Origin of the sequence: Sulfitobacter aquimarinus (assembly GCF_040149565.1) — a bacterium.
Lineage (GTDB): Bacteria > Pseudomonadota > Alphaproteobacteria > Rhodobacterales > Rhodobacteraceae > Sulfitobacter > Sulfitobacter aquimarinus.
The window spans coordinates 1-114,467 of sequence record NZ_JBEFLO010000002.1 but is presented as its reverse complement, the minus strand read 5'-3'; the positions used below and the strand labels follow the sequence as shown (position 1 = coordinate 114,467).

Below are 114,467 nucleotides of genomic sequence, written 5' to 3'. Positions count from 1 at the left end.
ATACTTTGATGGCAAAGGGCGATATCGTCGGTTCTTTCTCATCGGCGCGCCGCTATTTTTACTGTCCGCAGGTATAGGCGCGGAAGCTGTGACACATATTGACGGCCTCCATCATTTTCATGAAGCGCGTGGAGGTAGCGAAGGGAACTTCCTCGGGTTTCTCGTAACCGTTTTTCTCTTCGTCATCCCAACAGTATTTTTCACGTCCCGATTTGAAAGCGTTCAAACACTAGAAAAGAACGGGCAGATATAGAAAGATGGCTTACCTCTCTCCCAAAACCCTGACCTGCCCTTCCTGTAACCATACAGAAGAGCTAACTTGGATCACGGGCATCCCCCTAGACAACCAACCCCGCGCTGGACGAGGATATGTCAAAGTGCACAAGAGTGGGGGTTGGATCATCGAAAAGACCGATGGCGCAAGCCATGTATATTGTCCCTCATGTGACACCAAAGTTACCGAACGCAGCCTGAAACCCTAAGGAGAGCTAACCATGGACATCCAGATGATCTGTCACTTTGAGGTCACCGATTTCGACACATGGCAAACCGCGTTTAACGGCGATGACGAAGCGCGCCGTGACGCGGGCCTTGGCGTGCTGCAAATCTGGCGCGATGCCGACAGCAGCACACACGCCTTTGCCCTGTTGGCCGTGAACGATCGCGCCCGCGCCGAAGCGTGGATCACCCGCTCGAACGCGCTCAGCTCGGATGACGCGTCAACCGTGACCCATGCCAGCCACTTTTTCATCCAGACCGCATAAGGCCCGCCCGTTATGACCGTCGAGCTGACCGCCCTGACCCTTGCCGCGCTGCTGCAATACGTACAATTCGTAATGTACGCCCTGCCCGCCAACATTGAGCTGGGCACAGGCTATACCATGTCCGCCCGTGACCGCGAGCCGTCGCGCAGCATGACGGACAAGACCGCCCGCCTTGGCCGTGCGTTCACGAACCACTTCGAAGGGCTGATCCTGTTTGCCGTCGCGGTGATCGTGACACAGCTGTCCGGGCAAAACACGCCCTTCACGGCGGTCTGCGCGACCGTTTATCTGTTCTCTCGCATCGTTTATATTCCGGCCTATGCGCTGGGGTGGCGCCCTTGGCGATCCATCATCTGGGTCGTGGGCTTTATTGCAACATTCCTCATCCTCGCTGCGGCCCTGTTCTAAGCGCCGCCTGCACTCTTACCCAAGGAGACATTCATGTCTGACTATGACGTCATCATCATCGGTTCCGGCCCTGGCGGCTATGTCGCGGCAATTCGCTGCGCGCAACTGGGCCTTAAGACAGCTTGTGTCGAAGGGCGCGAGACGCTGGGCGGTACATGCCTGAACGTGGGCTGCATCCCGTCCAAGGCCCTGCTGCACGCCTCGCACATGCTACACGAGGCCGAGCATAACTTTGCCGAGATGGGCCTGAAGGGCAAAAGCCCCTCGGTCGACTGGGCACAGATGCAAAAGTACAAACAGTCCACCGTTGATACCAATACCAAAGGCATCGAGTTCCTGTTCAAAAAGAACAAAGTCGACTGGATCAAAGGCTGGGCCACCATCCCGGAGGCGGGCAAAGTCACCGTGGGCGACGACACCCACACCGCCAAGAACATCATCATCGCCACAGGCTCCGAGCCTGCGCCGCTGAAGGGCGTTGAGGTTGACGAGAAAGTCGTGGTGTCCTCGACTGGGGCACTAACGCTGGGCAAAGTGCCCAAAAAGCTGGTCGTGATCGGTGCGGGCGTGATCGGGCTGGAGCTGGGGTCCGTCTATGCGCGCTTGGGCTCTGAGGTGACTGTTGTTGAGTACCTTGACCACATCACCCCCGGCATGGACGCCGAAGTCAGCCGCCAGTTTCAGAAGATGCTGACCAAACAGGGGTTGGAATTCATCATGGGTGCCGCGGTTCAAAAGACGGAAAGCACCAAGTCAAAGGCCAAAGTGACCTATAAACTGCGCAGCGACGACAGCGAACATACGCTGGACGCGGACGCGGTGCTGTTGGCGACGGGTCGCCGCCCGTTTGTGGACGGTCTGGGCCTCGAGGCTTTGGGTGTTGAAATGACAGACCGTGGCCAGATTGCCGTGAACGACCAGTGGCAGACGTCTGTAAAAGGCATCTATGCGCTGGGTGATGTGATCGAAGGGCCGATGCTGGCGCATAAAGCCGAAGACGAAGGCATGGCCGCGGCCGAAGCAATTGCGGGCCAGCACGGGCACGTGAACTACTCGGTCATTCCAGGTGTGATCTACACCCATCCCGAAGTCGCAAATGTCGGCGAGACGGAAGAGACCCTGAAAGCGGCGGGCCGTGACTATAAGGTCGGCAAGTTCAGCTTTATGGGCAATGCACGGGCCAAGGCCAATTTTTCTGGCGACGGGTTTGTGAAGCTGCTGGCCGACAAGCAGACCGACCGCATTCTGGGCTGTCACATCATTGGCCCAGCAGCGGGCGACCTGATCCATGAAGTATGTGTTGCGATGGAATTCGGCGCATCAGCCCAAGACCTCGCCATGACCTGCCACGCCCACCCGACCTATTCAGAAGCGGTGCGCGAAGCGGCATTGGCCTGCGGTGACGGCGCCATTCATATGTAGCGTTTGGTAGCGGGCGGCGGCCAGACTTTGTCCCAAAGTCTATGCCCAAATCCTCCATGAGGATTTGTCACCACATGGTGTCAGCCGCCCGTTTCCCCCAAGCGGCGTCATACGTGGCGCCGCCCTCTTCACCCTCCGAAACTTCGGCAAGTATTTCGCCAACCGTTGGCAAATCGGTGTTGCGGTCCTGCCCGCCCCAGATCTGCGCACGCATCAAAGCGCGGGCGCATTGGGTGTAAACCTCGGCGATCTCGATTACAATCACGGTCGCGGGCTGCCGCCCCTTCTGTGTGAACCGCGCGCGCAGGTCTGCATCGTCGGTCAGCCAACCGACACCATTCACACGTACCACATTGTTCGATCCCGCAACGATGAACAGGCACGACACCCGCCCGTCCTCAACAATATTGCGCAAGGTATCCAGCCGTTGATTGCCGCGCCAATCGGGCAAGGCCAGCGTTCTGGCATTCAGCTCCAACACCACAGGACCATCGTCGCCCCGCGGGCTGCCATCGGTGCCGCCACTGCCCACCGTGCTCAGGATGCACAGCTTGGATTGCATGATCCATTTGCGATACAGCGGTGTCAGGTGATCCGCGACCTTGCGCATCGACGCCGCACCAGGTGTGCCATAAAGCGCCTCAAGCGCGGGCAGCGTCTCAATCCTGTTCATACAGATGCGCGACGCCCGTTTCATGCAAAAGCTCCGTCGACCGCGTCTCAATCACGTTTTCAAGCTGCGCCACGAATTCATTACGCGGCAAACCAGGGGCGATCGGTTCGAGGAAATCAACCACCGCAACACCTGGACGGCGATAGAGCCCGCGGCGTGGCCAGAAGACGCCCGCATTGGTTGCAACAGGATAACACGGCTGGTCGAGCTGTTCATACAGAACCGCTGCCCCCACCTTATACGGCATCACCGTCCCGGGGGGTGAACGCGTTCCCTGCGGGTAAATCACCAATTGACCGGGATCGCGTGAGCCTGCCTCGACATCGGCAAGCATCTTGGTAATCGCAGCGCCGCGTTTACCACGGTCAACAAATACCATCTGCATCTTGGTGGCGTATTGCCCAAGGAAGGGCGCCCACCGCAGTTGGTTTTTCATAATAAACTTGGCCGCGGGCAGCGCATTGTAGATCATCAGAATATCAAGGAACGACTGATGTTTGGCCGCGACCATAGCCGCCATATCGGGCGGCGTGCCCCGCACTTCGCACCGCAGGTTGATCATCCAGCCCGCCGTCCAGATCGCCCAGCGGGCATAGGCACGACACCCCGCATAAGCGCCGCGTTTCGACACAATTGCCCATGGCGCGTAGATAAGCCCGATCACGGGCAACATTACCGTTGCTTGAATAATGAACAGGATCGATCTGATCCATTGTAGCAGGTTCATGTCAGCCCTTCCAAAGTACGTTTCGCTGCCATCCGTGTAGCGCCAAAGGCCACTGCCGCCGCCAATGGCGGGATGAGCAAAGGCAGCAACCAATGCACCCCCTGAAACCCCAAACCAGTCAGAAAGCTTGCCGTTTCGTCGCCCCCGCTTGGCATGAACAACACGCCAATCATGCCGATAAACATGCCCACGCCAGCGCCAATCAGCGCCCGTACAGTGAACCGCCGAATGAAAGCCTGCGCGATATAGTCATCTGTCGCGCCCACCAGCCGCAGCACGCCGATGACCTGAGCGTTAGCCGCAAGCGCCGCATTCGCAGCCAGCGTCACCATCGCAGCCATGACCGCTGCAATCAGCACAATTGCCGACCATCCCAGCAATTTCAGCCGCGATGCTGCCTTGACCAATGGCGCGCGCCAACGGCTGTGATCGTCCAAAACAGCCGCAGGCACCTCCGCCGCGAGGCGCAGGCGCAGACCCGCCGCGTCCATACCTTCGGATGTTTCGATCACCTCGATCAAGCGCGGCACAGGCAGCGTATCCAGATCTAGCGCCGCGCCGAACCACGGCGCCAACAGCGCCTCTTGCTCGTCATCCGTCAGCGCACGGGCCGTGGCGACACCGCGTGTCGTCTCAAGAATGCGCAGTGCAGCGGCGGTTTGGGCCTGTTGTTGGTCCGCTGGGGCCGCGATGCGAATGGTGGCGGATTGCGCCAGTTCTGCCCCCCAACGTTCGGCCAATCGGCCAGCAGCCAACGACAAGGCCAGTGCAAAAACGGCCAGAAACGCCATCGCACCTGCGGCAAACAACGTCAGCTGCGCGGTAAATCCTGACGGCGGGACCACGCGGTCCGCCTGCCCGTCCGCTTGCAGCGCACGGCGCAAAAAGGCCAGGACCCGCTTCACAAATCCGCCCCCGCCAATTGGATGCGGCGGTTGGCAATGCGCAGAACCCGCGCCTGCACATGCGCTTTGGTTGCGCGAATAAGGCTTAGGTCGTGGGTGGCGACCAACACGGTTTTGCCCATGCGGTTCAGCTCGATCAACAGGCGCAGCAGGCGTTGCGACATTTCCCAATCCACATTGCCAGTAGGTTCATCCGCCAACACCACATCGGGCGACATAATAACCGCCCGCGCAAGGGCAGCACGCTGCCGCTCCCCGCCTGACAGTTCGGGCGGGCGGGCGCCTGCGCGTTCCGTCAACCCGACCCAATGCAGCAGATCTTCGAGATCCTCGCCCTGCGCCTCGGCGCTGCGGCCCGATACATGCAACGGCAGCGCGATATTCTCGGCGACGGGCAAGTGGTCAAGAAAGGCACAGTCCTGATGCACAACCCCCACACGGCGGCGCAGCAACGCCACATCATCGCGCGTCAGCGCCCGCACATCGGTATCAAAAAACCGCACATGCCCCGCCGTTGGTAACAACGCCCCGTAACACAGCTTCATCAACGTGGTTTTGCCGGACCCCGACGGCCCCGTGAGAAAATGAAAAGATCCCGGCGCAAGCTTGAGCGAGATGTCCGACAACAACTCCCCCCCGCCATAGCTATAGGCAACATTTTCAAGCTCAATCACATTCCGCCCCTTTGCGTTGCCTCTGTTGTGCCTGAGCATCGTTTGAGTTTCAATCCGTGCGCATCGCCCAAACAGGCCAGATTGCACTTTTCGTGCGCATACTTAACACTTATGGTGGCGAGGTGAGTGGTAAACAGGTTTGCAACCTTTGTTTCGGGGCGTGGAATGAGACTGATTTGTCCGAATTGTGATGCACAATATGAAGTGCCTGATGACGTCATGCCAAAGGCGGGCCGCGATGTGCAGTGCTCGAACTGTGGACAGACGTGGTTTCAGAACCACCCCGACTTTGAACCCACCGCAGAAGAGGCCGCCGAAGACATCCCCGCCCCTGACGAGGAAGTCGCCCCCCCACCGCCGCCTCCCCCGCCCCCCGCGAAAGAGCCAGAGCGCAAGCAGCTGGACCCCGCCGTGGCCGATATTTTGCGCCAGGAGGCAGAGGCCGAACAAGCCGCCCGCAGGTCTGCGCCGCAAGGCGGGTTGGAAAGCCAACCTGATCTGGGCATGGACCTCGAAGACTCAATGCCAGAGGCCGAGGCAGACCGCCGCGCCCGTGAAGCCCGCGAACGCATGGCCCGTCTGCGCGGAAACGAAGATGCGCAGCTCAAAGCCTCAACAGGTGCAGAAGAGGCCGCCGCTGCGGCCGCATTGGGATCGCGCCGCGATCTGTTGCCCGATATTGACGAAATCAACTCTACCCTGCGCTCGGGAAGCGGGCGCAACGGCGGGGCCGAACTGGAACCCGAAATCGAAGCGCCCACACATCAGCGCAAGCGCCGCGGCTTCCGCACCGGTTTCCTGACCGTGCTTTTGATTTTTATCGTGCTTGCCGTGCTATATATCTTTGCCCCGCGTCTGGCAGAGGCTGTGCCCGCCTTGGAAGCGCCGCTGCAAAGCTATGTCATGATGGTCGACAATGGCCGCGCGTGGCTGGACGGCAAGGTGCAAGGCATCTTGCGGTCCCTTGATACCGCCGCCGAGGAAAGCAACCGCTCTAACTGATACCGCTCAGAACCGCTCTAGCAGACGGTTGAGGTAATCTCGCTCGACCTCGGAGCGGGATTGGTCGCCCGAGCGGCGGCGGATTTCATCGAACAGTTCACGCGAGCGGCCGACACTACCGCCGTTCAATACCCTCCTCGAATCGTCGCCGCCTTCTGTACTATTTGTACCGTTTTCACGCCCCAGTGGGTCGCGGTTCCCGGCACGGGGATCACTTGGTTGCTGACCTTGGCCTTGCTGCTGGTTGCGCTCTTCCTGCGCCATTGCCTCACCAAGCGAGCGCATGCTGTCGCGCAAGGCCTCCATCGCCTGCGACTGGTTTTCAATCGCCTCGGCCAGCTCACCGTCCCGCAGGTTCTGCTCGGCCTCGTCCATCGCACGGCCTGCGCGTTCCAGTGCCTCGCGTGCTGCATCGCCCTCGGGCGTGCCTTGGCCGGGCATGTTGCCTTCCTGACGGTTCAACTCATCGCGCAGCTGCTGCTGGCGCTCTGCAAGGCTTTGTTGCTGGCCTTCGCCTGCGCCCTGACGGGTTCCGTCACGTTGCTCACCACCGCCGCCTTGCTCACCGTTCCGGGGGTCTTGCTCACCCTGTCCTTTCTGGCCCTCGTGGCTTTCGCCTTGCCCTTGGTTGCCGTTGCGGCCCTCGTTGCCTTGGTTCTCGCCCGCTTGAGCGTTCGGGTTGAACTGTTCCTGCAGATCACGGAACGCCTGATCGCTCAGGCCCTGTTGGTCGCGCAGCGTCTCTGCCAGATCGTCCATCGCCTGCTCACCCGGTGATTGCCCCCCTTCGCCCTGCTGGCCTTGGGTGACTTGCATGTTCTCCATCATCTCTTGCAGTTCTTTCAGCGCCTGCTCCGCCTCCGCCATGCGGCCCTGCTCCATCAGCTCTTGAATGCGGTCCATCATGCGTTGCAGATCATCCTGCGTCATCTGCATTGTCTCGCCCTGCTGCTGCTGGCCTTGTTCCTGCTCGCCATCCTGCCGCTCGGCCTGCTTTCGCTGAAGCTGGCGCATATAGTCTTCGGTGGCACGGCGCAGTTCCTGCATCAACTCGGCGATTTCCTCGTCCGAGGCGCCGTTCTTCATCGCCTCGTTCAGCCGCTCTTGGGCGCGGCGCATCCGTTCGCGAGCATCGTCCAGATCGCCCTCTTCCAGTTCAATCGCCAAATCCCACAGGTCTTGAGCAAGCTGATCCCTGTTCTCTTCGGCCAAACCGAAACGGGCATAGATTTCCATCTGGCCGATCATCTTGCGCAAGCGCAGGGCCGTTGTCTCCTTGCGGAACACGTCTTTCGGCAGATAGCTCACGGCGCGCAACACTTGCGCACTGCGGCGGGTGTTTGTCGTGCTCCACAAAATATCGCGCCGCATCTCGATGACAGCGGCGGCCATCGGGTCGAAAAAGCGCCGCCCCGGCAGGGTCATCGACATGGGCGCGGTGCTGGCCTGCTGCTCGGACGCGTCGAGCGCGGTCATCGCAACGGTCACAGGCAGGTTCGCCCACGGATGTTGGGAGAAATCGTCAATCAGGTTTTCCTCAAACCCTGTGCGGTCGCCTGCGATGGGCATGGGCAGCGGCACGGTGATTTCGGGGCGTGCATCAGGTTCGGCCTCTAGACCATAGCGCCTGTCGACCGAGGCCAAATCAAGCATGATCCGCGCTTCGCCCGCCTCAACACCGTAGTCATCCTTTGCCGCAAACGGCAGGCGCATTTCGCCAAGTGCTGCGACCTCGGGCTCACCCAAGATCATAATTTCGGGGGCGGCATCGGCGCGGATGGTGATGTCCCATGTCCGCGCATCCGCACCGTCCACGGCAATGCTGCCGTTCTGGTTTACTTTGAAATCAAACGCCATCTGTGGCGGTGCATCAGGGTCCGCAGGAGCCACAGACCCCGATACGGTTTGCGTCACGGACAGCGCCCCGACCTCTCCATACAACCGCATGGTGATCAGCGTCCCGACAGGCAGTTCCAGCGCCCCTGCAGGAAGATCGTTCAAATAGAGTGTGGGTTTGCCAGTATAGCGCGGCGGCTCGGCCCACCCTTCCCAAACAGGGCCAGAGACCAAAGCACCGTCTCCGCCGCTGGCCATCTGCGCCACCGATCCGACCCGCAAAACCGAGCCGAACACAAGTGCTACACCGAACAGCAATACAGCCAAAAACCGCAGCGCATAAGGATCACGCGATGCAACCCGCAAATCGCCGGGAACGGCCTGCGCCGCCTGCGCCCGCGCCGCCATCCGCCGCTTGTGCGCCGCCCAAACCGCAGCCGAGGCATCATCCCCGTCGCCAATCACCTGTTCGTCCAGCAACGCCGTCAGCGGACGCCCCTCGATGCTCGCGTCCAGCCGCGCCATCGCGGCGGTTTGGCTGGGCCACGACCATCGGCGCAAGGCGTAGGCAACGCTCCATAACAGCGCCGCAGCGGTCAGGCCGATCGCAGCCCAGATCACCTCGATGCGGGCAACCTCATGCAGGCCCATCATTGCAGCGGCCAGCGCCAGCAACACAACCGTCATCATCGGCCAAAGACAGCGCACCAGCGTTTCCGCCTGCATGCCCAGACGCGTCAGCCAAAGGGGTCTGCGCAAGGCATCCAACGTGCGTTTGGTGTCTTCGGACGTAAACTGAACCATGCGGGCCTCTGTGATAGCGGCTGATCTTAGGTCGCGGTATGCGGCTCCAGCCATTCAGGGATGGTATCGCGATTTATCATTTCGTCAAAGGTAGGGCGGGAACGGATAACTGCAAATTGATCGCCATGCACCAGAACCTCTGGGATCAAGGGCCGCGAGTTATACTCGCTTGCCATCACAGCGCCATAAGCGCCCGCACTGCGAAATGCGACCAGATCGTCCGCCGCCATCGGCACCATCTCGCGCTGCTTTGCAAAGGTATCACCGGATTCGCACACAGGCCCGACAATGTCATAGGGCTGCTTTTCCGTGCCGGGCACGGCCTCTTTCACCGGAATAATGTCGTGGTGCGCCTCATACATGGCAGGGCGGATCAGATCATTCATCGCCCCGTCAAGGATCAGGAAATCGCGCCCCTCGCCCGATTTGACATAAATTACCTTGCTCACCATCAGGCCCGCATTGCCGGCAATCAACCGTCCCGGCTCAATCTCGATCTCACACCCCAGATGCCCCAGCGTCCGCTTGACCATCGCGCCATAATCGCTGGGCAAAGGCGGTGCCTCGTTGCGGGTCTCATACGGAATGCCAAGCCCCCCGCCCAGATCGAGCCGCTTGATCTCATGGCCATCGGCACGCAACAGCTCAGTCAATTCGGCAACTTTCAGATAGGCCTGCTCGAACGGTGCCAGATCGGTGAGCTGAGAGCCGATGTGCACATCGATCCCGATCACGTTCAACCCGGGCATAGCCGCCGCCATGGCATAAACTTCGCGCGCGCGGGCAATCGGAATACCGAATTTATTTTCGGATTTGCCCGTGGCAATCTTCGCATGGGTCTTTGCGTCTACATCAGGATTCACCCGCACCGTGATTGGCGCCACCTTCCCAAGCGAGACTGCAACAGCGTTTAGCACCTCCATCTCGGGCTCGCTCTCGACATTGAACTGGCGGATACCGCCCTCCAACGCCACGCGGATTTCCTCAGCCGTCTTGCCAACGCCCGAGAAAACAATCCGCTCACCCGGAACACCCGCCGCACGCGCCCGCAGGTATTCCCCCTGCGATACAACATCCATTCCCGCGCCCGCCTGCGCCAGCGTGCGCAAAACAGCCTGATTGGAGTTCGCCTTCATCGCATAGCAAACCAAATGCTCGGTCCCTTCCAGCGCTTCGTCAAAAGCACGAAAATGCCGCAGCAGCGTCGCGGTGGAATACACATAAAACGGCGTACCAACAGCAGCCGAAATCTCCGCCACGGGCACATCTTCCGCAAAAAGCGCGCCGTCACGATACAGGAAATGATCCATTCTTTATTTTGCCCTTAAACTCAATCCCGCACTCAGCGTACAGGTGCCGACCTCAGAAATAGATAAAGCGGCAAGCCACAGCTTACCCCGATGCAAAACGTCGCAGGGATCGCGATCAGCGCCCACCAGTTGCGGCGCACGGAAACCTCGGCAACGATCCACACAGGCAATGTCACGGCCGCGATTGTCAGATCCCACACCAGCCCGCTGGCGGCCGCATTCACATGCCACGCATCCACCATCGCCATAATGTCCCAGCCATTTTCCTGAAACCACTGGACGAAATAATACATGGGATGCACCGCACCCCAGACTGCCAACGCCAGAAATACAAACCTCAACAATGACATCACAGCCCTCGTCTTACGCCAAATTCAGCAGAGCCCGACACCGTCAAACCCGGCGTGGTAACCGAAGGCTGCTGGCGCGGGCTGATCTCCTGCACGGCTGATCGATCTGGCGGCCCGCAAGCCGCCAAAGCCAGCGCGCACAGGATCGCCGCACATCTCACAGGCCTAGCCGCACTTTGACGGGAACGCCCTTCAGGCCCACATTAGCGCCCAAACCTACGCCATTCGGCGTCAGCGATACGTTCACGCCGCCCGTGGGCTGCGCGGGTTCGCCATCCACACCGCAGGCCGTGACCAGCGCAACAAGACCAATTATACTCAGCTTTTTCATGTCACGATCTCCCTCCAGCGGGCCACCTGCGCACGCACCTGCGCGGGCGCGGTGCCGCCGTATGACATGCGCGAGTTTACAGAGTTCTCCACCCCAAGAACGGAGAATACATCATCAGTGATCCCCGCATGGGCGGATTGCATCTGATCCAGCGTGAGGTCGGGCAGGTCACAGTCCCGCGCCTCGGCCATCGCCACCAGTGCCCCGGTGATGTGGTGTGCATCGCGGAACGGCAGCCCCAGCACCCGCACCAGCCAATCGGCCAGATCTGTCGCAGTGGAAAAACCACTGCCCGCAGCGGCGGCCAATTGCGGGCGATTGCCGGTCATATCGCGCACCATACCCTCCATCGCGGCCAAGGCCAGCATCAGGTTATCGGCGGCGTCAAACACCTGCTCTTTGTCTTCCTGCATGTCTTTGGAATAGGCCAGCGGCAGGCCCTTCATCACCATCATCAGCGCAACATTGGCCCCAAAAATCCGGCCAATCTTGGCACGGATCAGCTCTGCCGCATCGGGGTTTTTCTTTTGCGGCATAATGCTGGACCCCGTCGAGAATCGATCTGACAAGGTCACAAAGCGGAACTGTGCGGAGGACCAGATCACCAGTTCTTCTGCAAAGCGGCTCAGGTGCATGGCGCAAATGCTGGCGGCGCCAAGGAACTCCAACGCAAAGTCACGGTCGCTCACGGCATCAAGACTGTTGGCAGATGGGCGGTCAAAGCCGAGTGCCTGCGCGGTCATCTCACGGTCAATCGGAAAGGACGTCCCCGCCAAGGCGGCAGCGCCCAAGGGGCTTTCGTTCATCCGTGCGCGCGCATCGCGCATCCGGCTCAGGTCACGGCCAAACATCTCGACATAAGCCATCATGTGATGGCCCCACGTCACAGGCTGCGCCGTTTGCAAATGCGTAAAGCCCGGCATGACCCAATCCGCACCGGCCTCGGCCTGAGCGAGGAGCGCTCGAATGAGAGCGAGGAGCGCGCCCTCGGCGGCGTCAAACTGATCGCGGACCCAGAGCTTGAAATCCGTCGCCACCTGATCGTTGCGCGACCGGCCTGTGTGCAAACGGCCCGCAGGCTCGCCAATCACTTCTTTCAGGCGGGCCTCCACATTCATATGGATGTCTTCCAAGGCAGTCGAATATTCAAACGTCCCGCCTTCAATTTCTGACAACACCGTGAGCAGCCCTTCACGGATCGTCTCCGCATCGTTACTGTCAATGATGCCCTGTGCAGCCAACATTGCCGCATGGGCGCGAGACCCGGCAATATCCTGGGCTGCCATCCGCTTGTCAAAGCTGATCGAGGCATTAATTGCTTCCATGATCGCATCAGGACCAGCGGCGAAACGGCCGCCCCACATTTTGTTCGAAGTCTTGTCAGTCATTTGCCTATTCCCCGGAGGGACCCATGAAGAAACTCTTGCTTGCCCTCGTCTATACGGCCCTCACGCTGGGTGCAAACCCCGCACTGGCCGCTGACGCAGATATCATTGCGCCGCTGGTCGCTGGCGATATGAAAAAGCTCGCCTTGCATCCCAGCCCCAAGGCCACCTCCTCGGCGCCGTTCGAACTGGCCGATGATAAAGGCCGCGCCACGCTGGCTGACTATGAAGGCAAATATGTTCTGGTAAACTTCTGGGCCACATGGTGTGCGCCTTGCCGCAAAGAAATGCCCCATCTGTCAGAGCTACAGTCCGAGCTTGGTGGCGATAAGTTCGAAGTGCTCACCATCGCAACAGGCCGAAACTCCCCTATCGGGATACAAAAGTTCTTTAACGACATAGGAATCACCAACCTGCCGCGGCACCAAGACCCGAAACAAGCGCTGGCCAGCCAGATGGGCATCTTTGGTCTGCCGATCACGGTGTTGATTGACCCCAAGGGCCGCGAAATTGCCCGCCTGCGCGGCGATGCCGACTGGGCCAGCGACAGCGCCAAAAGCATCATCAAAACGCTGATCGAAAACCACAGCAGCTAGGGGAGCCGGAATTTTCAAAAATTCCGCCCCAAAATTTTCAAAAATTTTGCACCCGCCGCCAGCGGATGCATTCATTCAGGCTGCGTGCCGCAAGATTGCCGCCTCGGAAGGCGACAGGGTTCTACGGGCAAAACTGCCGTACGTATGGGGATCATATTCAAGCTGCGGATACTCCGCCAACAACCGCTGACGGTCCTGCGCGTCCAACGTGGTAAGCGCTGCAGAAGCGGGGTGAAAACTCTCTGTCTCCAGCCCGTTGGCCCAGACCACCTGATGCTGCTCCAGCAACACATGGATATAGGTCACTTCGCGCACCTGCATATCCACCGTGATGTTCGACCCGTTGATAAGGTCCTTGGCCGCTACCAGAACTTCAGAGGTATTGAACAGGCTTTGCGCCGCCGCTCCCTTTACCAAAATACGGTGCGCAGGCGAGACAAGCAGATCAAGATCGGGGCGGTCCACGCCCAGCGCTCCACTGCCGATGCGGATCGGGCGCAGCTTGGGCATGGCAAACAGGCGTGCGCCGGTCATGCGGCGTTGACCGATCCAGCGCAGCGGCTGTAGCCCGTTGTCTTTGGTCTGAACCCTGTCGCCTTCGCGCAGGTCTTCGATCAGGGCCGTGCCGTCTGCCGTCTGGATACGCGTCCCGGGGGTAAAGCAGATCACGCCGCTTTGTTGCAACCCAGCCCCGTCGGCGGGGACGGTTCCCAGCGTGTGATGCACGATCCACAAATCGCAATTGCGCGGCGGCATCTCGTCCAGAAACATCAGTAGCGGCTGGCTGCCGCCACCCACTTCGATCAACGTAACACTATAGCTTTTGCCGCCATCCGTGACGACAAAGCTGTTGTCCATCAGCGGCGATGCCACATCAGCCTCGGCACGTGTGCGCGACCCTGAATCGCGCTCCAGTGCCGTTCCAACCAACCTGTGAACCATACGTGCTGCGCGCTTGCGCAAATTCTCTGCACCTTCCGCCTCGTCCAGTCGCAAAACATCTGACGGTCCGTCAACGCGCACAGCGTCCCCACGCCATGCCCACGCGGCACCTACGCTCAATGCTTGCACGGGTGCAGCATCAAGACCGTCAATTTCTGTTTGCGACCAGCTGATGACGAATGTGCCTCGAAAGCCCATTCCCATTTACTAACTCGCCTGCCTCATTATTTTATTATTAACTTACCGTTAACATCTGGCAGGCATCCTGAAAAGGGTGTTTGGCAAGGCGCGCACAACTGTTGCGTTTAAATCATCTTCAAAAGCTGAACTTGATCTGGATGGAGCCCAGGACCTGCCCTTCGGTCTGGGCCTCGAACTCTTCGCCCAGATAGGTCACACCGTAGAAGGCCGACGCCCGTTCGCCCTGCCACTGGATGCCCGCCCGCAGTCTGTCACGGCTTTCGGTCAGGGTGTATCCGCGATCCTCTGGCAGGTAAATACTGCTTGCCACATGGGCAATATCAGCCCCCAGCAGGAACGAAAACCCGCCCGCCTCCGCGTCCTGTATCACGCGGTAGCGGTGGCCGGTCACGCTTTCACGCACCAGCAATTCGCCCGCCCCGACAGAGCCGAAGGTCAGATCAACGCCTGCCCGCACCATCGTTTCAGCACCTGCACGGCCCTCGACAAAGGGGCGTAGCCGCAGGTTTGGCGTGACCGACACCTCGCGGCCAAACTCGGCCACCACTGTGGGATGCAAGCCGCCGTCGATCTGGTCATCCAGCGTCACACGCGACGGCACCCGCACGCCCAGCGCCTTGTGCACGGCGCGTTGGAAGTTCCCGAGGCCCGTACCCGCGCCAGTGACTACCAGATCGGCGCCGACTGCCGCGTCAAAACCTTTGTACTCAAAATGCGTATGCGCCCCCAGCGACAGCGCCCCCGCATAGGGCCGATCACCAGCGGAGGCCCGCGTGAGGTTGTCGGGTGCAAAAATTTCGGACGACAGACGCAGCTCAATCAGATCGCCAAAGCGTTTCGGTGCGCGCCCGTCCCAGCCCGATCCCCACACCCGCGACGAGGTCCACGATCCCGTGCGCCAGCGGTCGGACCCGTCACCGAAATAGTCATTGGTCATCAAACGGCCATAGCCGAGGCTTTCGCGCGTCTGCGCCTGCGCGGCTGGCGCACACATCAATACCGTAAGAATGGCCGCAGTGAGCGTGCCGGCGACGTGTTTAAACATCTGACAATCCTGTATTCGTCGCCCCCACAGCGGCCCTATCCTTAGGCCGCACAACCGATTCGCGCCAAGGGCGCAGTCACCGCCCCTTTTGATCAATCCTGAGTTGCGTCATTGATGCCACGCTATAGCACTGGCGCCGCAGGCCGCCTGCGTGCATATTTCGCGAGATACCGAAGGGGCCGCCGCCATGAATATACTGTTCATCATGTATGACCAATTGCGCTTTGATTACCTGAGCTGTGCGGGCCACCCGCATCTGAAGACGCCGCATTTCGACCGTGTGGCCGCGATGGGCGTGCGGTTCACCAATACCTATGTGCAATCCCCGATCTGCGGGGCCAGCCGCATGTGCTATTACACGGGGCGCTATGCCTCCAGCCACGGCGCGCAATGGAACGGCTTTCCCCTGCGGGTGGGCGAACAGACCTTGGGCGACCATCTGCGCCGCGCTGGCATGGACTGCTGGCTGCTGGGCAAAACCCATATGAAGGCCGACGCCGAAGGGATGGAGCGGTTGGGCCTTGCCCCTGACACCACCATCGGGGCACGGCAGGCCGAATGCGGATTTGACGCGTGGGCCCGCGATGACGGCCTGTGGGCCTATGGCCCGGATGGGTATTATGACGAGCGCCGCTCGCCCTATAACGAATACCTGAAATCAAAGGGATACGACGGCGAAAACCCTTGGGCCGACTATGCCAACGCAGGCGTGACGGATCAACAGATCGCCTCTGGCTGGATGTTCCGCAACGCCGACCAGCCCGCCAACATCGCCGAGCAAGACAGCGAGACGCCGTGGCTCACCTCCCAGACGATCGAGTTTATGGCGCAGACCAAAGGTCCGTGGTGCGCGCATGTCAGCTTTATCAAGCCGCATTGGCCCTACATCGTCCCCGCGCCCTATCACAATATGTTCGGCCCCGAACACGTGCCCCCCGCCCGCCGCTCAGAGATCGAGCGTGAGGACGCGCACCCCGTTTACGGTGCTTACCAGCAGAACAAAATCGCCAGCGCCTTCCAACGCGAGGAGGTGCGCGACAAAGTCATCCCCGCCTATATGGGCCTGATCAAACAATGCGACGACCAGCTGGGCCGCCTTTTGGATCATCTGGAGGAGACGGACACGCTCAAAGACACGATGATTGTGCTGACATCCGATCATGGCGATTATCTGGGCGATCACTGGCTGGGGGAAAAAGACCTGTTCCATGAACAATCTGTCAAAGTCCCGCTGATCATCTTTGATCCGCGCAGCGAGGCAGACAGCACCCGTGGCACCACCAATGACGCGCTGGTCGAGAGCATCGATCTGGCCGCGACCTTTGTTGAGGCCGCAGGGGGCAAAGTGCCCGATCACATCATCGAGGGCCGCTCGCTCATCCCGTGGTTGCACGGGCAGACGCCCGACTGGCGCGAATTCGTGATTTCGGAGTACGACTATTCCGCCACGCCGCAATGCATGAAGCTGGGGCTGGAGCCGCGCGATGCCCGCCTGTTTATGGTCTTTGACGGGCGGTACAAGATGATGCACGCCGAAGGGGGCTTTCGCCCGATGTTGTTTGATCTGAAGGAAGACCCCGACGAATTTGTAGATCTAGCCAAAGGCGACAGCCACCAGCACCAGATTGACCGCTTGTACGGGATGCTGGCCCAATGGGGCCGCCGCATGTCACAGCGCGTGACCAAATCAGAGGATGACATCAAAGCAATGCGCGGCAAATCCCTGCGGCGCGGCATATTGCCATTCCTGTATGACGGCACGGAGGTCGACGACGAATTGACCGCAAAGTACCGCGGCCCTGCGCGGCAGGACCATAGAAGCTAGCGCTTGATCTCTACCGCTTGCAGATCTTCGAGAAGGTCCAGCAACTGCTCGAACTTGGCATCCCCGTATTGGGCACGCAAATCGGTCACAAGGGCCGCCGCCTGTTCGCCGCGCTCTTGCAGAATGGCGCGGCCTGCGGCCTCGATCTGGACAATACTGCGGCGGCGGTCTTTCGGGTCTTCGGTGCGCGAGACAAGGGCGTCATCCTCCATCGCGCGTAAAATGCGCGTCAGGCTGGGCAGCAGCAAACAGGCCTTTTGCGCGATGGTGTTCTGATCTTGGGCACCGCCTTCTTCCAGCACCCGCAACACACGCCATTTCTGTTCGTTCACGGGCGTGCCTGCCAGCATCTCGCGCACAGGCCCCATCACGGTTTCACGCGCCCGCAACAATGCAATGGGCAAGGACCTGTTGGTCCGGCGCAGGGCAGAGGTGGGGCGGCTTTTTTCAGTCATACGGGCAGTATGGCCCATCTCTTGGCGAATGACACACCCTCAATTGACATCGGAAGGCATTTTATTTAACAAAGCAATTAAATATTGGATAGGTCCGGCACAGCACGATGGGCTAGTCTGGCTGCGCGACAGCAACACAGTGAGGGATGATATGAACTGGGACGGGTTTGCCCAATGGGGCCGCAAGATTGCCGATTGGGGCCGCGACTATCACCTTAACCTGCGCGACCAGCCCGTGCGCGCACAGGTCCGCCCCGGCGAGATCGCCGCCCAGCTGCCCCTGTCGCCGCCCGAAGGCCCCGAAGACATGGAACATATCTTTGGCGATTTCGAGAACATCGTAATGCCCGGCATGACCCATTGGCAGCACCCGCGCTTCTTTGCGTATTTCCCTGCCAATGCCTCCCCCCCTTCGATGCTGGCGGAGTTTCTGGTCACCACCTTGGCCGCGCAATGCATGTTGTGGCAAACTTCGCCCGCCGCGACCGAGCTTGAGACGCGGATGATCGACTGGCTGCGCCAAGGCATCGGCCTGCCAGACAGCTTTACAGGCGTTATTCAGGACAGCGCCTCGTCTGCGACGCTGGCGGCTGTTCTGGTGATGCGCGAACGCGCGACCCAAGGGCGCGGCAATGTGGCGGGCCTGAATGCCCAAGGGCGCTTGCGGGTCTATGCCTCGGCCGAGGTCCACGGCTCGGTCGAGCGGGCGGTTTGGGTGGCGGGCATCGGGCGTGAAAATCTGGTGCGCATCCCGACAAAAGGCCCCATGCGCGGCATGGACGCAGACGCACTGGCCGCCGCGATCAAGGCCGACCGTGCCGCAGGCCACATCCCCGCAGGCGTGGTTGCCTGCACGGGCGGGACCAGCATGGGGGCCTGCGATGACATCGCCGCCGTGGTGCGCGTCGCGCAGGCCGAAGACATATACTCCCACGTGGACGCCGCATGGGCGGGTGCCGCGATGGTCTGCCCCGAATTCCGCGATCTGTGGACAGGGGTGGACGGCGCGGACAGTGTCGTCTTCAACCCGCACAAATGGCTGGGCGCGCAATTCGATTGCTCTGCCCACTTCATCCGCGACCCCGAAGCCTTGGTCAAAACCCTTGCCATGCGCGAGGATTATCTGCTGACGCCAGGGGCAGAGGATGTGATCGACTATTCGGAATGGTCGATCCCGCTGGGCCGCCGTTTCCGTGCGCTAAAGCTGTGGTTCCTCATGCGGTCCTACGGGATGGAGGGATTGCGCATGCGCATCCGCAATCACGTTGCATGGGCCGAAGAACTGGCCGCCCGCATCGCAGCGCATCCCAAATTCGAAATCGTGACTGACCCGATCCTGTCGCTGTTCACTTTCAAACTGACAGGCCATGATGATGCGGCGCAACTGGACTTTGTCGAAACGCTCAACAACGATGGTCGTATCTACGTGACGCAGACTCGCGTGGCCGAGGGCGACATGGTGATCCGCTTCCAGATCGGGCAGTTTGATTGCACCAAAGAAGACATCGACACAGCCTATGACGTGCTGTGCGAACTGGCGGAGGCTCTATGAAGTTTGCAACCTACACATCTGACGGGCAGCAGTTTTACGGCGCGGTAGCGAAAGGCGGGATGATTGCCCTATCGCCCGACTGTCCCGACTGGCCGACCCTGCGTGACGTGATCGCAGCAGACGGTTTAAGGCAGCTGACTGACATGGCCCAAGGGCGCGACGTGACCCACGCAGACGGCACATTCCGCTGGGACATTCCCGTCCCCAACCCCGAGAAAATCATATGCGTCGGCGTCAACTTCCCCGACCGCAACGCCGAGTATAAGGACGGCCAAGACGCGCCGCCCAACATGTCACTTTTCCCGCGGTTTGCACGCTCGTTTGTGGGCCACGGCACGCCGCTGACCCGCCCGCCAGAGACGCCGCAACTGGACTATGAGGGCGAGATTGCGGTGATCATCGGCAAGGGCGGAAGACGCATCGCACAAGAGGACGCGCTGAACCATATCGCGGCGCTGACCTTGTGCAACGAAGGCACGCTGCGCGACTGGGTGCGGCACGCGAAGTTCAACGTGACCCAAGGCAAAAACTGGGACGGGTCGGGCGCGATGGGGCCGTGGCTGGTGCCGTTTACCGACGACAACCAGATCACGGACGTGGCTCTGCAAACCCGCGTAAACGGAGAGGTGCGGCAAGATGATCGCACGGGCCGTATGCTGTTCCCCGTGGCCCGCCAGATCGCCTATATCTCGACCTTCACCACACTGGTGCCGGGCGACATTATCGTCAGCGGCACGCCCACGGGTGCGGGCGCACGGTTCGACCCTCCGCGCTTTTTGGTGCCCGGCGACCAGATCGAGGTTTTTGCCGAAGGCATCGGCACGCTCTCTAACGGTGTGGTGGACGAATGACCCCGCAAGACATCAGTGCCGCCGCCGCGATGCTGTTCGAGGCCGACCGCACAGGCGAGCAATGCGGCCTCATCTCCTCGGCCTATCCTGACGCCACGCTGGAGGACGCCTACCGCATTCAGGACGCGCTGGTTGATCTGCACTATGGCGCAGGGCGGCACCGGATCGGATGGAAGATTGGCCTGACCAGCCGTGCGATGCAACAAGCGTTGGGAATTACCACGCCAGACAGCGGCGTGCTGCTGGATAACATGCTGTTTCAAAGCGGTGATACAGTGCCCAAGGGCCGCTTTATCCAGCCACGGATCGAGGCCGAGATCGCCTTTGTCATGGGGGCAGACATTGCGGGCGCAGGGCACAGCCGCGCCGATGTCATTGCCGCCACCGATCATGTCGCCCCCTGTCTGGAAATCCTTGATACGCGCATTCTGCGCAGCGACCTGACGACAGGCAAGGCGCGGATCATCACCGATACCGTCAGCGATAATGCAGCCAACGCGGGCATCGTGATGGGCGACAAGACCCACGCCTTTGACGCGCACGACCTGCGTTGGGTCGGGGCGATTATGGCCCGTGATAGCGTGATCGAGGAAACAGGGCTGGGAGCGGGTGTGCTCAACGATCCCACCACGGGCATCATCTGGCTGCTGGACCGCTTGGCCCAGTTCGGCCACGGATTAAAAGCAGGCGAGATTGTCCTGTCGGGATCGTTTATTCGCCCCGTTGAGGCTCCAGCCGGCAGCGTATTCGCCGCCGACTTCGGGGAGTTTGGCCGTGTCGATCTATCGTTCGACTAGCGCGGCAGAGCGCTCGCCTCGGCGGCGCGGCGCTCGATCTCGTCCCATGCGCCCGCTTTGACCAGATCCAGCGGCGCAATCCAGCTGCCGCCCGCACAGGCGACATTTGGCAGCGCAAGGTAATCGGCTGCGTTCTTGGGGCTGACCCCGCCCGTAGGGCAAAAAGACAGACCCGGCAGCGGACCGCCCAACCCTTTGAGCGTGGTGATCCCGCCCGCGCCTTCGGCAGGGAAAAACTTCAGAACCTCAAAACCGCGGTCCTGCAATGTCATCGCCTCGGTCGCGGTGGCCGCACCGGGCAACAGCGGCAGCCCTGCCTGCAAACACGCATCAATCAACGCAGGGGGCGAGCCGGGGGTAACGCCGAATGTCGCACCTGCGGCGACTGCTGCGGTCACGTCTTCGGGCGTGACCAAGGTCCCTGCCCCCACGCGTGCGCCTTCAACCGTGGCCATGGCAGTGATCACGTCCAACGCCGCATCGGTGCGCAATGTCACCTCCAGCACGGGCAGACCGCCACGCACCAACGCTGTCGCCAGCGGGATGGCATCGGCCACGTCGTCGACGACGATCACAGGAATAATCGGGGCAAGCCCCGCCAGTTCGCGAATAAATGCAGTGTCGTTTTTCATGTCTCAGTTCCCGAATACAGAAGCGCCCGTGTCGGCGGTGCCGACGGCATTGCGGAACGGCGCGAACAGCTCGCGGCCCGTGCCAAAGTAATTTTGCCCAAGCTCGGCAGTGGCCGCATCACGGTCCAGCACACCTTCGCTCAGGATCTCCAGCGTGCCTGCGCCCGCGTCGAGACGCAAGACATCGCCGTCTTGCAGATATGCGATTGGCCCGCCATCCAACGCTTCTGGGCTGACGTGGATCGCGGCAGGCACCTTGCCAGACGCACCCGACATGCGCCCATCAGTGACAAGCGCCACCTTGTACCCGCGCCCCTGCAAGATGCCCAGCATCGGCGTCAGGCTGTGCAGTTCGGGCATCCCGTTGGCCTTTGGCCCCTGGAAGCGGACGACGACGATCACATCCCCCGTAAACTCACCCGCTTTGAAGGCCGCCTTCACGGCCTCTTGGTCGTGGAAGACCCGCACAGGGGCTTCGATCAGATGATGCTCGGGCGCCACGGCCGAGATTTTGATCACGCTGGTGCCAAGGCTGCCTGACAGACGTTTCAGCCCGCCCGAGGTCGCAAACGGCTCGGACGCGGGGCGCAGAATACCGGGGTTGAGGCTTTCGGTCGTGCCAGCGCGCCATGCCAGCGCGCCACCGTCCATAAACGGCTCTTGGGTATAGTTGTGCAGCCCCTCGCCCGCGACGGTCTTGGTGTCGGGGTGCAGCAAGCCCGTCTCAAGCAGCTGGCCGATCATATAGCCAAGCCCGCCTGCCGCGTGGAAGTGGTTCACGTCCGCCAGCCCGTTCGGATACACCCGCGCCAGCAGCGGCACGATGTCCGAGATGTCCGAGAAATCCTGCCAATCAAGGATGATCCCCCCCGCCCGCGCCATCGCAATCAGGTGGATCAGCAAGTTCGTCGAGCCGCCCGTGGCCATCAGCCCGACCATGCCGTTCACAAAGGCTTTTTCGTCCAGAATTTCGCAGACGGGCGTATAGTCATCGCCCAAATCGCTGAGCGCGAGCGCACGGTGCGCCGCCTCGACCGTGAGCGCGTCGCGGATCGTCTCACCGGGGTTGATGAAGCTGGAGGACGGAAGGTGCAGGCCCATGAACTCCATCAACATCTGGTTGGTGTTGGCGGTGCCGTAGAAGGTGCAAGTGCCGGGGCCGTGGTAGGCGGCCATCTCGGCCGCCATGAGCGCATCGCGGCCCACTTCACCTGCGGCGAATTGCTGGCGGACCTTTGCCTTCTCCTCGTTCTGCAGACCGCTGGTCATCGGACCTGCGGGGATAAAGACGGCGGGCATATGGCCAAAGACCTGCGCGCCGATCACAAGGCCCGGCACGATCTTGTCACAGACGCCCAGAAACACCGCCGCATCGAATGTATTATGGCTCAGCGCGACACCAGCAGCCATGGCGATCACATCGCGTGAAAACAGGCTCAGCTCCATCCCCGCCTCGCCTTGGGTGACGCCATCGCACATGGCGGGCACGCCGCCTGCGACCTGCGCCGTGCCGCCTTTTGCGCGAACCGCGTCGCGGATCAGGGTCGGATAGCGCTCATAAGGCTGATGCGCCGAGAGCATGTCATTATAGGCCGTAACGATCCCAAGGTTTCCCGCAGCCCCCGTGGCAAGTGCGCCTTGGTCGGGGCCAGCGGCGGCAAAAGCATGGGCCTGCCCGCTGCACGACAAATGCCCCCGCGACGGTCCTTTGCGGCGGGCCGCCTGCATCCGCTCCAGATAGGCGGTGCGGCTGGCGGCACTGCGGGTCACGATGCGGGCGGTGATGTCGTTCAGGGTTTTGTTCACAGACACGGGTCAGGTCCTATCTCTACACATAAGTTAGCGCTAACATTTGCCCTGTTCATAGCGATGAATTGCGCTTTTGCAAAGGAAAATCCGGTCACGGGGCACCAGGCCGCGCCATGACCCGCACAAGGCACGAATGGGCCGTGGGACCTTGGGCCAGTTGCGATGTGCCTTTGTCGCGGCACAAAACATTGGGATTGCCCGCACGGCATTCACCTGTTTCGGGGTCGGGATCATACCACGCGCCCGTTGAAATGCGGATGACACCGCGCAGGATGTCATCACTCAGCACAACGCCGCACAGGCAGGCGCCGCGCTGGTTATAAACGCGCACCACATCGCCCGCCGCGATCCCGCGGGTGTCGGCATCGGAGGGGTGCATCACCACAGGCTCATGCCCTGCGACACGGTGGCTTTGGGCAAAGGGGCCGTGGTCATACTGGCTGTGCAGTTTGCCTTTGGGTTGGTTCGAAATCAGGTGCAGTTCGTCCTGCGCAGCCGCGCCCAGCCATTCGGCAGGCGCATACCAATGCGGGTGGCCTGCGCAATCCTCCAGCCCGAAGCCGGCGATCCTGTCGGAGGAAATCTCGATCTTGCCGCTGGGGGTGCGCAAAGGGTGGGCCTGCGGATCGGCGCGGAAATCGGCGAGCATGATGTGGGTTTCCCGCGGCACATCCATCTTGTGCCAGCCTGCCTTGCGCAGATCTGCAAGTGTCGGCATGACGGCCCCGCGTTTCGCCGCATGGCTGCGCGAGTTGTCATAGAGCCATTCGAGCCACTGCCCCGCATCGCGCCCTTCGGAGAACGCCTCCTCCACCCCCATCCTGGCTGCGATACCGCGAAAGATGTCATAGTCATCGCGGGCCGCACCCGCGGCCTCAATCGCTTTGGACATGACCACAACATAGGGGTCGCGGGGCGAAAGGGTGATGTCGTCACGCTCCAACGGGGTGGTGCAGGGCAGCACGATGTCGGCGTGTTGGGCTGCGGCGTTCCAGCACCAGTCGTTCACGATCACCGTGTCGGGCTTGGCCCATGCGCGGCGCAAGCGATTCAGGTCTTGATGGTGGTGAAACGGATTGCCCCCCGCCCACCACACCAGCCGCGTATCGGGAAAGCGGTGGGTCTGACCGTTGTAGGCAAACGCGCCATTCGGGTTCTCCAACAGCTCCGCGATGCGGGCCACGGGGATAAAGGTCTGCACAGGGTTGCGGCCCTGCGGCAGCGCCTCGAAATGCATAGGCGCGCGTTCCAGCCCGACGGTGTTGACCGAGGCATAGCCAAAGGCCACCCCGCCCCCCGGCAGACCGATCTGCCCCAGCATCGCGGCAAGGACAGTGCCCAGCCAGAAGGGTTGCTCGCCATGGTCCTGCCGCGTCATCCCCCACGCGACCGAGATCATCGTCCGCCCCTGCGCCATACGCCGCGCCAGTGCGGTGATCCGGGCGGCAGGAATATCGCAGATGGCGGCGGCCCAGTCGGGCGTTTTAGGCTGGCCATCGTCGTCGCCGCGCAGATAGGCGGCGAAGGTGTCGAAGCCAACGGTATAGCGATCAAGGAAAGCCGGATCATGCAACCCTTCGTCCAGCAGGACATAAGCCAGCGCGATCATCAACGCCGTGTCAGAGGACGGGCGCGGGGCAAGCCACTGCGCCTGCAATGCCGCATCGGTGTCGCCGCGAATGGGCGAGATGCTGACAAACTCGACCCCCGCCGCCCGCGCCGCCTTTAGAGCGCCTGCGGTGTGGTGCGCTCCCAAGCCGCCCTGCCCGATGGCCGCGTTGGACAGCGGCAAGCCGCCAAAGGCCACGACCAGATCGGTATTCTCGATCACCGAAGGCCAATGGGTCGCCTCGTAGATATAGGAGGCATCGCCAAGGACATGGGACAGGATCACTTCGCCCGCCGCAAGGCTGTAGCTGTTGACGTGTTTGGTGAACCCGCCCAGCAGATTGAGGAAGCGTTTCAGGTGCCCTTGAGCATGGTGGAACCGCCCAGCGCTGGCCCAGCCGTAAGAGCCTGCAAAGATGCTTTCGTTCCCATGCTTTGCGATCACGCGGGTCAGCTCGTCCGCGATCAATTGTTCGGCCTGCGCCCATGTGACCTCGGCAAACTCTTCACGTCCGCGCTTTTCGCCTGCGGTGCCGGGGCCGTGGTCCAGCCAGCTTTTGCGCACCATGGGGGCCGTGATGCGATTGGCATCTGTCAGTGTCGCGGGGATGGAGCCCGCGATGGGCGAAGGATCGGGATCTTCCTCGAACGGGTGCAGGGCCGTGACCTTGCCGCCCTCCGTCTCGACCCGGTAGGTGCCCCAGTGAAAACTGGTGAGGGGAAGCGTGTCACGCGGGGCCATTGCGGTATCCTGAGCCTGAGTGCCAAATGTCTGGCATCAGCCTAGTGGCAAGGCCTGTCCCAGCGCAATGGTTTCCGCATCAGGGTGCGGGCTTGGCCGCTTCCGCTTGGGGCTGCGCGATCAAGGCCCAGATACGGTGGGAGATGCTGCGGAACTGGCGCAAGGGGCGCTCGAACAGTGCGGCAAAGCCGAAACATATGGCGAGGGTGAAGCCCGACAGCCACAGGTTATAGGCGGGCAATGTCGCAGGCAGGGTCGCGTCCAGCAAATGCAGCGTGGGATAGTGCACCAGATAAAGCGAGAAGCCTTGCGACGTCGCCACCGATTGCGCCGCCGCTGATTGTGGCCAGATTGATCTGGCTGACAAAGGCATAGACCACCACGCCCTGCACCACGCCTACGACCAATGTCGTCAGCAGATTGCGGATCATCGGCTCGACGGGGTGTTTCCGCTGCACGGTCAATGGCGTCAGCACATCGGCCGATTGATGCACTGCATGGAACGGCCACAGGAATTTCCATGCGTGATGCACACGGTATTTACAAAAGTCCGAGGCAACGACGATGATAAATGTCGCCGCCAGCCCGCGCTGCCAGCTTATAGGGAGGGGGTAAAATCACCGTCCGCCATCTGTGTCAGCACCAAAAACGCCACAGTGGTGGGAAAGAAAACTGCCGCGGCAATGCCAAAGGTGACAACCACGCGGCTGGCCAGAAACAGCCCAAGATCCAGCAGGTTGGATTTGTGGGTATAGATGCGCCGTGGCACCGGCCAAGGTATCAGGGCTTCCGCGCCATCTTCAGATACCGAAAGCCGCCCAATATAGCATAAACAGAATGCCTGTTTTCCCGCACCTCACAACCCTTCCCCGCCGCCTCTGACTGGTTTGCGCATGCAGCCTTTTCTTAACTCCCCGATGCTAGGACGTCTTGGTGTAGTCAGAACCGGAGCCCGACGTGCCGCAACATCTTCTAAACCTTAAAGGGCGAATCACGGTCTTTCACGTGATCGTGGTCTCGCTGTCCCTCATTTTGACGCTGACTGCGTGGCAGTTCTCCAAAAGGCAAATGGAGGTGCGGATTGCCGAAAGTTTTGCCGCGTCCCGTGACCGCACGCTGGCCGCCATTCGCGAACGGATGGTGAAATACGAGGACGCCTTGTGGGCCGGTGTCGCGGCCGTGGAAACGCACAACGCCGACATATCGCTTGTCGATTGGTACCGCTTTGCCCACACCCTGCGGATTGAAGAACGCCACCCGGGTATCAACGGCATGGGTGTCATCCACTATCTGGAACGCGGCGCGATTGGGCCTTATCTGGCCCAACAGCGCAAGCAACGACCCGATTTCAAGGTGTTCCCATCCCACGAGTTCGAGTTCGTGATGCCAATCACCTATATCGAGCCCGAAGCCATAAACGCCGCCGCGATCGGGCTGGATGTCGCGCATGAAACGAACCGACGCACTGCGGCGCTTCTTTCCCGCGATACGGGTCTGGCGAACATCACAGGGCCGATCACGCTGGTTCAGGACGCTGGCAAAACACCCGGATTCCTATTCTACGCCCCGTTCTATTCAAGCGAAGCGCCGCAAACACGCGCCGCACGACGGGCGCAGTTCAAAGGCGCCGTTTATGCGCCCTTTGTTGTGCATAAGCTGATGGAGGGGCTCTTGGCCAAAGATCTGCGCAATGTCCGGTTCAGCATTCGTGACGCAGGTCAGATCATCTATGATGAACACGACCCCCAAGACCCCAACACGGATCACAGTCCCCTGTTTTCAGAAGAAGTTCGCTTGCCCATGTTCGGACGGGTCTGGGACATCGACATGCGGTCGGATCTGGCATTTCGGCGGCAACTTTCCAACCAGACGCCCACCGCGATATTGGCGGCGGGGTTGATGATCGAAGGGCTTATCATTGCGCTTCTGTTTTTGATGGCACGGGCCAATGCGCGGGCCGTCAGCTATGCGGATCGCGTGACACGCGACCTGCAGGCCTCCTCGGCGCAGCTTGCCGAAACCAATCAGGCCCTCAGCGCCAAAAACGAAGAGCTAGAGCAATACGCCTATGTCGCGTCGCATGATCTGCGCACGCCAATTCGTGGGATCGGCGGCTTGACCGAGATAATCGAAGAAGACCTTGAAATTTATTTCAAATCAGACAACGCGAACCCCGATGTCGCGAGCAACCTCAAGCGCATTCACGAACGGGTCGCCCGTATGCAGGACCTTACCCAAGGGATTCTTGACTACTCCCAACTCACGCCCGACCAAGCCAAATCCCAGCCCGCCGAAATTGGCGATCTGGCCCGTGCGTTGCGGACTGATTATGCGCTTGCGGAAGAGCAGCTCAAGGTGACCAGCGATGTCGCGCAGATCACCACGGAGCCGTTGTATTTCCGGCGGGTAATCGAAAACCTTGTTGGAAATGCTGTCAAATACCATGACGATGTGAAACCGCTGCGCATTGCAATCGCAATCACAGCGCTGAGCGGTCGCTGCCACGTTGGCGTGCAAGACAACGGACCGGGCATCGCCCCCGAATTTCACGACCGTATCTTTGCTGTGTTCCAGACCCTTGGCACCAATACCAAAGTCGAAAGCACGGGCATCGGCCTTGCTGTTGTGAAAAAGCTGGTCGCGCAGGTCGGTGGTGACGTCACGCTACAGTCATCGCCCGGTCAAGGCGCGACATTTAGTTTTGATTGGCCGCTGGACAGCGGCGAACATCCCTCACACCAAAGAAAGGAGGCCGCATAATGCCCCAAGAAATGAACATTCTACTCGTTGAAGACAACGACCTGGATATCGAATTACTCAAGCGCGGATTACGGAAAATCGACAGCGCGGCCACGCTGGTCTGCGCCAAAGACGGGATTGAGGCGCTTAAGGTGCTGGAGGATGATCTGGCAACATCGCAGGTGCCACGGCCGTTTGTCATCTTGCTGGATGTAAATATGCCGCGCATGAACGGGCATGAGTTTCTGGAAAAGCTGCGCGCAACGCAAGGGCTGCGCGATTTGCAGGTGTTCATGTTCACGACCTCGGCCAATAAAAAGGACGTGGACCTTGCCTACGATCGCAACGCCAGCGGCTATATCGTCAAACCGAACTCTTTGTCAGAATTGGCGCAGGTCCTGACATCCCTAAGCAGCTATTGGTCGATCTGTGAAATACCTTCAAAGATGATGCCAAACGGCGCAATCAGCGCATGACAAAGGGATTTGCCATTGGCGTGTCGGCGGTGCTGATCCATGTGGTTTTGGTGCGCGTATAGTCGTTGATCGCATCCATCCCTGCCTCGCGCCCATAGCCCGATTGCCCATACCCGCCGAAGGGCGCAATGGGAGAGATGGCGCGGTACGTATTCACCCAACAAATCCCCGCCTTCAGCCGCGCCGACACACGGTGCGCGCGGGCCAGGTTTTGCGTGAACACGCCCGAGCCAAGACCAAAGGGCGTGTCATTGGCCAGCGCAATCGCCTCTTCCTCCGTATCAAACGCCAGCAGCGACATGACAGGCCCGAACATCTCAACCGCCAGCGTTTCGGTCTGCGCGTCCAGACACTCGACCAGTGTCGGGGCCATATAGGTGCCATCCCGCGCCAAGGCCGCGCCGCCAAAATGGATGCGTGCGCCCTGTTGCGTGGCACGCGCCAGCGTCGCCTCGATCCGCTCAATTTGCGCCTGCGTACACAGGGGACCGACATGGGTGGAAGCCTCCAACGGGTCGCCCACGACGATGTCGCGTGATTTCTCGGTGATGCGGGCGATCAACGCCTCCATCACGGGGCGGTGAATCAATCCCCTCGACCCCGCGACACAGCTTTGCCCCGACGCGCCGAAATTGCCCGCGATCAACCCGTTCGCCGCGCCTTCCAGATCGGCGTCGTCGAATACCACTATGGGCGACTTGCCCCCCAGTTCCAGCGAGGTCACGGCGAAATTCTCAGCCGAGTTGCGCACCACATGGCGGGCGGTGTCAGGCCCGCCGGTAAACGCGATGCGGTCCACATCCGCATGGCGGGTGAGCGGGACCGCGCAATTTTCAGCATCCCCCGTGATCACCGAAACAACGCCACGCGGAAAGCCCGCCGCTTCAATCAGTTTTGCAAATTCCAGCATGGGTGCGGGTGCCACTTCGGACGCCTTCAGCACCACGGTGCAGCCCGCCGCCAAGGCTGGCCCCAGCTTGGTCGCGGTGAGGAACATCTGCGCGTTCCACGGCACCACAGCGACCACAACGCCAATAGGTTCGCGGCGGGTAAAGACATGCATGTCTGGCTTGTCGATGGGCAGCACCGCGCCCTCGATCTTGTCCGCAAGCCCCGCATAATAACGGTAATAATCGCCCACATATCCTGTCTGGCTGGCCGTCTCGGCCAGCAGTTTGCCACTGTCTGTTGTCTCGATCTCGCCCAGGTTGGTGGCGTTTTCCTCGACCAGTTCGGCCAAGCGGTACAACAGTTTGCCGCGCTGCGTTTGTGTCATGTCGCGCCATGCCGGATCGCCCAGCGCACGGCGGGCGGCACCCACGGCGCGGTCCACATCCGCAGGGGCAGCACAGGCAAAGCTGGCCCAGACCGCCCCCGTGGCGGGGTTGGTCGTGGTCATGGTCTGGCCATCCGCGCCGTCGCACCACGCGCCGTCGATGAAGAGTTGATAGTGGGGCTGCTGTGTCATGGGGGACCTCATGTAAATGCCGGCATCACATCGTCGATGAACCGTGACAGGCTGTCCTTTTTGCGCGCAAAAGTCATGCCACTGTCTACCCAGAAGGAAAATTCATCATAGCCCAGATCCTCATAGCGTTTGATCCTGTCGATGACTTCGGACGCGGTGCCGATGGTCAGATCGCGGGCCATATTTTTGGGGGCCATCATCTTGTTGGCAGCCATCTCCGCTGGGCTGAGCGTCTCGATCAGGCCTTGGGTCACGGGGCGCTTGTTCTGGAACCAAGCGCCGAAATAGCAATAGAACTGCGACAGCTCTTGGGCGGCGGTGTCCACGTCCTGCGCATCCGCGCCGACATAGGTGTGGTGCAGCAGCATGATCTTGGGGCGCGGCCCTGCGTATGCGGCGCAGGCGGTGTTGAATTTGGCCATGAGGTCTTCGATCTCGGCCATACCCTGCCACAGGGGGGTGACCTGAATGTTGAATCCGTTGTCTACGCCAAAGGAATGACTGTTGGCATCCCGCGCCGCGATCCAGACGGGCGGGCCGCCGTCCTGTACGGGTTTCGGCGCAGACGTGGTGGCGGCGAATTGGTAATAGGCGCCTTCATGGGCACAATCGCCCGACCAAAGCTTCGGCAACAGCGGGGCCGTTTCGCGCATACGGCAGCCTGCCTCCCATGCGTCCATTCCCGGCATGAGGCGTTCATATTCATAGCTATAGGCCCCGCGGGCAATGCCCACCTCGATCCTTCCATCGGTAATCAGATCGGCGGCAGCGGCTTCGCCTGCCAGTTTGACCGGGTGCCAGAAGGGCGCGACCACCGTACCCGTTCCAAGGCGCAGGTTCTTGGTGTGGTGGCTCAGGTCCACAAGGCTCATGAAAGGGTTGGGGGCAATGGTGAAATCCATGCCGTGATGCTCACCGGTCCAGATGGCGCGCATACCGCCATCATCCGCCATCTTGGCCAGCTCGATCAGCTCATGGCGCAGGCTGCGCTGGTCCTGATCGGGTGAGATACGCTCCATATGTGCAAAGAGAGAGAAGTCCATGGTCAGGTCCTTTCGGTGAGAGGTTTGAGGAAATCCGCGATGATCGCGTTGGTCTGGTCGGCGTGGGTCATCGGCATCATATGCGCCGCCCCCGCGATGATTTCGGCGCGGCCTTGGGGCGTGCGGACCGCCATGGCCTGCGACATGGCAGGGGTCGAGTTCGGCTCCTCCGCGCCTGTCAGGAACAAAGCGGGGCAGCGCAGTGATGCGAGGGCGGCATCGCTTGGCCCATCCGCATCGGCGAAAACGGCATAGGCATCGCGGTAGCCAGCGGGATCGACGCCCAGCAGCCAGTCGCGGCAGGCCGCGCTCTGATCGCTTTCCGCCTGCCCGAACCAGCGGGCGAGCGGTGTTGCAGGGTCCGCCACGCGTGTCCCGTCCAGCGATGCGGCGCGGGCTTGCACAGCGCGGGCCGCATCGGCGTCACGGCGAAAGATCGCGTTGAGCGCGGCAACGCCGTTGACCAACGCGCCATGTTGCACCGCCAGATCAAGCGCGATCATCGCGCCAAATGAGTGGCCGATCACAACGCAGGGCGCATCAATCTGTGCCGCGATTGTCTCTGTATAAGCCGCGAGCGCAGGCGTGCCCTCCACCCGCGCACTGCCGCCGTGGCCCGGCATGTCAAACGCCAGCACGCGGTGGTCTTGCGACAGCGCATCAATCTGCGCGCCCCATGCCTCGGCCCGCAGGCCAACGCCGTGGATCAGCACGACCAAGGGCCCCGCGCCCGCGTCAATCGCGGTGAGGGGACCACGCCTAGACCGCTGCCGGATTGTCCACGTCATGACCCAGATCCTTCAAATCTTGATAGCGGTCGCCGATACGGTGATGGGGCCGCCCGCCCATTGCAGCGCCCAGCACCACCACGACCTCGTCGTCGCGTGGCGCATCGGGGATTGCGAACTGGATGGTGAGGTAATGCGAACGGCGGCCCGCGTCGTTCTTATCCATCAGCGGCACCATAATCGGCGCATTCGCCCCGCCGCGTGTGTTGGTGAAAGCCAGATAGGATTTCGCGCCCACAGCCTCGCGATAGAAATTGCCAAAGCGCAGCGTGTGGATCAGCCCCGAGGCATGCTCGATCTCGCCATTGAGGCCGACCACCGCGGCTTTGCCGTAGGCCTCAATCGCGTTGCCCGAACCACCAGCAAGGGCAATCATGCGCTCGGTCATCATCCCGCCCAGCACGGGGCCGTAGGCCATAATCTCGGGCTTGAGGTCTTCGACAAAGCGGCCCGCCCAAGGGTTGCGCACAACAGCGGCGACCGCAAACATGCGCCACGGGGTCGCGGCGGTTTTGAAGCCTTCGATCATCACTTCTTCGTCGTAGGTTACAATTTTGCGTATCTCGGGCTGCATGGGCACCTGCCTTTATTCCAGTTGCGCGAGGGTGGCCGCAGGCACGCCAAATTGACAAACGAATGATTTGGCGGCTTAGGTATAAGCAGAACTAATGGATGGCTTGACCATGGCAAAATCCCTCCCCCCGCTGGCGTGGTTCCGCGCCTTCGAGGCCGCGGCCCGCAAGCTGAGCTTTACCGCCGCCGCGGATGAGATCGGCATGACGCAATCGGCCGTCAGCCAGCACGTCAAAGCGTTGGAGACCTCGCTGGGCGTGGTGTTGTTTGTGCGCCGCCCACGGGGTCTGACCCTGACGGACGAGGGGCGCAAGCTGATGCCGCAGGTGGCCAGCGCGCTCGAGATACTCTCGGCGGCGGCCCAAGGCACGCGGACTGGCCCCGCCGAAAACCTGCTGACGGTGGCGACCTCGGTCAGTGTGGCGCAATGGTTGATCACGCCGCGCTTGGCGGAATTCACCGCAGCGCATCCAGAGGTGCGCCTGCGGTTTCTCAGCACGATCTGGCCCGATGATTTCAACAGCGTCCGCGCCGATGTTGAGGTGCCTTTCGGGACCGCCAAGCAATTCGGCCGCGACGCCGTGCAGCTGGAGCCGAACGGGTTGATCGCCGTGAAATCGCCCCATCTGGCAGGCACGGTAGACACGCTACCGCTCATCGAATCCGTTGGCACTTCGGCGGGCTGGGCCGTCTGGTCGGGCAACAAACGGCGCACGCCTGCTTTTTATGTGGACAGCTTCGGCGCGGCCCTGAATCTGGCCGAGCATGGCAACGGCATCGCCTTGGTCAGCCGCGTGCTGGCCGCGCATCCATTGCAAACGGGTACCTTGGTACAGGCGCACGACCACATCGCCCCCAGCATCGAAGGCTACCACCTGCGCGCCGACACATCGCACAGTATGGCGGTCGCCTTTCGCGACTGGCTGCTGGCGCAGGTCATGGGATAACGCCCCACAGGTCACGAAAATCCGCCCCCCTGCGGCGGCAATTCCTTGATTGCGCCCCCGCGTGCCGCTACCCCTGAGAACAAGAAGGATTCAGGCATGAAGATTTGCGCGATTACGATGGTTTACCGCGACTATTGGGCCTTGGCCCAGTGGTACCGCCACTATGGCGAGCATCTGGGCCACGAGAACCTTTATGTCATCTCGCACGGGATCGACCCCGAGATCGCAAAAATCTGCCCGCAGGCCAGCATCATCAACATCCCGCGCGGGGATCTGCGCAACTTTGACCGTGTGCGCCTGCGCGTGATCAACGACATCCAAAGCGGCCTTGGCAATCTGTATGACTGGGTGATCCAAACGGATGCGGATGAACTGGTATGTTTTAACCCCGCCACCTACGCATCCTTCACCGAGCTGTTCGAGGCGACAAAGGCCCCTGCCCTGTTTGCGCTGGGTCTGAACCTTGCGGAAGTGGAGGGTGACAAGGTACTGACCGCCGATGACCGCGTGCTGGCCCACCGCAATATCGCCTGCGTCACAGGCAATTACTCCAAGGCGTGGGCCGTGCGCAAATCCCTGCCGCTGCGCTGGCACGGCGTCTTTTGCGGCTATCGACGGACCGAAGACTTCCCCTTCGAGATGCCCGACGATGTGTTTTTTGTGCACCTCAAACACGCTAACTCGGACGCGCTGAAAGCGACCAACGCCGTGCGCCAATCGGTGGCCGACAGCGTGGGCGAGGATTGGAACGTGAACGGCTGGGCCAACCCCGACTTCCACGCCAAACGGTTCTTTCGCAAAATGGCCGCCGCCAAGGAGCTACCGTGGGACGAGGCCGTGGCAGAAGGCTATGCCCAAATCCGCGACAACCCGATCCGCGATGCCAAACGCGGCATCGTCAAGCCCCCGTTCATAAATTACGTCTGCCGCACCATCCTGCCCGAGTGGTTCCGCGACCTGTAGCCACTCCGCTCTTGATGCAAGCGGCCACTTCGCACATAACGCCCCCAGCGGTCCCTTAGCTCAACTGGATAGAGCAGCTGACTTCTAATCAGCAGGTTGAGGGTTCGAGTCCTTCAGGGATCGCCACTTCAAAATTTTGTCATTAACTCATAAGAATGCGAATTTGCGACCATAACCTTGCAAATAGGTGTCAATACCTGCGTTTTTTGCACATGTGCTGGCTCTTACCCAAGCACTGATCTACAAATGTAATCTGATGATCAGGATACTCATTGTCTTTGCTTACATAATAAAATGGCTACGATCTGTGGTACTTACGGCCCACAGCAGACATTGGTGCATTTTGCGGCGAACGGCAGGTTTGAGCCCAGATTCACCGATGCTGCGCTCTGAACGGATGGCCGCTTTAGTTTGGGAAGGTGGATGTTTTGTTAGATTTGGAAGATGCAGCTCTGGCCGATCCTATTCTGTCGTAGTGTTTACTGATGTTACTTAAAACGACCGAAAATTGAGCAGCCCTTGAAGTCAGTCGTACGATCTTTAAGGCTGCTCGTAGCTCTAACGCGCCCGGGTCACAGGTGCGCATAAATCTTTCATCACAGACCTGACGAACAGCAAGCTTACCAGTGCCACGGGTATCGTGGGCTGCGCCTTTGGTTTTGGGACATCACTGCGCATGACCAATTGTAACTCTGATGAAGATTTTGGGCGGATATAAAAATTGAAGCTGGGTCGTGAAAAATTCAGAATAGACTTACCAGCCAACCCACCGTCTTATATTGATATTCGATTCTTGTCCTGACCGTCATAAACGCCACGGTTTTCCCCTTGGAGCCTCCAATGAAATTTCGCTTTCCAGTCGTCATTATTGACGAAGATTTCCAGTCTGAAAACTCATCTGGCATGGGAATTCGTGCGGTCGCCGAGGCGATTGAAAAACAGGGTTTCGAGGTCCTTGGCACGACCAGCTATGGTGACCTGTCACAATTTGCCCAACAACAATCACGCGCCAGTGCGTTTGTTTTGTCGATTGACGACGAAGAGTTCACACCTGGTCCGGACCTTGATCCTGCCGTGTTGAACCTGCGCAGTTTTATCGAAGAGGTCCGCTGGAAAAACGAAGACGTGCCGATTTATATCTATGGTGAGACCAAGACCAGCCGCCACTTGCCCAATGATATCCTGCGCGAATTGCACGGGTTCATTCACATGTTTGAGGACACCCCCGATTTTGTAGCCCGCCATATTGTGCGCGACGCCAAGGCCTACCTTAAGGGGATCCAGCCGCCGTTTTTCAAAGCCCTTCTCGATTACGCAGAGGACGGGTCGTTCTCTTGGCATTGCCCGGGCCACTCCGGTGGCGTTGCCTTCTTGAAAAGCCCAATTGGCCAGATGTATCATCAGTTTTACGGCGAAAACATGCTGCGCGCAGATGTATGCAATTCAGTCGAAGAACTGGGCCAGTTGCTGGATCACAACGGTGCCATCGGCGCGTCCGAACGCAATGCCGCGCGAATTTTCAACGCCGATCACTGCTTTTTCGTGACCAACGGCACCAGCACCTCTAACAAGATGGTCTGGCACCACACGGTTGCCCCCGGGGATGTCGTTGTGGTGGATCGTAACTGTCACAAATCGATCCTGCACGGCATCATCATGACGGGTGCAATTCCGGTGTTTCTAAAGCCGACGCGCAATCATTACGGGATCATCGGACCGATCCAAAAAGCCGAGTTCGAGATTGAGGCGATCCGCGAAAAGATCAGATCAAACCCGTTGTTGGCCCATGTTGATGCGGATACGGTCAAACCGCGGATTATCTCGCTGACGCAATCGACCTATGACGGTGTTCTATATAACACCGAAGTCATCAAAGACATGCTGGATGGATATGTCGAAAACCTGCATTTCGACGAGGCTTGGCTGCCCCACGCCGCGTTCCATCCGTTTTATGGAAACTTCCACTCGATGGGGCGCAAACGCGAACGACCCAAACAATCCGTTACTTATGCGACGCAATCGATACACAAATTGCTGGCAGGCATTTCACAGGCCAGCCACGTTTTGGTGCAAGACAGTCAGAACACGAAATTGGACCGGCATTTGTTTAACGAAGCCTACCTGATGCACACATCCACCAGCCCGCAATACAGCATTATCGCCAGTTGCGACGTAGCGGCGGCAATGATGGAACCGCCCGGTGGGCACGCATTGGTTGAGGAAAGTATCCTTGAATCCCTGGATTTCCGCCGCGCGATGCGCAAGGTTGACGACGAATACGGCCCCGATGATTGGTGGTTCGAAGTCTGGGGACCGACCGACCTTGAGGATGAGGGCGTCGATCATCCCGACAATTGGGTGCTGCGCCGCACAGATGCCGAAGGCGTGCAAAAAGCAGACGGCGAAGACAGCTGGCATGGATTTGGCGATATGGCACGCGGGTTCAACCTGCTGGATCCGATCAAAGCCACGATCATCACGCCAGGCCTAAACCTTGATGGCCGCTTTGAAGAAAGTGGCATCCCCGCTTCCATCGTCACCAAATTTCTGGCCGAACACGGTGTCGTTGTAGAAAAAACAGGCCTTTATAGTTTCTTTGTGATGTTCACGATTGGCATCACGAAGGGGCGGTGGAATTCGCTTGTGACGGAACTTCAACAGTTCAAGGATGATTATGATCGCAACCAACCGCTGTGGCGCTGCATGCCGGAATTCTGCGCGCAACAACCCCACTACGAAAAGTTTGGCCTGCGCGATCTGTGCCAACATGTGCATTCGCGAAATGCGAAATACAACATCGCCGTTTTGTCGACCGACATGTACCTCAGCGATCTGACCCCCGCGATGAAACCGTCAGATGCCTTCGCCCATATCGCCGCGCGCACAACGCAGCGTGTGCCAATTGATAATCTTGAAGGGCGCATCACCACCAGCCTGATTACGCCCTATCCTCCCGGCATTCCCCTGCTGATCCCGGGAGAGGTGTTTAACGCGACAATCGTTGAGTACCTCAAGTTCAACCGTACCTTCGCGCGTGAATGTCCCGGATTTGAAACCGACATCCACGGGCTTGTGCAAGAAACCGACGAGACGGGCGCAATCCAATATTTCGCGGATTGTGTGGCCGAGCAATAGAGGGTTATCTACATCTGCCATCGCGACGACCCAACAATATGGCAGAGCCAGGGTTAAGTGCAATGTTTCGCATGCCGAGCATCTGATTGCCAAAACGCGGACCGCAGCTGGCTACAATTGAGCATCACCCGCTTCGTTCGTGTGCATCGCTGCCGTCTCAGGCGTTGATGCCCGAGCCGAGGGGGATGCAACGAATGTCCCTTTCTCAACGTCCTCTACTGGGGCGCGTTTGGTAATGCGCCACAGTGTGAATGCGAAGATTAAAACATGTGCCGCAAAAGACGTTATGAAGAGGCCCTGCGTTCCGACTTTGGCCATTGCGACACCGGATACCAACGGTCCGACGATAGACCCAAGACCAAAAACCAGAAGCAACCCCCCACTGACCTGGATGAAAGTTCCCGAAGGCGCATGGTCATTGGCGTGAGCCACGATCACCGGATACATTCCAAAAATACCAGCGCCAAAGAGACCAACCAAGATCATGTTTATCAAGTTTGATTGAGGTTCAGACACGATGAATGCGACGTCGGCAATGAGTGCGACCAACACGACAAACAATAGCACTTTGCGTCGATCCACCCTGTCAGAAAAATACCCGACCGGAATTTGCACCAAAGCGCCTGTGAGTATTGGAATACTGGCAAATAGGGTGATGCCTGTCAAAACAAGACCAATCCGATCCGCGTAAACCGCTGCAAGTGTCCCGAACGACCCGTTTGATATCCCCACCATGAATACAGCAAAAACAGCTACCGGCGAGTTTTTCCACAGCCCCTTTAAGTCGAGTTTGACTGTCGTCAACGGCTTTGGGGATGCGACTGATGATACCGCCGTCGGGACAAGAGCGAGACAATAAAACATCGCTCCGATAACAAAGAACGTAAATCCAACACTTTCACCGAGTGCCAAGCTCATTTGGCCCAAGGTGATCGCACCCAGTTGGATCATCGTGTAAAAACCAAAGATCTTCCCGCGCGAGGACGCGTCTGCGCGTTCGCCCAACCAGCTTTCGATGATCATTGCGGCGGCGGCAAAGCAGAAGCCGGAAATCGCGCGAAGCGGTATCCAAGCATATGGTGATATCAACAACAACGAAGCCAAAATAGCTAAAGCCGCAAAAGCCGAGACAACGCTGAACGCACGAATGTGCCCCACTTTCGAAACAAACTTGGGTGTGAAAATACAACCGGAGACATACCCGATCGCCCAACCGGACCCGAGCAAACCAAGAGAAAACGCAGTGAAACCCTCGTGATTGCCTCGGATCGGCAGCACCAATGCGTTGATGCCGCCTGCGAAGAACAGAAATGCCGTGCCGAGTAGGAGGGCACTGATAGGCAACAATTGGCGGACCATAATTAGCATTTCACTATTTTTGAGGTTCTATCATTGCAACATGGACGACTTTGAACCTCAACTGCAAAACACTATTTTGCGCTAGATACTCAACCGATCGCGACAAGTCAGTGCTGTAAACCGATCACCTGCGGCCTGTGCTTAAGGGGCCACCCGGCTTGGACCTGTCAGGCCCAAGGCCAAGAAGAATAGGGTCTTCAAATCCCAAATGCCATGAACCGAAAGCAGCCGTTTGCTTTAGGGCCGACTGGGTCGGTTTTGTTCCGCTCTACAGACCTTGGCGTCCACCGCAGCGCAGGTCCGCTTCCCGCCCTTGTTGCTGATCGACACGAACGGTCCACAGCCGCCTCCCACCCGTGACGCCGATCCCGCAACGCAGCTTCACCAGACCGGACATTCGTGTATCGTGCAGCATTTTCGGAGGGTGAAGGTCAAATAAACCCCTATGCCAAGATCACGGCTGAAATATTCTCGATGTGATAGGTAGCTGAAAATCGATTTCCAGGCGCACAGGCGAGGATGGAACGCTACCCATTATATCCCCGCCGTCGGTTGCCAAGCGGTTCAAGTGCTCTTTTTGCCTGTCGCCTAAGCCTTGGTACCAATTCGGATTGAAGAAGATGTTTTCTACGTGCTTCGCCACGATTTGAAATAAAGCGGAGGCTTGCTGATCAGCGGGAAGCGCCTTGATCTGCTCTGCGATGACTTTACCGGGCGCGCCGTCAATATCCCGCCAAGAAATACAGACCAACGCACGTTTGTCTCCTGCAAATGAAGAGACAAATATCTGCTGAAGAAGCTCTTCCGAATACCCGTTCTGGAGCTCATCGCCGTAGAAATCAGTAAAGGGCGACCAAGCACCTGCAAACATGAACGGCAATGGCCCTTCAAATTCAAAGACATATGAACCAATGGTTTCTGGTTGATCGTTGACCAGTGCCGAGGTCAGCGCATCATGTGTAACCTTCGCCTCACGCCGAGCTGCCTCATTTCCTGTGTTTATGTCGTCAAGCATCTTCTGGAACATAAACTGTTCAAAAGGTTGCATTCCTTTGTCGGCTCCGCGCAACGTCTCACGCAGATGGGCTGCCGCGTCCTTCCCATATAGTTCCCGGCTAATCGTGCGGTAGGCCACTGCAAGGCATTGGTCTGGGCGGCCTGCAAACGGCTCATTTTCGATGCAAGAGAAGAGCTTGCGGTCGTGCTTACCGCAAAAACCATAGAAAACCGACGCATCTTTGATACCGACCTTTTTGACTGACAGTTTGCCGCCATTCTTGTTCAGATCCTGAACGGTCGCAGTATAGTGGAGCACATGACCATTCTCGGCGATCTTAGCCAAATTGGGTCCGCGTGAAACTGTGTGGGCTTTGATCACACCACCATCACAAGGGCCCAAACCTACGTCGCGCGCACAGCATTTCTTCTTGGCAAAAGACTTCCGATTAACGTCCACGGCGGACCAGGGATTATCCTTCGGCTGATCATCTCGGTTCAGGTGGCATTTCTTGTATTTCTTGCCTGAGCCACACCAGCAGGGAGCATTTCGATCTCTACCTTTCATCGTTCGAAACTCATCAGATTTTCCTGTCAAATTTCTCAAAGATAGTCTTTGATCCGCATCGTGGCTGGAGATTGTCGGTCAAAGGCTGTCTTCCGCATCGGAAAGGACGATTATTTGTTTCGCAAGCAGTGACTCGGCTGCTCGAAATACCATCATGAACGACTTTTTTCCTGCAATGACTGATCTGTGCTGAATGCAAGCGTAAATGCAAGGCGCAGCATCCGTCAAATTTGGCTCTTAGCCTGAAATCGCCGCGCTCAGAACGAATGGCCGCTTTGATGTGTTTGACAGTGTGTCTTCGCAGGTACGGCGAATTCACACTTTCCGCCCGTTGTGTTGATCGACGCGAACGGCCCATACCGGTCTCTCAGCACGCACTCCCGATGCTGCGATGCGACCACTCAAAGGAGATATTCGTTCAATTCGTAAGAACCACCAGCTTCGAATGAGCCGCAACGGCAAACTTTGGCTCTGAGCCAGTCAATTCATCAGAGAGACCGTGAAGAGGCCTCGAGGGGTTTGGCCAGCGCAGTGGTGTTACTTCCGAAATGCGATAGTTAACTGAGAACCAAGTTCGCGCTTTCAGATCGCACCGCATCGCCAGATGATATTTGTCCCTTGCCGGGTAAGTACGCATTCCATTTCAAGGTGACGTATAGGAGGTTTTGCCTCTGAACCGTGCTGTTACTACCCCACGCTCAGGAAGCGCGAGTTCATCGAAATTCTTTTTGATTGGTGAATTGTAACCATGTTTCAAAGGGTCTCGGTATCATATCGACCAGGCAGATCGGTTTCCCAACCGTTTGATCAGGAAATCAATGAATATCCTTGTTTTGGGTGTCAAAACATTGGAGCGGGGGTAGACAAGCCATAGGAGTGTGCGTTCGTTCAAAGACCAGTTTGGTAGCACATGGACCAGACGCCCTGCCGCGATTTCGTGTTCGATATTCCACAGCGAGCTGATTGAAACTCCGATGCCTGATACCGTCGCCTCGCGTTGCGCGTCGCCGTCATCGACGATTGTCCGGCATGTCATGGTTTGGGGATCAAGCTTTGCAATTTCACCCTCGGTGCTAAGCAATTCACGTGGTTCAAGGTTGGACCACGCTATAAAACGGTGGTTCGATAGGTCGGACGGGTGCGTGGGGGTACCGTGGGTTTCCAGATAGCTTGGCGATGCACACAGAACACGGGTGTCGTCCGACAGCTTCCGACCCTTCAAACTGCTGTCCGCCAGTGGGGCACTTCTGAGAGCCAGATCAAAACTGCCTTCGATAGCATCAAAACTGGTGTCCGAAAGGCGCAGGTCCAGCGTCAAATCGGGGAACAGGGTTTGGAATTCGGGTAAGAGCGGCATGATGTGCAGTTGTGCGAAACTGCTGGGCGCGGCAAAGCGCAAGGTGCCATGGGCGCCGACACCCTTGCCGCCCAACGCCGCCTGTGCAGCCTCTGACTGCGCAAGAATTTCGCGGGCGTAGGGTAAAAAATCTGCCCCTTCCAGAGACAATGAAACCTTGCGCGTGGTGCGACGCAACAGCTCGACCCCAAGCTCGGTTTCCAACTTGGCGAGGCGGGCGCTTGCCACGGCAGGTGCAAGGCCAAGTTCACGACCCGCAGCACTGATATTGAGCCGCTCTGCTGCCATTGCGAACAGACGAAGGTGATCAGTATCCATCAATTATACCCAAAATCGAAAAAGTGAACTCAACTATCGGCAGTTTACCCCGAAAAACGCAAGATATAAACCAACTTTAACAGACAATGATATCAGCTCAGGCCCCTGCCGATTTCCCCAAAGCAGCGCGGCCAGGTCATGATGAAGAGGAGTTTCTGATGACGCAGACTGGAACCGTAAACTATCACGTCCACAAGCCGTTTCGACAGGCATTTGAAATTGATGTGGATGGCATTGCCGGCAACCTGATCGAGCCGGAGTTTTCCGCAGCCAAGATCGCAGTGAAGGATCAACGGAACTGCGAGGCCGCCACGGATTTTGCAGAGGATGGCTTTGCTTTTGCCAACACCCCAACGGATATATCGAATTTCAAAGGCGACAATTGGCAGAGCCGATATGATGCCGAACTGGCCGATCTATTGAAGCAGGAAATCGGCGCAAAAGAGGTTATCACCTTTGATCATACAGTACGCATCGATGATCCGCAGGCCAAGCGCCGCCCGGCCCGCCACGTCCACAGCGACTACAGCCGCGACGGTGCGGAAAGACGCCTCGTGGATATCCTCGGCCCTGAGAAGGCCGATGAGTGGGCGCAGGGTCATTATGCCTTTATCAACGTCTGGCGCCCGATCGCGAACCCGATCAACTCTGCACCTCTTGGCTTTATTCGGCCGTCGACGGTCAGAGACGCAGATTGGATCGTGATTGACTTGATCTACCCCAATCGCAAAGGCCAGGTGATGGGGTTGGCAAAAGACGACGCGCACGAATGGGTTTACCGCGCACGGATGACACCTGACGATGTCGCGTTTTTCAATATCTACGACAATTCCGGCCGCCCCTGTGTTGGCCACAGTGCGATCGATCTGGTCGAAGACCCGACAGTCACAACGCCCCGCCAAAGCATCGAGAGCCGCACGTTGGTTCGCTATTAAAGAGCGCCCACCCGCGCCTTGCACAACTGAGGAGACATTCACATGACCAAGACAATTCTTATCACCGGCGCGACGGACGGGATCGGCCTTTGAACAGCCAAGACGCTGACTGCTGAGGGCCACAACGTGCTGTTGCACGGGCGCAGCACGGACAAGTTGGAAGCTGCGGCACGCGAGGTCGGGGGCAATCCGGAAACCTACCGCGCTGACCTTTCGCGGCTGGTGGATGTTAACGCCTTGGTGGCAGATGTCCGTGCCAAACATGACACACTGGATGTGTTGATCAACAATGCCGGGGTTCTGAAAGTTCCTAACACACAGACGGACAGCGGGCTGGACGTGCGTTTCATGGTCAACACAATCGCGCCCTGGGCGTTGACCGTTGGCCTGCTACCGATAATCCCCAAAGACGGTCGCGTCGTAAGCCTTTCGTCAGCCGCACAAGCCCCCGTCAACATCAAGGCCATGCGCGGGGAGCAACAGCTTGGCCACAACGAGGCCTATGCGCAAAGCAAGCTGGCGTTGACAATCTGGTCGCAGGAATTGGCGCGCGAACACCCCGACGGGCCAATGTTTGTCTCGGTCAACCCGGGGTCTCTTCTTGCCACAAAAATGGTCAAGGAATCCTATGGAATGGCGGGTAATGACCTGGGAATCGGGGCTGACATCCTGCGCGGTGCGGCAGTGTCCGAGGAATTTGCCAATGCCTCGGGGCAATATTACGACAACGATGCAGGACGCATCGCACAGCCCCATCCCGCAGCCGCCGACCGTGCACACTTCGCGCAACTGATGGCGGCTATTCGTGAGCTGGCTGGTGCTTAGCAGCAACCCAAAATGTTTGCCGATCGAGGGGATTGCGCATTAAGATAAGAGTCGGGAGGCGACCTTATGGGAAGTTTCATTACCGCAGATCAAACGGATGCGATTGCTGCATCTTGGGATCGATGTGCGCGGCAGCGTAATCTGCGGCGCGACACAGGGCGGCCAATCCTGCGCCTGCAATTCTCTGAAGTTGGCCCTCGGCTTGAACAGATCGTCGAGAGCGCCGGCGGTCGGCAGGGGTTCTTTCAACATCTCGCTTCGGTCGCGGGCGAAATCGGTCATTGTCTGGTTGTTACCGACGCCGATGGCGTCTCTGTGCGGATAGAGCATTGCGGGGCGACGACTGGCTCCGACGGATGGAATGGTATCGCCGTTGGGTCGTGTTGGGATGAACGCGTGGCCGGCACAAACGGTGTATCAATGGCTTTGCGGACAGGGCACGCGGTCAGCGTGCGTGGTCCGGAGCATTATTTTTCGACGCTTAGGCAGTTTGCTTGCACAGGCGTTCCGGTGCTGGTTGCCAACGGGGGCATGATTGGCGCCATCAATCTGGTCTCTGTCGATCGGGGCAATCGCGCGGATTATCTTTTCTGCCAGCAGGAGCTGGCAAAAACCGCGCACTGATTCAGCGCAACCTATTTGAAAAGGAATTTCACGACGCGATGCTTGTCACCGTCTCGCGTGGGGGGGGCGAGATCACGTTCTATCAGAAGATGCGCTGGTCGCGGTGAACGAAGCGGGGATTATCATCGGTGCCACGTCCACCGTTTCGGCCTGTCTTGATGACGCAAACGCGGCATCTCTGAAAGGTCAGGCGTTCGAGGCGATCTTTAACTTTGACAGCAAGCGGCTGGTGAATGTGCCCGAGAGGATGCTTTCGATGCCAGGCAATTATGGGCCCGCCGTCAGCCTGGCGATTGCTTTGCCAAAGACAGTCACACCCCAACGGGCGTCCAAGCCGCTGCCGCCCAGCCCTGTGCGCAAACGGCGCTTGCCACCATCGCTACAGCAGTTGGCGACCGGAAGTTACAGCATGGCTGCCGCCTGCCGCCGCGCGCAAGAGATGTTGGAAAACACGGCTATGCTGCACCTCGAAAGAGAAACCGGAACCGGAAAATCCGCACTTGTGGCCGCATTGCTGCAAAACGATGCCCCTGACGCAGCGCTATTCAATGTGGATTGTGCGACGCTTGGTGACTGTGACGCCGACAAAGACCATTTGCGGATGGTCATCGAACAAGCCCGCGTCGTTTCAGCAATGCCTTATAGCAATGGTGCTCCCACCACCTTGGTGTTTGACAATGTGGATGAGTTGCCGCGCGCTTCGCAGGCAGAGCTGCGACGTTGCCTGAATGAAATGGAAGAGCATCGTCACAAAGGGGATGACCATGGGCAGGACAGCCGCCTGCGTGTGGTTTCCCGCAGCCGCAAACCTTTGATAGACGCCGTCAACGCGGGCCATTTCAGAGACGACCTATTTTATCTTCTAACAGGCTCAAAGGTTTTCCTACCTCCCCTACGCATGCGTGAACATCCCGAGGTTCTGGCACAGGCCCTGTGCGCGCAGCTGACTGGACGTACTGTCACCTTCAGTGCCGAGGCCAAAGACGCGCTTTGTCGCCTACCGTTTTATGGCAATGTCCGAGAAATGCGCGGCGTGCTTCGAAACGCCTTGGCAACAGCGCAGGGCAACCGGATCAACCTGCTTGATTTGCAACAATCTGCAATAGCTGCCCCTCTGTCCACTGACATACCCGCGCCGGCCAATCTAGTGCCCGTCTATGACGAGCGCAGCATGATCCTTGATGCGCTCAGCAACAGTCGGTGGAATGTCAGCGAAGCCGCTCGGATGCTTGGCATGGGACGAGCGACGATCAACCGGAAACTAAAGCTATACTAAATCCGAAGGCCGACCTGAACGTTGGCCGGCCTGCCTTGTCCTAAATGTTGGGGCGTTGTCGTAGGCGGCCAGAACGCTTCCCTACATTATTTCACTGAGCGTCAGGTGCCAAGTATGACGGAGAGCGCATAACGATCACATTACAAGTTTCTTTGGGTTTTCCTGGGCTCCTCACGGGCCGTCGCCGGTAGCGGATTCCGCAAAGACACCGCTGGGTAATTTAGGGCGCTAAGGCAAGATCATCCTTGCCGTCGATAATGAAATGCACGCTGGTCGATCCCTTGTGGCGGGCCTCGAGATAGGGCGCGCAGTCCGGATCATTCACGAAGTCGCGAGCAGCTTGCGCATCCGGCCATTCGAGGGTGACGCGCAGGGCTGCGGGCTGGCAATCCCCTTCCACTTGTTCGTGGCTGGTTGTGCGCGCAATATACTTGCCGCCATGTTTTGCGATGATCTTGCCGAGCGGCTCGATATAGCCGGGGATCCAGCTGTCGTCGGTGGGTGTTACGGCCAGAACTGAATAGGCTGTCATGGGTTCGTCCCTCCTCTCTGGTACCGATTGCCCTTGCCGTTCACACGGGCCTTGGTTCTGGCCGCACTGCGACCCGAATGCTGTATTGCGCGCAGGATGTCGCGCTGTGCTATTTCATTGAGTGAAGCGGCCAATGTGTTCATCGGATCACGCAGGGACGGGATGGCCCTGTCCAACGTCGTGAGAGCACCCGCGTCAATTGGACCAAGGGAAAGGTCACGGTGAAACGCATCGACGGCTGCTGCCCTTGCGGCTAGATCGCCCTCCACATATGTGAGGGGTGCGCTCACACCGCCATCCCCTCGATCTCTTTACAGATCGAGGTCAGCAGATCACCCGCCGGTGCGCCATCAAGCGCGCGGTGATCAAAGGTCAGCGACGGGCACACATGGAGGCGCAACTCAATTCCGCCATCCGCGCCCCGCACCGCGCGATCCGTCAGACGCCCGATACCAAAGATACAGATTTGCCCCGCATTGATGATTGGCGTGAAATGTTCCACCCGCGTCAGGCCGAGGTTCGGTATGGTGAATGTGCCGCCCGTCATTTCCGTCACGGTCAGCTTGTTCACCTTGGCCCGCGCGGCCAAATCCTGCCGCGCCGCACGCAATTCGGTCACATCCTTCCCATCAGCGCCAAACATGGCAGGTGCGACCAAAAGATTACCGAGCAAGGCGATGGCCACCCACAGATTGACCGCATCAGACAAATGCACCTCGCGCCCTTCCACCCGTCCGTTGGCATCGGGGTTCTTTTTCAGTGCGCGTACCACAGCCAGCATCAAGAGATCCTCAACAGAAACCTTGGTGTCTGCCGCACCCAGACGGGCTTTCTCCGTCTTCAGGGCTGTCGCATCGGCGCTGCCGTGGTGGGTCAGCTGCGCGGCCGTCGCAAGACTTTTGGTCATGGCATCCGCAATCATGCCGCGCACGCCTTTGAGGGGGACGACCTTGGTCATTCGACCGACCCGATGACGGCGCCCTTAGGCACAACGGCATCGGCCTCTTCCTTGATCCGCAGGGTGCCAGAGGCTGGTGCGTTAATCGCGTATTGCACTTTGGCGGTCATGATCTCGACCACCAGCGCGCCTTCTTCGACGGTCGCGCCATCATCGGCAAGCCAGCCGATGATCACTGTTTCTTCGTCCTCTTCCCAGAGGTCGGATGGGATAACGATATCTGTTGCCATTTGAAGTGTCTTTTCCTGTTCGGGGTCGCGCTGTATGCGACCCCGTTGATCAGTGATTTGTTGGTTTTGGTTTGGCTCAGGCCGCTTGCATCTCGTCCCAGGCAGCGACGATCTTGTCAGGGTTGGGCAGGCAGAATTGCTCCATGACCCGCGCGAATGGGATCGGCACATCAGGGAAGGCAACCCGTTTCGGCGCGGCCTTCAGAACCGAGATATCATGCTCCGTCACGGAGGCGATTATTTCGCCGGACAGACCGCAGCTCATATAGTCCTCGTCCACGACGATCAGCCTGCCGGTTTTGGCGACGCTGGCGCGGATGGTTTCGCGGCCCAGCGGCACAAGGCTGACAAGATCGACAACCTCGGCGCTAACACCTTGCTCTTCAAGCTTCTTGGCGGCCTTGAGCGCGTTGTGAACACCCATGCACAACTGACGATGGAGACGTCCTTGCCTTTGCGCACGACCTTGGCCTTGCCGAGTTCCAGCGTGTAGGGTTCTTCTGGGACATGCACAGTCGCGCCCGCCCCGGTGCCAAGCCACCCCATGCCCTGCAGCACCATGTGGTACATGCAAACCACCGGACTGTCGTCGCGCATGGCCGCGGTCATCAATCCCTTGGCGTCATAGGCATTGGACGGGGCCAAAACCTTCATCCCCGGCAAGTGAGCAAAGGTGCCGTACAGACATTGCGAATGCTGGCCACCATCGGAATAACCACCACCGGTTGATGTCATCAACACCAACGGCACTTTCACGTTGCCGCCAAAGAAATAGATATTCTTGGCCATCAGATTGTAGATCGCATCAAAGCAGATGCCAAAGAAGTCGACGAACATCAGCTCGACCACTGGGCGCATGCCATCCTGCGCCGCACCGACGGCGGCACCGATAAAGGCGGTTTCCGAAATCGGTGTGTCACGGATGCGTTCCGCCCCGAATTCCTCGATCAATCCGCGGGTGTTGCCATAGACGCCGCCCAAGGGGCCGATGTCCTCGCCCATCACAAAGACGGATGGGTCGATGCGCATTTCCTGTGCCGTGGCTTCGGCCATTGCGCGGGCGATGGTCAGTTTTCTTTCGTTTGATTTGGTCATATCTCTCCCTCCCGTTTATGCTGCGAACACGCGCGTCAGTGCATCTTCGGGGGCTGCATCATCGCTTTCGCGGGCGAATGTAATCGCTGCGTCAACGCGTGCGGCAGATTCTTCCTCGATCGCGTTCAGCTCCGCCTCACTGGCAGCGCCATCGCCGAGCAATCTCTCACGCATTTTGAGGATCGGATCCTTTTCAAACAGCCCGTCCTTTTCGCCTTTAGGGCGGTAGGCCTCGGCGTCCCCCATGAAATGCCCCGCCAGACGGTGGGTTTCACATTCCAGAAGCGATGGGCCTTCACCTGCGCGCGCCCGTGCAATCGCCTCGCCCGCTGCTTCAAAGATGGCATAGGGGTCGTTGCCCTCAATGCGTTTTCCGGGAATGCCGTAGGCCGCCGCGCGGTCTGCGTGGCTGCCAATGCTGCTGGCGGTTTTCTTGGCAACGGAAATGCCCCAGCCATTATCCTCGACCACACAGATAGAGGGCAGGTTCCAAACGGCAGCGAGGTTCATCGCCTCGTGCCAGCCGCCCTGGTTCACCGCGCCTTCACCGACGAAGGCCACGGCCACGCCCGGCTTGCCCTGCATCTTGCGAGATAACGCGGCCCCCACGGCCGGCCCCATGCCCTGCGCGATAATGCCGGAACAGGCAAAGTTCACATCCGCATCGAAAAGGTGCATATGCCCGCCGCGGCCGCCGGACAGGCCGGTCTTCTTACCGAAAATCTCGGCGGCCATTTTATCCAGATTAACGCCCTTGGCGATGGCCTGATGGTGTGGACGGTGGGTGGCTGTGACCACATCCTCGGGAGTCAGGTGCGCACAAACCCCCACCGCCACTGGCTCCTGCCCGTCGGACAGGTGCATTTCACCCGGGATCGGCCCATTGGCCATGTTGAACGCCGGTGATTTTCCCTCGAAATAGATCTTCGCAATGGCCTCTTCGAACCTCCGGCTCGTGACCATATTGCGATACATCCAATGCTGTTCTTCGCGTGTTGGTGACATGAATTCCTCCTCCCATGTGCACGGCACCTCCCTGCCGCATGAACGCTACGGTTAGGATTGAACCTGTTGGGCTGCGGAACAACGGTGCTGATGTCCACGCGGAGTTTTATCGCGCAAACTGGCCCACCGTGAGACAGTTTGAGACACAATGAGCCAGAAGGAGACGCAGATTCAGCGAATGAGAGCCGGTTTGCGCCCCGCAGGCGATGCCCGTCGTCAGAGGGCAACCAACGCCGTCAAACTCAATTATATGCCAAAACCGAATACTGAAGAGGATTTGTGCCAGTTTTTTTATTTATGGAATTAACTCAAAGTGTAGACCAAGAGGAAATCGACCTCCTCGGTTCACAACTCAAGTCTTGTGCAAAACAGGGCATAACAGCGGAGAGAAACTATGAAGTACGAAAATTCTCAGACCTTCACGGCCAACCAAAACGGCGCGATCCTAACCGTGACCTTCGATTTCGGATCAGTCAACGTTCAGGGGCAAGAGATGCTCGCCGACCTTAACAGCCTTGCCATGCGGCTTGAACGGGATCGCGACACAAAGGTTGTCGTCTTCCAATCAGCACACCCTGAAATCTGGGTCGCGCACTACGATACCGAACTGCTGAAAGACATGTCGACGGTGGCCGTATTACGTGAAGAAGCGCAGCTGGCGGACCTGCAAGCCATCTGCGAACGGATCAGCAAAGTACCGCAAGCGACGATCGCCAAACTTGAAGGCTTCGCCCGCGGTGGCGGTCACGAATTGGCACTGGCGCTCGACATGCGGTTCGCGGCGCGTGGTAAATACAAGTTCATGCAAATGGAAGTCGGCATGGGCATCTTGCCCTGTGGTGGCGGCGCGTCGCGTATGGCCCGTCAGACCGGTCTTGGCAAAGCGTTGGAAATTATCCTCAGCGCGAATGATTACGACGCAGATGATGCGGAACGGTTCGGCACAATAAACAAGGCGCTCGAGCCCGACGAGATCGGCCCATATGTCGACGCATTGGCCCAACGTATCTCCCAGTTCCCAGCTGAGTCGATCAATGCCTGCAAACAGATGGTTTATGAATCCATCGACAAGCCGATCGATGAAGCCCTGAAAGCAGAGGCCTACCGGCTGTATCAAACCACCAGCAAAACGCCTGCGGTCAAGCGGTTCCAAATCGCGGATGACCAAGGTCTGGAGCATGACATCGAGAACCAGCGCAACTGGGGCGATCTGGTCATGAAGGTACAGGACATCAATTAAGTTCTCTCTACGAGGCCATCAATCAGGAACCGCGCCAGTATTCACGGCGCGGTTCTTCCTGTTTGGTCGCCTTCCACGCGCAAATGGCAGCATTGTATTCGAAACAGGAAAACTGAACTCTGATTTACGCCGATTACCCAAGAAGTGAGGCGTGTTATCTGAGTAGCAACACACACATCGAAAGGAAAACCCGATGAAAACCATGTCCCTCGCAGAATACGGTCCTGAATCAACCTTTGCATTGGCCGAGCTGCCAAAGCCAACCGCGAGCGCCGGCCACGTTATTGTTCGCGTTCAGGCGACCAGCATCAACACAATCGATATGATGATCCGGAACATGGGAACGGACCTTGGTTTTGCGCCCGCCGCCCCCGCTGTTTTGGGCATGGATTTCGCCGGCACGATCGAAGAAGTCGGCGAGGGTGTGACCGGTTTCGCCGTAGGCGACGAGGTATACGGCTGCGCCGGTGGTCTGGCCGATCTTCAGGGCGCGTTGGCGGAATACATGCCCGCAGACGCGCGACTGATCGCGAAAAAGCCGAACTCCTTGTCCATGCGCGAAGCAGCCGCGATCCCGCTGGTCGGGATTACCGCCTACGAAGGGCTCAAACGGGCTGGCGTAAGCAAAGGCCAGAAGGTGCTTGTCCATGGCGGTTCCGGCGGCGTCGGGCACATCGGCGTGCAATTGGCGCGGTCACTGGGCGCGGATGTCTATGCCACCGACAGCGGTGACGAACGCCTATCCGTTGTCCGCGACCTTGGTGCCGAGCCGATCGATTTCAAAGCGGAAACCGTCGAAGAATATGTTACCAAGCACACAGGCGGCACAGGTTTTGATGCGGTGCTGGATACAGTGGGTGCTGGCAACTTGACGAACTCATTCAACGCGGTCGCCCTGAACGGTCATGTGGCCACCACGCTTGCACTGGCAGAGCTTGACCTGTCACCGGCCCACCTAAAGGGCGCATCGCTTCACATCATTTTCATGTTGATCCCGATGTTGCACGACAAAGACCGCGCAGACCACGGTGCAATCCTGGCCGAACTGGCAAAGCTGGTTGATAGCGGCGCACTGAAGCCGGTGGTGGACGAGCCCCGGTTTGCTCTCGAAGAGGTCGGCGCGGCCTATGACCGGCTTGCCAGCGGTAAGGCAATCGGCAAGGTGGTCGTGGACGTATAACGCACCGCAAGGCGCGCTCGGCATGGCGTGGCGGCTTCGGCTCGCCGCGCCCTTCGTTTTTTCGGGACAGAACTTTTAAGAAACATCACACCTCAACCCGAGCCGCCCATTATATCCATTAACCGAATTTTGATTACTAAGTATGGCCATTTATTGCAGGTATGGATGGCAATAAATGTTGTGCAGCAAAGTTGCTCCGACATATAGAAGGATGCCTCCCGATGTCCCTTACCTCACTTAACCAAGCCCGTGCCGTTGCCCGCCCAACCCGGGAAGAAATGCTTAACCGTGATATCTCTGTCCAACATTTCTGGAACCAGAACCGCGATCTGTTCGAAAGCGCCTGGTCGGAATAGCAGGCGGAAAACGAAGCTAGGCTTCCCCCGCTGGACAGCTCTATTTTCGATCCCAAACTGCGCGCTGCTGTGGAGCAAGCTTGGGCAGACCCGACAGCCGAAGGAGCGGTGAAAGATCTTTGGAAAGAAGTATTCCCTGGCGTCTATCGCGCCCAATTTTTTGATGTTGAACGCCTGACCGCCCTGCGTGAATACCTTGACGGCGTGGCTGATGCGGACATCCCGTTGCGCCCCCCTTACGGGATCGTGTTGAACCGCGGTGGTGCTATGCTTGACCCTGGCTCCGAAGGGTATCTTGCCGCGCCCGGGTTTCAAGGCTTCTACCGCGAGATGATGGACACCTACATGCGGCCCGTGTCTCGTCTGCTGTTTCCTGACGTTGTGGGCTATGACACACAGACATTCGGATTCTCTATCCGGTGGCAAGCCAGCAAGGATACATCCCTGCGCCCCCATTCTGATGCCTCTGCGGTGACATTGAACATCAACCTGAACCTGCCCGGCGAAGGCTATTCCGGCTCTGCCGTCAGCTTTATTGATCCGGTTTCACGCAGAGTCGAAAAGCTGACCTTTGAACCCGGTACCGCCCTGATCCACCACGGCAGCGTCCCGCACGCCTCCGAGCCGATTACTGAGGGCGAACGCTATAACTTTATTCTGTGGCTGTATGGTCAACACGGACAAGTCCCACAAAGCGGCACTCAGGCACCCCAGATCCCGGCCAAGGACAGGTGGTCGGTGCCAGTTGAAAAATCTGACAACTTCGCTCCATTCTAAGGCTGGGACGGCCCTAAGGAAAACTACACATTCGGGCGGTGCAGGCCTCCCGAATGTGCGAGGGCATTAACTTGCGGCACATTTGTAATATATGATGCATTAGCGTCTGTGCATCCTGCGTCTATTCTGACCAAAGGACCTGCGACCTGCGAACCGCGAAGAGCAACCAACGATCAGCGAAAAGGACGCCGAGCATGGAAAGCTTTGCCAACGATCTTAACCAAATGCAGCGGACGCCCTTACATGCGCACCATGTCGAAGCGCTGCGAGAGGTTGGAACCATACGGACTTATGCCGCGGGCGACACGATCATTCGACCCGGTGAGCCGATGGAGGAACTCCTATATATTGAAAGCGGTGAGATAGAGGTTGTGCATCCGATTACGCAGGATCGTACAATCGCGGCGACGATGGGGCCATCTCAATTTACCGGTGAAATTGGAACTCTTTCAGGTGCGGTATCAATGATCCAAATGAGGGCGTGTGAAGCCTCGACAGTGATCGTGGTCCAGAGCACAGACCTGATTAAACTGATGTCCCGCATCCCCGAGATGAGCGATATCATTCTGACTGTCTTTGCCGCCAGACGCCGCGGGAACGTCGAGCATGGACAAACCGAGCTCAAATTGATCGGCGCGGATGTTGATAAGGATATTCAGAAGATCGCCATCTTTGCACAGCGCAACCGGATCGCGGCGCAAATGATTGATCTTGAAAGCGCCGAAGCTGACGCGGAACGCACAAGCTGTGATTTGCAGGGCTGTGGTCCTGCGGTGATTTTCGGCGGTAAGGTGATCGACAGTCCGACCCCGGAAAAACTCGCACGGACCTTGGGGCTTGAGCTGGTGATCCCGAACGACGAAGTGGTCGATGTCCTGATTGTCGGGGGCGGGCCCGCGGGCGTGGCTGCGGGGGTCTATGCCGGTGCTGAAGGGATGACCGCAATCGTCGCCGAAGATCTTGCCATCGGCGGGCAGGCTGGCACCTCCAGCCGGATCGAAAACTACATGGGGTTTCCGACAGGCATTTCTGGTGGTGATCTTGTGTGGCGCGGTGAGGTTCAAGCAATGAAGTTCGGCACCCGCTTTGCAATGCCATTGAGGATCGAGGCGCTGGCCTGTCGCGACGACTGCTTTTACGCAACCTGTTCAAACGGGCGCGTCTTGTGTGCGCGCTCCATTGTCGTGGCGACAGGTGTTCAGTATCGCAAGCTGCCAATCCCGCGATTGGAGGAGTTCGAGGGCGTCGGCGTCTACTATGCCGCCACAGAGATGGAATCGCGGTTCTGTCGCAACTCCGAAGCCATCGTTGTGGGCGGCGGCAATTCTGCTGGCCAAGCGGCCATGTTCCTCAGCCGCGCGGCGGCGCATGTGCATCTGCTGGTGCGCTCCGGCAGCCTTGCCGCGTCTATGTCGGATTATCTGTCGTCGCGCCTTGAGGCCGACCCAAGGATCACGATCCACTACCAAAGCGAAATTGCCGAACTGCATGGCGACGACAGGCTATCCGCCGTGACAGTGAAAAACAAAGCCGACGGCACGCAACATCGCTATGACAGCCGCGCGGTTTTCATCATGGCGGGGGCTGCGCCCAATACTGATTGGCTGGCCGGACATGCTGCGCTGGACGATAAGGGCTTCGTTCTAACAGGAACCGAAAACGGTGGCCGGTCGCCATTCGAAACATCGACCCACGGGATATTTGCGGTAGGCGATGTGCGGGCAGGTTCGGTCAAGCGCGTGGCTTCATCGGTAGGCGAAGGGTCGGTTGTAATGAGTGCGGTCTGGAGTCATTTGAACCGATAAACCCCAGACCGGGATTTGACGGAGTTCCTCATGCAAGTAGATTTTGAAGACGGCAGGACAAGCGGGCGCTATATCATCCGCACCAAGGGCGGCGAGGCCGTGTCGACGTTCTCCAAGCTTGGGGAATAGATCGTCATCATCGACCACACCAAAGTGGACGACGCCCTGCGTGGCCTCGGGTACGCAGAGGTGCTGATGGAACGTCATTGTCACTGACATGCACGCACAAGGCAAAAGGATCGTGCCACTATGCCCGTTCGCCGCTTCTCAGTCTCGTAAACACCCCGAATGGGCTGACGTGCTAAATTAGGCTTCTATAGCGTAGAGAAACCTGAATCCTTTGGCGGACGCCTGCCTTGCCATGGAGAAACTGACGCAGATATATTTGTCCAAAAACCCTGACCCTTCGGCCTGAAGGTACCGACTCGAGCAGCCCGTAATTTTGCCAAGAGCGCACGGCGATGGACCCCGAACTCTTCTTCCATCGTCGCGGCAGTCAAAAAACGCTTGTGAAATTCTGCTGCATCAGAACTTGAGACGAGCGTTTGCTCATGGCCGCGGATCGGATGTAGGCGTATGCCCCCCAGCAAAAATCGCCTCAAACCATCCACTCCAAGAACTACGGGACGAGGGTACAGGTAAGGTCACGGTTTACGTCGACCCAGATAATATCACCTATGCCACTGTCTTGGTATTTGGTCACCCTGATCCGATTCTAGATGAGCTTATGTGGACAGCCATGCGTGACCTGACACTCCCAGAATTTCTGGAAGTTGCCCTGCAGGCACGTAAGAAAACGCCGCAAGAAACTCGACTTATTGAAAGCCAACTCGCTCACACTCACCGAGAGCGGGAAGACCACATGAAAATTCTGGCGCCTGAGCGCAAGCTACCTCGCTGTTTCCTGACGTAGGCCGAGGCCAGTGCCAAGGCCCGTGTTATCCGCAGCGGACCCCAAGAGTCCCGCGCGGGAAAACCGATGGCGGGGACCATAACCGCTGGCGGCATTATGGATGCGGCACGGGACGTTTCGCCGGATCACGCAGCTGATCAGAACGATGCTTCCGATGGGCAAGACAATTCAGAACCAACGCGCTTTGCGCCTCCAAAAGATACGGGAAGACTCTCATGAGCTACATTCAGGAATAGACTTTCGCCGTAATCAAGACCCTCGAAGGGGTACACCATGATTTTGAAAGGGCAAAAGTGCTGCGGAGCGGGATGGAGTGGATGATCACTGACTATGCGGCAAAAAGTTCAACCGGAAAGCCGTTTGAGGCAAAAGGCCTGATTGTGACCGGGCCATCCAGGATCGGCAAATTGGGTGAAGTCGGAAGAATGCTTGAAGCCGTCAATGATGGCAGCACCATTATGCCCGATGGCCGCCCGGCAGTGATCGAGAAGGTAACATTAGATGGATCGCTGAGCTTCAAGGAACTCGGCAGGCGGACACTTAAAGATGGCCTTGGACACGGTAAAACGGGATCGTAAAAAATCTTAGGCCGTGCGAACCAGAGCGACGTCTGGGGGAAAGTGGTTTTCAGGCAAAAGAACAGGGTGTCGTGGGTGTTCACTTTGATGAATGCCAACATATCTTTTCCGGAAAGAGCGCGTCAGTTCGAAAAATTATTCTGGATAGCTTCAAATCGCTGCTGAAACGGACCGATTGGCCACTGATGTTGATCCTGTCCGGTGTAAATGAACTTACTGAATACGTTTCTGAGGAGGAGCAGCTTTCGTATCTTTTGTGGCTGGTTATCTTCGCTGAAATTCGACCCAATAATACCCTAGATATCAAAGAGATCCGTGGTCTGTGCCATCTATACGCTGGGAAAGCTGATGTCGGTTTCCCTGAAAAACTCTCTACCCCAGACTTCATGAAACGGCTGGCATTTTGTTCCGCAATTCGTTGGGGGGCTCTTGATCGAACTTGTCATTGACGCATTAAAAATTGCTCACTTCAATGATGCCGCGCCGATAGACGCTGAGCACTTTTGTAGAGCATTTACTGACCGAACAAGTTTTGCAGTGGGCCATTCACCCGTTTCGATTGAATGCTGCGAGGGAGCGTTCGATACGGACAGAATTTTGGATATAATCCGTCGTGCTGAGGTGGCAGAAAAATCGAAGGCGAACAAACGACCCCCCCGAAATAATGCTGCTACTCCACTCATGAATTCGAGCCCGTGCATTGCGCGGGCTTTTTTGTGTGATCAATTCATCGGTAACGGCATAATTTGCACACTTATGGACGAATTTTGCACTTTTATGAGCTCCTGACATTTATGATCAGATGCGCATCGCGGGAACATCTGCGGGGTCTAGACGAAGTTCAATCAAAAATGGGCCAGTGCGGTTTTCTAAAGCCTCTAGCGCCTGTTCAAGTTGATCCGTTGAACGCACTTCGAACCCCTGCCCGCCAAGGGATGTCGCAATTTCTGCGAAGGATGGCCACGAGAACTCTGTCAGGCTTGGATCCATCTTGCGATCGACAAACTGGATGTGCTCGGCCCCATACGCGGAATCGTTTGCGATGATCACGACAAGATCCAGCCCGAGACGCACGGCTGTGTTGAACTCATTAATCCCACCCATCATAAAGCCGCCATCACCGCTGAACAAAACGACGGGGCGATCCGGTGCGCCAACGGCGGCGCCTACAGCCTCTTGCAGGCCCAACCCGATTGCTCCGAAATTTACGGAGCTCACGAAACTCTGTGGATCAGGGACAGAAAGGCGGCACCAGACCTCGGTCATGAATCTGCCCCCATCGGTGACCAAAACGCGGTTCTTGGGCAAGGCGTCTTCCAACCGCTCAAGCGTATCCACATAATTGACGAACCCGTCCGGTGCTTTGCCTGATCCCGCGACATGCGCGGTGAGCGTGGGCGTATCCAACTCACGGGTGAACCCGCTTGCCGGGACCTCCGCCTCGTTCAACCAATACAAGATGGTATCAGCGGCCAGTCCCGCGTCCGCAACAAGCGCCGCGTCCGGGTGCAAGCCACCGCCAATTGCAGTTGGGTCCGTATCAATCTGGATGATGCGTTTGTCTTTCATCAGCTTGCCGCGATCGGTCGTGAAATCATGCAGCGCTGTGCCAAAGCAGACGATACAATCGGACTGCGCGATCAGATCGTACGCCGCGGGTGTGGAAAGCGTGCCGAAGATGTCGATGTTATAGGGGTGGTCGCGAAATAGGCCTTTGGCGCGCAAAGTCGTAGCAAGCGGCGCCTCCAATCTATCTGCCAGGCGCTCCAGCTGGTCGCGTGCGTGGATGGCACCACCCCCCGCCAAAATCAGCGGACGCCGCGCCGAAGCGATCATCCCGATCGCATTATCAAGGAGATCACCCTCGGCGACGCCGCCAGGTTTTGTGAAAACCTTAAGAACCTGCGCGGTATAATCCGCTTGCTGCCACATAAAATCCGCAGGCATGTTCAAGACAATCGGCCGACGCTCAACCTGCGCACGGTAGAACGCTTGCGCCACATCTTCCGCCACTGTTGCAGGCGTGCGAAGCTGCACAAACCCCGCGCCTGTGACTTTCACAAGTTCACGTTGTTCAATGCTTTGCAGGTGGCGCGGATTGTCTGCCGCTGTGTCCCCCGCCAGAAGAACCACAGGCGCTGCCCCTCGTGCGGCCTCGGTCAAAGCGGTCACACAATTGGACAGAGCGGGCCCGTGCGTCACGGTTGAAACGCCAACACCCCCCGAGACATGGGCATAAGCCGCCGCCATCAATATTGTGCTTCCTTCATGGGCCGCGGGGATGAACGCCCCCCCGCAGTCGCGCACAAAACTGTCCACCATGAACAGGTTGGCATCCCCCATCAGACCGAACATTTTTGTCGCCCCGTGATCATGAACGGCGCGGGCGATAGATTGATAGACATAGTTCTGAGAACGCATGGGGAGGGCCTTTTTCTTCGATTCACCAATCATGGTGGTTTCGAAGATGATAATTTCGTATACAAAGAAAAATGCGCCTAAGTTGGTCCGCGTCGGATTGAAATAGACGAATTTCACCGAAAAACCCAGCGAATGAGGTAAACTCTTGCTTGACGCTTACGAAAAACTGATCCTGAAAGAGCTTCAGCGCGACGGGCGGGCCAGCACGCAGGCGCTGTCCGATGCCGTGGGATTGTCGCCATCCCCATGCTGGAGACGTGTTAAACGTCTCGAAGAAGACGGCTTTATCACCCGCTATGCCGCTATCGTGGACGGGAAAAAGCTAGGACTGCGCGCACTGGCGCACATTCAGGTCTCTCTTGTTGATCACGATGCCTCATCGATCGATACGTTCCAGACCTTCATTGATAACAACGAACAAGTGCTGGAATGTTCTTCCATCACGGGAGACTTCGATTACATTCTGAAAGTCGCGGCCACAGATCCCGAAAGCCTGGAGCAATTCATCATGCAAAGCCTTCTGCGGCTGAAGGTTGTCCGAACGACAGCAACCACCTTTATCCTTAGGCAAATGAAAGTCTCCGGCGCGCTGCCTGTCGATATTTGAACACGCGCCACAGCAGACGTTCGAACAATCAGCAGCATTGGTCAAAACTGCACTTCCTGCTGCCGTCCGCTGCGGGCAGCGATAGACGCTCCATCTTATAGAAGAAAGTCCGCCAAGAACCAGCGCGAAGGTAACGAAGTCGCGACCAGCACTAGACGACCGGTCTATTATTAAATAGATGCCCTTTATGGACGAACAAACAAAATCCGACCGCAAGCGGCAACACATCCTCGACACGGGGCGGGACCTTGTGGTGAAACACGGGTTTGGCGGCGTGGGCATCGCCCGCTTGCTAAGCGAATGCAGTATCCCCAAAGGCTCGTTTTACTACTACTTTCCTTCCAAGGATGCATTCGGAGAGGCTCTGTTGGATGACTACGTGGCCGACTATCTCGACCGTTTCGACAGGCTGACCGAAGGTCCGGGCGAAGCATATGCAAAGCTCGAAAAATTCTGGTCCGCATGGCTGGCACAGGCAGGCACCGAAGGCATTGCAGGCCAGTGTTTGGTCGTCAAACTCGGGGCGGAAGTGGCCGACATCTCCCAGCCTATGCGGGTGATACTTGATGACGGTGTCACGGCCTTTGTCACCCGCATCGCCGCCCTGTTGCGCACGGGCGCTCTGGACGGGTCGTTGCCCGTGTTCGCTGACCCCGACAAAACTGCCCGAATGCTCTACGCAAAATGGCTCGGCGCGGCGATCCTCGCGAAGCTATCTTGCACTCAACTACCCCTTCAACAGGCACTGGCGGACACGCTGGACCTTCTGACTCACACGAAAACCTAAGGAATACACAATGAAAGCAGTTATCCACGACACATTCGGCGAACCCGCCGACGTGCTTAAAACATCGGACATCGCCAAACCCGCTCCCGAAGCAGGCGAGGTGCTGATCAAAATGACGCTCTCGCCGATCCACAACCACGATCTTTGGACGATCCGCGGCAACTACGGCTACAAGCCCGAACTGCCGGGCGCGATTGGCGGATCCGAGGCTTTGGGCACAGTCGAAAGCGTCGGCGATGGCGTCGACAGCGCGATGATCGGCAAACGCGTGACCATCGCAGGCATCCATGGCAGCTGGGCCGAATATTTCGTCGCCCCCGCAAGCGGCGTCCTGCCCCTGCCCGACGCAATCAACGACACCGCAGGTGCGCAGCTGATCGCCATGCCGTTCAGCGCGATTTCCCTGTTGGAAACTCTCAAGGCCAAAAAGGGCGACTGGATCATCCAGACTGCCGCAAACGGGGCCGTTGGCAAAATCATGGCGGTTCTGGCCAAGGCACGGGGCATCAACCTGTTGAACCTTGTGCGTCGTGATGATGCCGTGACCGAACTTGAGGCACTGGGGATGGACAACGTGCTATCGACATCGACCGATGGGTGGCAGGAAAAAGCCAGCGCTCTGATCGGCACATCGGGAGCTGTGTCCGCAATCGATTCCGTAGGCGGCGATATTTCCGCCGCTCTTGTCGATCTTCTGGGCCTCGACGGTGAGCTGGTGGTGTTTGGCACCGCAACCGGTGCGCCGATGCCGCTGTCCTCTGGCGCGCTGATTATGAAGCACATCACGGTCAAAGGATTTTGGGGGTCGCGTGTTAGCGGCGATATGAACCCTGAGGAGCGCAAGCGCCTGATCACAGAACTTGTGACGCTCGCGGCCACTGGTCAGTTGAAGCTCGAAGATGGTGGTGCTTTTGCTCTTGAGGATGCCACCAGTGCTATGAAAGCCGCGCTGACGCCGGGCCGTGCAGGCAAGGTGATGCTGCGCCCCTAACGGCGACGGCTTTTAACCTTAGCAGGGCCGTTGCATTGGATGTGGGTGTGACACCGCATTCAAGCGGCGGGCCTCGCGTTTGATCTTGGCTGATAACGGGCTCGGCCCACCTGATGGGGTGGGCTCGCAGCATCACCTGATCTGACTTGCCAGCCCCGCTTCTTTTATAAAGGTGGGGGCTGGCAGGTCGTTTACTTAAACGGAATTACAGTCAGGCGGACTGCATATTCAGCGCTTTGCCATCGAGATTTCCAGTCGTCGCTGCGGTGGCCAGAACCTGCGCCACGTCCGTGCGGCTGGCCTTGGCGGAGGTATCCACCTCGCTTCCCAAAATCACATCCGCGCTGCGCCCGTCATCTGTCAGGGAAACAGGGCGCAGGATTGCATGGGTAAGGCTTGAAGCCTTCAGATGCTCGTCCGCGTCATGTTTGGCTTTCAGGTAATGCGCCAAGTCTCCGGTGGGATTGGCTTGGTCCGCGCCAATGGTGCTGAGCATCACGAAACGATCAGCACCGGATTCCTCGGCCAAGTCAACCAGACGGATCGCGCCGTCGCGGTCCACCTTGTCGGTCATTTCTGGGCCGGTGGAGCCACCAGACCCCGCTGCAAAAATCACCACATCGGCGCCGTCGCATACCCCTGACTGCAAATCGGTCAAATCCGCCTGACGCAGATGTGTCCCTTCGGGGAGGTGACTGGTGTCAGAACTTTCGCGCACCAATGCTGTCACATTATGCCCTTGGTCCACGACCTGTTGGGTCAGGATGCGGCCGGTTTTGCCAGTGGCGCCAGCGATTAAGATATTCAGTGTCATGTCATTTCCTTTTTTCATTGCGCAGGTGGGGCCATCGGGCCCACAGCCTGCATCGCAGCGCGGTAGCCTGGCTGCTGTTGTAGTGTGTCCCAGTAGGTCGCGATTGTGGGATGGTCGCCCAACAGATCGAACCGCGCCAACAGGGCGATGATGTAGGACAGCTGGATGTCGGCGAGCATTGCGCGATCGCCAAACAGCATCGACCCCTCCCCAATCAGCTGGGTGAGATAGTCGAGATGCACGCCCAAGGCGGTGCGCGCCTCTTCCGGCACAGGTTCGCCGCCAAACGCTGGCATAATTGCCTGCAAAGCCACCTCGGCAAAGGAGGCTTCCACATAGTCTAACACACCGTCATGTTGCCAGTACGCTGATGTGCCCTTGGGCGGGCAGTGGGTGCTGTCACCGTACTTTTCGACAATATAACGCAGGATGGTCGCTGATTCCGCGATCATGCGCCCTTCGTCTTCGATGACGGGTGACTTCCCCAAAGGATGCACCCGCTTCAATGGTTCAGGCGCGCCGAAATCGTCAGTGCGGTCATAATCGACCCTGTCGCAGGGCTGGCCGAGATCGGCCAGCAACCACAATACACGGGTCGCGCGGGAGTATTTGAGTGCATGCAATTTTATCATGGCAAAAAGATCGCCTTTGCGTTTGTGAACTCCTTCATGCCGAACCCGCCGTGTTCGCGCCCATAGCCTGAATCCTTGACGCCACCGAAGGGCATATTCGGATCTGCAGCACCAAAAGAGTTGATCCGCACCATGCCGGTGTCAAAGTGATCGCGGGCAAGTTTCAGCGCACGCTCTTCGTCTTTGCAGAAAATACCACCGCCCAGACCGTATCGGCTGTCGTTGGCGATGCGCATGGCGTCTTCGTCGTCCTTCGCCCGTATTACAGCCGCAACAGGACCAAAGATTTCGTCGTCATATGCAGGCATACCAGGCGTGACATCCCCCAGAACAGTGGCAGGGTAGTAGGCCCCAGTGCGATCGGGCGCGTCGCCCCCGCACAGCACCTTTGCGCCTTTGGCGACACTTTGGTCGACCTGGTCTTTCACGGTGTCGAACTGATCATCAGAGGACAGCGGCCCCAGCTGCGTGTCACCATCTGTAGGATCACCCAGCTTGATCGCCTTCATCTGCTCGACAAAGGCCGATACAAACGCGTCGTAGACCTTTTCGGTCACAACAAACCGCTTTGCCGAGACGCAGGTTTCGCCATTGTTATACAGACGCCCCATCACGGAATATTTGACCGCTGTTTCAATGTCCGCATCCTCCAAGACCAAATAGGCGTCGTTGGAGCCAAGCTCTAGCACGGTCTTCTTCAACGCCTTTGCTGCAACGCTGCCGATATGGCGGCCTGCGCCGTCGCTGCCGGTCATGGTGACGCCGCGCACAAGGCGGTGTTCGATCAGGTCGTCGCTGGTATCATGGTCAATCAATACGACCTGAAACAGATCTTCGGGCAGGCCTGCTTCGATACACAGTTCACGCAGGCGCAGGCCCGAGCCGGTGCAGATGCTGGCATGTTTCAGCACGCATCCGTTACCGGCCATCAGGTTCGCCGCCAGCACGCGGACCGGCTGATACAGCGGAAAGTTCCAAGGCTGGATCGAGTAGATCACGCCAATCGGCTGATAGCTCACGACACCGCGTGCGCCGTTTTTGCCGTGCTTGCGTTCCTCGTCCGCCAGAACATCGGGGCCGTTCTTGGCCGTGTATTCGAAAATTGCCGCGCAGATTTCCACTTCGGTCTTGCCGTCTTTGATCAGCTTACCGGTTTCGCGGGTCATCAGTTGCGCCAACTCATCAGAGTTTTCGCGCAGAACTTTTGCAATCCGAACGAGGTATTCGCCGCGTTCTTCATGGGTCTTGCCACGCCAGTCAAGAAACGCCTCATGCGCTGCTTCCAGCTTTTGAATGGCTTCGTCCTTGGTCATCAGATCGTAGGTTTCAATCCGGGCCCCTGTGGCGGGGTTCGTTGTCGTAATCGTCGGCATGATGTATCCTTCGAGAATGTAATCGTTACCTGAACAACACCGACCTCAGGCATCGGTTCCATTCACTGCGATAGGCAAGCGACACTCCCGCCTCTCCCTTCCGCCCCCCCCCGTCTTCACGCAGTCCTTTGTGGCGCAGCCATGGAACATGGCGGCCTCACCCGCCCGCCCCGTGCCAAGCTCAAGGTATTCTAAAAAGTGAACCGTGACGGTATTTCGGCCCATAATTGGCCCAGTGCCGTCATATTTTGACGCTACCAACATAATCTCTGCCTATTCTGGCTTCCTGCTCTGGAGTGAATTTTATGTGTATGTTTTGCGCGCCCCGACAATCCATCGACACCTGCCCGATCGCGACTTCAGCCCAAGCAAACCAGAGCTTTTCCGAAGGCGCAGATGCAGCCGACAACACAACAACGACCTACAGCATGGGGGTCGGCGACAGCTTTGACGGTACGCTGACCACAGGGGATCGCGATTGGGTCGAAATCTCCCTGACCGCTGGCGGCACATACGAAATCGCCCTGACCGGCCTGACCCTGAATGACCCCTATTTGCGTCTTCACGATGCAAGCGGCGCGCAGATTGCTTTTGACGATGACGGGGCGGGCGATCTGGATTCCCTGCTGAGCTTCACGGCCTCCAGCACAGGCAGCTACTATATCTCGGCGGGGGCATATAATGACGGAGGTGCGGGCACGTATTCGATCACAGTCGCGCAAGGGACACCGCCCTCTCCGGCTGCGGTCGGGACAATTACCGAAATGGCCACATATCTGACGGACGGATATTGGGGCGGCTCCGGCTACCAGTTCGACACGTCATCCAGCAACCAGATCACGGTAAATTTGACGGGTCTGAACGCAGATGGCACGCAACTGGCGCGGTGGGCGCTGGACGCGTGGGAGCTGGTCGCCGATCTGGAATTCGTCGAAGTCAGCAGCGGCGGAATTATCAGTTTTGACGACGATCAATCCGGCGCTTTTGCAGGCACAAACAGCATTATCAACGGCTACGCCCAGTCGGCCTACGTCAACGTTTCCACCGCTTGGGTGGATAGCTACGGGGTTGAGCTGAACAGCTATGCCTTCCAGACCTATATCCACGAGATCGGCCATGCCTTGGGGCTGGGACACCAAGGCGGGTACAACGGAAACGCGACCTATGGCACCGACGAAGATTTCCTGAACGATAGCTGGCAAATGTCCGTTATGTCGTATTTTTCGCAGACCGAAAACACCAGCATCAACGCGTCCCTTGCCCTGTCGATCATGCCGATGATGGTGGATGTCGTCGCGATTCAGGACCTGTATGGCGTGTCGGATGTGACGGCGGGCGATACAAATTGGGGCACCGGCACTTTTGGCACCTATCTGGACGATGTCTTTGATGCGGCCGCGGGCGGCACGGGCGGCAACAACTTTGATTCAAACTACGACGTGGCAGTGACGATCTTTGACCAAGGCGGCGTTGATACAATTGATCTGTCCTTCACAACCACAACCTCCAATCTCAACATGAACGCCGAGCGTTTCTCGGACGTGTTCGGCCTGATCGGGAACCTTGGCATCGCGACAGGCACCGTGATCGAAAACGCAGCATTGGGAAGTGCCGCAGACACCGTAACAGGGAACGAGGCCGCCAACTCGATTGAGGGGAATGGCGGGGATGACCTTTTGTCGGGGCTGGACGGGAACGACTCGCTTTTGGGGGCCGTGGGGAACGACACATTGAACGGGCAAGGTGGCGCCGATGATCTGATCGGTGGAGCGGGCGATGACAGTGTTTCGGGCGGCAGCGGCTATGACGATCTCATTGGCGGGGCGGGCCTTGATACCCTCAACGGCGGCAGCGGGAACGATTCCCTTGATGGGGGCGCGGACGCGGATCTGCTGCACGGGGTTGCAGGGTCAGACAACATTGCGGGCGGGGACGGCGACGACAGCATCCTTGGCGGGAACGGCTTTGACACAATCACCGGCGATGATGGCAATGACAGCATCAATTCGGGCTTGGGCCTTGATACCGTTTATGGCGGCAACGGCAATGACACGATTTTAGGCAACGCGGGCTCTGATCTGTTGTTTGGCGACGCACAAGATGACCACATCGAAGGACAAGGCGGCAACGACAGCGTCTACGGCGGCTCGGGGGCGGACAACCTGTTTGGCGGCTACAATAACGACACTCTTGACGGCGGAACAGGCAACGACACATTGTCGGGCGGCTTGGGCGCTGACAATTTTGTCTTTGCTGGCAGTTTTGGCAACGACATCGTCTTGGACTTCCTTGTTAATGTGGACGATGCCGACTTTTCGGGCGCTTCGGGGATTGGGTCCTTTGACGACTGGATCGCGGCCTCTGTGCAATCAGGCGCGGATGTGCTGACCAGCTTTGATAGCAACACCGTGACGTTCGAAAGCGTGCAACTGACGGCGTTCGACGCGGCCGACTTTATCTTCTAGCCTTTGGGCGACCGCCCCCGCGCGTCGGAATAGTTCGTGCGTCTGTTTTGCCGCTGACGATCCGCTTAAACGTCAGCCTCGGGCAGCAACAGGGCAAGGCTTTCGGCCAGCAAGGCTGGCCGCTTTGCACCCTCGATCTCCATCGTGTTTTCGGTTTTCATCAGGTATTGGCCGTTTTTCTTACGATCAAACCCGATCAGCTTGGCCTGTAGCCGCACCCGTGCCCCCACCGAAACAGGCGACAAAAACCGCACCTTATCAAGGCCATAGTTTACTGCAGCGGCGGTACCTTTCGGCACTACGCCAATCTCCATCGCCATGGCAGAAAGCAGTGACAGCGTCAGATAGCCGTGGGCCACTGGCCCGCCAAAGGGGCTCTCTTCCTTGGCGCGTTCCACATCGACGTGAATCCACTGCTGGTCGCCCGTGCAGTTGGCAAATTCATTCACGATCTCTTGGGTCACGGTCTGCCAGTCGGAGGTGCCAAGCGGCTCTCCCACCATCGCACTCATCTTCTCAAATGTCAGATCGGTCATGTTTCTCCCCTCTGGCCCATAGCAAACGGCACGCGCAATCCTGCAGTGCGATCCAATTCTACGCAAGGTGGCCCGCCCCAGCCGATAGCGATAGGCACGAACCCTGCCGCTTCGCATCCCTTGGACCAGCCCGGGTTCCAGATCATCCGCCCCCGGCTTTCCGAGCGGCACAAGCCCCGCGCCCGCCCATCAACCGCGACGCAGAGCATTGGGGATTTAGGATTTACCCTTCGGGCTCAGCTCTTCTACGCTATCCATCACGCGGCTTTTGATGACCTCGAATGTATCGGTGCTGCCGGTGCGCACGATCTCGGCCATTTCGGTGGTGGTCTTGACCGTGGCGTCAAACGTCTTTTTCGCCAGCTCGACAGAGTTGTTCATCGCGCCAACCGGATCCGACGCCGCGGACGAGGCATTTTGCACCGTGTCGGAAATATCAGCCAAGGTTTTCTCCAAAGCGCCCCGCTGCGCCTCCATCAGCGTTTGCGCACTGTTGGTGCTGACCTGAACCGCTTCTTGCAAGGCTTGCAGGTTCTTGCGGTGGGACTCCATCATGTCGTTCATATCAGGACCGGGGATGCTCATCGAGCTTCCGAAATCCTTGAACATATCCATGAAGGGGTTCGCGCTGTCTTTATCCGCCATCTGCGTCTCTCCTGATAAGGGCTGCCCATGCGGCAGCGGTACGTCATGCTAGGCGGGCAAACGGCGGTATGACAAGGGCAGAGTTTCCCACCATATGCCATCTGCCACAGCAGTATCCGGAAGAAACCACGAAACCATACGTAAGCGTATGTCACGCGCCCGCTTGCACCGCAGCAATCACGCCGCGCAGCTCCGCAAGCCCGCGCAACCGCCCGATCAGCGGATAGCCTGCTATCAGATCGCGGGCGTGATCGCTCAGCATGTGGTGGCCGTGGTCGGGGCGGAAAGCAATCTGTTGGTCGGCGCGGCCCGCCTGCGTGCGCTTGGCCTGTTCTGCCAACAGCACACGGATAAGGGCGACCATATCCGTATCACCGTCCAGATGGGCAGCCTCCTCGAACGAGCCATCGGGGTCTTTGCGCACGTTGCGCAGGTGGGCGAAATGAACACGGTCCGCCACCCGTGCTGCGATGGCAGGCACATCATTGGCAGGGTTCGCCCCTAACGAGCCCGAGCATAGCGTGATCCCGTTGACGGGGCTGTCATAGGCACCCAGCACCCAGTCGAGGTCATCACCGTTCGAAACGATGCGCGGCAAGCCCAGTATATCACGCGGTGGGTCGTCGGGGTGTACGCACATGCGCATTCCAAGCTCTTCGGCCGTGGGGATAATTTCATCAAGAAACCTTTTGTAGTTGGCCCGCAAGGCCGTGCGGTCGATCCCGTCATAGCGTGTCAACGCGCCGCGCAGGCCCGCGATGTCATACCGGTCAAATGCCCCTGGCATCCCCGCCATAACGGCGCCCAAAAGCGCGGCGCGATCGGCTTCGCTGACGTTTTGCGCCCATGCGGCCGCTTTGGTGACGACGTCTGCGGGATAGTCCTGCGTTGCGGCCTCGCGCCCTAGCATGTGGATTTCAAACGCGGCCATATGCACGGCCTCAAACCGCAGACAGGTCGCGCCACCTGCGACGGGGGCCGCCAAATTCGTGCGGGTCCAATCCAGCAAGGGCATAAAGTTATAGCAGATCACCTTGATCCCTTCCGCCGCCAGATTGGCCATGGATTGTCGGTAGGCTGCGAACAGCCCCGTCAGATCGCCCGTGCCGCGTTTAATATCCTCATGGATCGGCAGACTTTCCACCACCACCCAGTCAAAGCCGGCGGCCTTGACGCGGTTGTTGCGCTCGACAATGGCTTCCGCACTCCATACCCTGCCGTATGGTATTTCATGCAATGCGGTGACGATACCCCGCGCGCCCGTCTGCGCGACCTCGTCCAGCGTGATCTGGTCAAGATCACCGTACCAGCGCCAACTCTCGATCATGGTTGCATCTCCTGCATCGTGGCGCGGGCCCCTTTGGCCCACAAATGTTGTGCGATGTTTGTGATCGGTGTGCGCAGGGCTTTGGCCAATTCGGGGCTAAAGACCTCTTGCAGCGCCAGAAATCCCGCGACCATCTCGGCAGGCGTTTGGTGGGTTGTGGCGATATCAGTGAACCGTTCGGCCATCGGGTCGCGCACGTCAATCACGCCGCCTGCCTCGTCACGGCCAGCGGCGTAGCGCATCCAACCCGCCACAGCGAGCAAGATCATTGTCGAAGGGCGGCCGGCCTCCATATTCACCGCAAGTGTGTGCAGCAAGCGTTGCGGCAGCTTCTGGCTACCGTCCATCGCGATCTGCCATGTCTTGTGCTGGATCGCGGGGTTGGCAAAGCGTTCAAACAACGCATCCGCATATGTGTTCAGGTCAACCCCCGCGGGCGGGGTCACGGCGGGCAAAACCTCGGACCACAGCTGGCGCAGGTAGGTGGCGTAAACGGGGTCGGCCACGGTCTGCGCAATCGTGTCATGGCCCCCCAAATACCCCAGATAGGCCAGCGCCGAATGCGCCCCGTTGAGCATCCGCAGCTTCATATGCTCATGCGCGCTGACATCTGCGACCATCTGCGCCCCTGCCGCGGCCAAATCGGGGCGGGCATTGCCGACAAAGTCATCCTCGACCACCCATTGGCAGAACGGCTCGTGCAGGACGGGTGCGGCCTCGGCAAAGCCCAGCGCGGCAGAGATGCGGGTGATGTCGGAGGGCGTGGTGGCGGGGGTGATCCGGTCCACCATCGTCGCAGGAAAGCGGGCGTGGGCGGCGATCCAATCGGCCAGTGCAGGGTCAAGCCGCTGCGCCATGCCCAAGATAACATCGCGCACCAACGCACCATTGTCAGGCAGGTTATCACAGCTAAGCACTGTAAAAGGTGGCTCCCCCGCGGCGTGGCGCATCTGCAAGGCCCGCAGGATATATCCGGGGGCCGAGACAGGCATGGGATGCGCAAGATCATGAACGATGTCGGGATGCTCGAAATTCACAGCCCCCGTGGCGGGGTCGTGGCAATAGCCCTTTTCCGTCACGGTGAGCGAGACGATCTTTACCGCAGGATCAGCCATCGCGCGCAAGACAGCCGCAGGGTCTTCGGGTGCTACCAGCACCTCCGTGAGCACCTCAATATCGCGCATCGTCTCGCCCTCGGGCGCCATGGTCACGGCCGTGTAGGCCCAGTTGCGCGGCCGCAGGCTGTCGCGCACATCCGCGCTGCGCAAGGAGACACCGACAATCCCCCACTCCCCGCCAGAGGCCGCCATAGCATCCGCCACATAGATGCAGCCAAAAGCACGAAAGAACGCACCAAGGCCCAAATGCACAATGCCCGCCTTAGGCTTTTCTGTCGTTTCATCCATATAAATACCCCTTCCCGCTAAAGCCCGTAGGCCTGTTTGGCGAGGCGGTAGGACAGATCATGCGCCACATCGCCCGCATCGCTGCGCCCCAGACGGCCCGTGGCCACCAGCTCGGCCAGATAGGCGCAATCGACCCGCCGCGCCACATCGTGCCGCGCAGGGATCGAGCAGAAGGCGCGGGTGTCGTCGTTGAAGCCAACCGTGTTGTAGAACCCCGCCGTTTCGGTCGTCATGCGGCGGAACCGCATCATCCCTTCATAGCTGTCGTGAAACCACCACGGCGGCCCCAACCGCAACGCAGGGTACACCCCCGCCAGCGGCGCCAATTCGCGGGCATAGCTGCTTTCATCCAGCGTAAAGGCGATCACGCGAATGTCAGAGCGCCCGCCGACCGCGTTCAGCAAAGGCCGCAGCGCCTTCACGTAATCGGTACGGGCGGGAATATCATATCCTTTGTCACGGCCGAATTCCTGCATCACCTGCGCGTTGTGATTGCGGATCGAACCTGCGTGGATTTGCAGAACCAAGCCGTCGTCAATGCTCATCCGCGCCATTTCCGTCAGCATGTGGCCGCGAAAGCGGTCCGCTTCCTCGGGCGTGCAGCTGCCGTTGCGGGCTTTGCCATAGAGGGCTTCTGCCTCGGGCTGCGGCAAATCCTCGGTCCGTGCGGAGGGGTGGCCATGGTCGCTGGCTGTCGCTCCACCGACCTGTTTGAAATAGGCGCGGCGCGTGCGGTGGGCCGCCAGATACCCCTGCCACGTCGTCGTATCCTCGCCCGTGAGCTTGCCAAATTGCGCCAGATTGTCGGCAAAGCCTTCGAATTCGGGATCAATGACCGCATCGGGGCGGTAGGTGGTGATCACATTGCCACCCCAACCGCTGGCGCGGATCAGCTTGTGCCAGTGCAGATCGTCCAACGCGCTTTCCGTGGTCGAGAGCGCCTCGATTCCGAAGCGATCAAACAGGGCGCGTGGGCGGTAGGCGTCATCGGCCAGCCGCTCTGCGATGTGGTCATAGATCGCGTCGGCGGTGTCCGCGTTCAGATCATCGGTGACGCCAAAGACCTGCTGGAACGCGTGGTCCAGCCACAGCTGCGATGGCGTGGCGCGAAAGAGGTGATAGTTGGCCGCAAAGAGCCGCCAAATCTTGCGCGGATCGCCCTCCACCGCGCTGCCATCTGCCCGCGGCACGCCCAGATCCTGCAACGCGATCCCTTGGGAATGCAGCATTCGGAACACATAATGATCGGGTGTTACAAACAGCGCGGCAGGGTCGGAAAAGGCGGCATCCTCGGCGAACCAGCGCGGATCGGTGTGGCCATGCGGGCTGATGATGGGCAGGTCTCTCACCCCTTCATAAAGGTCGCGGGCAAGGCTGCGCACTGCGGGGTCGGTCGGGAATAATCTGTCGGGGTCCAGCATCGCGGCTTCCTTTGTCTGTGCCTACAGGTCAGATTTCAGCGCCTTGAGCGCGGCGTGCAGACCTGCGCTGGCATGGTCACTCATGATCGGGCCGAAAGCAATTTCAAAGCGATCCGCAACCGCATCATAGCGCAGGGTCAGGACGTGGCGATTGCGGTTAAAGTAGTCCTCGCTCAGGTCCAGCACCGTTACCATGGGCGGCGTCTGATTGCTGTGATCGCCGATCACGAACAGGCCCAGTTTGAGCGCCTCGCCCGCTTGGGCGCTCACGGGTTCGGCGATGCGGCTGGTGAAATCATAAAGGGATTGCTGCGTGGCCAGCCCGTGCTGCCTGCGCCAGTCGTCGAAGGGGCGCCAGTTTTGCATTGGCAACAGCCCGTTCGGAAAAACATCAACCCAGCGCGGCGCGGCCCTGTCGGTGATCGCGTGGCCATAGGCGTTCATCTGCTGTGGCGGCGCAAAGCGGAACCGCACAGGGCCGCCATTGGCCTGTTGATAAATCGCTTTGATCGCGGCAGGCAGCCCGTGGGTGGTGTAGCCCCATTGGTCAGTGAAGGCCCGCAGCTCTGCCTCGGTCACAGCGGGTGCCGCGCCATCCAGCCAGAAGGCCGTCGCATCAGAGCTGCGTGCGCTGATCCGCTCATCGCCTATTTCGTTTCTCAGATCGCGTTTCGGCACGCCGTAGCGCCGCAACCGCGTCAGAAACTCTGTGACTGTGGGAAAGACGACCTGATCGGCAGGCTGATCCAGATCGCTGATCGCCAGCACCGCAGGCGCATCGCCGTTGCGGTAATCGAGCATGAGGGCGCTGTCAAAAGCGGCCGAGATCACAATCAGCTTGTCGGGGGCATCGTATAGCTCCCGCCACGGGGTCCGCCCGTCGATGAAATCCAGACGGTCCGACAGGGTCGCGAGCGTGGCAAAATGCTCTACCTTGGACAGCTGGCCTGCGTAAACGTAGGGGCCTGTGGGGAAGATGTGCAGCGGCTCTGCGGGGTTCTCTTTGTCCACCGCGACCTTGTAGTGCGAGGTGCCGCCATTGGCGACCTCATAGAAAGGCAGCAGCGCATCAGGCAACGCCACGCCCAGCGCATCGCCCGCCGCTGCCCATTGCGCTGCGGTGACGCCTGCGCCTGCGTTGCCGTTGCTCCAGAAACGGTCGGGGTCTTGGGGGTCGGGCGGGGTGCCGAAGGCTTTGTCGCGGGGCGCGTTTGCGCGGCGGCTGCCCGTGTCTGTTACCTCGTGAAGGGCTGCCATGAAGGCATCAAAGCTGTCGAAGTGCATCAATTCAGGGCTGTCGGCATTATTGTCGAACAGCAAAACACCCGGCGTTTCCCCTTTGCGGTAATCCAGCGCGGTGCCATAGCCCGTTCGCGCGGTCAGCACGACCAGCTTGTCCGCTCCGCGCAGCCACGTCTCTTTTTCGGCGGGGTCGGAGTATTCGGGGTCAAAATACTCCATATAATGATCGTGCAAGGTGCTGAGCTGGGCCAGCGGCTTCAGGTCGTTATAGTCATCGGCAAAGGCGGTAACCCAGTGGGAATAGACCTTCGGCGCAGCTGCAAATTTCGGCACGTAATATATCGGCAGACCGCCGCCGTCCTGCAATGAATAGATGTCCCTCAGGCTTGGCGGCAGCGCCACTCCCAGCCGCGCCTCGGCCTGCGCGATCATCGCGGCGCTGGCGCGTTTGGGGGCGCGTTGGGGTTTGTCCCCCTTGTGGTCCAGCACATTGACCAAGGCCGTGCGCGTATAGTTGGGGCGACTGAAGTGCCAGCCTCTATAGAAGGTTGCCGCTGTTACGCGACGCGCGACAGTGGCAAACTCATCCTCGCACGCCCCCTCCCCCTCACTGGGCATCGAAGGGGGTGCGACAGTCGCGCGTTCTTGGTGCGCGATGACCCCCGCCAAAGGTACAAAAAGCGCGGCAAAGCCTATGATCCAATAGAGGTCGCGGGCGGTCAGCATAGCGGGGCTTGCAGGCTCGGACATCAGCGCCCCAAGGCCAAGACCCAACAGATAGAAAACGCTCACAAGGCAGCATTGCACCACAAATGTCAGCGGCACGGCCCGCAGCAGCGCTGTGCGGGACGCGCCACCACCCAGCGCCTGCCACGCCCCTGCCTTGCCCAGGAAATAGAGCGGCACATACACCGCGCCCAGCAGCGGCACGATCAAGGGACTGCGAGAATACCAACCGAACACCGCAGGCACCGCCACAATAAACAATGCGATAATCAGACGGAGTGATCTGGCCATGACGGCTCCCTTCTGGCGGATGGTTCGCGCCACAAATGCTAGGCCTACAACTACAACGGGTTTAGCGCAGGGTTTCAACCACCCTCGGGCTTGGCCGTTTACACAAGGCGCATTTGCCGTCAGAATTTGGCGATGAAAGCCCGCCCGCCCTATCTGCACCCGCTACGGCGCGATGTTCCCCCACTTGAGGAGGCATTTGCCGCCTGCACAGCCGTGTTTGCGGGCCGCGATGTGCCGACACATCTGTGTGCGCAATGCTTTACTCCCGATTGGCAGGCACGCATCATCGCCGCGGCAAAACAGGCCTGCGCGGGCGGTGCGCCCAAGCCCGAGGACTATGCGCAGATTTATTTTGAGCATCCCGCCTGCAGCGGCGGGGAGGAGACGATCAAGCTGTTTGCCCCCTACGGGCTGCGCGATCTGATGACGGGCTGCCCGCCTGCGGGGTTCGCCCCGTTCTCATACCCCGAGGTGTTCAAGACGATGATCCATGCAGGGTTCTGGTTTTGGCCCGATGCCCAGATCGGTGCGGTAAGAACGCTGGCGATGCGGCTGTTTTGGGACTGGTTCGGGCAAGGCCGATACGATTGGCCCACGCCCGATTATACCGACGATCATCTGCTTGGACCAGGTGATGATATTCTACACCTGTGTTCTTTGTGCCTGATTGATCCTGCGGATCTGGTTGCCACGCTCGGCACAATCCACACCCCTTGGGCGGACGAGGCGTTGTGCGGCCCGCTGAACTTCTCGGGCTATGGCGCCACCTATGTTGCAGCCGACACCGCCCGCGACGAAAACCGCTACCTAAAGGCAAGTGACGCCATCGCCCAAACCCTGCGCGTCCGTGAGGCCGCAGCCTTTGTCGCGCAAGTGACCCCTGATTGGGCCGAGCAAGCCTTTTTCCGCAACGCGCAAGCAGCGCCGGAACTGGCGGAGCGCCTGTCGGAGTTTGCCAATTATTACGACATCAGGATGATGGACACCGTAGAAACGGCCGCCCTACCCGTGACCGACATCTGGCCCGACCTGCCGCAGATTTAAACCCCGATATTGGCACACCTGCTGGCCCCATGGAGGACGCCGCTTCCTGCGGTCGGTTTACTCCGCGGTCCAATCCTCGGTATGGTCCGGGCACCCAATGTGCGAGCGGTTGTTGGCCCTGCTACAATCACGCCAAAAACAAACACGGCCCCCATCTGCCAAAGGCACCCGATCATGTTGCACCACCGTGTCAGAGACCACCTTTGCCTCGTTGCCCTGACCAAGGCGCCCATCACCTATCAGGCCCTCGCCAAAGCGCTTGCGCTGAGGCCGCCCAACACCATCCTTCAACTTACCGAAGCTCTTGAACATCTGATCCATGAGGACGCATCCGCAGGGCGGCCGTTGATCGCGGCCTTGGTGATTAGCAAAGCAAGGGGTGGCTTGCCCGCCCTTGGCTTCTTTGAATGCGCGCAGCGTGCGGGGGTTTTTCACGGCGATGCGGCGGGGGCGCAGGCGACGGCGTTCTATGAAACCGAGCGGGATCGCGCGATCGGATTCTGGCGATCCGCGCCCACGGATTAGACGGCACACCGCTGCACGCCCCCCCTTCTAAATGCTAAGCGCGCACCGGACCACGGGGGGCTGTTGGCGGGGCTGGGAGACATGCTACCTTCATCACCATGACCGATACTTACCCCCTGTTTTCGACGCCTGCTGCGCAAGCCGGTGACACCGATCCTTCGTGGCTTTTGCAAAAACAAATTGGCATTCTGCTCAGCGCTGGCGTGTCATGGGATCGGCTCAACCCTGATGTACGGGCTGTGTATCTTTTGGGGTATCACCTCGGGAATGTGCGCAATGGCGGCCACAGCCAGTTTATGGGCAATGCGCGCAACCTTTATGGTGGTGATCCTGCGCGTTTTCTGGACTGGGCTATGTCCGCAGCGCAGCGGTACGCGATGCCCGAAACCCTTGCCGTTATGCGCGACGTGCAAATCTGGATGGCGCAAAACCCTGACGAGGCGGCGGCGCAAACGGGGTTCGATCCGCATGTCTCTCCCGCGTTGGAGCCTTTGAACCGCGCGTTATACGCGGCTGATTCCTCGCGGCATTCGCGCCCGTAGAAGTCATCCCCGACAACGAGTTCGAGACGCAAATCGCGGCACTCGCAGCGGCTGACCCTACCGCAAAGGCGGCGCGCCTTGCGGCGCATATACGCGATCTGGGGGGCGACCTGCCCAAGCCTGCGACCTGCGCCGCACTCAGCCTGTTTGCCGATGGTGCACATCTGCCCCCGACACAGTGCCTGCGCGCAGGCGCTGCCCGAGCCGCCACGCCTGACCGATCGGCCGTGCTGGCAACGGCAGATGGTAAACGTACCTTTGTGCTGGAGACGGGCAAGGCCCGTGTCCGCGTGTTCGAGGCGTCGGGCAACCCCGATACCGCGTTCGAGGGGGCGCATCTCTCCGCAGGGATGCGCGGGATTTTCGAACGCCTGATCCGCAAATATGATCCGCGAAAACGGGCAGAGCGTGCGATGGACCGTATGCGCCATGCGTTTGAGCTGCGAAAAACCCGCAAGATTGATGAGGTGCCGATGACGGTGGGCGATGACATCTTTGCGCTGAACCGCAGGTTTCATCTGGCCGAGGCGCTCGCGCTGTGGAAAGAGCAATCGGGGACCGATGGCACATTTTCGCGGTGGCGTTTGGCGCAAGCGCAGCCCGATCATCTGGATTGGCTGTTTGAGACCGCAGGCGAGCGCATCAGCGTGACAGCCACGGCGAAAGAGGTGCGGGTCCGGACGGATGAACAGACTTGGACCTTTCCCCACGCGGACCTTGCCGCGCTGCGCCAAGAGAGCGAGGGCGCGGGGTGAGGGCAGGTTTTCACTGATGCATCGGGATCCGCGCAGCCGTGCGGCACACGCCCCTGCCCGCTTTGGCAATGCCCTGCCCTGTCGTCAGTCAATTAATCCAAAGCTGTCCTTGAGCCACGGCGTGCTATCGTGCAGCGGGCCAATGATCTGCTCCATCAGCGCACTGCGGGCTTTACGGTCTACCAGCTCCAGCACCGAGCGGGAGCAATCAGGTGTGCTGACCAATGACAAGGTGCGCGAAAACCGTTTGGCGGGAAACGGATGCATCCGCAGCGCGGGGTGAAAACGGCGGGCGTGGCTGAACAATAGCGGCGTTGTGATCGTCCAGCCCGCGCCCGCAGCGACCATCGCCATCAGGGTCTTGTTGCTGTCCGATTGGAATTTATGAGGCAAGGCAATGCCGATGCGGCGCAGCTGAGCTGCAATCTGGTCCGCGATGATCAGATCGCTTGCGAATTGTAAAAACGGCAGCCGCGATTTGCCTTCAACGACATCTGCCAATGTCGGCTCCGCTTTGGCGGGCAGGACGACGACAAAGGGATCGCGCAGCAGCGGCCTGTCTTGCAGATCGGGAAACCGCTCTGGCGGGGTGGTTGTAATGCCGAGGTCCAGCTCGCGATTGCGCAGCATCGCGATGATCTCGTGACTAGAGGCCGTGTGATACACGAAATCACATGACGGCATTTTGTCAGACAGGAAGACGGCCAGATCGGGGATCACATCGCTGTCGAAATCCTCAATCGTGCCGAGCCTAAGAAAGCTGGCATCCGACAAATTTCCCGCCGTGGCCTCGGCCTGCGCTTGGCGGATTGCGTGCAGCGCACCGTCGATATTGCGCAGAAATGCATGGCCCTTGGCGGTCAGGACCATCGGCTTGCGTGCATGGTCGAACAGGGCGACGCCCAGATGCTCCTCCAGACTGCGCAAATGGTGCGAGACCGTACTAACCGAAACGCGGGCTTCCTTTGCAGTGGCCAGCAGCGATCCCTTGCGTGCGCAAATCTGGAACAGTTCAAGCGACTTGAAGCTCAGGCTTTTACGAGACGGCGTATGCGACACAAACACCTGCCAAAAGCACCAGTTGATTTTCGCGCAGCCTGCGCGCACCAAGAACTGAAAGGGGACGGGGCATTCTCAATACGCCCTCACAAGCCGAGCAAGAAGAATAGTGTGCGGAACAGTGTTGTATACAGCCACCCATTCGAACCACGTTTTCCAGATACGATCAAGAGCGAACAGACAGCTGGCACCGCACGTCCAGCCCGCTTTTGCATTGAGCCGTATCAACGCCTGCCGGGCCAGAGCAGGCGCGGCCTAGCGGACGAGGTCAGCCTCAAGAAGGAGGTGATGCCGCCTACGCACCAGCATTGACAAAACTATAAATATAGTTTTGTGTGGACTAATGAAACACGCCTCCGCTGCCCTTTCGCTTGCCGCTCTTGGTCATGACACGCGCCTGACGATCTTTCGATTGTTGGTGCGCGCCGGGAATGATGGTTTGAATATCGGTGAGATCGGCCAGCATCTAGGCATGGCGGCATCTACGCTTGCCTATCATCTCAAGACCTTGGTTGATGCGGGACTTGTCGTGCAAGAACGGCAAGGGCGTCAGATTATCAACCGCGTGGATTTTGCCGTCATGCATGAAACCGTCTCCTTCCTGACGGCTGAATGCTGCGCGGGGGTAAAGCTCACTCAGGAGGATGCGGCATGACGGGTGTCGCTGTTTTTCCGGCCCAAACAAAACTATATATTTAAGGATATAGACATGACTGACACCTCTGCTTCGACCCGCACGGGGACGACGGGCATCGCTTACCAGCTTTGGACAAAGGAAAAGGTCTGGCTGTTCTCGGCGTTCCTGCTGGCGGCGCTGTTTGTTTTTGCGCCTGCTTTGGGGGGCACAACAGTGCGGTTTGCGATCCAGAACTTGGCCAACGTGGCGCCGTTCCTTGTGCTTTCAGTTGCGATCGCTGCCTATGCGGGTGCCACGGGCGCGGATGGTCTGATCGCGCGGGCCTTTACCGGATCACCCGCAGTCATGATTTTAATCGCTGCCGCGGCTGGCGGGCTGTCTCCTTTCTGCTCATGCGGTGTGATCCCCTTGATCGCTGCGCTATTGGTCATGGGCGTGCCTTTGTCCGCCGTCATGGCGTTCTGGCTGGCATCACCTGTGATGGATCCATCCATGTTCATGCTGACCACAGCCACGCTCGGGTTCGAATTTGCAATCGCCAAGACAATTGCGGCGCTCGGCTTGGGCGTCTTTGGCGGGTTTGTGGTCCACATGATTTCGCAGGCGGGCGGGTTGGCCGATCCCTTGAGAGAGGGCGTCGGCAACGGCGGATGTGGTGCATCAAAGGTCCGCACAGTGCAGCCTGTTGTCTGGAAATTCTGGCGCGACACCGCACGGGTCGAGGCGTTCTGGCGCGAGGCAATCAAAACAACCCTGTTTCTCGCGAAATGGCTGACGTTGGCCTTCATTCTGGAAAGCCTGATGCTGGCTTGGATGCCTGCCGATTTAGTGGCACGCACACTGGGTGGCACGGGGATTGCGCCCATCGGTATTGCAACGCTTGTCGGGGTGCCTGCCTATTTGAACGGCTATGCAGCGCTGCCATTGGTCAGCGGGCTGATGGATCAAGGCATGGCTGCGGGTGCTGGTTTGGCGTTCCTTGTCGCAGGCGGCGTCAGCTCGCTCCCCGCTGCGATTGCGGTCTGGGCCTTGGTCAGGCGGCAGGTGTTCATGCTGTACCTCGGGATCGCGCTGACTGGCTCCTTCGCGAGTGGGGTGCTGTTCCAGATTTGGACAGCCCTTTGAAAACCATCGGGTTTGTGCGCGCTCTTTCAGACAGGGCTTCACCGTAGCCTTGGCATCCGCAGCCCATCGACACGAGCAAAGAGCCGCAAAGCCATAGGGGCAAACGGCTGCCATCCGCGCGCCAACTGCCGATGCACGGAACAAGGCCACGGCGCAGCCCGCCGCCCTTTAGGCTGACATCGCAAAACGGCTTTCGCTGCATATTATTTGGCCGATCTTGCGCAGCCTCCGCACTCCGCGCAGGCCTTTCTACCCTACCCGCAGCCTCTACTGTTGACGAACAGCGAAACGATAACCAAATGAGGCTATAGACCCTTATCAGGATTCGAATTCAGGAGCCCCCCGTGAAACCGTTGATCAAGATTGCCCTGCTCATGGGTATCGTTGTGTTGCCGATGGCAACACAGGCCGAAACACGGATTGTCAAAGTCGAGACTGCGACCTCGGGCGGTGACGAAGAACAGCGCGTGTTCTACGGGCGGGTCGTCGCGCGCGAAACGCTTGATCTTGCCTTTCAGGTCGGCGGGCAGATCGTCGAAATGCCGATTGAGGAAGGCGCCTTTATGTCCGCTGGTGATCTGGTGGCCAGACTGGACCGCGAACCCTTTGAGCTGGCCCTTGAAAACGCAGCCGCCCAGCAAACCCAAGCAGCGCGACTGGTGTCCCGATACAAACAACTTGTCGGCAGCGCCGTTGCTGAAAGCAATTTACAGGATGCGGAAACGCAACTGGAGCTGAGCGGGATCGGGTTGCGCAGCGCACAACGCGAGCTTGCCAACACAGCGCTTCATGCCCCGTTTGATGCCATCGTCGCCGCGCGACTAGAGCCGAATTTTTCAACAGTTGCGACCGGTACGCCCGTTGTCCGGCTTCATGATATGTCGGACCTGCGTATCGAGATCGACGTGCCCGAACAATTGTTCCAACGTGCGGGCCAAGACGCCGATGTGACGTTGTTCGCGGAATTCAGTGCAAGCGATGCGCAGTACCCGCTGGAGATCAGGGAATTCAATGCCGAGACTGTTCAGGTCGGGCAGACCTATACACTCACCTTGGGCATGGCGCCGCAGGAAGGGTTGAACATCCTTCCCGGCTCCTCTGCCAAAGTCACGGCTCTGCTGAATTCGGGCGCGTCCTATATCGAAGTGCCGGCCTCGGCTGTCATCATCGAGAACGACAAAACCACAAGCGTGATGGTATATACCCCCACCGACGGGTCGGAAGGCACTGTGGCCAAAACGCCGGTTGAGATCGCGCCAACCGACAGCGGTAACGTGGCAATCGTTTCGGGGCTGCAAACCGGCCAGGAATACGTCGCCATTGGCGCCGACAGGCTGAGCAATGGCGAAGCCGTGCGCCGCTTTACCGGCTTTGGGGAATAAGTTTTACCATGGATATTGCACGGCTTTCGATCAACCGCCCGATCTATACGTGGATCATCATGCTTATCTGTCTTTTGGGCGGCCTGTGGGGGTTTAACTCGCTTGGGCGGCTCGAAGATCCGGCCTTTACGATCAAAACCGCGATTGTTGTGACGCAATACCCCGGTGCCTCGGCCGAAGAGGTCGCCCTCGAGGTCTCCGAGGTGATCGAATCCGAGATCCAGAAGATGGGTGAGGTAAAAGACATCCAGACGATGAACCAGCCGGGCCTGTCGTGGATCACCGTCAATATGCAAGACCAGTATGACGGGACCGAATTGCCGGCGATATGGACAAAACTGCGCAACCGTGTGGGCGATGCGGTTCTGCCCAGCGGGACCAGCCAGCCATTTGTGAACGACAATTTCGGGGATGTGTATGGCATGTATTATGCCGTCACGGCAGAGGGCTATACGGACGCGGAAATCAACGCGCTATCTTCATTCCTGCGGCGCGAATTGCTGAGCGTTGACGGCGTTTCAGACGTGTCGTTGTCGGGCGTCCCAAACGAAGTCATCTATATCGAACCCGACCTTGCCCTGACCACCAACATGGGCATCCCCCCCGCGGCTATTCAAGGCGCGCTTTCGGGGGCCAACGAAATCGTCGATGGCGGTGAAATCCAGACTCCCCAAGGGCGCACGATCATCCAGCGGCCTGAAGGGTCTGATAGTGTCTCGGAAATCGCTGCATTGTCGATTGGTGTGGGCGGAGAAGTCGTCAGGCTGTCCACATTTGCAGATGTTTATCGTGGCCGCGAGGCAAACCCCAACCTGATCGTGCGCCACAACGGAACAGAGGCATTTACGCTGGGCGTTGCGGGCATCGCGACCGAAAACATTGTCGAGGTCGGCCACCGCGTTGATGCGCATCTGGACACGCTGCGGGCGGACATACCGCTGGGGATTACGATTGCGCAGATCTACCAGCAGCATATCGTTGTCGAGGAAGCCTCCAACGCCTTTATCTTGAACCTTGCCATGTCGGTGGCAATTGTCGTTGTTGTGCTGGCTCTTTTCATGGGCTGGCGGGCCGCTGTTGTTGTCGGCTCTACGCTGTTCCTGACGGTGCTGGGCACTTTGTTTTTCATGGCCATCGGCTCAATCGAAATGGAGCGGATTTCCCTTGGCGCTTTGATTATCGCGATGGGTATGCTGGTGGATAACGCCATTGTGGTGGCAGAAGGGATGCAGATTGCCATGCACCGCGGGCGCAGTTCACGCGACGCCGCAACCGAGGCCGCCAGCAAAACCCAAATCCCGCTTTTGGGTGCCACGGTGATCGGAATCATGGCCTTTGCCGGCATTGGCCTCAGCCCCGATGCCACGGGCGAGTTTTTGTTCTCCCTTTTTGCTGTCATTGCGATATCGCTTTTGTTGTCTTGGATACTGGCGATCACGGCAACACCGCTGTTGGGCCACTTCCTGTTTCAACGAGGCGACGATGCGCAAAGCGGTGGCTATGACGGCGCGTTGTTTCGCGGTTATGCTGCCGTGCTGCGGGCCTGCATCAAATTGCGCTGGGGGGTCGTTGTTGGCCTGATCGCGATTACGGTTGTGTGCTTTGCCATGTTCGGCTCGATCAAGCAGCAGTTCTTTCCCGACAGCAACACGCCGCTGTATTTTGTCCATTACAAACTGCCCCAAGGGGCGTCGATCCATCAGACTTCCGACGACATGGAAGTTCTCGAACGCTGGCTGTCGCAGCGTCCCGAGGTGACGGCAACAACAGCCTTTATCGGCATGGGCGCGTCACGTTTCATGCTGACCTATGACAGCGAAGACCCGAACCCCGGCTATGGGCATTTGATCGTGCGGGTCACATCGCTTGACGTGATCGAAAACGAAATGAATGCGCTGGAAGCCTATGCGCTATCCGCCATTCCGCAAGGCGAGTTTCGCGTCAAAAGGCTGGCGTTTGGCCCCGGTGGCGGCGCCCCGATCGAGGTGCGCTTTTCTGGCAGCGATCCGGACGTCCTGCGGGCGCTTGCGGACGATGCGATTTCGCGCATGACTGCGGCGTCGGACAATATCGTAGCCCCACGTCACGATTGGCGCGAACGCGAGCTTGTGCTGCGCCCGATCTATGCCGCAGACCGCGCGCAGGATGCGGGGATTTCGCGATCGGATATTACCCAGACATTGCAGTTTGCTGTTGAGGGGCTGGCCGCGGGCACCTTCCGCGAAGGAGACCGACAGCTTCCCATCACCCTGCGCGTGCCGCGCGACAGTGACTTGGCCCTGACCGATCATGTGATCTATTCCGACAGCGGCGGCGGTTTTGTGTCGATGGAACAAGCCACAGACGGTTTTGTTTTTGAACCTCAGGATACGTTGGTGCTTAGGCGGGACCGTGCAGATGTTATCACTGTCGGCGCCGATATCCCCCGCGATATGACCGCATCGCAGGTTCAGGCCGACGTGCGCGATGTGATCGAGCAGATGGAGCTGCCCAGCGGCTACACGATGGAATGGGGCGGAGAGCTGGAAAGCTCGACCGATGCACAAGCCTCGTTGGCCGGACAGCTTCCATTTAGCATCATCATCATGGTGTTGATTTCGGTCCTGTTGTTCAACGCGCTGCGTCAGCCGATCATCATATGGCTGCTGGTGCCTATGGCTGTGAACGGCGTCAGCCTAGGATTGCTCGGGACGGGGTTGCCGTTCACGTTCACCGCCCTTCTTGGTCTGTTGTCGCTGTCGGGTATGTTGATCAAGAACGGGATCGTGCTGATCGAAGAGATCGACCTGACCCGCGCAGCCGAACCGGACATGCCATTGCAGGACGCTATCGTCACGGCTTCAACCTCGCGCCTACGGCCCGTGTTTCTCGCGGCGGCGACCACGATCCTCGGGATGTTGCCGCTTATCAGTGATGCGTTCTTTCAGTCGATGGCCATTACCATCATGGGGGGCCTGGCGTTTGCCTCTATCCTCACCCTGATCGCGGCACCGGTGCTGTATTTCATTTTCTTCAAGCGCTCTGCCGAAAGAAGCCAGCAATCGCGCGGTGGGACTGCGCGGGGTGTTGTGGTAACGCCGTAGCACCACGGCGTTACCTCGCGTTCAGGGAATGGATCATGTGCTGACTGGCCGATGCGCAACAGCGGGTGTGGCTGCGTGGTTCCGCATCATTATTTGACGCCACATCCATAAATCAATAATTCCCGATATATGGAAAAGACAGATGCCCTCGATGCTTTCGCAGCCCTTGGCCAGTCAACGCGCCTTGATGTGTTCCGTCTGCTTGTAAAAGCAGGCGAGGCAGGCATGTTGGCGGGTGACATCAGCACGGCGCTGGATGTGCGGCAAAACACGATGTCGGCCAACCTGTCGGTCCTGTCGCGTGCGGGCCTGATCCGCAGCGGCAGGGAGGGGCGCAGCATCCGCTACTTTGCAGACATGGACGGAATGCGCGGCCTTCTGGCCTTTCTGATGGAGGATTGTTGCGGCGGCAATCCCGACCTGTGCCAACCCGTCATCAATGAGCTCGCCTGCCCCTGTTAGGATACCCACTATGACCGACACTCCAAACGCCGCTGCCGCTGGCTTGGGCACATTCGAGCGCTGGCTTTCCGTGTGGGTAGCGCTGGCCATCGGGGCAGGATTGCTGTTGGGCAACCTGTTTCCCGGCCTCTTTGCGGCCCTTGCCGCGATGGAGGTCGCCTCTGTCAACCTGCCGGTGGCTGTGCTGATCTGGGCCATGGTCTATCCCATGATGGTGGGCGTCGATTTCAGCGCATTGCGCAAGGTGGGGGACAGGCCAAAGGGGCTGGTCGTGACACTGGTGGTGAACTGGCTGATCAAGCCTTTCACCATGGCCGCCTTGGGCGTGCTGTTTTTCGAATATGTATTTGCTGGCCTTATCCCGCCCGAGGATGCCCAAGCCTATCTGGCGGGTGTGATCCTGCTCGGTGCTGCGCCCTGTACGGCGATGGTGTTCGTGTGGTCCAATCTGACCCGAGGCGACGCGACCTACACGCTGGTTCAGGTGAGCGTGAATGACGTCATCATGGTTTTTGCTTTTGCGCCGATCGTCGCCATGCTGCTGGGCGTGACGGATATCGTTGTGCCATGGGATACGCTGCTGCTGTCCGTGGGTCTGTATGTCATGCTGCCATTGCTTGCGGGCTATCTAACACGCGGGCGGCTGGTAACAACGGGTGGCGAAGCGGCCGTTGATGCCTTCAAATCCCGCGTTCAGCCGTTTTCGATCTTCGGGTTGCTGATGACGGTTGTGCTGCTGTTCGGCTTTCAGGGCGAGGTTATTCTGGACCGCCCGCTGGTCATCGCGCTGATTGCTGTGCCGCTGGTCATCCAGTCCTACGGCATCTTCTTTGTGGCCTACGGCTGGGCGCGTGCATGGGGTATCCCGTTCAATGTCGCCGCCCCCTGCGCCCTGATCGGCACTTCCAATTTCTTCGAGCTGGCCGTGGCGGTCGCCATCAGCCTGTTCGGGCTTGGATCGGGTGCCGCTCTTGCCACTGTGGTCGGCGTGTTGGTTGAAGTGCCGGTGATGCTGTCTCTTGTTGCTTTCGCCAACCGCACACAACACTGGTTCCCGAACGAAGGCAGTGCGCCATAAGCACGGCCATTCATCACGCCGAACACGGTGACAAAAGAAAATGGCGCGCTGTTGATCAATGCGCGTCGGATTCACGCTGGCTGATGCGGCTTTCGCATGCCCGCTTTGCCCGCAGCGCCGAGCGTTCCGTTGATGGTTCAGGCAAATGGATGGACGGCCCGCGCGGCAGGGCGGGACCGTCCAAGGTGCGTCACATGGCACCGTAATCTTGTGCCATTCGGCAACGGATCAAACGGCTGATAGACCCGCATCGAGCGCCGAGAGGATCGTGTTCGCCTCTGCCTCGCTCAGGATCAGGGGCGGCGACAAGATCAGGTTCGGGCCAGAGACGCGCACCATTGCACCGTTCTGATAAGTGACCTCTTGAACCGTGCCTGCAGACCCGCCGTCGATGGGTTTCTTAGTTGCACGGTCGCTGACCATCTCAATCGCGGTCATAAGCCCGTGCCCGCCGCGCACATCGCCGATGATGTCGTGTTTCGCCATCAGCGCCTTGCAGCCTTCGTGCAGTTGCGTGCCACGCGCAGCAGCATTTTCGATGACGTTCAGACGTTTTGTTTCTGCCAGACAGGCCAAGGCGGCAGCGGCCCCAACGGGGTGGCCGGAATAGGTGTAGCCATGCCCGATCTTGGCTGCGGGGTTTCCCTCGAACACCTCGATCATGCGGTCCCCGAGCATGACCGCCCCGAACGGGAAGTACCCGTTTGTAATCGCCTTGGCCGTAGCCATCATATCGGGCTGGATCCCCCAAAGCCGCGCACCGGACCACGCGCCTGTGCGGCCAAAGGCGGTGATGACCTCGTCGGTGATCAAAAGGATACCGTTGCGGTTACAGATGTCCTGCACCATTGGCGCAAAGGATTTATGCGGTGGAATAACCCCACCCGCACCAAGGATCGGCTCCATTATCATCGCGGCAATGGTGCCTGCCCCTTGGAATGCGATCTCGTCCTCCAACGCCTGCACGCATAGATGCGCCAGCTTTTCGGGGTCGGTCTCGTTGAACGGGTTGCGATAGGTATAGGGCGCGGGAATATGGAAACAGCCGGGCAAGAGCGGCTCATACGCGGTGCGGAAATTCGCGTTACCGTTCACAGAAGCGCCACCCATGTGGGTGCCGTGATAGCCCTTTTTCAGGCTCAGGAATTTTGTTCGGCCCGGCTCCCCCTTCAGCTTGTGGTACTGGCGGGCAAGGCGCAGCGCCGTCTCGACGGAATCCGACCCGCCAGAGGTAAAGAAGGCGCGGCTCATACCATCGGGCGCGAAAAACCGGCTCAGCTCGTAGGACAGCTCAATCGCTGCGTCGTTGGATGTGCCGCGGAAGGTTGAATAATACGGAAGCTGATCCAGCTGCGCGGCAATGGCTTCCTTCACAGGTTTGCAGGAATAGCCCAAGTTCACGTTCCACAGCCCGCCAACACCGTCCACAACCGAATGGCCATCAATGTCCGTGATGTTCACCCCTTCGGACCCCGTGATGATTTTTGGCGGCTGGTCGATTGTATCTTTGGGCGATGTCATCGGGTGCCACATCAAGCGGCCGTTATGTTCCTTGAGGAAGTTTGAATCTTTCATGATGTGGTTTCCAGTTCTTGTTGCTGTGCCATGGAAGTTGCCCATGCATGTTCGACTGCGGCAGGAACAACCCCACCCCAATTTCTAGAGATGTCGCGGCTTGCCGTGATGAGTTCGGACTTGATGAGCGTCTCAAGCGCGGGCGTAAAGCGCGAGGCGACACTGGCCACAGACACAGCCCCGCAAAAGCCCCCCGTTTGGTCAAAAACCGGCGCAGATAGGCTATGAATCTCGGATTCAAAGCGCCCGTCCGACCGCGCAAAACCGCTGTGGCGGGTATCTTCAACGATCGCTTGCAGCGCCTGCGGCGTTGAGGGCGTTTTGTCCGTATAACTGTTGAGGGTTTCACATGCTGCGTCGAACAGACCATCAGGCCCGAACGCGAGCGCACAATACCCCGATGCCGTGGCGTGCAGGGGGAACGTCGTAATGTCGATGATCGCCCGCGTGCTGTGTTTCAGGGATTCGAACGACAGCAAAGCGAACAGGTTTGCGCCCGACAAAACAGAAACATGCGCCGTTTCGCCTGTTTTATCAGCAAGCATCCGTGTTGCCTCCCGCGCCCCTGTCTCGCGGGGAACGGTTGCCTCTCTCATGCGGCCAAGCTGCAGAAGGGTCGGCCCAAGGCGGTAATGCTTGGTGTTTGCGTTTTGCTCGACAAATCCTGCGGCTTCCAGGACTTGCAGGTGCCGGTATGTCGTCGCCTTGTCGCGTTTTGCCAGCTTGCACATCTGGGACAGGCCGATTTCAGGCCGCGCTGTCGAGAACAGCGATAACAGATCAAGCGCTTTGGAAGCTGATGACATTGGGCGCGCACCTCTCTTCGTTTCGAGAAAAAATTTGACACAGGAAAAAAGAAGCGGCAAGCTATTTTTCATAACAATGGTTCAATATATGAACCGATTACGGGGAGAACGCAATGTCCAACTTTATGAAATCAGTCACCGCAATGGCGCTTGCGCTGGCCGCGGCCGCAGGGTCTGCGCAGGCGGAATATCCGGAAAAACCGGTCGAGTTTGTTGTGCCGTGGCCTCCCGGTGATCTTGAGGATGTGCTGACCCGAATGATCGCCGAGGATTTCTCGGAGACTTACGGCGTGCCGACGGCTGTTGTGAACAAGCCCGGCGGCGGCGGCGGCCCCTTCCCCGGTGCGATCGAGGTCGCTAACGCGCCCGCTGACGGCTATACCATCGGGTCTTTCATCATCGCGATCCCCGTTGTGGGGCCACAGTTGGGTATTCCCGAACTGAACCCCGATCCCTTTGTGCCGCTTGGCAATTTCCTGACCTATCCGTTTGTGATCGCCGTTGCAGGCGACGCGCCTTACGATGATATGGCGGGCCTTGCGGCACATGCGCAGGAAAACGATGTGGTACTTGGTCACTTTGGCGCGCCTCTGGTGCCGACACAGGTTACGATGGGCCTCGCGTCTGAACTGGGATTTTCCTATGCATCGGACGCTGCGTTTGACGCGCTGGATTGTAACACGCTGGCCTCTGGCGATGTTGATGTGATCAACACGACGCTTCAGTTGATCCTGCCATGTCTGGATGATGTAAAGGTCCTCGCGTCTATCGGCGGCGAGCGTATCAGCCTCACGCCTGACACGCCGACGGTTGCGGAACTGGCGCCCGATCTGAACGTCTCTTTGTGGAACGGTTTGTTCGTTCACGCCGACACCCCGCAGGACGTTCAGGACAAGATCATCGCCGTCGCCGAAAAGACGATGATGTCCGAACGTGCGCAGGCGCTGGCCGCCGAGACAGGTGCGTTGGTCTACTGGCAGCCTGCGGATGAGGTGGCCAGCCAGATCAAGGCAGACATCAAAACGATGGGCGCGATCGAAGCGATGCTGGCAAACTAAACCAACTGCAAAGACCCGTCGGGTGGCCAATCGCGCTGCCCGACCCTGCACCGCCCATCAACGGACACCCACATGTCGCGCGTGAAGACCCTTCAGCACTTGTTCAAACGCTATCGCCGCCCCGGCGACATTGTGTTTGCGTGGTTTGCGTTTCTGGTTTCAGTGTTTTTGCTGTCGCAGATCATGGACCAGACAGCGTGGAAGGCGGGGAACAAGCTGTTTGCGCAGCCACGGTTCTGGCCTGCCGTCTCATTGGGGGGCATGGCGTTCTTTGCAGGTCTTCACCTTCTCGGCTCGGCCTGTTCAGAGCGTATTCACGGGCGGTGGAAAGAAGTCTGGCTGTGGATTTGTGCGTTGGAATATGCGGTGTGGTTTATCGCCTACGCCAGCGCGGTGCCCTATGCGGGCTACCTTCTAAGCACAATTGTCTTTGCCGTCGCACTGACCTTGCGCGCAGGCTATCGCAGCCCGCGCATCGTGCTGTCTGCCGCTTTGGCCGCTGTAGTTATTGTAGTCCTGTTCAAGACCTTGTTGCAGGTGAACCTCCCCTCTGGTCTGATCTATGAGCACCTGCCGGGCGGGGTGCGGCAGATCATGCTGACCTATTTTTGATCGGACGTCACGCGCATGGAAAATATCTTTCTTGGCCTTGAACTGCTCGCCCGCTGGGACGTGATGGTGGCCTTGTTTGTCGGCTCGATCGGCGGCGTCATTATCGGCGCGATCCCCGGTGTTGGCCCTGCGGTGGCCATTGCAATCTTGCTGCCTGCGACCTTCTCGCTTGATCCGATTGTCGGGCTGACCATGCTATTGGGGATATACGGGTCGTCGATGTACGGCGGCGCGATCCCTGCGGTACTGATCAACACGCCCGGCACAGCGGTCAATGCGCTGACCTCTTATGACGGCTACCCGATGACCGAAAACGGCGAGGCGCACCGCGCCGTATCGCTGGCCTATTCCGCGTCTTTCTGGGGCGGAATTTTCGGCATCGGTTGCTTGATCCTGTTGTCGCCCGTGCTGGCGCTGATCGCTCCGATGTTTGGTAGCCGCGAGGTTTTCCTTGCGGCGCTCCTTGGGATTATTCTTGTTGTGCTGGCCCATAGGGGCCAGATTTTTGCCGCCGGTCTTCTTGCGATGTTCGGTATCTTTTTGCAGACGGTCGGTTTGGATGCGGTCACCTATACACAGCGCTATACCTTCGGGCAGTCGTTCCTGAGCTCGGGGGTGAACCTGATCGTTGTCGTGCTGGGCCTATTCGCCCTGAGCCAAGCGTTTTTCCTGCTGACGGCCCCCGATAGCAGCCCCGAAGCAAAGCCGGTGACGGGTAAAATGAGCGCAGGTTTCAAGGAGCTGCTAAAGCACAAACGCGTGGCCACGGTCGCGTCGGGCTTTGGCGTGATCCTTGGTATGATCCCGGGCACGGGCGAATTCACCGCCCAGTTTATGAGCTATACCTACGCGCAGAAAACGTCAAAAGACCCTGACGCATTCGGCAAAGGCAGCCCCGAAGGCCTCATCGCATCTGAGGCCGCAAACAACGCAGTGCCCGCCGCCGCGATGATCCCGCTGTTGGCACTGGGCATTCCCGGTGAGGCGCTGACAGCGATGATGCTGTCGGTCTTTTATGTCCACAACGTCATCCCTGGCCCGCAGTTGTTTCAGAACAATATTGATCTTGTTTACGGGCTCTATTTCGCGCTGATCGCGTTGAATGTGATCGTGATGGTGTTCTTGCTGTTCTCGACCAATATGCTGACCAAAATCATCCGCGTCCCGACGCGGCTGTTGGGGGTCATGATCCTGCTGCTGTCGTTCGTCGGGGTCTATTCGCTGCGCAACTCGTTGACGGACTGCATGATCGCGGCAGGCTTTGGCGTGTTCGGGCTGGTTCTGAAACGCCTGAACCTACCCATCGTGCCGATCATTCTGGGCATGGTTCTGGGCGGGATAATGGAGGTAAAGCTCCGCTCGGCCTTGCCGCGCCTCAAAACGCCCTTCGACATGATCGACCGCCCCATCGCCTTTATCCTTTTTGTAATTATCGTGACCGTATTGGCCCTGCACATACGCACACTGTTGAAAGAATACCGTGCGCATCAGCCGCAAGAAGATCACGATCTCCACGACAGCCAGACACGGTAGGACCCATGGACCAGACAAAGATTGACGCGCTGCGTGCGCAGCCTGTTGCCCCTTTTGCACATTTGATCGACGGCAAACATGTACCGGCCAGTGATGGTGGCACGATGGATGTTATCTCGCCCATCGACGGTCGGGTTTTGACCACCACCGCACGGGGCACGGTGGCCGACATGGAGGCTGCGATTGCAGCAGCGCGCGCCGCGTTCGAGGACGGACGCTGGGCGGGGCAGCCCCCTGCTGCGCGCAAAAAGGTCCTGATGAAATGGGCGAACTTGATAGAGGTCCACGCGCTGGAGCTTGCGGTGTTGGGCGTGCGCGACAACGGCACCGAGATCAGCATGGCCATCAAGGCCGAGCCCGCGTCAGCAGCGGCGACGATCCGCTATTACGCCGAAGCACTGGACAAGGTTTATGGTGAAGTCGCCCCGACACCATCGGACGTACTGGGCCTGATCCACAAGGAACCCGTGGGCGTTGTCGGCGCGATCATCCCGTGGAACTTCCCGCTGATGATTGGCGCATGGAAACTTGGCCCCGCGCTGGCGATGGGGAACTCGGTTGTCCTGAAACCATCCGAGACCGCGTCCCTGTCGCTGATGCGGATGGCGGACCTTGCGCTTGAGGCAGGATTGCCCGCAGGCGTGTTGAACGCGGTCACGGGGGAAGGCAAAGTTGTGGGCGAAGCGCTTGGCCTGTCCATGGATGTCGATGTCTTGGTGTTCACAGGATCAGGCACCACAGGTCGGCGGCTGATGGAATACGCCGCGCGGTCCAATATGAAACGCGTGTATCTAGAGCTTGGCGGTAAATCCCCGAATATCGTCTTCGCGGATGCGCCCGATCTGGATCAGGCAGCAAAGATCGCCGCCGCAGGAATTTTTCGCAATGCAGGTCAGGTCTGTGTCGCGGGATCGCGTCTTTTGGTCGAGGCTGCGATCCACGATGATTTCGTTGCAGCCGTTATCTCGGCGACCGAGGCCATGCGCGTCGGCAATCCGTTGCAGATGGACATGCACATCGGGGCGATCAACTCGGATGTGCAATTGCAGGCCAACCTTGGCTTTGTTGAAACGGCCAAGGCCGAAGGCGGGCAGGTCGTCACGGGTGGCGAGCGTATTTTGCAAGATACCGGCGGCTATTACATGGCCCCCACGATTGTGACAGGCGTGGGGCCAGACGCGACATTGACCCAGAAAGAAGTCTTTGGCCCTGTGCTTGGCGTGACGTCATTTACCTCTGACGAAGAAGCCATAAAGATCGCAAACGCCACAGTTTACGGATTGGCGGGCGGTGTGTGGACATCCAACCTGTCGCGTGCGCACCGTATGGTGCGCGGGGTGCGCACGGGAGTCATGCATGTGAACACCTATGGCGGCGCTGATGGGACTGTCCCTTTGGGCGGTGTCGGGCAATCGGGCAATGGCGCGGATAAGTCGCTGCATGCTTTGGAGAAATACATCAATCTGAAAACAGCGTGGATCAAGCTATGACAGACAAAACCATCCTTGTGATCGGCACCTATGACACCAAAGATGACGAGCTGTCGTTTCTGGCGGGTGTTATCCGCGATCAGGGCGGCCGCGTTGTCACGATGGATGTGTCGGTGCTGGGCGATCCGTCACAGCCGTGCGACTATTCCAAACACGATGTCGCGGCTAAGGGCGGAAGCACGATCCAAGCGGCCATCGACAGTGGTGATGAAAACCACGCGATGCAGATCATGGCCAAAGGGGCCAGCCTGCTGGCGGCGCGGCTGTTTGCTGAAAAGGTATTCGACGGCATGATCGTGCTGGGCGGCACCATGGGCACCGACCTTGCGCTGGATGTGGCGTCGGCGCTGCCGTTGGGTGTGCCGAAATATATCGTGTCCACGGTGTCCTTTTCGCCGCTTATTCCCGCCGACCGTTTGGCCGCTGATACGCAGATGATCCTTTGGGCTGGTGGGCTATACGGGCTGAACTCTGTGTGCAAAGCATCGCTGTCACAAGCGGCTGGCGCGGTACTGGGGGCTGCGCGTGCTGTGCAAATGCCTGACCCCGACAGACCCTTGATCGGGATGACATCCCTTGGGACATCCGCGCTCAAATACGTTGTGCCATTGAAACCCGCCCTGGAGGCGCGTGGCTTCGAAGTTGCGGTTTTCCACGCCACGGGCATGGGTGGCCGTGCGTTCGAGAGCTTGGCAGCACAAGGTGCCTTTGCCTGCACATTCGACTTTTGCACGCAGGAATTAGGCAATCATACGCATGGATCGAACATCTCGGCGGGTCCGGACCGCCTGACCAATGCGGGCGCAAACGGCACCCCGCAGATCGTCGCGCCGGGCTGTTACGATCTGGTGGATGTCGTCGGTTGGAAGCCCATCGATGACAAATGGGCGCACCACATGCAACATGCACACAACCGCCTGCTAACGTCGATCGTTTTGAACGCGGAAGATTGCAAAGAGGTCGCGCGCGCGCATTCACGACAGCTTGCCTCAGCAAACGGACCCGTTGCGATGATCCTCCCCGAACACGGGCTTGGTGAATGGGACCGCGAGGGGGCCGATCTGCACAATGCCAACGGGCTGGCCGCGTTTCTGGCAGAGCTGGAGGCGACCTTGCCAGACACCGTAGACGTCCAGCGGATCCCCTGTCACATCAATGATGCGCGATTTGCCGCGAAAGCGTTGCAAATATTCGACAACTGGTGCGCAGACGGAACGATAGCGCGGTAACGGCCAGACGGGTGTGTTGCCAACACCGAAAGGCGGCGTGAACCCCACCAAACTAGATCGTGGTCTGACCGCAGAACTGTCCCCATTAATACCATCAGACACCAAATTCTGATCAGCGACATCAAGCCATCGGTCGTTGCAACCGCGCTGGCGGGAAGGCGGTAGCGCCATAGCCGCGGCACAGAAGACTTGACAGGTGTGTCAATTTTCGCAAGCATCACTCCTGACACATGTGTCAGGACGCATCGAAGTCCAAGGCGCAATTCTGAATGGGAGAATATCAAATGACCAAAGACCCGCTGCTGCAACCCTATCAGTTGAAACATCTCACATTGAAAAACCGCATCATGACGACCAGTCATGAACCCGCCTACCCTGAAGACGGGATGCCCAAAGACCGCTATCGCGCCTATCATGAAGAGCGTGCAAAAGCGGGCGTTGCGCTGGCGATGACGGCGGGATCGGCGGCAGTGTCAAAGGACAGCCCGCCCGTTTTCAACAACATCCTCGCCTATCGGGACGAGGTCGTGCCGTGGATCCAGAACCTCACCGATGGCTGCCATGAGCATGGCTGCGCCGTGATGATCCAGTTGACGCATTTGGGGCGGCGCACGACGTGGAACAAGGGCAATTGGTTGCCCTCTGTCTCATCTAGCAAACACCGCGAGCCAGCCCACCGCGCCTTTCCCAAGCTGATCGAGGATTGGGACATCGAGCGTATCATCTCGGACTTCGCCGACGCCGCCGAGCGGATGAAAGCAGGCGGCATGGATGGCATTGAGTTGCAGGTCTACGGCCACCTTCTGGATCAATTCTGGTCGCCCCTGACCAATGATCTGGTGGGGCCATACGGTGCGGACACTTTGGAAAACCGGATGCGGTTTCCGCTGGATGTACTGGCCGAGATCCGCAAACGTGTGGGCGATGAATTTATCGTCGGGTTCCGCTATACGGCGGACGAGGCGCAAAAGGGCGGGATCACTGCCGAGGACGGGCTGAAAATTTCCAAGACGCTTGCCGACACGGGCCAGCTTGATTTTCTCAATGTGGTGCGGGGGCGCATCCACACGGATCCCGCCATGACCGATCTGATTCCGATCCAGGGCATGAAGAACGCGCCGCATCTGGACTTTGCGGGGCACGTCAAGAAACTGACCGGCATGCCTACGTTCCACGCGGCGAAGATTCCCGATGTCGCCACCGCACGACACGCGGTTGAGGCAGGCCTGCTTGATATGGTGGGCATGACCCGCGCCCATATGGCCGACCCGCATATTGTCAAAAAGATCATGGAAGGGCGCGAGGATGATATCCGCCCCTGTGTTGGCGCGACCTACTGCCTTGACCGCATCTATGAGGCAGGCGACGCGCTGTGCATTCACAACGCGGCCACGGGGCGTGAATTGACCATGCCGCATACGATCAAACCCGCCGCGACAAAACGCAAAGTTGTGGTCGTCGGCGCGGGTCCTGCCGGGCTGGAGGCGGCGCGGGTCGCAGCCGAACGCGGCCACGGCGTCACCGTGTTCGAGGCCCAGCCAGACCCCGGTGGCCAAGTGCGCCTGACAGCACAAAGCCCGCGCCGCCGCGAGATGATTTCGATCATCGAGTGGCGGATGGCGCAATGCGCCGCACGGGATGTGGCATTTCATTTCAACACATGGGCCGAGGTTGATGACGTGACCGCCTTGAACCCCGATGTTGTCATCATCGCCACAGGCGGCATGCCAAACACAGAACTATTTGAGAGCGGCAAGGATGCGGCCCATGTAGTGACCTCGTGGGATATAATTGCAGGGGATGTGAAGCCCGCACAAAACATTCTGATTTACGATGAGGCGGGCGATCACGCGGGGTTGCAGGCCGCCGATATCGCGGCGGCTGCGGGTGCCACGGTCGAAGTGATGACCCCTGACCGCACTTTTGCACCGGGCGTTATGGCGATGAATCTGGTGCCCTATATGCGCACGCTGCAAGACAAGGATGTGACATTCACGGTCACGCACAGGTTGCTTGACGTAGCGCGCAACGGCAATGCGCTCTGCGCTACAATCGGCACGGATTACAGCGACATGACAAAGCAGAAAGACTATGATCAGGTCGTGGTGAACTACGGCACCTTGCCGCTGGATGCGCTTTACTTCGACCTGAAACCGCTCAGCTCGAACGGGGGTGCGGTGGATCATGATGCGTTGATCGAAGGCACACCACAGACGTTGCAGCGCAATGGAAACGGACGCTTTCAGCTGTTCCGCATCGGGGATGCTGTCTCGGCGCGGAACACACATGCTGCAATTTATGACGCCCTGCGGTTGGTCAAGGATTTGTAGGTCTTTGCCATTGTAACAGCGTAAAAGCGAAACACCCGACCAAAGGACTTGGATTGATTTCTGCTAACCCTGTGTGGTTTGCCGCCCTACCCAAGGGACGCAACTATGAGCGGCGTGAGATAGGGGCTGGTAAGGTCACAAAATCGCGTCAGAGTATGCCACGGCCTTTTCCTACTCAGCGTGATCCGATCCAACCACCCTACCCCGTCGCGGCGGATAAAGGTCATCTCTGCGAGATCATCGGCGTCTTACCGTAAAGGTCTGTGCGGTCCAGTGCATCAATCAGCCACTGCGCCACGGAGGCACGTGAGATTTGCATCGCGGGTTTGGGGGGACTGGCGCCGTTCACCACATAGCTTTCAATCACCGGCGCCGTTCCGTCCCTTTTTGCCCAACATCATGGCGCGGCCGACTGTCCAATCGAGGCCAGACGCGGCCAGCGCGCTCTTGACCATTGCGTGATCGCGATAGGCATGGCCCAAATTGGACCACGCGATCAGCTTCTGCATCAAGAACGGCGCGGTGTCATAGCTTTCGCCCCCCCCCGCGGCCCCTAGTGTCACGATGCGGCGCTGGCCTTGATCGTGCATCGTGGCGGTGGTGAGATCGGTGATGTCTTGCAGCAGATTGTCGCGGTTCATGGGCTTGGCAAAGGGTGAATCCGACGCCCGCGCATTGTTCAGCGTGCTGATCACCGCGTTGCAGCCCTGCATTGCCTTGACCACGTCATCGCCGTTTTCAGGTGTTCCCTTGATAAGCGTCAGATTGGCGTGGGTCTGCGATATTGCAAACGGGTCGCGGACCAAGGCACGCACGCTGTGCCCTGCGGTCAGGGCCTGCTCCATCACTATAGTTCCCGTGCGGCCAGAGCCGCCATAAAGGAGGATTGAACAGCCATTGCGCCCAGATGGCCGCAAAAATGACCCAGTGCAAAACAATCTGCGCGGGCTGGTAGGAGGTAGGTACGGGGGACATTTCAGGCTCCTATTTGCTGGTGCGCACTGTAACGGCGACCCCTGCGGGATCGATCCCGCGCAGGGCGTCTGCGTCTTCATGCAGGTGGGGTGATGCAGAGACATCTGCGTGGGAGATCAGCTCATAATGCACCAAGCCAGCCATGTTTTCGGGGCGCGGCTGCTGATGTGGGCCAGCCCAGACATTCATCGCCAAACGGTGCGTATCGGGTTGGCCCGCCCTCATATCGGCAAAGCCCCAATCGTTCAGCGTGAGGTGGCGTTCAAACCCCAAAGTCTCGAACCAATCCAACGCAGGTTCAAGTGCGGCCACCTTGAAGTGCAAATGCGCAATGTAGCTGTCATTGGCCAGTGGGGCCATCGGGTCTTGGCCTGCGGCAAAAACACGTTCCGCGCTAGGATCCAATGGTCCGCGACCACTGTGCGCGTTGCCGTCAACATCATACAGTCTTAGCCCTTGGGCCAGGTCGCCAAAATGGGAAAACCGATCCGGCGTTTCATAGGTGATCTCTATTTCCAGACCATCAGGGTCTTGGATATAAAGCGACTTTGCCATCAGGTGATCCGTTGGAGCGACCTGCACATTCAAGTGGATCAGGCGGGTGAGAATCCGCGAAAACTCGACCTGACTGCCGACGCCAATCGCGACATGATACATACCCGTGTAGGGCGCCGCGACAGGCGTTTCGGCGCCAGCATGCAGAATAATCAAGGTTCTGTCTTTCGTGCCAAGTGCGGTGCCGGGTGACTGGCTGTCACGCTCGACAAGTCCCAAGGCAGTCGTCCAGAATATAACCGCACGTTCCAGGTCGGTGACCTGCAGCTCGACAATGCTCCAGCACAGACGGTCAGTCGGCGTCGCATGGCGCGTGTCGTTAGGGGGGGAAACAGTCTGCATAAAACCAGCCCTTCGTGGAAAAGCGCGCTCCGGCGGGAGGAACCGGAGCGCGGGCTCTATGGATTAGACGCGGGGAGCGATTGGCGCCTTGCGCGCGCGGCCCCACACCACCAGAGCGGCCAGTGCAAACAAAACGGCGTTGACCGGGACGACTTCGAATTCACCACGGAAAATGTGAACACCAGCGGCCAGAACCATAACGACACACAGGCCAGCGGCGGCCAGCCTTGTCAGATCGGGCATGATGCGGGTTGCGGCTGGCAAAATCAGACCAAGCGCGCCTGCGACCTCGGCGATGCCAATGAATTTGATCAACAAGAAGGGCGCGTTCTCGGCCCAGCCCATGCCCATCGCCACCAATTCAGCCGACCCCGACATCAGCTTTGTCGTGCCTGCCATTATGAACATCGCAGCCAAGATAACTTGGGCGAGCCAAAGGCCGATGTTCCAACCCTTGCTGGCAATTGCTGGATTTGTATCAAAAGTTGTCATGTCGCTATCTTTCTTAAAGCTGCTGTTGCAGCGTTTGATGATAGGACCGTGAATATAAGGTTCTCTTGGTGGCATCATTGGGCTATTTAGGAAGTCACCGTTTACTGTGAGTTGATGATGGATACACTTCTAAGCCTGCGTGTTTTTGCCGAAGTCTCAGAGCACAAGAACTTTTCAGCCGTAGCAGAACGCCTGAACATCTCCCCCGCGATGACCAGCAAACACGTCAAACATGTCGAGGCCCGCGTGGGTGCGCGTCTGCTTAATCGTAACAGCAGAAACGTGAGCCTGACCGAGGCGGGCGCGCAGTATTTACAAACGATCCGCCCCCTGCTGGACGGACTGGCCGAAGCCGAGGCGCAGCTGACGACAGACAGGCTTTCACCGCGTGGCACGCTTAGACTGTCGATGCCTGTGTGGATGTCCAATCCGGCCTTCGCGAAGATGTTGACCGCCTATCATCAGCAACACCCGCATGTGGCCTTTGACATTGATCTGAGTGGCCGCAAGATCAACATGGTAGAGGAAGGTGTGGATCTGGCGCTGCGTGTTGCGTTCAAATTGGACGATGGGCTGATCGCCCGCAAACTGGCAGAGGTCACGTTTCAACTGGTGGCCGCCCCCACTTTTCTGGATCACTTTGGACGGCCCCGGACCCCCGAGGACCTGAACAACGCACCGATGCTTGCATATTCACAGGTCGCAGCGGACGGGCGCATCAAATTCGGCGGCGAAGCGGGGATCGATATCAAGCTTCGGCCAATCTTGACCAGCTCTAACGAAAGCATCCTTCACCAAGCGGCTGTCGCTGGCATGGGTTTCGCCATACTTCCGAACTGGGCAGCGCAAGACGATGTACTAGGCGGCCGACTTGAGCCAGTGCTGCCTTCGGTTGCTTGGCCGAAATTGCATATTCAGGCCATATACGCTGATCGTAGTTACTTACCTGCAAAGGTCAGAAGTTTTCTGGACTTTCTGGCGGGTCCGCATGGGTTCTCTGACATTCTGGAATAGCCTATCGCTGGCTGTTGCGGGGCCTCGGCGGGTTGCCGCATTTTCAGCGTTCGTTGCCACGCCCTGTTGCGCACCGCGCAACCGACCTCGCGTTTCAAAGGCTGTCCGAGCACGGCGAATGTCGCCTGCTCGCTTCTGGTTTGGTGCATCGGCGCTAATATGGCGATGCAGCAGGTTCGATGCGGTTTGCGGGCGCAAGGGGATGCGCCCGCAAGATTGGATTACGACTTCATCGCCGACAAGACAGCTTCGCTTGTGATTGGCAGATGGCGCAGACGTGCGCCAGTTGCGTTGAAGATCGCGTTGGCGATTGCCGGAGCGATTACAGTGGTGCCCGGCTCCCCAAGCCCGACCGGAACTTCCGCGCTCTCCACGAACTCGATCTCGACCTCTGGGACGTTCTCAAGGCGCAACGGCGTATAGGCCCCGAGATTGAGGTCCACAACATTGCCGTCTTCGATGCGCGTGCCCTCATGCAGGGCCATGGATAGCCCCCAAAGTGCTGCACCTTCGCATTGCGCACGTGCCCCGTCGGGATCAACGACAGTGCCACAGTCAAAGGCCAGCCACATTTTCTCAACGTTAACGTCGCCGGTCTCACTATCCACCGCCAGTTGGACAGCAGCAGCGGTCCAGGTCGGCATAGTGCGCGATTGGCCAAAGGTTGTGGCAATGCCCATGGATGTGCCATCCGGCAGATCGGTATTACCGTAGCCGGACATCTCGGCCACACGTTGCAAGACTGCCGCTTGGCGCGATGCGCCGCCTACCGCGTTGGGCGCAGAGCCTGCATTCATGCCTTCGGCCGTCAGGTGGTCGAGGCGGAATTGCAGTGGATCAGCGCCGACTTTGTGCGCGGCTTCGTCCATGAAGCTCTCGAGGGCAAAGTTCGTCCACCCTGGCCCAACGGACCGCAGCCAACCGGGGCGGAAGGTCTGCTCTGCCAGATCGTTGGAGATTGGCCGCACAAGGTGCGCCCCAACGGAATACCAGTGGTCAGCCCCATCAATGGCGAAAGGGTCATACGGCTCGTCGTTGACACCTTTTGGCATAAAGCCGGGTGCCATCACTTTCGTCGGCCAACCAGCGACGGCATGGTGTTCCATACCGGTCACCGCCTGCGCGCCGTCAAAGGCCATCCGCAGTTTTTGCACGGAAGGCGAGCGGATGCTGTCGAACTGGGAATCCTGCTCCCGCGAGAAGACCAACTTGACCGGTTTGCCAACTGCCTTTGACGCGAGGGCTGCGGGCACGATGTAATCGCCATTCAGACGACGGCCAAAGCCTCCGCCAAGCATGTAGCTGCGCATCACAATCTTATCTGCGGGCACTTCCAGTGCCACGGCCAGCGTCGGCAAAATCAGCGATTGCCATTGGTTGCCAGAGTGTGTTTCCCAGATGCCATCGGCATTCTGGAAAACGGTGGCGTTCACCGGCTCCATCTGGAAGTGCAGGACCGACTGGGTTGTGTATTCGGCTTCCAGCGTGTCGGCGGCCGCATCGAAAACGGCAGCAGTCTCGGGCTGTTCCGTGTGCAAGATCGAACCGGCATCGCCGTTGATGAGTTCGCGCCCACGCGCCTGAATGTCATCCTCCGACACATTCGCAGTCTCGCCTGCGGTCCAGTCAACGCTGATCTCAAATGCGGCTGACTGCGCGGCGTAGAGCGATTTACCAAGCACAACAACCCAACCCGGCACAGTGCCCGACGGATCATCAAGCACCACGGTTTCGACATACCCTTTGATGCCTTTCGCGCCGCTATCGTCGACGGAATTCACCTTGGAACCATAGCGCGTCGGCGGCATCATCGGCACGCCGTAGACCATGCCATCGACTTTGGCATCAAGGCCATAGATCGCCTGACCCGTGGTTTTGGCATCCACATCAAGCGGGTGCACGTCCTGCCCCACCAGACGCAAATCTGTATGCGGTTTCAATGGTAAGGCAGCCAGTTCGTCCTGCGTAAATGTGCGGTCTAGCCCATCCGCCACGAGGTCGCCGTAGCTGATGCTCTGCGTGCCATCGGTGATCAGGCCATCGCGGGCGGTCAATGTTGATGCATCAACGCCAAACTTTGCGGCTGCGGCTTCGATCAGTGCGGTGCGGCCCGCGGCCCCCGCCTGACGGTAAACCGGCCAGCTTTGCCAAATGGACCAGCTGCCGCCGGTGACCATCAGGCCCCACTTCTCATCCGTGTCCACATGGGTGATGTGAACATTCTCCCAAGCTACTTCCAGCTCGTCAGCAAGAATGCGAGCGATCGCTGTGCCGACGTGCTGACCCATCTCGGCACGGATAATGTTGACGTTGACCTGACCGTCTGCGTCGATCCAGTACCAGATCGAAGGCTCGAAGGTCTGGCCATTCGGCATGACCGGCATGCCATCCGCTGCTGCGGGGTTCATCGCGGCGCTGGACGCCTGAGGGAAACCAAAAGCAACCCCGGTTGCTGTCATGCCAATAAGAAACCCGCGGCGGGTCATCGGTGATTGTGTGTCGGAGCCTGTAAGGCGGGACATAAGATTAGCCATTGTCGGAAGCTCCCATTTCTGTGGCCGCGTTTCGCACTGCTTGGCGAATGCGGGAATACGTCATGCACCGGCAAAGGTTGCCTGTCATCACTGCGTCGATGTCTTCATCGGTTGGGTTCGGTGTGTCTTTCAGAAACGAGGCGGCCTGCATGATCTGGCCCGACTGACAGTACCCGCACTGCGGCACCCGAAGATTGCGCCACGCTTCTTGGACAGGGTGATTGCCGTTTTCATCGAGGCCTTCAATGGTTGTCACCTTGACGCCTTCGACATCAGACAAATACGTGACGCAAGACCGCGTCGCGGTGCCGTCGATATGCACTGTGCAGGCCCCGCAAGCGCCAATGCCACACCCGAACTTTGTGCCTGTCAGGCCAATCTCGTCGCGGATCGCCCAAAGCAGCGGTGTATCCGGATCAGCGTCCACAGACACCTCTTTGCCATTCAGTTCGAATTTTATCATAGCATCGTTCCTTTTCTTGTAATTTGCGCCGAACAGGGCTGCGGCCGCGGTTGTCAAAGTGACTGCATCAACGTCCTTTGAACGGACCACCTAGCACTCGACACCGCGCCTTCAAGGACTGCCGCAACGTCGCCTCCTATATCCTTGGCCGCGACATCGACATTATCGCCGCAAATCGTGGTCAAACTGACCGGATGAAAGACCTTTCATTGTCGCAAAACACTACTGATCTCTCAGCCTGAAGCATCACAAGCCTGGATGACTTCGACGTTTAATTCCGCGGTGGAAAAACAGACGAGCGGGAACTTATCGTGCTCAATGACACAAGCCAGAACATTTACGTGCGCATCGTGGACGCCTCGGGACCTCTGGACACCGACGAACTCACCTACGCACATCTTGTCTTCTGATGTCTAAAGGTTTGCTCTGAGTACGATCCATGCGAGCGAGAAGTTCTTGGACAATAACGCCGGAAGTGCCCCGAACCAATAAGCGCCTCACCATTGGCTGGCCTATTCAGGCCAAGGGCGTGCAACTGACGCATACGTGGTAAGACAACCGCAGGATTGTGTTTTGCACTGACGTCGAGAACGATCCGATACAGCGAAACCGTCGCAAGGGCCTAATTCTACGAAATTTCCGAATTGGAGACGATAAAGCAGGAGTTCGAGGAAGGCAGCACCTTCTGTTCGGTGTAGGTCTGTCCGATCAACCATCTTCCAGTTTTTCGGTGGAAAAGCGCAAACGTAACATTGGCGCCGCTAAACCGATCGAAAATAGCGACGGTTCGCTTCAGGTCATAATCCTGAAAAAGTGACCTCAGCAGCGGAAAACACTCAATCAGGGCGGGCAGATCATTGTCGGTTACGTGGTCTTCGCCGAACATTTCCCGTCTGTCATTCAAATCATGGACGGCCCGAATGTAATGCGGTTTGTGCCCGTAAATGGCGCGACTTGGATGGTTCCGATGCAATTTCTTATGCGCCGTGAAAAACGCGTTCCGCCGCGTACGCGTCCGTGCGGCTAGCACCAGGCCTTGTGTGTTGAACGGAACGCATCGGTGTAGCGGTGAGCAAGCCCCCTCCTCAAACACTGCCGCAAGCCCTTGGGCCTGCGATAGAAAAGTGTAGTGATCTTTGGTGCGAAACAGCGCCTTCAGCATAGAGGCTTCACGCTGCATCTCGTCGACAAAATCTATGGACACAGCATCATCGTCATCAAGAACGGCCTGCGCCGTGTACGGCATATCGTTCAATTCATCGCGCAAGTAACTCCGGAAGCAATTTCCTGCCATGTTGGGCTCTCGAAAGATCACATGCGCCCTACTACCCGGTATATCCGAGCTGACTTCGGTGAGATATTTTTTGTGTACGTCCGGCAAATCTGCCGAAGAGAGAATGATCAATTTGAAGTCGCTATCCGACTGTGCAGCAAGGCTCGCCAATGCAATCTTTTCAAAACCGCTGCCTGCGCCGTCATAGCGTGGGTAATTTGCGCGATCTGAGGACCAAGACAGCGCGTCCCAAGCCCAGCGGTTTTAGAGCCTACGAGCCTGAATACCTTCATATCGACGTGAAATATTTGCCGCAGATGGCCGATCAACCTCTCGCCGTTATCTGTTTGTTGCGATTGATCGCGCCACCCGCGGGGTGTTCATTCTCATCTACAACAGCAAGACAGCGGCCAATGCACGGCGTTTTCTGCGGGATCTGGCGCGGGCGTGCCCACTGCGCATTCGGACCATTTGCACGGATAACGGAAAATAGTTCACGGATCGGTTATTTGGCCTGCGTTGCACCGCTATGTTCGGCTTTACAACCAGCAGCTTCGCCAATCAGCCTTGGGCAGCGAGACGCCCTTGCAAGCGATGAAGGACTGGCATGAAATCGAGCCGGAGCTGTTCAAAAAGCGGCCATACTACCGTCCGGGATGTGACACCTACACAGCACTTTTCCATTCAATCGGCGTCACGTAAACGATGTTGTCATCAGAACTGATCATGACCTCGCCATCCTGAATATTTACTTGCAGCTTCATTGAGCGACCCGCCAGCTCACCAAGATCACCGGTTTCCTTCTCCGAAAGATTTATAACTTGAAGGTTATCAAAACGGATGGTGCTGTTTTTGATCTTTTCCCACCACACCTCTGCGGTTCTGCCGCCGTAACTATAGACGATCACCTTGCTGGCTTTACCACAGGATTGACGCACAACCTTCTCGCTCGGAAGCCCCAACGCGACCCACAACTCCAACTCGCCACCCAGGCTTTTCTGCCAAATATCTGGCTCATCGTCAGTTGAAAGACCTTTGGCCATCTCCAAATGCTCATGGGCATTCAGAGCAAAGGCCAGAACACGCACCATAAGCCGTTCATCCGTCTCGGAGGGATGCTTCGCAACAGTTAGTTTGTGCGATTCATAATAGTGGCGGTCCATGTCGGAGACGGAAAGTTCAACTTTATAGATGGTAGCTTTTTGCGCCATGATTTACCTCAGAACAGCGAAGATAGTGCTGCCTAATGCGTCTGGCGGCTTTCCGAAAGCTCTTATAGTTGCCCATGAATGATAAGTGTGGCGACGAGGTGTTGCCAAGGTGGGTGACTTGCAGCTGCTGGATGGTATATCCATTTCGGACATCACATTCATGGCTATGGCTGAAGCAACGGGCCCACTTCGCTCACAACCCATAGCTGCCGTGCGCGTACTGGGCCGACGCTGCGCTGCAGCTGCCCCGAAGCAGACATGGCGTATCTACGGCGGATCCGGCTTGTGAGGTTTCAAACATCGCTATTGTCGATGCAGGAACACCCAAAGCGAAAGGAGAACGACCATGAAACGTTACGTTGGAATCGATGTCGCCCAAGCGCAATGTGCCGTTTGAATTGTAGATGATGCGGGCACGATCCTGCCCGAGGGCAGTAGCGCAACGGACCTTTTTGACGCACCAGTTCCCCGACGCCATCACGAGGCGGCAACGCCGACCTCGGAGGGAACCATGAACCCGACGGGACCGAAATACGCCCTTGAATTTACGGCCGCAGATAGAGAACAGTTGCACAGCATTTTGACCCGTTCGATATCGGCAATGCGGGGCAAAGCTGACTTATCATTTTGCCAAAATTTTCGACTGTTAGAACCCCTATACCAAGCGATCTGGTGTCTATAAACCGAATGGTTATCCATTCAGTCATTCATTAAACTGCGACAAAGCGGAAATTTGAAAGTACCTACAAACATGCTGACAAATAGTGATTTTGTTGAACTTACAAACTTTCGCCGTGCGCTTCACCGCCGCCCTGAAATCTCTGGCGAAGAATCCGAAACCGCAAATTCCATAGTGGCAGCGCTGAAACCGATGTCGCCCTCACGGATTGTAACTGGATTGGGCGGGCATGGTGTGGCTGCGGTCTTTGATAGCGGCCAAGACGGCCCGACGGTCCTGTTTCGCGCTGAGCTTGATGCCCTGCCGATTGAAGAACGCAACAGCTCAATCGAGTGGCCTTCCGAGATTCCGGGCAAGAGCCACGTCTGCGGACATGATGGCCACATGACAATGCTGCTTGCCTTGGGGCGAATGATCTCGCGCAAGCCAGTCGCAAAAGGGCGTGTCATCTTGATGTTTCAGCCTGCGGAAGAAGATGGAAGCGGTGCGAAAGCGGTTGTCGCAGATCCGGCCTTCGAAGATCTCAAGCCAGATTGGGCCTTTGCGATCCACGTTGAACCGGGAAGCCCATTTGGATTTGTTGCGACCCGCGTTGGGCTGATGAATTGCGCGTCTCTGGGTCTGAAGATTACGCTGAGCGGAAAAACCGCCCATGCTGCCGACCCGCAGGACGGGGTCTCTCCGGCATTGGCTGTCGCCAAACTCATCCCGGCACTTGATGCGCTTGGTTATGGCGATGGTGGGCCACGCAACGACGATTTTCGATTGGTGACAATCACTCATGCCAATATCGGCGAGCCAACTTTTGGAATTGCCCCCGGCGAAGCCGAGGTTTTTGCTACTTTGCGCACAGCAGCGGATGCCAGCATAGAAAGTCTGGAAGGTGCAGCGCGCGACCTTGCCGCGTCCGTGGCAAAAGAATTCGGGTTGAGTGTGGGCTTTGAAGTCCACGACCACTTCGCGGCGTCCGTAAATGATGCCGAGGCCTATACGGTCGCAGTAAAGGCGATGGATGCGATCGGTGTCTCATATGGGGAAGAGAGCGTGCCAATGCGTGCATCAGAAGACTTCGGTGTATTTGGATGGAACGCAAAAGCCGCGATGTTGTGCCTGGGGCCGGGCGAAGATTATGCGGCCCTTCACAACCCGGACTACGATTTCCCCGATGACTTGATCCCAATTGGCAGTTCAATCTTTGAACGCATCACGCGAGATTTGTTGGGAAGCGCGTAGGGCATTATGGTGCGCTTGGAATGTTCACTCGCGCTCTCAGGAACCAGCACCTGCAACATGGCATCTTGTCACGCGGGCACCTGAAGCGCCCCGCCGACGGACCATAGCTGGCCTTGGCTATAACGACCGGCGCTGCATCGCAGATTTCCCCAAGCAGACATTGACCCGCTAGCGAAGTATTTTGACATGCTGGATGGCGGGACCGAGTGACCGTTCGCTTTGAGCGCTCGAATTACAGCTATTATACAACAGCCATTTGTTTGCACATTCGGCCGCCCGCTATGGTTTTGCAAATAGGAAGGCTACTCCATCGAATTGAAGCCGATCATGTTTCCTTCGGTGTCCTTGCACAGAAGAACCCAGCCGAAATCGCCGATAGCGAATTTTGGCCTGATGACCGAGCCACCAGCTTTCGACGCACGCTCTTGTTGCACTGCACAATCCTGAACCATGAAGTACACGATTGTCCCGCCAACACCCGGACCAGAGTGCGGGGCTTTGGTCAGGGCACCGCCCGCGCCATAGGCATTCATTTCGGCTGGAAAGCTCATCATTTGCGTTTCACCAGTGGGATCACCCATTGGTTCAAGTTTAGACCCGAGCATTGCTTCATAAAAAGCCACGGCCCGATCCAGATCGTCTACGTAAATGTCGAACCATCCGACAGCATTCATCTTTGTCATAACATTTCTTTCGGTTTGTTGTGAAAGGGGGGGGTGAGGTTTTGCTCAGGCCGCTACGCTTTGCGGTTTTTCGTTCGCGTCGATGGTCCTTTCCAAGTGCCAGATCTTGGACACGATCTGCCAACCTTCAGCGCCGTGTACAAAGCCAAGGTGATCAACGAACACAGAGTGATGCGCGCGAATCCGGATTTTGACGGTGGCACTGATCGGGGACAGAAAATCGACCATCAGGACCTCGGCCTCGCGCGGCTGGTCAACGCTTGCGGGTGAAACACGGCCTGCGACGTCACGGCTGAAACTGTCGATTGGCTCAACAAAGACGGTGCCGTTGTCGGCGTCGAACAAACTGGATTGCGGATGGAAAACTGCGTTCAACTTGGCGGTGTCGCAATTATGGATCGCGTCGAAATAGGTTTCGATTGCGGCGAGAAGGTCAGCTTGGATTGTCATCGTCATATCTCCTTTTCAATGTGATGACACAGACTTGCCATCGTTGAGGAAAACGCGATACTGTCGGAATGGACAATGTTCGGTCGGATTCTGCCAATATGACAAAATTTAGCTCACTTCCCCAAAAGCACCCGCTTGTTTGCGCTATTGCCTATGACGGGTTGTGCACATTCGAGTTTGGCATCGCCGTCGAACTTTTCGCCCTGCCACGCCCCGAATTCGACAATTGGTACAAGTTTGCCACCGTAAAGGCCGAGCCTGGCCCAATTCGCGCGGTGGGTGGTATTACGTTGGACGCGGAAGACGACCTTGGCCTATTGCGGGATGCCAGCCTGATCATTGTTCCGGGATGGCGCGGCGCTGATACGCCTGTTCCAGAAGACCTATGCGACGCCCTGCGTGCAGCTTACGGGCGTGGCGCGCGCGTTGCATCTATCTGCTCGGGGGTATTTGTATTGGCGGCTGCAGGGCTGTTGAACGGCAAATCCGCGACAACGCACTGGCGCTATACCGATAAGCTTGCTGAAGATTATCCCGAGATCACCGTCGATCCCGACGTTCTGTTTGTCGAGGGCGAGCGTGTCTTTACCTCTGCCGGATCGGCCGCAGGGCTGGATTTAGGGCTCCATATTATACGGCAGGATTTTGGCGCGCAGGTAGCTGCTTCGGTGGCGCGCCGTTTGGTTCTGCCTGCGCAGCGCGATGGTGGCCAGCGCCAGTTCGTGCCCCGCCCAGAACCAAAGCCCCGCATCGGATCTGGCTTGGCGGCTCTTCAGGATCATATCCGTGCATCAATCGACGAAGAATGGCCGATAGACCGTATGGCCAGTTTCGCCGCCACTAGTGGGCGCACACTGGCTCGGCGTTTTCATGAGGAAGCCGGGACAACCCCGTTGAACTGGTTAAAGTTGGAAAGGGTGTCGCGCGCGGCGGAGTTGTTGGAAAACAGTTCTATTCCGCTTTCGGATGTATGGGAAAGCTGCGGCTTCGGCTCGGCAGAGACCTTTCGCCGCGAATTTCGCAAATCGATGGGGGTTCCGCCCATCCGATACCGCGAACGTCTGGGTGCCCCCTGAGATACAAAGCAAAGAGATCGCTCAACCTGTGACGGGGTTCTCTGCCATCAAATACCCCCGTTATCAGAGACCGCCAAACCAGGGACACCTGCGCAACGCAGCGTTAATCACGATGGCTCGATGCGGCCATTAGATAGGTCGCTGAACCATGTCCGTCGTGTACTGTGGGCGTGAGCACATCCGACCCAAACCCGCCGTCTGACCTCTGATCCAGATGCCGCGGTGCGGCCCGTAAGACTGGCCAATTGCCGTGCCCGCGAAACCAACGTACGGCTTAATGACGGCGAGGCTGACTTTGCCGGCATTGGAGAACTCTCGCCTAACGGCCGCTTCATTCAGGCCAAAAGTTCAGCATAAAGTGCGCCGCGCGCAGTATAGACGCTCGCTGCAGATGCTCATTGACGCACTGGGTTGTTCACTTTGGTCCAGACAGCGCGTTTTCGAGAAACCGGACCACATTTCCAATCTGGTCTGCCCGCTCTTTCAGCTCTTCGATTTTGCGTTGGATAACGGCGCGTGCGAGGTCGCGGTCGCAACTCTCTGCGGTGGCCTCCACAATTGAGCGCAGGTCAGCGACTGACATACCTGCTGCTCGTGCACCTGCGAAAAATTTCAGCCAGACAAGGCAATCGTCTTTGTAGTTGCGGTAACTATTCGTCTCACTGTCACCGACGGTTGAGGTGATGAGACCGTTGCGTTCGTAGAACCGGATGGTGTCTCGGCTAACGCCAGATTTCTGTGCAAGTTCGCCAATACGCATCACTAAACCCCAAACCATGGACAAAGGTCTATTGTTTTTATTTCTCCATCGTCTACATGCGGCCAAGGACATGAAATTGCAATCACTTCAGACACTAGGACATCGCGCATGAAAAAACGCATTATTATCGTGGGTGGGGGCTATGTTGGCCTGCAACTGGCAAAGGCCTTGAACGGCAAAGCTGACGTGACGCTGATTGAACCTCGCAGCCATTTTGTCCATGCCCCTGCGATGATCCGCGCGGTTGTCGACCCGCAGGTTCTGGATCGAGCGTTGATCCCCTATGACGATTTGCTCAAGACCGGTCAGGTCCTGCGCGCACGTGCCAAAAGTATAAGTGCCACAGGCGTCACACTCGAGGACGGCACAGACGTGCTTGGCGATTTCATTGTTGTCGCGACAGGCTCTGACAATGCGATGCCGTTCAAACCTGCAACCGATAGCATCGAAGCGTTCCGCGCGGGCAGCGCACGCATCCATGCAATGCTGCAAGCCGCGCAAAGCGTCGCCATTGTTGGCGCAGGTGCGGTCGGGACAGAATTGGCAGGCGAAATCGCGCATTTCATGCCAGGCAAAAAGGTTACGTTGATTTCGTCAGAACCGTCACTGTTTCCAACCATGCCATCAAAACTTGGGAAAGGTCTGCAAGGTAAACTTAGTGATCCTGGCGTGTCGATGATCTTTGGTGCGCGTGCCGAAAACCTTGAGAGCATGACAGAGCCGTATGCCGGGGAACTTCAACTGAGTAACGGTGACAGAATTGCCGCCGATCTGATCTTCCCCGTCATCGGGTCTCGTGCCGCATCGAGCATTCTTGAGACGCTGCCCGGCATCACCAAAGGTGCTGCCAATAGGGTCCAAACGGACCCGTGGCTGCGCCCATCTGACCTGCCGAATGTCTTTGCCGCCGGAGATGTGGCAGAGGCCGGAGATGCGATGACAATCGTCGCTGTCAGCCGCCAGACGCCTTGGTTGGAGAAGATGCTGACGTCGCTGATCAACGGAAAAAAGAGCGAGGATACTGCCAAATACAAACCGTGGAGCAAAGCGCCTTTCTTAGTCCCCTTGGGGCCTCGGAAAGGGAATTCCTATCTCGTTATGTTCACCGCCGGAGATACGATAACACGTCTTATGAAAGGCAAGGATCTGTTTGTGTCGAAATATCGGAAGATGCTGAACCAGACCTAAGGGGGCTCACGTCTCAGAAGGGGAAACCACCACGCCTCCAATTTTTGGGATTTTCAGCTTTGGCCTCTACCATGATAGCAGACATTGGCTGCATAGCAGAAATTAGGGAATAAGGGCTCCAAACCGGCCCCGGATGCAGCGCGGCATTGCATGATGAATCGACAGCAAGCTGCGCGGCCGCATACTGGTGAAGATAAAGGTGGCGTCAGGCCAAATCAAAGAACGCGTGTCGGATCTTCAGAGCAAGACCCGGAAACCTGTGCGCTGGCTTTTAAAGCAGCGGTGCGGCGTCCTCAAAGTAGCCATTCGTTATTCATGCAGATTTCTGGCGGCAAGGAGGTCTGCTATTCGAAAAGGACTGTTAATCTCATTTGTAACTAAGTGCGCTAACCGCTGCTTCACCCTCGACTACGGTCGCATCGGCGGAATGGTCTGCAGTTCCCTCACCAGAGCAAGCGTCAAGCGTCAAGCGTCAAGCGGTATAGGGGCAGTCGGAAGGGTTACAGTAAATAACTTTCGCGTTCTGTCGAGCTCATCATTTCGTGGGCGCGTTGGTGATAGTTCTCAACGCTGATCAAGAAAATTATCCTAAAAAAAAGCGGCGCGAATGATCGTGCCGCAACAGTTGGCAGGCCTGTCAGAAGGCTTCGTTATTCGGAACCAGCTACCTTTTTAACACCCTTCACGGCCAGCTTGCCTGCGCCAACGGTGCCTTTGACAGCGGTTTTAGCGACGAACCCAGCTGTGGCACCGGTGTTGTTGGCTACTTGCTCTGTTGAGCAGGCTGACACTGTTACCATTGCGCCAGCCATTGCGATGATCATCATTTTCTTTGCATTAAACATGGTCTTACTCACTTTGTTTGCGTCGCTCGGTTTCAAGGTCAAAGACGAACGCGAGATAAGGCTTCAGGCGCGACGCCCTTCATGCCGTATGAAACAGTCGTAAAAACTGCTTCGGTTCGTCTTTGTTGAAATCTTTATAATGAGAAAGTTGAGAGCAGAAAAACGAATAGGAATTATAGTTGAGGCGAGTTTATCTCATGTACCACCGTATCAGCATGAGATTCACCTCTTCATATGGACAACCGCCGTGTTGTTCGGCGTCAGGTCGGGCAGAAATAGAAACCGTCAGGACCCTTGGGCGCAACATAAGAGCCCCCGTCATCATCTATGCAGGTCATTGGTGCTCTGGATGCCCCAATCGCGAGCTTGGTGCCCTTAACCGCCAGCTTCCCCGCACCTACAGTTCCCTTGACGGCCGTTTTCCCGACGAAGACAGTTGCATCGACTGCGTTCTCTGCAACTTGAACAACAGTGCAGGCCTGCATCCCCGAAAGGCTGATACAGATTGCGAGCACAATCTGGCGGCATGATAAGGGGCGTTTGGATGTCACTGCGATTCATTACTTCTATATGTGCGATGCCGCGGCCTGCGCATGCAAAGGTGTAACCGGCGCACGAACAAGGGGCACGCACCTTCCATATCTTACCAAGGTCAATCACACTCAAATGAATAATAATTGTGATTGAAGCGCGAATTTCTTATGGATAACCCATGGATATTACACTTATCAAAACATTCATTGAAGTTGCAAACACCGGATCGTTTGTGGCGGCATGTGATCGCCTATTTGTCACTCAGTCGGCCGTCAGTTTGCGTATACAGCGGCTGGAAGACAGTCTGGGACACCCTCTTTTCATTCGATCAAAGGCAGGTGCAGTCCTGACTTCTGAGGGTAAGCAGTTTGAACGCTATGCCTTAAGCCTTTTGAAGTTATGGGAAGAAGCGCGGCAACAAATCGCAATTCCCGAAGGGTACAGCCGCGCAATATCCATCGGTGCTCAGTACTCCTTGTGGCCACGGCTGGGGTTTCGTTGGCTCGATGCGTTGCAGATCAGGATGCCCGAACTCAGTGTGCATGCTGAACTGGGCATGACAGACAGGATCACGCGTTATCTGGTAGAAGGAGTCGTGCAGGCAGCTCTGCTATACACTCCGCAACTTAGACCTGGTCTGACAGTGGAGCACGCCTTGGATGACGAACTTATCCTTGTTGCATCGTATCCGGGGGCGACGCTTGATCTGAAGCGAGACTTCGTCTCAATTGACTGGGGTCCCGAATTCACCCATGCGCTGACGACCGCGCTCCCACACCTGACGGATTCGGGCCGGTCGATGGCACTGGGAGCCTTGGCAGCCGAATACATCGTCAACAGGAAAGCCGCTGCCTTCCTGCCTGCGCGGTCTGCGAAGCGTTATATAGACGAAGGAAAACTACACCTTGTGGCAGACGCGCCACGCTTTCCGTATCCCTCTTGGGTCGTTTGGCGAAATGATCTGCCTAGCGACATTGCGGATGCCGCGCGCGCAACTTTGGCAGAGGTCGTTCAAGCTGCTGAGATTGAACAGGAAACTGTCACGGAGGACATGGAAACGATGGAAAACTTCGAACCTGTAGAGAGTCCCGCAGTTACAAACGAGTAAAAATCACACCAAGCATCAATCAAGCTCGTTTAACCCACCCAATTGATGTGGACTATACCTGTCTCAGCAGAAATGCTTCCGAACCACTCTCGGATCGGATCACTTCTTTTTGGGAAGGGATACCCCAATGTACACTCTTTTGAAATTCGCCACAGCTTCCGCATTGGCACTGATGGTTGCGGCACCTGCAATGGCACAAAACCGCATCACCGGCGTTACAGCGCTCAACGATCGGATCGATGACATGGTAATCCCCCCATTTTTAATGGGGCTCAGCCGTAGAATTCATGCGGCTGTTTTCAGTTTCATGGCGGGTGTCATGCCGCCGATGCTCATTT

General features: G+C 58.4%; 105 protein-coding genes, 1 tRNA gene and 5 pseudogenes (1 of these 111 running past the window's edge). 54 read left to right on the top strand and 57 right to left on the bottom strand.

Features of this window, described 5'->3' with window-relative positions:
- From ABMC88_RS04645 to lpdA, 4 genes are all read left to right on the top strand, one after another.
- Positions 1 to 253, top strand: partial view of a hypothetical protein gene (locus ABMC88_RS04645; RefSeq protein ID WP_349575678.1) — the 3' portion only. It extends 194 nt beyond the left edge of the window; 253 of the gene's 447 nt are visible here — the last part of the coding sequence; the start codon falls outside the window, past its left edge; the stop codon is at positions 251 to 253.
- Positions 254 to 494: 241 nt separating this feature from the next.
- Entirely contained in the window at positions 495 to 764 is a 270-nt protein-coding gene (locus ABMC88_RS04640; RefSeq protein ID WP_349575677.1) for a hypothetical protein, read from the top strand.
- Positions 765 to 776: 12 nt separating this feature from the next.
- The gene (locus ABMC88_RS04635; protein ID WP_349575676.1) at positions 777 to 1,172 is read left to right on the top strand and encodes an MAPEG family protein; all 396 of its coding nucleotides are present in this window, start codon (positions 777 to 779) and stop codon (positions 1,170 to 1,172) included.
- A gap of 33 nt (positions 1,173 to 1,205) precedes the next feature.
- Positions 1,206 to 2,594, top strand: coding sequence for a dihydrolipoyl dehydrogenase (gene lpdA, locus ABMC88_RS04630; RefSeq protein WP_349575675.1), 1,389 nt, complete (start codon positions 1,206 to 1,208; stop codon positions 2,592 to 2,594).
- A 67-nt stretch (positions 2,595 to 2,661) separates the two neighbouring features.
- Here lpdA and ABMC88_RS04625 read toward each other — a convergent pair whose 3' ends face one another.
- Genes ABMC88_RS04625 through ABMC88_RS04610 form a run of 4 tightly spaced genes read right to left on the bottom strand, consistent with a single transcriptional unit; the run spans position 2,662 to position 5,573 of the window.
- The gene (locus ABMC88_RS04625) at positions 2,662 to 3,291 is read right to left on the bottom strand and encodes a pyridoxamine 5'-phosphate oxidase family protein (protein ID WP_439655572.1); all 630 of its coding nucleotides are present in this window, start codon (positions 3,289 to 3,291) and stop codon (positions 2,662 to 2,664) included.
- Positions 3,254 to 3,994, bottom strand: a complete 741-nt coding sequence (locus ABMC88_RS04620) for a lysophospholipid acyltransferase family protein (RefSeq protein ID WP_349575674.1) — start codon at positions 3,992 to 3,994, stop codon at positions 3,254 to 3,256. Before ABMC88_RS04620 ends, ABMC88_RS04625 begins: the two co-directional genes overlap by 38 nt.
- Positions 3,991 to 4,899, bottom strand: coding sequence for a cell division protein FtsX (locus ABMC88_RS04615; protein WP_349575673.1), 909 nt, complete (start codon positions 4,897 to 4,899; stop codon positions 3,991 to 3,993). The genes ABMC88_RS04620 and ABMC88_RS04615 overlap by 4 nt, the downstream gene beginning before the upstream one ends.
- Positions 4,896 to 5,573 carry a cell division ATP-binding protein FtsE gene (locus tag ABMC88_RS04610; RefSeq protein ID WP_349575671.1) on the bottom strand — a complete coding sequence of 226 codons (678 nt, stop codon included), beginning with the start codon at positions 5,571 to 5,573 and terminating at the stop codon, positions 4,896 to 4,898. Before ABMC88_RS04610 ends, ABMC88_RS04615 begins: the two co-directional genes overlap by 4 nt.
- A gap of 165 nt (positions 5,574 to 5,738) precedes the next feature.
- Here ABMC88_RS04610 and ABMC88_RS04605 point away from each other — a divergent pair, with 165 nt between their 5' ends.
- Positions 5,739 to 6,575 carry a zinc-ribbon domain-containing protein gene (locus tag ABMC88_RS04605; protein WP_349575670.1) on the top strand — a complete coding sequence of 279 codons (837 nt, stop codon included), beginning with the start codon at positions 5,739 to 5,741 and terminating at the stop codon, positions 6,573 to 6,575.
- Between the two features lie 6 nt (positions 6,576 to 6,581).
- Here ABMC88_RS04605 and ABMC88_RS04600 read toward each other — a convergent pair whose 3' ends face one another.
- The 5 genes from ABMC88_RS04600 to argH all read right to left on the bottom strand — a co-directional run bounded on the left by ABMC88_RS04600 (position 6,582) and on the right by argH (position 12,594).
- Positions 6,582 to 9,215 carry a TIGR02302 family protein gene (locus ABMC88_RS04600; protein WP_349575669.1) on the bottom strand — a complete coding sequence of 878 codons (2,634 nt, stop codon included), beginning with the start codon at positions 9,213 to 9,215 and terminating at the stop codon, positions 6,582 to 6,584.
- Between the two features lie 26 nt (positions 9,216 to 9,241).
- Positions 9,242 to 10,525 (bottom strand): diaminopimelate decarboxylase, encoded by a 1,284-nt coding sequence (gene lysA, locus ABMC88_RS04595; RefSeq protein WP_349575668.1) that lies wholly within the window; start codon positions 10,523 to 10,525, stop codon positions 9,242 to 9,244.
- Positions 10,526 to 10,557: 32 nt separating this feature from the next.
- Entirely contained in the window at positions 10,558 to 10,875 is a 318-nt protein-coding gene (locus ABMC88_RS04590) for a DUF2834 domain-containing protein (protein WP_349575667.1), read from the bottom strand.
- A 157-nt stretch (positions 10,876 to 11,032) separates the two neighbouring features.
- Positions 11,033 to 11,206 carry a hypothetical protein gene (locus ABMC88_RS04585; RefSeq protein WP_349575665.1) on the bottom strand — a complete coding sequence of 58 codons (174 nt, stop codon included), beginning with the start codon at positions 11,204 to 11,206 and terminating at the stop codon, positions 11,033 to 11,035.
- Positions 11,203 to 12,594 carry an argininosuccinate lyase gene (gene argH, locus ABMC88_RS04580; RefSeq protein ID WP_349575664.1) on the bottom strand — a complete coding sequence of 464 codons (1,392 nt, stop codon included), beginning with the start codon at positions 12,592 to 12,594 and terminating at the stop codon, positions 11,203 to 11,205. The genes ABMC88_RS04585 and argH overlap by 4 nt, the downstream gene beginning before the upstream one ends.
- Positions 12,595 to 12,617: 23 nt before the next feature.
- Here argH and ABMC88_RS04575 point away from each other — a divergent pair, with 23 nt between their 5' ends.
- Positions 12,618 to 13,187, top strand: a complete 570-nt coding sequence (locus ABMC88_RS04575; RefSeq protein ID WP_349575663.1) for a TlpA family protein disulfide reductase — start codon at positions 12,618 to 12,620, stop codon at positions 13,185 to 13,187.
- Between the two features lie 75 nt (positions 13,188 to 13,262).
- On the opposite strand, the gene ABMC88_RS04570 is transcribed toward ABMC88_RS04575, so the two are convergent.
- On the bottom strand, positions 13,263 to 14,333 hold the full coding sequence (locus ABMC88_RS04570; RefSeq protein WP_349575662.1) for a Hint domain-containing protein: 1,071 nt from the start codon (positions 14,331 to 14,333) through the stop codon (positions 13,263 to 13,265).
- A gap of 112 nt (positions 14,334 to 14,445) precedes the next feature.
- On the bottom strand, positions 14,446 to 15,375 hold the full coding sequence (locus tag ABMC88_RS04565) for a lipid A-modifier LpxR family protein (RefSeq protein WP_349575661.1): 930 nt from the start codon (positions 15,373 to 15,375) through the stop codon (positions 14,446 to 14,448).
- Between the two features lie 187 nt (positions 15,376 to 15,562).
- Here ABMC88_RS04565 and ABMC88_RS04560 point away from each other — a divergent pair, with 187 nt between their 5' ends.
- Entirely contained in the window at positions 15,563 to 17,200 is a 1,638-nt protein-coding gene (locus ABMC88_RS04560) for a sulfatase-like hydrolase/transferase (protein WP_349575660.1), read from the top strand.
- Here ABMC88_RS04560 and hpaR read toward each other — a convergent pair.
- Positions 17,197 to 17,655, bottom strand: a complete 459-nt coding sequence (hpaR, locus tag ABMC88_RS04555) for a homoprotocatechuate degradation operon regulator HpaR (protein WP_349575659.1) — start codon at positions 17,653 to 17,655, stop codon at positions 17,197 to 17,199. The genes ABMC88_RS04560 and hpaR overlap by 4 nt on opposite strands.
- A 151-nt stretch (positions 17,656 to 17,806) precedes the next feature.
- On the opposite strand from hpaR, the gene ABMC88_RS04550 reads away from it, so the two are divergent.
- The 3 genes from ABMC88_RS04550 to ABMC88_RS04540 are packed head-to-tail and all read left to right on the top strand — an operon-like array spanning position 17,807 to position 20,855.
- The gene (locus tag ABMC88_RS04550) at positions 17,807 to 19,207 is read left to right on the top strand and encodes a pyridoxal phosphate-dependent decarboxylase family protein (RefSeq protein WP_349575658.1); all 1,401 of its coding nucleotides are present in this window, start codon (positions 17,807 to 17,809) and stop codon (positions 19,205 to 19,207) included.
- On the top strand, positions 19,204 to 20,058 hold the full coding sequence (locus ABMC88_RS04545) for a fumarylacetoacetate hydrolase family protein (protein WP_349575657.1): 855 nt from the start codon (positions 19,204 to 19,206) through the stop codon (positions 20,056 to 20,058). Before ABMC88_RS04550 ends, ABMC88_RS04545 begins: the two co-directional genes overlap by 4 nt.
- Complete coding sequence (locus ABMC88_RS04540; RefSeq protein WP_349575656.1) at positions 20,055 to 20,855, top strand: FAA hydrolase family protein; 801 nt, start codon at positions 20,055 to 20,057, stop codon at positions 20,853 to 20,855. The genes ABMC88_RS04545 and ABMC88_RS04540 overlap by 4 nt, the downstream gene beginning before the upstream one ends.
- Here ABMC88_RS04540 and eda read toward each other — a convergent pair.
- The 6 genes and pseudogenes from eda to ABMC88_RS04515 form a co-directional block, all read right to left on the bottom strand.
- Positions 20,852 to 21,487: a bifunctional 4-hydroxy-2-oxoglutarate aldolase/2-dehydro-3-deoxy-phosphogluconate aldolase gene (gene eda / locus ABMC88_RS04535; RefSeq protein ID WP_349575655.1), complete on the bottom strand. Its 636-nt coding sequence runs from the start codon at positions 21,485 to 21,487 to the stop codon at positions 20,852 to 20,854. The two genes, ABMC88_RS04540 and eda, sit on opposite strands and share 4 nt — an antisense overlap.
- A 3-nt stretch (positions 21,488 to 21,490) precedes the next feature.
- Positions 21,491 to 23,299: a phosphogluconate dehydratase gene (gene edd, locus ABMC88_RS04530; protein ID WP_349575654.1), complete on the bottom strand. Its 1,809-nt coding sequence runs from the start codon at positions 23,297 to 23,299 to the stop codon at positions 21,491 to 21,493.
- A gap of 88 nt (positions 23,300 to 23,387) precedes the next feature.
- Complete coding sequence (locus ABMC88_RS04525) at positions 23,388 to 25,646, bottom strand: molybdopterin guanine dinucleotide-containing S/N-oxide reductase (protein ID WP_349575653.1); 2,259 nt, start codon at positions 25,644 to 25,646, stop codon at positions 23,388 to 23,390.
- 79 nt (positions 25,647 to 25,725) lie between these two features.
- A complete protein-coding gene (locus ABMC88_RS04520; protein ID WP_349575652.1) occupies positions 25,726 to 26,019 on the bottom strand; it encodes a hypothetical protein in 294 nt (97 codons plus the stop codon).
- Between the two features lie 46 nt (positions 26,020 to 26,065).
- Positions 26,066 to 26,179: pseudogene (locus ABMC88_RS18520) on the bottom strand (hypothetical protein); the annotation flags it as partial.
- Between the two features lie 65 nt (positions 26,180 to 26,244).
- A complete protein-coding gene (locus ABMC88_RS04515; RefSeq protein ID WP_349575651.1) occupies positions 26,245 to 26,415 on the bottom strand; it encodes a hypothetical protein in 171 nt (56 codons plus the stop codon).
- Between the two features lie 188 nt (positions 26,416 to 26,603).
- On the opposite strand from ABMC88_RS04515, the gene ABMC88_RS04510 reads away from it, so the two are divergent.
- Positions 26,604 to 28,406, top strand: coding sequence for a CHASE domain-containing protein (locus ABMC88_RS04510; protein ID WP_349575650.1), 1,803 nt, complete (start codon positions 26,604 to 26,606; stop codon positions 28,404 to 28,406).
- Positions 28,406 to 28,861, top strand: coding sequence for a response regulator (locus ABMC88_RS04505; RefSeq protein ID WP_349575649.1), 456 nt, complete (start codon positions 28,406 to 28,408; stop codon positions 28,859 to 28,861). Before ABMC88_RS04510 ends, ABMC88_RS04505 begins: the two co-directional genes overlap by 1 nt.
- On the opposite strand, the gene ABMC88_RS04500 is transcribed toward ABMC88_RS04505, so the two are convergent.
- The 4 genes from ABMC88_RS04500 to ABMC88_RS04485 are packed head-to-tail and all read right to left on the bottom strand — an operon-like array spanning position 28,851 to position 32,734.
- Positions 28,851 to 30,329, bottom strand: a complete 1,479-nt coding sequence (locus tag ABMC88_RS04500; RefSeq protein ID WP_349575648.1) for an aldehyde dehydrogenase — start codon at positions 30,327 to 30,329, stop codon at positions 28,851 to 28,853. The genes ABMC88_RS04505 and ABMC88_RS04500 overlap by 11 nt on opposite strands.
- 8 nt (positions 30,330 to 30,337) lie before the next feature.
- Positions 30,338 to 31,372: an LLM class flavin-dependent oxidoreductase gene (locus ABMC88_RS04495; RefSeq protein WP_349575647.1), complete on the bottom strand. Its 1,035-nt coding sequence runs from the start codon at positions 31,370 to 31,372 to the stop codon at positions 30,338 to 30,340.
- A gap of 2 nt (positions 31,373 to 31,374) precedes the next feature.
- The gene (locus ABMC88_RS04490; protein WP_349575646.1) at positions 31,375 to 32,160 is read right to left on the bottom strand and encodes an alpha/beta fold hydrolase; all 786 of its coding nucleotides are present in this window, start codon (positions 32,158 to 32,160) and stop codon (positions 31,375 to 31,377) included.
- Positions 32,132 to 32,734, bottom strand: a complete 603-nt coding sequence (locus ABMC88_RS04485) for an amino acid synthesis family protein (RefSeq protein WP_349575645.1) — start codon at positions 32,732 to 32,734, stop codon at positions 32,132 to 32,134. The genes ABMC88_RS04490 and ABMC88_RS04485 overlap by 29 nt, the downstream gene beginning before the upstream one ends.
- Before the next feature lie 109 nt (positions 32,735 to 32,843).
- On the opposite strand from ABMC88_RS04485, the gene ABMC88_RS04480 reads away from it, so the two are divergent.
- The 4 genes from ABMC88_RS04480 (at position 32,844) to ABMC88_RS04465 (ending at position 37,778) form a co-directional block, all read left to right on the top strand.
- Entirely contained in the window at positions 32,844 to 33,680 is an 837-nt protein-coding gene (locus ABMC88_RS04480; protein ID WP_349575643.1) for a LysR family transcriptional regulator, read from the top strand.
- Between the two features lie 96 nt (positions 33,681 to 33,776).
- Complete coding sequence (locus ABMC88_RS04475) at positions 33,777 to 34,643, top strand: glycosyltransferase family protein (RefSeq protein ID WP_349575642.1); 867 nt, start codon at positions 33,777 to 33,779, stop codon at positions 34,641 to 34,643.
- 49 nt (positions 34,644 to 34,692) lie between these two features.
- Positions 34,693 to 34,769: transfer RNA gene (locus ABMC88_RS04470), tRNA-Arg, on the top strand.
- Positions 34,770 to 35,483: 714 nt separating this feature from the next.
- Positions 35,484 to 37,778 (top strand): Orn/Lys/Arg family decarboxylase, encoded by a 2,295-nt coding sequence (locus tag ABMC88_RS04465; protein WP_349575641.1) that lies wholly within the window; start codon positions 35,484 to 35,486, stop codon positions 37,776 to 37,778.
- A gap of 111 nt (positions 37,779 to 37,889) precedes the next feature.
- On the opposite strand, the gene ABMC88_RS04460 is transcribed toward ABMC88_RS04465, so the two are convergent.
- From ABMC88_RS04460 to ABMC88_RS04450, 3 genes are all read right to left on the bottom strand, one after another.
- Positions 37,890 to 39,137 (bottom strand): MFS transporter, encoded by a 1,248-nt coding sequence (locus tag ABMC88_RS04460; protein ID WP_349575640.1) that lies wholly within the window; start codon positions 39,135 to 39,137, stop codon positions 37,890 to 37,892.
- Positions 39,138 to 39,591: 454 nt separating this feature from the next.
- Positions 39,592 to 40,740: an SEC-C domain-containing protein gene (locus tag ABMC88_RS04455; RefSeq protein WP_349575639.1), complete on the bottom strand. Its 1,149-nt coding sequence runs from the start codon at positions 40,738 to 40,740 to the stop codon at positions 39,592 to 39,594.
- 730 nt (positions 40,741 to 41,470) lie between these two features.
- Positions 41,471 to 42,376, bottom strand: a complete 906-nt coding sequence (locus tag ABMC88_RS04450; RefSeq protein WP_349575638.1) for a LysR family transcriptional regulator — start codon at positions 42,374 to 42,376, stop codon at positions 41,471 to 41,473.
- Positions 42,377 to 42,534: 158 nt separating this feature from the next.
- Here ABMC88_RS04450 and ABMC88_RS04445 point away from each other — a divergent pair, with 158 nt between their 5' ends.
- From ABMC88_RS04445 to ABMC88_RS04430, 4 genes and pseudogenes are all read left to right on the top strand, one after another.
- A complete protein-coding gene (locus tag ABMC88_RS04445) occupies positions 42,535 to 43,311 on the top strand; it encodes a CmcJ/NvfI family oxidoreductase (RefSeq protein WP_349575637.1) in 777 nt (258 codons plus the stop codon).
- A gap of 42 nt (positions 43,312 to 43,353) precedes the next feature.
- Positions 43,354 to 44,136, top strand: a pseudogene (locus tag ABMC88_RS04440) (SDR family NAD(P)-dependent oxidoreductase).
- A 66-nt stretch (positions 44,137 to 44,202) separates the two neighbouring features.
- On the top strand, positions 44,203 to 44,760 hold the full coding sequence (locus ABMC88_RS04435) for a sigma-54-dependent transcriptional regulator family protein (protein WP_349575636.1): 558 nt from the start codon (positions 44,203 to 44,205) through the stop codon (positions 44,758 to 44,760).
- Between the two features lie 103 nt (positions 44,761 to 44,863).
- Positions 44,864 to 46,036, top strand: coding sequence for a sigma 54-interacting transcriptional regulator (locus ABMC88_RS04430; protein WP_349575635.1), 1,173 nt, complete (start codon positions 44,864 to 44,866; stop codon positions 46,034 to 46,036).
- 220 nt (positions 46,037 to 46,256) lie between these two features.
- Here ABMC88_RS04430 and ABMC88_RS04425 read toward each other — a convergent pair whose 3' ends face one another.
- The 7 genes and pseudogenes from ABMC88_RS04425 to ABMC88_RS04395 form a co-directional block, all read right to left on the bottom strand.
- Positions 46,257 to 46,568, bottom strand: coding sequence for a DUF1330 domain-containing protein (locus ABMC88_RS04425; RefSeq protein WP_349575634.1), 312 nt, complete (start codon positions 46,566 to 46,568; stop codon positions 46,257 to 46,259).
- Positions 46,565 to 46,858, bottom strand: a complete 294-nt coding sequence (locus ABMC88_RS04420) for a hypothetical protein (protein ID WP_349575633.1) — start codon at positions 46,856 to 46,858, stop codon at positions 46,565 to 46,567. Before ABMC88_RS04420 ends, ABMC88_RS04425 begins: the two co-directional genes overlap by 4 nt.
- Positions 46,855 to 47,526 (bottom strand): 2-oxo acid dehydrogenase subunit E2, encoded by a 672-nt coding sequence (locus tag ABMC88_RS04415; protein WP_349575632.1) that lies wholly within the window; start codon positions 47,524 to 47,526, stop codon positions 46,855 to 46,857. The genes ABMC88_RS04420 and ABMC88_RS04415 overlap by 4 nt, the downstream gene beginning before the upstream one ends.
- Positions 47,523 to 47,756, bottom strand: coding sequence for a biotin/lipoyl-containing protein (locus ABMC88_RS04410; protein ID WP_349575631.1), 234 nt, complete (start codon positions 47,754 to 47,756; stop codon positions 47,523 to 47,525). Before ABMC88_RS04410 ends, ABMC88_RS04415 begins: the two co-directional genes overlap by 4 nt.
- Before the next feature lie 76 nt (positions 47,757 to 47,832).
- Entirely contained in the window at positions 47,833 to 48,180 is a 348-nt protein-coding gene (locus ABMC88_RS04405; protein WP_349575630.1) for a transketolase C-terminal domain-containing protein, read from the bottom strand.
- 197 nt (positions 48,181 to 48,377) lie between these two features.
- A pseudogene (locus ABMC88_RS04400) lies at positions 48,378 to 48,785 on the bottom strand (alpha-ketoacid dehydrogenase subunit beta); the annotation flags it as partial.
- 81 nt (positions 48,786 to 48,866) lie between these two features.
- Positions 48,867 to 49,856 (bottom strand): thiamine pyrophosphate-dependent dehydrogenase E1 component subunit alpha, encoded by a 990-nt coding sequence (locus tag ABMC88_RS04395; protein WP_349575629.1) that lies wholly within the window; start codon positions 49,854 to 49,856, stop codon positions 48,867 to 48,869.
- Between the two features lie 394 nt (positions 49,857 to 50,250).
- Between ABMC88_RS04395 and ABMC88_RS04390 the strand changes: the two genes are divergently transcribed.
- From ABMC88_RS04390 to ABMC88_RS04360, 7 genes are all read left to right on the top strand, one after another.
- Entirely contained in the window at positions 50,251 to 51,096 is an 846-nt protein-coding gene (locus ABMC88_RS04390) for an enoyl-CoA hydratase/isomerase family protein (RefSeq protein ID WP_349575628.1), read from the top strand.
- A gap of 193 nt (positions 51,097 to 51,289) precedes the next feature.
- Positions 51,290 to 52,276 (top strand): zinc-dependent alcohol dehydrogenase family protein, encoded by a 987-nt coding sequence (locus ABMC88_RS04385; RefSeq protein ID WP_349575627.1) that lies wholly within the window; start codon positions 51,290 to 51,292, stop codon positions 52,274 to 52,276.
- A gap of 464 nt (positions 52,277 to 52,740) precedes the next feature.
- Entirely contained in the window at positions 52,741 to 53,409 is a 669-nt protein-coding gene (locus ABMC88_RS04380; RefSeq protein ID WP_349575626.1) for a 2OG-Fe(II) oxygenase family protein, read from the top strand.
- 194 nt (positions 53,410 to 53,603) lie between these two features.
- Positions 53,604 to 55,214 carry an FAD-dependent oxidoreductase gene (locus ABMC88_RS04375; RefSeq protein ID WP_349575625.1) on the top strand — a complete coding sequence of 537 codons (1,611 nt, stop codon included), beginning with the start codon at positions 53,604 to 53,606 and terminating at the stop codon, positions 55,212 to 55,214.
- 217 nt (positions 55,215 to 55,431) lie between these two features.
- Positions 55,432 to 55,524, top strand: a complete 93-nt coding sequence (locus tag ABMC88_RS04370) for a GNAT family N-acetyltransferase (RefSeq protein ID WP_349575624.1) — start codon at positions 55,432 to 55,434, stop codon at positions 55,522 to 55,524.
- A gap of 920 nt (positions 55,525 to 56,444) precedes the next feature.
- Positions 56,445 to 56,705, top strand: coding sequence for a hypothetical protein (locus ABMC88_RS04365; RefSeq protein WP_349575623.1), 261 nt, complete (start codon positions 56,445 to 56,447; stop codon positions 56,703 to 56,705).
- Between the two features lie 71 nt (positions 56,706 to 56,776).
- A complete protein-coding gene (locus ABMC88_RS04360; protein ID WP_349575622.1) occupies positions 56,777 to 57,154 on the top strand; it encodes a hypothetical protein in 378 nt (125 codons plus the stop codon).
- A 349-nt stretch (positions 57,155 to 57,503) separates the two neighbouring features.
- Here the strand turns inward: ABMC88_RS04360 and ABMC88_RS04355 are convergent, their stop codons facing one another.
- Positions 57,504 to 59,126: a thiamine pyrophosphate-binding protein gene (locus ABMC88_RS04355; protein WP_349575621.1), complete on the bottom strand. Its 1,623-nt coding sequence runs from the start codon at positions 59,124 to 59,126 to the stop codon at positions 57,504 to 57,506.
- A 145-nt stretch (positions 59,127 to 59,271) separates the two neighbouring features.
- Between ABMC88_RS04355 and ABMC88_RS04350 the strand changes: the two genes are divergently transcribed.
- The 3 genes from ABMC88_RS04350 to ABMC88_RS04340 all read left to right on the top strand — a co-directional run bounded on the left by ABMC88_RS04350 (position 59,272) and on the right by ABMC88_RS04340 (position 61,511).
- Entirely contained in the window at positions 59,272 to 59,733 is a 462-nt protein-coding gene (locus ABMC88_RS04350; protein WP_349575620.1) for an Lrp/AsnC family transcriptional regulator, read from the top strand.
- A 187-nt stretch (positions 59,734 to 59,920) separates the two neighbouring features.
- Positions 59,921 to 60,520, top strand: coding sequence for a TetR/AcrR family transcriptional regulator (locus ABMC88_RS04345; protein WP_349575619.1), 600 nt, complete (start codon positions 59,921 to 59,923; stop codon positions 60,518 to 60,520).
- 10 nt (positions 60,521 to 60,530) lie between these two features.
- The gene (locus ABMC88_RS04340; protein ID WP_349575618.1) at positions 60,531 to 61,511 is read left to right on the top strand and encodes a zinc-binding dehydrogenase; all 981 of its coding nucleotides are present in this window, start codon (positions 60,531 to 60,533) and stop codon (positions 61,509 to 61,511) included.
- Between the two features lie 211 nt (positions 61,512 to 61,722).
- Here the strand turns inward: ABMC88_RS04340 and ABMC88_RS04335 are convergent, their stop codons facing one another.
- Genes ABMC88_RS04335 through ABMC88_RS04325 form a run of 3 tightly spaced genes read right to left on the bottom strand, consistent with a single transcriptional unit; the run spans position 61,723 to position 64,330 of the window.
- Entirely contained in the window at positions 61,723 to 62,325 is a 603-nt protein-coding gene (locus ABMC88_RS04335; protein WP_349575617.1) for an SDR family oxidoreductase, read from the bottom strand.
- A gap of 14 nt (positions 62,326 to 62,339) precedes the next feature.
- Complete coding sequence (locus tag ABMC88_RS04330) at positions 62,340 to 62,957, bottom strand: glutathione S-transferase family protein (RefSeq protein WP_349575616.1); 618 nt, start codon at positions 62,955 to 62,957, stop codon at positions 62,340 to 62,342.
- Positions 62,954 to 64,330, bottom strand: a complete 1,377-nt coding sequence (locus ABMC88_RS04325) for an NAD-dependent succinate-semialdehyde dehydrogenase (RefSeq protein WP_349575615.1) — start codon at positions 64,328 to 64,330, stop codon at positions 62,954 to 62,956. Before ABMC88_RS04325 ends, ABMC88_RS04330 begins: the two co-directional genes overlap by 4 nt.
- Before the next feature lie 305 nt (positions 64,331 to 64,635).
- Here ABMC88_RS04325 and ABMC88_RS04320 point away from each other — a divergent pair, with 305 nt between their 5' ends.
- Positions 64,636 to 66,795, top strand: coding sequence for a M10 family metallopeptidase C-terminal domain-containing protein (locus ABMC88_RS04320; protein ID WP_349575614.1), 2,160 nt, complete (start codon positions 64,636 to 64,638; stop codon positions 66,793 to 66,795).
- A gap of 65 nt (positions 66,796 to 66,860) precedes the next feature.
- Here the strand turns inward: ABMC88_RS04320 and ABMC88_RS04315 are convergent, their stop codons facing one another.
- The 6 genes from ABMC88_RS04315 to ABMC88_RS04290 form a co-directional block, all read right to left on the bottom strand.
- A complete protein-coding gene (locus tag ABMC88_RS04315; protein ID WP_349575613.1) occupies positions 66,861 to 67,331 on the bottom strand; it encodes a MaoC family dehydratase in 471 nt (156 codons plus the stop codon).
- Positions 67,332 to 67,547: 216 nt separating this feature from the next.
- On the bottom strand, positions 67,548 to 67,976 hold the full coding sequence (locus ABMC88_RS04310) for a phasin family protein (protein ID WP_349575612.1): 429 nt from the start codon (positions 67,974 to 67,976) through the stop codon (positions 67,548 to 67,550).
- A 151-nt stretch (positions 67,977 to 68,127) separates the two neighbouring features.
- Positions 68,128 to 69,303: a mannonate dehydratase gene (uxuA, locus tag ABMC88_RS04305; RefSeq protein ID WP_349575611.1), complete on the bottom strand. Its 1,176-nt coding sequence runs from the start codon at positions 69,301 to 69,303 to the stop codon at positions 68,128 to 68,130.
- The gene (locus ABMC88_RS04300) at positions 69,300 to 70,709 is read right to left on the bottom strand and encodes a mannitol dehydrogenase family protein (RefSeq protein ID WP_349575610.1); all 1,410 of its coding nucleotides are present in this window, start codon (positions 70,707 to 70,709) and stop codon (positions 69,300 to 69,302) included. The genes uxuA and ABMC88_RS04300 overlap by 4 nt, the downstream gene beginning before the upstream one ends.
- Before the next feature lie 17 nt (positions 70,710 to 70,726).
- Positions 70,727 to 72,130, bottom strand: coding sequence for a glucuronate isomerase (gene uxaC, locus ABMC88_RS04295; protein WP_349575609.1), 1,404 nt, complete (start codon positions 72,128 to 72,130; stop codon positions 70,727 to 70,729).
- A 21-nt stretch (positions 72,131 to 72,151) separates the two neighbouring features.
- Positions 72,152 to 74,389: an SMI1/KNR4 family protein gene (locus ABMC88_RS04290; RefSeq protein ID WP_349575608.1), complete on the bottom strand. Its 2,238-nt coding sequence runs from the start codon at positions 74,387 to 74,389 to the stop codon at positions 72,152 to 72,154.
- Between the two features lie 132 nt (positions 74,390 to 74,521).
- Between ABMC88_RS04290 and ABMC88_RS04285 the strand changes: the two genes are divergently transcribed.
- The 4 genes from ABMC88_RS04285 (at position 74,522) to ABMC88_RS04270 (ending at position 77,255) form a co-directional block, all read left to right on the top strand.
- The gene (locus ABMC88_RS04285; RefSeq protein ID WP_349575607.1) at positions 74,522 to 75,433 is read left to right on the top strand and encodes a hypothetical protein; all 912 of its coding nucleotides are present in this window, start codon (positions 74,522 to 74,524) and stop codon (positions 75,431 to 75,433) included.
- A gap of 174 nt (positions 75,434 to 75,607) precedes the next feature.
- Positions 75,608 to 75,958, top strand: coding sequence for a hypothetical protein (locus ABMC88_RS04280; RefSeq protein ID WP_349575606.1), 351 nt, complete (start codon positions 75,608 to 75,610; stop codon positions 75,956 to 75,958).
- 98 nt (positions 75,959 to 76,056) lie between these two features.
- Positions 76,057 to 76,500 carry a DMP19 family protein gene (locus ABMC88_RS04275; RefSeq protein ID WP_349575605.1) on the top strand — a complete coding sequence of 148 codons (444 nt, stop codon included), beginning with the start codon at positions 76,057 to 76,059 and terminating at the stop codon, positions 76,498 to 76,500.
- 227 nt (positions 76,501 to 76,727) lie between these two features.
- On the top strand, positions 76,728 to 77,255 hold the full coding sequence (locus ABMC88_RS04270; protein WP_349575604.1) for a hypothetical protein: 528 nt from the start codon (positions 76,728 to 76,730) through the stop codon (positions 77,253 to 77,255).
- Between the two features lie 84 nt (positions 77,256 to 77,339).
- Here ABMC88_RS04270 and ABMC88_RS04265 read toward each other — a convergent pair whose 3' ends face one another.
- Positions 77,340 to 78,314, bottom strand: a complete 975-nt coding sequence (locus tag ABMC88_RS04265; RefSeq protein ID WP_349575603.1) for a LysR family transcriptional regulator — start codon at positions 78,312 to 78,314, stop codon at positions 77,340 to 77,342.
- A gap of 343 nt (positions 78,315 to 78,657) precedes the next feature.
- On the opposite strand from ABMC88_RS04265, the gene ABMC88_RS04260 reads away from it, so the two are divergent.
- The 6 genes from ABMC88_RS04260 (at position 78,658) to arsB (ending at position 86,081) form a co-directional block, all read left to right on the top strand.
- Positions 78,658 to 78,969, top strand: coding sequence for an ArsR/SmtB family transcription factor (locus ABMC88_RS04260; RefSeq protein ID WP_349575602.1), 312 nt, complete (start codon positions 78,658 to 78,660; stop codon positions 78,967 to 78,969).
- 54 nt (positions 78,970 to 79,023) lie between these two features.
- Positions 79,024 to 80,076 (top strand): permease, encoded by a 1,053-nt coding sequence (locus ABMC88_RS04255; RefSeq protein ID WP_349575601.1) that lies wholly within the window; start codon positions 79,024 to 79,026, stop codon positions 80,074 to 80,076.
- A gap of 344 nt (positions 80,077 to 80,420) precedes the next feature.
- Positions 80,421 to 81,458 carry an efflux RND transporter periplasmic adaptor subunit gene (locus tag ABMC88_RS04250; protein WP_349575600.1) on the top strand — a complete coding sequence of 346 codons (1,038 nt, stop codon included), beginning with the start codon at positions 80,421 to 80,423 and terminating at the stop codon, positions 81,456 to 81,458.
- 8 nt (positions 81,459 to 81,466) lie between these two features.
- A complete protein-coding gene (locus tag ABMC88_RS04245) occupies positions 81,467 to 84,541 on the top strand; it encodes an efflux RND transporter permease subunit (protein ID WP_349575599.1) in 3,075 nt (1,024 codons plus the stop codon).
- 129 nt (positions 84,542 to 84,670) lie between these two features.
- A complete protein-coding gene (locus ABMC88_RS04240; protein WP_349575598.1) occupies positions 84,671 to 85,003 on the top strand; it encodes an ArsR/SmtB family transcription factor in 333 nt (110 codons plus the stop codon).
- 10 nt (positions 85,004 to 85,013) lie between these two features.
- A complete protein-coding gene (arsB, locus tag ABMC88_RS04235) occupies positions 85,014 to 86,081 on the top strand; it encodes an ACR3 family arsenite efflux transporter (RefSeq protein ID WP_349575597.1) in 1,068 nt (355 codons plus the stop codon).
- 228 nt (positions 86,082 to 86,309) lie between these two features.
- Here arsB and ABMC88_RS04230 read toward each other — a convergent pair whose 3' ends face one another.
- Both ABMC88_RS04230 and ABMC88_RS04225 read right to left on the bottom strand, forming a co-directional pair.
- Complete coding sequence (locus tag ABMC88_RS04230) at positions 86,310 to 87,656, bottom strand: aspartate aminotransferase family protein (RefSeq protein ID WP_349575596.1); 1,347 nt, start codon at positions 87,654 to 87,656, stop codon at positions 86,310 to 86,312.
- Positions 87,653 to 88,462 carry an IclR family transcriptional regulator gene (locus ABMC88_RS04225; protein ID WP_349575595.1) on the bottom strand — a complete coding sequence of 270 codons (810 nt, stop codon included), beginning with the start codon at positions 88,460 to 88,462 and terminating at the stop codon, positions 87,653 to 87,655. Before ABMC88_RS04225 ends, ABMC88_RS04230 begins: the two co-directional genes overlap by 4 nt.
- A 113-nt stretch (positions 88,463 to 88,575) precedes the next feature.
- Here ABMC88_RS04225 and ABMC88_RS04220 point away from each other — a divergent pair, with 113 nt between their 5' ends.
- The 6 genes from ABMC88_RS04220 to ABMC88_RS04195 all read left to right on the top strand — a co-directional run bounded on the left by ABMC88_RS04220 (position 88,576) and on the right by ABMC88_RS04195 (position 96,714).
- The gene (locus tag ABMC88_RS04220; RefSeq protein ID WP_349575594.1) at positions 88,576 to 89,520 is read left to right on the top strand and encodes a tripartite tricarboxylate transporter substrate binding protein; all 945 of its coding nucleotides are present in this window, start codon (positions 88,576 to 88,578) and stop codon (positions 89,518 to 89,520) included.
- Between the two features lie 72 nt (positions 89,521 to 89,592).
- Positions 89,593 to 90,132 carry a tripartite tricarboxylate transporter TctB family protein gene (locus ABMC88_RS04215; protein ID WP_349575593.1) on the top strand — a complete coding sequence of 180 codons (540 nt, stop codon included), beginning with the start codon at positions 89,593 to 89,595 and terminating at the stop codon, positions 90,130 to 90,132.
- A 15-nt stretch (positions 90,133 to 90,147) separates the two neighbouring features.
- Complete coding sequence (locus ABMC88_RS04210; protein ID WP_349575592.1) at positions 90,148 to 91,665, top strand: tripartite tricarboxylate transporter permease; 1,518 nt, start codon at positions 90,148 to 90,150, stop codon at positions 91,663 to 91,665.
- 5 nt (positions 91,666 to 91,670) lie between these two features.
- On the top strand, positions 91,671 to 93,155 hold the full coding sequence (locus ABMC88_RS04205; RefSeq protein ID WP_349575591.1) for an aldehyde dehydrogenase: 1,485 nt from the start codon (positions 91,671 to 91,673) through the stop codon (positions 93,153 to 93,155).
- Complete coding sequence (locus ABMC88_RS04200; RefSeq protein WP_349575590.1) at positions 93,152 to 94,384, top strand: Tm-1-like ATP-binding domain-containing protein; 1,233 nt, start codon at positions 93,152 to 93,154, stop codon at positions 94,382 to 94,384. The genes ABMC88_RS04205 and ABMC88_RS04200 overlap by 4 nt, the downstream gene beginning before the upstream one ends.
- 284 nt (positions 94,385 to 94,668) lie before the next feature.
- A complete protein-coding gene (locus ABMC88_RS04195) occupies positions 94,669 to 96,714 on the top strand; it encodes an oxidoreductase (protein WP_349576127.1) in 2,046 nt (681 codons plus the stop codon).
- Between the two features lie 223 nt (positions 96,715 to 96,937).
- Here ABMC88_RS04195 and ABMC88_RS04190 read toward each other — a convergent pair whose 3' ends face one another.
- The 4 genes from ABMC88_RS04190 to ABMC88_RS04175 all read right to left on the bottom strand — a co-directional run bounded on the left by ABMC88_RS04190 (position 96,938) and on the right by ABMC88_RS04175 (position 99,078).
- On the bottom strand, positions 96,938 to 97,081 hold the full coding sequence (locus tag ABMC88_RS04190; RefSeq protein WP_349575589.1) for a hypothetical protein: 144 nt from the start codon (positions 97,079 to 97,081) through the stop codon (positions 96,938 to 96,940).
- Entirely contained in the window at positions 97,074 to 97,769 is a 696-nt protein-coding gene (locus tag ABMC88_RS04185) for an NAD(P)-dependent oxidoreductase (protein WP_349575588.1), read from the bottom strand. The genes ABMC88_RS04190 and ABMC88_RS04185 overlap by 8 nt, the downstream gene beginning before the upstream one ends.
- Positions 97,699 to 98,586, bottom strand: a complete 888-nt coding sequence (locus ABMC88_RS04180; RefSeq protein WP_349575587.1) for a VOC family protein — start codon at positions 98,584 to 98,586, stop codon at positions 97,699 to 97,701. Before ABMC88_RS04180 ends, ABMC88_RS04185 begins: the two co-directional genes overlap by 71 nt.
- Positions 98,587 to 98,649: 63 nt before the next feature.
- On the bottom strand, positions 98,650 to 99,078 hold the full coding sequence (locus tag ABMC88_RS04175) for a DoxX family protein (RefSeq protein WP_349575586.1): 429 nt from the start codon (positions 99,076 to 99,078) through the stop codon (positions 98,650 to 98,652).
- Positions 99,079 to 99,192: 114 nt separating this feature from the next.
- On the opposite strand from ABMC88_RS04175, the gene ABMC88_RS04170 reads away from it, so the two are divergent.
- Positions 99,193 to 100,092 (top strand): LysR family transcriptional regulator, encoded by a 900-nt coding sequence (locus ABMC88_RS04170; RefSeq protein ID WP_349575585.1) that lies wholly within the window; start codon positions 99,193 to 99,195, stop codon positions 100,090 to 100,092.
- 221 nt (positions 100,093 to 100,313) lie between these two features.
- Here the strand turns inward: ABMC88_RS04170 and ABMC88_RS04165 are convergent, their stop codons facing one another.
- From ABMC88_RS04165 to ABMC88_RS04155, 3 genes are all read right to left on the bottom strand, one after another.
- On the bottom strand, positions 100,314 to 102,614 hold the full coding sequence (locus tag ABMC88_RS04165) for a xanthine dehydrogenase family protein molybdopterin-binding subunit (protein ID WP_349575584.1): 2,301 nt from the start codon (positions 102,612 to 102,614) through the stop codon (positions 100,314 to 100,316).
- Positions 102,615 to 102,618: 4 nt separating this feature from the next.
- Complete coding sequence (locus ABMC88_RS04160; protein WP_349575583.1) at positions 102,619 to 103,089, bottom strand: (2Fe-2S)-binding protein; 471 nt, start codon at positions 103,087 to 103,089, stop codon at positions 102,619 to 102,621.
- A gap of 628 nt (positions 103,090 to 103,717) precedes the next feature.
- Positions 103,718 to 104,494 carry a glycosyltransferase gene (locus ABMC88_RS04155; protein ID WP_349575582.1) on the bottom strand — a complete coding sequence of 259 codons (777 nt, stop codon included), beginning with the start codon at positions 104,492 to 104,494 and terminating at the stop codon, positions 103,718 to 103,720.
- A gap of 53 nt (positions 104,495 to 104,547) precedes the next feature.
- Between ABMC88_RS04155 and ABMC88_RS04150 the strand changes: the two are divergent.
- Positions 104,548 to 105,064: pseudogene (locus ABMC88_RS04150) on the top strand (DDE-type integrase/transposase/recombinase); the annotation flags it as partial.
- On the opposite strand, the gene ABMC88_RS04145 reads toward ABMC88_RS04150, so the two are convergent.
- Entirely contained in the window at positions 105,028 to 105,573 is a 546-nt protein-coding gene (locus ABMC88_RS04145) for a YaeQ family protein (protein ID WP_349575581.1), read from the bottom strand. The pseudogene ABMC88_RS04150 and the gene ABMC88_RS04145 sit on opposite strands and share 37 nt — an antisense overlap.
- 751 nt (positions 105,574 to 106,324) lie before the next feature.
- On the opposite strand from ABMC88_RS04145, the gene ABMC88_RS04140 reads away from it, so the two are divergent.
- Positions 106,325 to 107,485, top strand: coding sequence for an amidohydrolase (locus ABMC88_RS04140; protein WP_349575580.1), 1,161 nt, complete (start codon positions 106,325 to 106,327; stop codon positions 107,483 to 107,485).
- A 302-nt stretch (positions 107,486 to 107,787) separates the two neighbouring features.
- Here the strand turns inward: ABMC88_RS04140 and ABMC88_RS04135 are convergent, their stop codons facing one another.
- Both ABMC88_RS04135 and ABMC88_RS04130 read right to left on the bottom strand, forming a co-directional pair.
- Positions 107,788 to 108,168, bottom strand: coding sequence for a VOC family protein (locus tag ABMC88_RS04135; protein ID WP_349575579.1), 381 nt, complete (start codon positions 108,166 to 108,168; stop codon positions 107,788 to 107,790).
- A 45-nt stretch (positions 108,169 to 108,213) separates the two neighbouring features.
- Positions 108,214 to 108,618 (bottom strand): nuclear transport factor 2 family protein, encoded by a 405-nt coding sequence (locus ABMC88_RS04130; protein WP_349575578.1) that lies wholly within the window; start codon positions 108,616 to 108,618, stop codon positions 108,214 to 108,216.
- A gap of 98 nt (positions 108,619 to 108,716) precedes the next feature.
- Between ABMC88_RS04130 and ftrA the strand changes: the two genes are divergently transcribed.
- Positions 108,717 to 109,694 carry a transcriptional regulator FtrA gene (gene ftrA, locus ABMC88_RS04125; protein ID WP_349575577.1) on the top strand — a complete coding sequence of 326 codons (978 nt, stop codon included), beginning with the start codon at positions 108,717 to 108,719 and terminating at the stop codon, positions 109,692 to 109,694.
- Between the two features lie 415 nt (positions 109,695 to 110,109).
- Here the strand turns inward: ftrA and ABMC88_RS04120 are convergent, their stop codons facing one another.
- A complete protein-coding gene (locus tag ABMC88_RS04120) occupies positions 110,110 to 110,454 on the bottom strand; it encodes a MerR family transcriptional regulator (protein WP_349575576.1) in 345 nt (114 codons plus the stop codon).
- A gap of 30 nt (positions 110,455 to 110,484) precedes the next feature.
- Here ABMC88_RS04120 and ABMC88_RS04115 point away from each other — a divergent pair, with 30 nt between their 5' ends.
- Entirely contained in the window at positions 110,485 to 111,642 is a 1,158-nt protein-coding gene (locus ABMC88_RS04115; protein WP_349576126.1) for an NAD(P)/FAD-dependent oxidoreductase, read from the top strand.
- 650 nt (positions 111,643 to 112,292) lie between these two features.
- Here the strand turns inward: ABMC88_RS04115 and ABMC88_RS04110 are convergent.
- Positions 112,293 to 112,487 carry a hypothetical protein gene (locus tag ABMC88_RS04110; protein WP_349575575.1) on the bottom strand — a complete coding sequence of 65 codons (195 nt, stop codon included), beginning with the start codon at positions 112,485 to 112,487 and terminating at the stop codon, positions 112,293 to 112,295.
- Positions 112,488 to 113,199: 712 nt separating this feature from the next.
- Here ABMC88_RS04110 and ABMC88_RS04105 point away from each other — a divergent pair.
- Together ABMC88_RS04105 and ABMC88_RS04100 are read left to right on the top strand one after the other, a co-directional pair.
- Positions 113,200 to 114,129 carry a LysR family transcriptional regulator gene (locus ABMC88_RS04105; RefSeq protein ID WP_349575574.1) on the top strand — a complete coding sequence of 310 codons (930 nt, stop codon included), beginning with the start codon at positions 113,200 to 113,202 and terminating at the stop codon, positions 114,127 to 114,129.
- Positions 114,130 to 114,256: 127 nt separating this feature from the next.
- Positions 114,257 to 114,467, top strand: a pseudogene (locus ABMC88_RS04100) (hypothetical protein); the annotation flags it as partial.

Coding starts and splice junctions, on each gene's coding strand:
- ABMC88_RS04560 (WP_349575660.1), top strand. CDS start 15,563: ATGAATATACTGTTCATCATGTATGACCAATTGCGCTTTGATTACCTG.
- ABMC88_RS04620 (WP_349575674.1), bottom strand. CDS start 3,994: ATGAACCTGCTACAATGGATCAGATCGATCCTGTTCATTATTCAAGCA.
- ABMC88_RS04395 (WP_349575629.1), bottom strand. CDS start 49,856: ATGTCACCAACACGCGAAGAACAGCATTGGATGTATCGCAATATGGTC.
- ABMC88_RS04230 (WP_349575596.1), bottom strand. CDS start 87,656: ATGAAAGATTCAAACTTCCTCAAGGAACATAACGGCCGCTTGATGTGG.
- ABMC88_RS04205 (WP_349575591.1), top strand. CDS start 91,671: ATGGACCAGACAAAGATTGACGCGCTGCGTGCGCAGCCTGTTGCCCCT.
- ABMC88_RS04140 (WP_349575580.1), top strand. CDS start 106,325: ATGCTGACAAATAGTGATTTTGTTGAACTTACAAACTTTCGCCGTGCG.
- ABMC88_RS04130 (WP_349575578.1), bottom strand. CDS start 108,618: ATGACAATCCAAGCTGACCTTCTCGCCGCAATCGAAACCTATTTCGAC.
- ABMC88_RS04450 (WP_349575638.1), bottom strand. CDS start 42,376: ATGGATACTGATCACCTTCGTCTGTTCGCAATGGCAGCAGAGCGGCTC.
- uxuA (WP_349575611.1), bottom strand. CDS start 69,303: ATGATCGAGAGTTGGCGCTGGTACGGTGATCTTGACCAGATCACGCTG.
- ABMC88_RS04310 (WP_349575612.1), bottom strand. CDS start 67,976: ATGGCGGATAAAGACAGCGCGAACCCCTTCATGGATATGTTCAAGGAT.
- hpaR (WP_349575659.1), bottom strand. CDS start 17,655: ATGACTGAAAAAAGCCGCCCCACCTCTGCCCTGCGCCGGACCAACAGG.
- ABMC88_RS04160 (WP_349575583.1), bottom strand. CDS start 103,089: ATGATAAAATTCGAACTGAATGGCAAAGAGGTGTCTGTGGACGCTGAT.
- ABMC88_RS04225 (WP_349575595.1), bottom strand. CDS start 88,462: ATGTCATCAGCTTCCAAAGCGCTTGATCTGTTATCGCTGTTCTCGACA.
- ABMC88_RS04625 (WP_439655572.1), bottom strand. CDS start 3,291: ATGAAACGGGCGTCGCGCATCTGTATGAACAGGATTGAGACGCTGCCC.
- ABMC88_RS04385 (WP_349575627.1), top strand. CDS start 51,290: ATGAAAACCATGTCCCTCGCAGAATACGGTCCTGAATCAACCTTTGCA.
- ABMC88_RS04280 (WP_349575606.1), top strand. CDS start 75,608: ATGTTGCACCACCGTGTCAGAGACCACCTTTGCCTCGTTGCCCTGACC.
- ABMC88_RS04200 (WP_349575590.1), top strand. CDS start 93,152: ATGACAGACAAAACCATCCTTGTGATCGGCACCTATGACACCAAAGAT.
- ABMC88_RS04340 (WP_349575618.1), top strand. CDS start 60,531: ATGAAAGCAGTTATCCACGACACATTCGGCGAACCCGCCGACGTGCTT.
- ABMC88_RS04435 (WP_349575636.1), top strand. CDS start 44,203: ATGGGAAGTTTCATTACCGCAGATCAAACGGATGCGATTGCTGCATCT.
- ABMC88_RS04145 (WP_349575581.1), bottom strand. CDS start 105,573: ATGGCGCAAAAAGCTACCATCTATAAAGTTGAACTTTCCGTCTCCGAC.
- ABMC88_RS04170 (WP_349575585.1), top strand. CDS start 99,193: ATGATGGATACACTTCTAAGCCTGCGTGTTTTTGCCGAAGTCTCAGAG.
- ABMC88_RS04415 (WP_349575632.1), bottom strand. CDS start 47,526: ATGACCAAGGTCGTCCCCCTCAAAGGCGTGCGCGGCATGATTGCGGAT.
- ABMC88_RS04330 (WP_349575616.1), bottom strand. CDS start 62,957: ATGATAAAATTGCATGCACTCAAATACTCCCGCGCGACCCGTGTATTG.
- ABMC88_RS04245 (WP_349575599.1), top strand. CDS start 81,467: ATGGATATTGCACGGCTTTCGATCAACCGCCCGATCTATACGTGGATC.
- argH (WP_349575664.1), bottom strand. CDS start 12,594: ATGACTGACAAGACTTCGAACAAAATGTGGGGCGGCCGTTTCGCCGCT.
- ABMC88_RS04605 (WP_349575670.1), top strand. CDS start 5,739: ATGAGACTGATTTGTCCGAATTGTGATGCACAATATGAAGTGCCTGAT.
- ABMC88_RS04110 (WP_349575575.1), bottom strand. CDS start 112,487: ATGTTTAATGCAAAGAAAATGATGATCATCGCAATGGCTGGCGCAATG.
- ABMC88_RS04355 (WP_349575621.1), bottom strand. CDS start 59,126: ATGCGTTCTCAGAACTATGTCTATCAATCTATCGCCCGCGCCGTTCAT.
- ABMC88_RS04325 (WP_349575615.1), bottom strand. CDS start 64,330: ATGCCGACGATTACGACAACGAACCCCGCCACAGGGGCCCGGATTGAA.
- ABMC88_RS04545 (WP_349575657.1), top strand. CDS start 19,204: ATGAAGTTTGCAACCTACACATCTGACGGGCAGCAGTTTTACGGCGCG.
- ABMC88_RS04120 (WP_349575576.1), bottom strand. CDS start 110,454: ATGCGTATTGGCGAACTTGCACAGAAATCTGGCGTTAGCCGAGACACC.
- ABMC88_RS04135 (WP_349575579.1), bottom strand. CDS start 108,168: ATGACAAAGATGAATGCTGTCGGATGGTTCGACATTTACGTAGACGAT.
- ABMC88_RS04585 (WP_349575665.1), bottom strand. CDS start 11,206: ATGAAAAAGCTGAGTATAATTGGTCTTGTTGCGCTGGTCACGGCCTGC.
- ABMC88_RS04570 (WP_349575662.1), bottom strand. CDS start 14,333: ATGGGAATGGGCTTTCGAGGCACATTCGTCATCAGCTGGTCGCAAACA.
- ABMC88_RS04220 (WP_349575594.1), top strand. CDS start 88,576: ATGTCCAACTTTATGAAATCAGTCACCGCAATGGCGCTTGCGCTGGCC.
- ABMC88_RS04540 (WP_349575656.1), top strand. CDS start 20,055: ATGACCCCGCAAGACATCAGTGCCGCCGCCGCGATGCTGTTCGAGGCC.
- ABMC88_RS04185 (WP_349575588.1), bottom strand. CDS start 97,769: ATGAAGACGCAGACGCCCTGCGCGGGATCGATCCCGCAGGGGTCGCCG.
- ABMC88_RS04505 (WP_349575649.1), top strand. CDS start 28,406: ATGCCCCAAGAAATGAACATTCTACTCGTTGAAGACAACGACCTGGAT.
- ABMC88_RS04600 (WP_349575669.1), bottom strand. CDS start 9,215: ATGGTTCAGTTTACGTCCGAAGACACCAAACGCACGTTGGATGCCTTG.
- ABMC88_RS04370 (WP_349575624.1), top strand. CDS start 55,432: ATGCACGCACAAGGCAAAAGGATCGTGCCACTATGCCCGTTCGCCGCT.
- ABMC88_RS04460 (WP_349575640.1), bottom strand. CDS start 39,137: ATGGTCCGCCAATTGTTGCCTATCAGTGCCCTCCTACTCGGCACGGCA.
- ABMC88_RS04480 (WP_349575643.1), top strand. CDS start 32,844: ATGGCAAAATCCCTCCCCCCGCTGGCGTGGTTCCGCGCCTTCGAGGCC.
- ABMC88_RS04485 (WP_349575645.1), bottom strand. CDS start 32,734: ATGCAGCCCGAGATACGCAAAATTGTAACCTACGACGAAGAAGTGATG.
- ABMC88_RS04365 (WP_349575623.1), top strand. CDS start 56,445: ATGATCACTGACTATGCGGCAAAAAGTTCAACCGGAAAGCCGTTTGAG.
- ABMC88_RS04590 (WP_349575667.1), bottom strand. CDS start 10,875: ATGTCATTGTTGAGGTTTGTATTTCTGGCGTTGGCAGTCTGGGGTGCG.
- ABMC88_RS04105 (WP_349575574.1), top strand. CDS start 113,200: ATGGATATTACACTTATCAAAACATTCATTGAAGTTGCAAACACCGGA.
- ABMC88_RS04410 (WP_349575631.1), bottom strand. CDS start 47,756: ATGGCAACAGATATCGTTATCCCATCCGACCTCTGGGAAGAGGACGAA.
- ABMC88_RS04260 (WP_349575602.1), top strand. CDS start 78,658: ATGAAACACGCCTCCGCTGCCCTTTCGCTTGCCGCTCTTGGTCATGAC.
- ABMC88_RS04195 (WP_349576127.1), top strand. CDS start 94,669: ATGACCAAAGACCCGCTGCTGCAACCCTATCAGTTGAAACATCTCACA.
- ABMC88_RS04565 (WP_349575661.1), bottom strand. CDS start 15,375: ATGTTTAAACACGTCGCCGGCACGCTCACTGCGGCCATTCTTACGGTA.
- ABMC88_RS04575 (WP_349575663.1), top strand. CDS start 12,618: ATGAAGAAACTCTTGCTTGCCCTCGTCTATACGGCCCTCACGCTGGGT.
- uxaC (WP_349575609.1), bottom strand. CDS start 72,130: ATGCTGGACCCCGACAGATTATTCCCGACCGACCCCGCAGTGCGCAGC.
- ABMC88_RS04405 (WP_349575630.1), bottom strand. CDS start 48,180: ATGGGTGTTCACAACGCGCTCAAGGCCGCCAAGAAGCTTGAAGAGCAA.
- ABMC88_RS04180 (WP_349575587.1), bottom strand. CDS start 98,586: ATGCAGACTGTTTCCCCCCCTAACGACACGCGCCATGCGACGCCGACT.
- ABMC88_RS04290 (WP_349575608.1), bottom strand. CDS start 74,389: ATGGCCAGATCACTCCGTCTGATTATCGCATTGTTTATTGTGGCGGTG.
- ABMC88_RS04315 (WP_349575613.1), bottom strand. CDS start 67,331: ATGACCGATCTGACATTTGAGAAGATGAGTGCGATGGTGGGAGAGCCG.
- ABMC88_RS04275 (WP_349575605.1), top strand. CDS start 76,057: ATGACCGATACTTACCCCCTGTTTTCGACGCCTGCTGCGCAAGCCGGT.
- ABMC88_RS04465 (WP_349575641.1), top strand. CDS start 35,484: ATGAAATTTCGCTTTCCAGTCGTCATTATTGACGAAGATTTCCAGTCT.
- ABMC88_RS04240 (WP_349575598.1), top strand. CDS start 84,671: ATGGAAAAGACAGATGCCCTCGATGCTTTCGCAGCCCTTGGCCAGTCA.
- ABMC88_RS04390 (WP_349575628.1), top strand. CDS start 50,251: ATGAAGTACGAAAATTCTCAGACCTTCACGGCCAACCAAAACGGCGCG.
- ABMC88_RS04500 (WP_349575648.1), bottom strand. CDS start 30,329: ATGACACAGCAGCCCCACTATCAACTCTTCATCGACGGCGCGTGGTGC.
- ABMC88_RS04640 (WP_349575677.1), top strand. CDS start 495: ATGGACATCCAGATGATCTGTCACTTTGAGGTCACCGATTTCGACACA.
- eda (WP_349575655.1), bottom strand. CDS start 21,487: ATGAAAAACGACACTGCATTTATTCGCGAACTGGCGGGGCTTGCCCCG.
- ABMC88_RS04495 (WP_349575647.1), bottom strand. CDS start 31,372: ATGGACTTCTCTCTCTTTGCACATATGGAGCGTATCTCACCCGATCAG.
- ABMC88_RS04320 (WP_349575614.1), top strand. CDS start 64,636: ATGTGTATGTTTTGCGCGCCCCGACAATCCATCGACACCTGCCCGATC.
- lysA (WP_349575668.1), bottom strand. CDS start 10,525: ATGGATCATTTCCTGTATCGTGACGGCGCGCTTTTTGCGGAAGATGTG.
- ABMC88_RS04490 (WP_349575646.1), bottom strand. CDS start 32,160: ATGACGTGGACAATCCGGCAGCGGTCTAGGCGTGGTCCCCTCACCGCG.
- ABMC88_RS04210 (WP_349575592.1), top strand. CDS start 90,148: ATGGAAAATATCTTTCTTGGCCTTGAACTGCTCGCCCGCTGGGACGTG.
- ABMC88_RS04475 (WP_349575642.1), top strand. CDS start 33,777: ATGAAGATTTGCGCGATTACGATGGTTTACCGCGACTATTGGGCCTTG.
- ABMC88_RS04520 (WP_349575652.1), bottom strand. CDS start 26,019: ATGCCTTTGTCAGCCAGATCAATCTGGCCACAATCAGCGGCGGCGCAA.
- ftrA (WP_349575577.1), top strand. CDS start 108,717: ATGACAAAATTTAGCTCACTTCCCCAAAAGCACCCGCTTGTTTGCGCT.
- ABMC88_RS04525 (WP_349575653.1), bottom strand. CDS start 25,646: ATGGCCCCGCGTGACACGCTTCCCCTCACCAGTTTTCACTGGGGCACC.
- ABMC88_RS04335 (WP_349575617.1), bottom strand. CDS start 62,325: ATGACACTGAATATCTTAATCGCTGGCGCCACTGGCAAAACCGGCCGC.
- ABMC88_RS04215 (WP_349575593.1), top strand. CDS start 89,593: ATGTCGCGCGTGAAGACCCTTCAGCACTTGTTCAAACGCTATCGCCGC.
- ABMC88_RS04345 (WP_349575619.1), top strand. CDS start 59,921: ATGGACGAACAAACAAAATCCGACCGCAAGCGGCAACACATCCTCGAC.
- ABMC88_RS04165 (WP_349575584.1), bottom strand. CDS start 102,614: ATGTCCCGCCTTACAGGCTCCGACACACAATCACCGATGACCCGCCGC.
- lpdA (WP_349575675.1), top strand. CDS start 1,206: ATGTCTGACTATGACGTCATCATCATCGGTTCCGGCCCTGGCGGCTAT.
- ABMC88_RS04285 (WP_349575607.1), top strand. CDS start 74,522: ATGAAAGCCCGCCCGCCCTATCTGCACCCGCTACGGCGCGATGTTCCC.
- ABMC88_RS04635 (WP_349575676.1), top strand. CDS start 777: ATGACCGTCGAGCTGACCGCCCTGACCCTTGCCGCGCTGCTGCAATAC.
- arsB (WP_349575597.1), top strand. CDS start 85,014: ATGACCGACACTCCAAACGCCGCTGCCGCTGGCTTGGGCACATTCGAG.
- ABMC88_RS04175 (WP_349575586.1), bottom strand. CDS start 99,078: ATGACAACTTTTGATACAAATCCAGCAATTGCCAGCAAGGGTTGGAAC.
- ABMC88_RS04375 (WP_349575625.1), top strand. CDS start 53,604: ATGGAAAGCTTTGCCAACGATCTTAACCAAATGCAGCGGACGCCCTTA.
- ABMC88_RS04445 (WP_349575637.1), top strand. CDS start 42,535: ATGACGCAGACTGGAACCGTAAACTATCACGTCCACAAGCCGTTTCGA.
- ABMC88_RS04300 (WP_349575610.1), bottom strand. CDS start 70,709: ATGGATGAAACGACAGAAAAGCCTAAGGCGGGCATTGTGCATTTGGGC.
- ABMC88_RS04255 (WP_349575601.1), top strand. CDS start 79,024: ATGACTGACACCTCTGCTTCGACCCGCACGGGGACGACGGGCATCGCT.
- ABMC88_RS04425 (WP_349575634.1), bottom strand. CDS start 46,568: ATGACAGCCTATTCAGTTCTGGCCGTAACACCCACCGACGACAGCTGG.
- ABMC88_RS04550 (WP_349575658.1), top strand. CDS start 17,807: ATGAACTGGGACGGGTTTGCCCAATGGGGCCGCAAGATTGCCGATTGG.